At 50.1% G+C, this 93,016-nt stretch carries 75 protein-coding genes, 12 tRNA genes, 1 rRNA gene and 1 pseudogene; 76 read left to right on the top strand and 13 right to left on the bottom strand.

The features are described from left to right. The 12 genes from rrf to LLG09_00660 all read left to right on the top strand — a co-directional run. A 5S ribosomal RNA gene (gene rrf, locus LLG09_00715) occupies positions 1-78 on the top strand; the annotation flags it as partial. Positions 79-718: 640 nt separating this feature from the next. Continuing rightward, on the top strand, positions 719-1,936 hold the full coding sequence (locus LLG09_00710) for a copper amine oxidase N-terminal domain-containing protein (GenBank protein MCE5195645.1): 1,218 nt from the start codon (positions 719-721) through the stop codon (positions 1,934-1,936). A gap of 14 nt (positions 1,937-1,950) precedes the next feature. Then, entirely contained in the window at positions 1,951-2,799 is an 849-nt protein-coding gene (locus LLG09_00705; protein MCE5195644.1) for a hypothetical protein, read from the top strand. Between the two features lie 17 nt (positions 2,800-2,816). Beyond that, a complete protein-coding gene (locus LLG09_00700) occupies positions 2,817-9,107 on the top strand; it encodes an S-layer homology domain-containing protein (protein MCE5195643.1) in 6,291 nt (2,096 codons plus the stop codon). A gap of 199 nt (positions 9,108-9,306) precedes the next feature. Then, complete coding sequence (locus tag LLG09_00695; GenBank protein ID MCE5195642.1) at positions 9,307-10,491, top strand: PLP-dependent aminotransferase family protein; 1,185 nt, start codon at positions 9,307-9,309, stop codon at positions 10,489-10,491. Between the two features lie 91 nt (positions 10,492-10,582). Beyond that, positions 10,583-11,506, top strand: coding sequence for an SPOR domain-containing protein (locus LLG09_00690; GenBank protein ID MCE5195641.1), 924 nt, complete (start codon positions 10,583-10,585; stop codon positions 11,504-11,506). A gap of 16 nt (positions 11,507-11,522) precedes the next feature. Continuing rightward, entirely contained in the window at positions 11,523-11,831 is a 309-nt protein-coding gene (locus LLG09_00685; protein MCE5195640.1) for a hypothetical protein, read from the top strand. A 78-nt stretch (positions 11,832-11,909) separates the two neighbouring features. Beyond that, a complete protein-coding gene (rsxC, locus tag LLG09_00680) occupies positions 11,910-13,232 on the top strand; it encodes an electron transport complex subunit RsxC (GenBank protein ID MCE5195639.1) in 1,323 nt (440 codons plus the stop codon). Between the two features lie 21 nt (positions 13,233-13,253). Further along, positions 13,254-14,204 (top strand): RnfABCDGE type electron transport complex subunit D, encoded by a 951-nt coding sequence (locus tag LLG09_00675; protein ID MCE5195638.1) that lies wholly within the window; start codon positions 13,254-13,256, stop codon positions 14,202-14,204. After that, positions 14,201-14,806: an electron transport complex subunit E gene (locus LLG09_00670; protein ID MCE5195637.1), complete on the top strand. Its 606-nt coding sequence runs from the start codon at positions 14,201-14,203 to the stop codon at positions 14,804-14,806. Before LLG09_00675 ends, LLG09_00670 begins: the two co-directional genes overlap by 4 nt. 14 nt (positions 14,807-14,820) lie before the next feature. After that, complete coding sequence (locus LLG09_00665) at positions 14,821-15,411, top strand: RnfABCDGE type electron transport complex subunit A (protein ID MCE5195636.1); 591 nt, start codon at positions 14,821-14,823, stop codon at positions 15,409-15,411. Positions 15,412-15,424: 13 nt separating this feature from the next. Beyond that, a complete protein-coding gene (locus LLG09_00660) occupies positions 15,425-16,435 on the top strand; it encodes an RnfABCDGE type electron transport complex subunit B (protein ID MCE5195635.1) in 1,011 nt (336 codons plus the stop codon). Between the two features lie 90 nt (positions 16,436-16,525). Here the strand turns inward: LLG09_00660 and cdd are convergent, their stop codons facing one another. Further along, the gene (gene cdd, locus LLG09_00655) at positions 16,526-16,915 is read right to left on the bottom strand and encodes a cytidine deaminase (protein ID MCE5195634.1); all 390 of its coding nucleotides are present in this window, start codon (positions 16,913-16,915) and stop codon (positions 16,526-16,528) included. Between the two features lie 17 nt (positions 16,916-16,932). Next, positions 16,933-17,796 carry a hypothetical protein gene (locus tag LLG09_00650; GenBank protein ID MCE5195633.1) on the bottom strand — a complete coding sequence of 288 codons (864 nt, stop codon included), beginning with the start codon at positions 17,794-17,796 and terminating at the stop codon, positions 16,933-16,935. A gap of 172 nt (positions 17,797-17,968) precedes the next feature. Between LLG09_00650 and LLG09_00645 the strand changes: the two genes are divergently transcribed. The 8 genes from LLG09_00645 (at position 17,969) to murA (ending at position 25,600) form a co-directional block, all read left to right on the top strand. Further along, positions 17,969-19,192, top strand: coding sequence for a site-specific DNA-methyltransferase (locus LLG09_00645; GenBank protein MCE5195632.1), 1,224 nt, complete (start codon positions 17,969-17,971; stop codon positions 19,190-19,192). Between the two features lie 36 nt (positions 19,193-19,228). Beyond that, positions 19,229-19,705, top strand: a complete 477-nt coding sequence (locus LLG09_00640) for a YbaK/EbsC family protein (GenBank protein MCE5195631.1) — start codon at positions 19,229-19,231, stop codon at positions 19,703-19,705. Positions 19,706-19,833: 128 nt separating this feature from the next. Then, the gene (locus tag LLG09_00635) at positions 19,834-20,421 is read left to right on the top strand and encodes a DJ-1/PfpI family protein (GenBank protein ID MCE5195630.1); all 588 of its coding nucleotides are present in this window, start codon (positions 19,834-19,836) and stop codon (positions 20,419-20,421) included. A gap of 177 nt (positions 20,422-20,598) precedes the next feature. Further along, positions 20,599-21,063 carry a GNAT family N-acetyltransferase gene (locus LLG09_00630; GenBank protein MCE5195629.1) on the top strand — a complete coding sequence of 155 codons (465 nt, stop codon included), beginning with the start codon at positions 20,599-20,601 and terminating at the stop codon, positions 21,061-21,063. A 48-nt stretch (positions 21,064-21,111) separates the two neighbouring features. After that, positions 21,112-21,639 carry a cytidine/deoxycytidylate deaminase family protein gene (locus LLG09_00625; protein MCE5195628.1) on the top strand — a complete coding sequence of 176 codons (528 nt, stop codon included), beginning with the start codon at positions 21,112-21,114 and terminating at the stop codon, positions 21,637-21,639. A 71-nt stretch (positions 21,640-21,710) separates the two neighbouring features. Continuing rightward, positions 21,711-22,832, top strand: coding sequence for an undecaprenyl/decaprenyl-phosphate alpha-N-acetylglucosaminyl 1-phosphate transferase (locus LLG09_00620; GenBank protein MCE5195627.1), 1,122 nt, complete (start codon positions 21,711-21,713; stop codon positions 22,830-22,832). After that, positions 22,833-24,020 carry a UDP-N-acetylglucosamine 2-epimerase (non-hydrolyzing) gene (wecB, locus tag LLG09_00615; GenBank protein ID MCE5195626.1) on the top strand — a complete coding sequence of 396 codons (1,188 nt, stop codon included), beginning with the start codon at positions 22,833-22,835 and terminating at the stop codon, positions 24,018-24,020. A gap of 323 nt (positions 24,021-24,343) precedes the next feature. Beyond that, a complete protein-coding gene (gene murA / locus LLG09_00610; GenBank protein MCE5195625.1) occupies positions 24,344-25,600 on the top strand; it encodes a UDP-N-acetylglucosamine 1-carboxyvinyltransferase in 1,257 nt (418 codons plus the stop codon). Between the two features lie 117 nt (positions 25,601-25,717). On the opposite strand, the gene clpB is transcribed toward murA, so the two are convergent. Further along, complete coding sequence (gene clpB, locus LLG09_00605) at positions 25,718-28,315, bottom strand: ATP-dependent chaperone ClpB (protein ID MCE5195624.1); 2,598 nt, start codon at positions 28,313-28,315, stop codon at positions 25,718-25,720. A gap of 313 nt (positions 28,316-28,628) precedes the next feature. On the opposite strand from clpB, the gene LLG09_00600 reads away from it, so the two are divergent. Together LLG09_00600 and LLG09_00595 are read left to right on the top strand one after the other, a co-directional pair. Beyond that, a complete protein-coding gene (locus LLG09_00600) occupies positions 28,629-29,540 on the top strand; it encodes a phosphoribosylaminoimidazolesuccinocarboxamide synthase (GenBank protein ID MCE5195623.1) in 912 nt (303 codons plus the stop codon). Between the two features lie 44 nt (positions 29,541-29,584). Next, the gene (locus LLG09_00595; GenBank protein ID MCE5195622.1) at positions 29,585-30,022 is read left to right on the top strand and encodes a DUF188 domain-containing protein; all 438 of its coding nucleotides are present in this window, start codon (positions 29,585-29,587) and stop codon (positions 30,020-30,022) included. 75 nt (positions 30,023-30,097) lie between these two features. Here LLG09_00595 and LLG09_00590 read toward each other — a convergent pair whose 3' ends face one another. Continuing rightward, positions 30,098-31,261, bottom strand: coding sequence for an aminotransferase class V-fold PLP-dependent enzyme (locus LLG09_00590; GenBank protein MCE5195621.1), 1,164 nt, complete (start codon positions 31,259-31,261; stop codon positions 30,098-30,100). A 15-nt stretch (positions 31,262-31,276) separates the two neighbouring features. Beyond that, positions 31,277-31,534, bottom strand: a complete 258-nt coding sequence (locus LLG09_00585; protein MCE5195620.1) for a hypothetical protein — start codon at positions 31,532-31,534, stop codon at positions 31,277-31,279. Between the two features lie 250 nt (positions 31,535-31,784). Between LLG09_00585 and LLG09_00580 the strand changes: the two genes are divergently transcribed. Next, positions 31,785-32,039, top strand: coding sequence for a DUF3343 domain-containing protein (locus tag LLG09_00580; GenBank protein ID MCE5195619.1), 255 nt, complete (start codon positions 31,785-31,787; stop codon positions 32,037-32,039). A gap of 96 nt (positions 32,040-32,135) precedes the next feature. Beyond that, entirely contained in the window at positions 32,136-32,876 is a 741-nt protein-coding gene (locus LLG09_00575) for an MBL fold metallo-hydrolase (GenBank protein ID MCE5195618.1), read from the top strand. A gap of 116 nt (positions 32,877-32,992) precedes the next feature. Here LLG09_00575 and polA read toward each other — a convergent pair whose 3' ends face one another. Both polA and LLG09_00565 read right to left on the bottom strand, forming a co-directional pair. After that, positions 32,993-35,584: a DNA polymerase I gene (polA, locus tag LLG09_00570; GenBank protein ID MCE5195617.1), complete on the bottom strand. Its 2,592-nt coding sequence runs from the start codon at positions 35,582-35,584 to the stop codon at positions 32,993-32,995. A 60-nt stretch (positions 35,585-35,644) separates the two neighbouring features. Next, positions 35,645-36,784, bottom strand: coding sequence for a CapA family protein (locus tag LLG09_00565; GenBank protein MCE5195616.1), 1,140 nt, complete (start codon positions 36,782-36,784; stop codon positions 35,645-35,647). A 312-nt stretch (positions 36,785-37,096) separates the two neighbouring features. Between LLG09_00565 and aspS the strand changes: the two genes are divergently transcribed. From aspS to LLG09_00545, 4 genes are all read left to right on the top strand, one after another. Further along, a complete protein-coding gene (gene aspS, locus LLG09_00560) occupies positions 37,097-38,389 on the top strand; it encodes an aspartate--tRNA(Asn) ligase (GenBank protein ID MCE5195615.1) in 1,293 nt (430 codons plus the stop codon). A gap of 171 nt (positions 38,390-38,560) precedes the next feature. Beyond that, a complete protein-coding gene (locus LLG09_00555) occupies positions 38,561-39,709 on the top strand; it encodes an aldo/keto reductase (protein MCE5195614.1) in 1,149 nt (382 codons plus the stop codon). A 57-nt stretch (positions 39,710-39,766) separates the two neighbouring features. Further along, positions 39,767-40,660 (top strand): succinylglutamate desuccinylase/aspartoacylase family protein, encoded by an 894-nt coding sequence (locus LLG09_00550; protein ID MCE5195613.1) that lies wholly within the window; start codon positions 39,767-39,769, stop codon positions 40,658-40,660. Positions 40,661-40,679: 19 nt separating this feature from the next. After that, positions 40,680-41,417, top strand: coding sequence for an MBL fold metallo-hydrolase (locus tag LLG09_00545; GenBank protein MCE5195612.1), 738 nt, complete (start codon positions 40,680-40,682; stop codon positions 41,415-41,417). A 97-nt stretch (positions 41,418-41,514) separates the two neighbouring features. Here the strand turns inward: LLG09_00545 and LLG09_00540 are convergent, their stop codons facing one another. Continuing rightward, positions 41,515-42,144, bottom strand: a complete 630-nt coding sequence (locus LLG09_00540) for a class I SAM-dependent methyltransferase (GenBank protein ID MCE5195611.1) — start codon at positions 42,142-42,144, stop codon at positions 41,515-41,517. Positions 42,145-42,324: 180 nt separating this feature from the next. Here LLG09_00540 and LLG09_00535 point away from each other — a divergent pair, with 180 nt between their 5' ends. From LLG09_00535 to ltrA, 4 genes and pseudogenes are all read left to right on the top strand, one after another. After that, entirely contained in the window at positions 42,325-43,044 is a 720-nt protein-coding gene (locus LLG09_00535) for a creatininase family protein (protein ID MCE5195610.1), read from the top strand. 48 nt (positions 43,045-43,092) lie between these two features. Then, entirely contained in the window at positions 43,093-43,977 is an 885-nt protein-coding gene (locus tag LLG09_00530) for a dihydropteroate synthase (GenBank protein ID MCE5195609.1), read from the top strand. Continuing rightward, positions 43,965-45,485: a hypothetical protein gene (locus LLG09_00525; GenBank protein ID MCE5195608.1), complete on the top strand. Its 1,521-nt coding sequence runs from the start codon at positions 43,965-43,967 to the stop codon at positions 45,483-45,485. Before LLG09_00530 ends, LLG09_00525 begins: the two co-directional genes overlap by 13 nt. Positions 45,486-45,958: 473 nt before the next feature. Beyond that, a pseudogene (ltrA, locus tag LLG09_00520) lies at positions 45,959-47,376 on the top strand (group II intron reverse transcriptase/maturase). Between the two features lie 94 nt (positions 47,377-47,470). On the opposite strand, the gene fabG reads toward ltrA, so the two are convergent. Both fabG and LLG09_00510 read right to left on the bottom strand, forming a co-directional pair. Then, positions 47,471-48,205, bottom strand: a complete 735-nt coding sequence (gene fabG / locus LLG09_00515; GenBank protein MCE5195607.1) for a 3-oxoacyl-ACP reductase FabG — start codon at positions 48,203-48,205, stop codon at positions 47,471-47,473. A 61-nt stretch (positions 48,206-48,266) separates the two neighbouring features. Continuing rightward, positions 48,267-49,202 (bottom strand): response regulator, encoded by a 936-nt coding sequence (locus tag LLG09_00510; GenBank protein ID MCE5195606.1) that lies wholly within the window; start codon positions 49,200-49,202, stop codon positions 48,267-48,269. A gap of 682 nt (positions 49,203-49,884) precedes the next feature. Here LLG09_00510 and LLG09_00505 point away from each other — a divergent pair. The 18 genes from LLG09_00505 to LLG09_00420 all read left to right on the top strand — a co-directional run bounded on the left by LLG09_00505 (position 49,885) and on the right by LLG09_00420 (position 59,934). Next, complete coding sequence (locus tag LLG09_00505; protein ID MCE5195605.1) at positions 49,885-52,167, top strand: DNA topoisomerase 3; 2,283 nt, start codon at positions 49,885-49,887, stop codon at positions 52,165-52,167. Between the two features lie 186 nt (positions 52,168-52,353). Then, positions 52,354-52,440 (top strand) — tRNA-Leu (locus LLG09_00500). Positions 52,441-52,443: 3 nt separating this feature from the next. Beyond that, positions 52,444-52,528: transfer RNA gene (locus tag LLG09_00495), tRNA-Leu, on the top strand. A gap of 90 nt (positions 52,529-52,618) precedes the next feature. Beyond that, complete coding sequence (locus LLG09_00490) at positions 52,619-53,593, top strand: ABC transporter ATP-binding protein (protein ID MCE5195604.1); 975 nt, start codon at positions 52,619-52,621, stop codon at positions 53,591-53,593. 12 nt (positions 53,594-53,605) lie between these two features. After that, complete coding sequence (locus tag LLG09_00485) at positions 53,606-54,604, top strand: dipeptide ABC transporter ATP-binding protein (protein MCE5195603.1); 999 nt, start codon at positions 53,606-53,608, stop codon at positions 54,602-54,604. A gap of 217 nt (positions 54,605-54,821) precedes the next feature. Next, the gene (locus tag LLG09_00480; GenBank protein MCE5195602.1) at positions 54,822-55,979 is read left to right on the top strand and encodes a D-alanyl-D-alanine carboxypeptidase; all 1,158 of its coding nucleotides are present in this window, start codon (positions 54,822-54,824) and stop codon (positions 55,977-55,979) included. 45 nt (positions 55,980-56,024) lie between these two features. Further along, positions 56,025-56,099 (top strand) — tRNA-Arg (locus LLG09_00475). Positions 56,100-56,363: 264 nt separating this feature from the next. After that, positions 56,364-56,822, top strand: a complete 459-nt coding sequence (locus tag LLG09_00470) for a hypothetical protein (protein MCE5195601.1) — start codon at positions 56,364-56,366, stop codon at positions 56,820-56,822. Between the two features lie 169 nt (positions 56,823-56,991). Continuing rightward, positions 56,992-58,386: a Mur ligase family protein gene (locus LLG09_00465; protein ID MCE5195600.1), complete on the top strand. Its 1,395-nt coding sequence runs from the start codon at positions 56,992-56,994 to the stop codon at positions 58,384-58,386. A gap of 2 nt (positions 58,387-58,388) precedes the next feature. Then, a complete protein-coding gene (locus LLG09_00460; GenBank protein MCE5195599.1) occupies positions 58,389-59,135 on the top strand; it encodes a glutamine amidotransferase in 747 nt (248 codons plus the stop codon). Positions 59,136-59,215: 80 nt separating this feature from the next. Beyond that, positions 59,216-59,292, top strand: a tRNA-Asp gene (locus tag LLG09_00455). Positions 59,293-59,298: 6 nt separating this feature from the next. Further along, a tRNA-Phe gene (locus tag LLG09_00450) sits at positions 59,299-59,374 on the top strand. A 7-nt stretch (positions 59,375-59,381) separates the two neighbouring features. Beyond that, positions 59,382-59,457: transfer RNA gene (locus LLG09_00445), tRNA-Gly, on the top strand. Between the two features lie 14 nt (positions 59,458-59,471). Beyond that, positions 59,472-59,546 (top strand) — tRNA-Cys (locus tag LLG09_00440). An 11-nt stretch (positions 59,547-59,557) separates the two neighbouring features. Next, positions 59,558-59,645: transfer RNA gene (locus LLG09_00435), tRNA-Leu, on the top strand. Between the two features lie 7 nt (positions 59,646-59,652). Continuing rightward, positions 59,653-59,728 (top strand) — tRNA-Gly (locus LLG09_00430). A 6-nt stretch (positions 59,729-59,734) separates the two neighbouring features. Continuing rightward, a tRNA-Val gene (locus LLG09_00425) sits at positions 59,735-59,811 on the top strand. Between the two features lie 46 nt (positions 59,812-59,857). After that, positions 59,858-59,934: transfer RNA gene (locus tag LLG09_00420), tRNA-Pro, on the top strand. A 724-nt stretch (positions 59,935-60,658) separates the two neighbouring features. On the opposite strand, the gene LLG09_00415 is transcribed toward LLG09_00420, so the two are convergent. Further along, positions 60,659-61,579, bottom strand: a complete 921-nt coding sequence (locus LLG09_00415) for a cobalt transporter (protein MCE5195598.1) — start codon at positions 61,577-61,579, stop codon at positions 60,659-60,661. Positions 61,580-61,874: 295 nt separating this feature from the next. Between LLG09_00415 and LLG09_00410 the strand changes: the two genes are divergently transcribed. The 3 genes from LLG09_00410 (at position 61,875) to LLG09_00400 (ending at position 63,198) form a co-directional block, all read left to right on the top strand. Continuing rightward, positions 61,875-61,950 (top strand) — tRNA-Thr (locus LLG09_00410). Positions 61,951-62,124: 174 nt separating this feature from the next. Beyond that, on the top strand, positions 62,125-62,403 hold the full coding sequence (locus tag LLG09_00405) for a GrpB family protein (GenBank protein ID MCE5195597.1): 279 nt from the start codon (positions 62,125-62,127) through the stop codon (positions 62,401-62,403). Positions 62,404-62,736: 333 nt separating this feature from the next. Continuing rightward, positions 62,737-63,198, top strand: coding sequence for a GNAT family N-acetyltransferase (locus LLG09_00400; protein ID MCE5195596.1), 462 nt, complete (start codon positions 62,737-62,739; stop codon positions 63,196-63,198). 149 nt (positions 63,199-63,347) lie between these two features. Here LLG09_00400 and rpmB read toward each other — a convergent pair whose 3' ends face one another. After that, complete coding sequence (gene rpmB, locus LLG09_00395; protein MCE5195595.1) at positions 63,348-63,539, bottom strand: 50S ribosomal protein L28; 192 nt, start codon at positions 63,537-63,539, stop codon at positions 63,348-63,350. Positions 63,540-63,789: 250 nt separating this feature from the next. Here rpmB and LLG09_00390 point away from each other — a divergent pair, with 250 nt between their 5' ends. Genes LLG09_00390 through LLG09_00375 form a run of 4 tightly spaced genes read left to right on the top strand, consistent with a single transcriptional unit; the run spans position 63,790 to position 69,192 of the window. Next, entirely contained in the window at positions 63,790-65,463 is a 1,674-nt protein-coding gene (locus LLG09_00390; protein MCE5195594.1) for a DAK2 domain-containing protein, read from the top strand. 28 nt (positions 65,464-65,491) lie between these two features. Further along, positions 65,492-67,567 (top strand): ATP-dependent DNA helicase RecG, encoded by a 2,076-nt coding sequence (locus tag LLG09_00385; protein ID MCE5195593.1) that lies wholly within the window; start codon positions 65,492-65,494, stop codon positions 67,565-67,567. A gap of 42 nt (positions 67,568-67,609) precedes the next feature. Next, positions 67,610-68,191, top strand: a complete 582-nt coding sequence (gene rsmD, locus LLG09_00380; GenBank protein MCE5195592.1) for a 16S rRNA (guanine(966)-N(2))-methyltransferase RsmD — start codon at positions 67,610-67,612, stop codon at positions 68,189-68,191. Further along, the gene (locus LLG09_00375) at positions 68,188-69,192 is read left to right on the top strand and encodes a PDZ domain-containing protein (GenBank protein MCE5195591.1); all 1,005 of its coding nucleotides are present in this window, start codon (positions 68,188-68,190) and stop codon (positions 69,190-69,192) included. Before rsmD ends, LLG09_00375 begins: the two co-directional genes overlap by 4 nt. 10 nt (positions 69,193-69,202) lie before the next feature. On the opposite strand, the gene LLG09_00370 is transcribed toward LLG09_00375, so the two are convergent. After that, positions 69,203-70,411 carry a nucleotidyltransferase family protein gene (locus LLG09_00370; GenBank protein ID MCE5195590.1) on the bottom strand — a complete coding sequence of 403 codons (1,209 nt, stop codon included), beginning with the start codon at positions 70,409-70,411 and terminating at the stop codon, positions 69,203-69,205. A 156-nt stretch (positions 70,412-70,567) separates the two neighbouring features. Between LLG09_00370 and LLG09_00365 the strand changes: the two genes are divergently transcribed. From LLG09_00365 to LLG09_00275, 19 genes are all read left to right on the top strand, one after another. After that, positions 70,568-71,116: a DUF177 domain-containing protein gene (locus LLG09_00365; protein MCE5195589.1), complete on the top strand. Its 549-nt coding sequence runs from the start codon at positions 70,568-70,570 to the stop codon at positions 71,114-71,116. 59 nt (positions 71,117-71,175) lie between these two features. After that, positions 71,176-71,361 (top strand): 50S ribosomal protein L32, encoded by a 186-nt coding sequence (gene rpmF, locus LLG09_00360; protein MCE5195588.1) that lies wholly within the window; start codon positions 71,176-71,178, stop codon positions 71,359-71,361. A 128-nt stretch (positions 71,362-71,489) separates the two neighbouring features. Next, positions 71,490-72,494 carry a phosphate acyltransferase PlsX gene (plsX, locus tag LLG09_00355; GenBank protein MCE5195587.1) on the top strand — a complete coding sequence of 335 codons (1,005 nt, stop codon included), beginning with the start codon at positions 71,490-71,492 and terminating at the stop codon, positions 72,492-72,494. A 24-nt stretch (positions 72,495-72,518) separates the two neighbouring features. Next, complete coding sequence (acpP, locus tag LLG09_00350; GenBank protein ID MCE5195586.1) at positions 72,519-72,749, top strand: acyl carrier protein; 231 nt, start codon at positions 72,519-72,521, stop codon at positions 72,747-72,749. A 63-nt stretch (positions 72,750-72,812) separates the two neighbouring features. Continuing rightward, positions 72,813-73,541: a ribonuclease III gene (rnc, locus tag LLG09_00345; GenBank protein MCE5195585.1), complete on the top strand. Its 729-nt coding sequence runs from the start codon at positions 72,813-72,815 to the stop codon at positions 73,539-73,541. Position 73,542: 1 nt separating this feature from the next. Next, entirely contained in the window at positions 73,543-77,112 is a 3,570-nt protein-coding gene (gene smc, locus LLG09_00340) for a chromosome segregation protein SMC (protein ID MCE5195584.1), read from the top strand. A 14-nt stretch (positions 77,113-77,126) separates the two neighbouring features. Then, on the top strand, positions 77,127-78,110 hold the full coding sequence (gene ftsY / locus LLG09_00335; GenBank protein ID MCE5195583.1) for a signal recognition particle-docking protein FtsY: 984 nt from the start codon (positions 77,127-77,129) through the stop codon (positions 78,108-78,110). A gap of 8 nt (positions 78,111-78,118) precedes the next feature. Next, the gene (lysA, locus tag LLG09_00330; protein ID MCE5195582.1) at positions 78,119-79,441 is read left to right on the top strand and encodes a diaminopimelate decarboxylase; all 1,323 of its coding nucleotides are present in this window, start codon (positions 78,119-78,121) and stop codon (positions 79,439-79,441) included. A 33-nt stretch (positions 79,442-79,474) separates the two neighbouring features. Beyond that, positions 79,475-80,110 (top strand): site-2 protease family protein, encoded by a 636-nt coding sequence (locus tag LLG09_00325; protein ID MCE5195581.1) that lies wholly within the window; start codon positions 79,475-79,477, stop codon positions 80,108-80,110. Between the two features lie 17 nt (positions 80,111-80,127). Continuing rightward, positions 80,128-80,847, top strand: coding sequence for a segregation/condensation protein A (locus LLG09_00320; GenBank protein ID MCE5195580.1), 720 nt, complete (start codon positions 80,128-80,130; stop codon positions 80,845-80,847). Next, positions 80,837-81,409 (top strand): SMC-Scp complex subunit ScpB, encoded by a 573-nt coding sequence (gene scpB, locus LLG09_00315; GenBank protein MCE5195579.1) that lies wholly within the window; start codon positions 80,837-80,839, stop codon positions 81,407-81,409. Before LLG09_00320 ends, scpB begins: the two co-directional genes overlap by 11 nt. A gap of 3 nt (positions 81,410-81,412) precedes the next feature. Then, positions 81,413-82,027: a dTMP kinase gene (gene tmk, locus LLG09_00310; protein ID MCE5195578.1), complete on the top strand. Its 615-nt coding sequence runs from the start codon at positions 81,413-81,415 to the stop codon at positions 82,025-82,027. A 216-nt stretch (positions 82,028-82,243) separates the two neighbouring features. Further along, complete coding sequence (typA, locus tag LLG09_00305; GenBank protein MCE5195577.1) at positions 82,244-84,079, top strand: translational GTPase TypA; 1,836 nt, start codon at positions 82,244-82,246, stop codon at positions 84,077-84,079. A 136-nt stretch (positions 84,080-84,215) separates the two neighbouring features. Beyond that, the gene (locus tag LLG09_00300) at positions 84,216-86,492 is read left to right on the top strand and encodes a UvrD-helicase domain-containing protein (protein ID MCE5195576.1); all 2,277 of its coding nucleotides are present in this window, start codon (positions 84,216-84,218) and stop codon (positions 86,490-86,492) included. Further along, entirely contained in the window at positions 86,489-88,498 is a 2,010-nt protein-coding gene (gene ligA, locus LLG09_00295) for an NAD-dependent DNA ligase LigA (protein ID MCE5195575.1), read from the top strand. The genes LLG09_00300 and ligA overlap by 4 nt, the downstream gene beginning before the upstream one ends. Then, positions 88,495-89,442, top strand: coding sequence for an aldo/keto reductase (locus LLG09_00290; protein ID MCE5195574.1), 948 nt, complete (start codon positions 88,495-88,497; stop codon positions 89,440-89,442). Before ligA ends, LLG09_00290 begins: the two co-directional genes overlap by 4 nt. A 157-nt stretch (positions 89,443-89,599) precedes the next feature. Then, positions 89,600-90,514, top strand: coding sequence for a UDP-N-acetylmuramate dehydrogenase (gene murB / locus LLG09_00285; protein ID MCE5195573.1), 915 nt, complete (start codon positions 89,600-89,602; stop codon positions 90,512-90,514). Continuing rightward, positions 90,515-91,972 carry a 23S rRNA (uracil(1939)-C(5))-methyltransferase RlmD gene (gene rlmD / locus LLG09_00280; protein ID MCE5195572.1) on the top strand — a complete coding sequence of 486 codons (1,458 nt, stop codon included), beginning with the start codon at positions 90,515-90,517 and terminating at the stop codon, positions 91,970-91,972. Between the two features lie 156 nt (positions 91,973-92,128). After that, the gene (locus LLG09_00275) at positions 92,129-92,458 is read left to right on the top strand and encodes a nuclear transport factor 2 family protein (protein ID MCE5195571.1); all 330 of its coding nucleotides are present in this window, start codon (positions 92,129-92,131) and stop codon (positions 92,456-92,458) included. The last annotated feature ends 558 nt before the right edge of the window (positions 92,459-93,016 follow it).

Raw genomic sequence — 93,016 nt, 5'->3', positions numbered from 1 at the left:
CCGAACACGGCCGTTAAGCCTTCCCACGCCGATGGTACTCGAAGGGCAACCTTCCGGGAGAGTAGGTAACTGCCGGGCAAAACAAACGAAAGAAAGCGCTCATGTCTAAGCATGGGTGCTTTCTTTTTGCATGTACGCGAGGGGGAACGGGGAGCGAGGATTACTTCATAATACGAACACCGGCGGCATCCTTATGGCGGCTAGCTGGCGCTAAATGCCGCCTGCAGGACACCGCCGGTGTTCTGAGCGACAGGTATGGGTGCTTTCTTTTGTGTTGTACGCATTGGAACAAACAGAGAATATCAAAAATCGTGATATCAACAGTCAGGGAATAATAATAAAATCTCTGCTTCCATAAGATTAAATGGGGAAAAAAAGTTAGTGCTACAATTGTCTGTTTCAAAAGAAAAATTCATTGCATTATTTCGAAAATTGATACAGATGAGCAGGAATTATCTTTCTATGAGTCGAATCAAACATAAATAGGTGAGCCATAAGGAGCGAAAACAAAGAAATGATTTAGGATAGATTATTTGTGCTGTCAAGAAACGTGTCAAAAGCCAGAGTGAATATCTTTTGAGCCGGGTAGTCTTCGCTATTGCTGGAAGAGTAGTCTAGCACTATGTTAATTCATTTTTCACAGGTCTGATATTTTACTTACATTGAGGGAGAAAATTTGAGAGAACTCAAATGACATGAATATGGAAGGGGAAAAGATATGAAAATCAAAAGAATCATCATTCTTATATGCACCATGATCATTCTGTTTACTTCAAGTCTTCCCATAATCTTGGCTGAAGATACCAAGGCAAGAGTTGAATTCGTCGCAAGTGAACCCGATGCCAATGGTTATTTTACACTCACCATGTCGGTTGCGAATGCAAAGTTTAACGCATTTCAATTTGTTTTACGGTATAATAAAAATTCGCTTCAACCAATCGATCAAAGCACGCTTCAAGCAACGGATTCATTTTTTCGCTTCGCGGAGATCCCTGAAAGTAATGATTGGATGTCTACTATCGGTACAGAGATTGATCCTAGCTTAGGACTGATCGATTTTACCGGTTATGTATCGCCAGGAAATTATGTAGCCGTTGATGCAGCGAAAATAGATAATGCAGCGAATATTGGTGCTGCGGGATTGATTTTATTTGAATTTCATTTTCAGCGTATCAATGCAGAACCGGTCATGATTGAAATAGCGAAAGCGGAAACGAATAAAGCAAGCAGGATGAATTTTCCTGAAGGCAGTGCATTAGTATATGGGGGTACTTCGTTGGCAGCGGCCATTTCCATCACCCTGCCGCCTAGTTTAGGGCAAAGTACCACCATAGATACTTCGGATTTTCCAGTTGAAGAAGTTGCAAATGTTAACGAGAACCAAAACCCGAATCCAGACGCAGGCAGTGCTCAAAACACAGGAGAAATTAGACCTGCAACGGTAGCCGAGCGGCTGAAAGATACACTAATTTTACAAATTGGTAATTATGCCGCAGCTTCAAATGGAGTGTTATGTCATATTTATCCTGGAGAAAAGGCGGTAACTCCCTATATAAAAGATAGCAGAACATTTATACCAATCCGATTCGTTGCAGAGAAATTGGGGATGACGGTAGAGTGGAATGCAAATTACAGAACAGTAAGTTTCTATAAAGACGGAAAAGTATTGTGCATGACAATCGGTGCACTGGAATTTACGATTGACAACGTTGCTTATTCAATGGATACTGTTGCTGAGATTACCATGGATCGAACCATGGTGCCGATTCGATTTGTAGCACAAGCGCTTGGTCACGCTGTTGAATGGAATCCGGAGAGCCAAATGATTTATATAACCCGTAATGAACTTCCATGGGATTTTTCCAATGAAGTTGAAAAACAGGCAACATCTGATGTTTCTTTGATACTGTCACCCTTATTGCGAGATTTTGTATAAGGAGGAGTGTAAGCATGAAAAGAGTTGTAAGGTTAATTTGTATCATCGGTTGCTTATTGATTTTATTCACATGTAGCGTCTTAGCTGAGGATGTCAGTTTGGGTGGCGTGATAATTGATGGAAGCAAAATTATTTCCCAGCAGCTTGACGGGAAATATTCCATTACTTATACAGAACTCATTGATACGGAACTGACTTCCGGACAACAGTTGGTGCTTCTCGTTGTTAGAGGGGTAGCATCAGAAATCGAAAGGTTAGCGATTTCTGCTGAGAATATTCGATATATCGATCAGGCAGCAGCAACTGACACTCAGGTATCATTTAGTAATTTCATCCCCAGCTCCGTGCCGAATTGCACAATTCTTCTTGGAGGTTTCACAGATGGACCAAAAATAATCGGATATATCGAAGCAGCGAAAGTTACTGTGACAGGGAATGTTACAATTTCAGGTAAAACGAAGGCGTTTGTGAAATTGATAGATACAAATCAAGTAGAATACTCCGGAGAATCAATAACGCCTACAGATTCTCAAATCGTTTCGTTTAGTGTACTGTTAGTTCCAGTGGGTAGTTATACACTTTATGTATATAAAGCGGGACATACCAGCTATACAAAACAGAATATTACTGTTAATGAATTTGGAGTTAACCTTAGTAACATAGTTTTATATGGTGGTGATGTTGCGCTGACCGGAAAAGGTGCAATTAATGTCTACGATTTAAGCGCTCTATTAGGTGAATTCGGTAAGCCGACTGCTTCATCCACTAATACCTTAACTGATATCAATGAAAATGGAGATATTAATGTGTATGACTTGAGCATTTTATTGGCAAACTATGGTAAATCAAACATAATAGAATAAAAAAGGAGGGTATATAGTTGGGTAATTCTAAAAAAGGAACTATCTTCTTGCTGGCAATTAGTTTATTAGTGATTTCTATGTTTAACCTGAATGTTATGGCTGTAACTAGCCCCTCGGTCAGTATTAGGACTGAGGTAGTTGCTGCTGAAACGAATACCTATAAGATGATTATTCATGCAGCACCATCTGTTATAGAAAACAAAGTAAAGTTCATTAATGTCGTCATTTCATATGATAACACATTAATCATACCCGTAGCAAATTATGATACTTCTATGGATGTATCTATTACAACTGGTAGTGATTCTGTTGACCCCTTCGAAATTTTAGCTCAATATAGAACAGGTGCATTATTTCAAACACAAGCTGTGGAATGGTATGTAGATTCTGCTAGAAATAAAACTGCTTTTGCCCAAGTTGTTTCTACAACACAAACATCTAGCTTTACTAAAGCAGGCGAGCAAGACATGTTTGCTTTCTATTTCAGATTAGCAAATGGAAAGAACGCCGATGATTTGGCAAAAGGTTCAATCAAAATCGAGATCGATAAATCGGAAGGTTCAATTCTGTCTTCTATTTATGCCGATGTTCGAGAGAGAAATGCGATATATTTAATAGAATCTACTGGAACAGAGTACTTTTATCCCGAAACAAGTGGAAAAGGTGTCGTAACGTTGGATTCCTTCACCTATCCCAACTGCACAGTGGCTGCTTTAGGCAGTATTACTCTGTCTACACTGCTAAACGTTACAGCCGTAAATATTCCGGGGAATACAGTAAATACACCCAACACATTAACCCTTTCAGCGACAGCGCTTGATACGGAAGGTGATCTCTATACACTAGTTAGTGGGACTTGGTCACTGGTTGGAGATTATCCTTCAGGAGTAACTCTGACGCCAGATACATTGGATGGATCAAAGGCGGTGCTCTCTGTTCCAGCTGGCACTTCAACTGGAACCGCGACCGTGAAATTTGCGTCCGGCAGTGTGGAAGCAAGCAAGACGATTACGATTCAAAAGTCGGCCTCGATACCGACCCATGTTAATATTTTAGATGGAGCTGCAATTGCTGCTGATGTCACAATGAACAAACCGCTAACATCAGGTGGAGCAGCCACCGAAAAGGCATTTACCGCAAAAACATATGATCAATACGGGGTCACACAAGGAAATGTTGATACTTGGTCAGTCAGCCCGGCCGACAAAGGAGTAAGCGTTGCTGCAGGGACTGTCATTGTGACGCCAAATGCCGAAGTTGGTGCATATACTCTGACAGCGACATCGGGGTCACTAATCGATACTATTCAGGTTACAGTAGGCACAGGGGTAACCGGTATCAATATCACAGGAGACAGCTCGGTCATTATACCTGCTTCAAAAGATGGAACAGGTGCAAGTGTCACGGGAGGAAACACACTCCAACTAACCAGAGGGATTGTTCCAAGCAGTATAGTCGACTATGATACAGCCTGGACGGTTAAATATTACAGTAATGCTGCCTGCACTGAAGGGGAGGCTCTGACAGCGACTGGAGTTGGCTTCGATACAGAAACTGGAGCATTCACGGTAGACCAGACTGCGACACCTGTCTGGGCAAAAGTAAGATTAACCTTAAATGCTGACACAACGCAGTATTCCGAAAAAGTTATCGCGGTGAACAGAGCCGCATCGGTGGTTACCTATATTTCACTAGCTGCAGATAATCAGACCATAATTGTTCCAACTCTTCTTGAGGTAGCTATTGAAAAGAATATTTCAGTTGCTATTTATGATCAATATGGCGGTTTAATATCAAGTGATGTTTCTCAGGTCACTTGGACAAACTTAACATCAGTAACAGGAGTAACCTTGAACGGAACTGGAAAAATCAAAGTTCAGCCAGCTTCTGCAGAAGGCACTCTTACAGTCAAAGTGATAAGTGTCTCGGTTCCCAGTGTAACAAAGGCACTTGATTTTAATATAGAACGATCGAATTCTACTGCAGCAATTATTAAAATCAAGCGAGGCGATATCGAAGTAGCCTATACCGGTGGTTCTGAAAATAAAGATTTGATTGTGATTCCGGTCAGCGGGGCAGCTGATATACTCTATCAATATTCTGCATTGGTCTATGATCAATATGGAGATATGATTTCTAATCCTATAATTACTTGGACCAACACTGCTCAACCAACTGAAGTTCTAGTCAATAATTCGGATGTTACTTTAAAGTCCAATTCCAGTACCGGTAATTTCACTCTGACTGCTACTGTCGATCCAATAAATATTAGTGTGGTAATATCTGTTACAGATGTTGTAGTAGACTGGAACGAAATCGATAGCAGAATAAATAAGGAAACCATTTATACATACGGTGACACAAATGGTAAAGTAACTTTACCGACTTCGGGAAGTGCCACTGCTGGCTCAAATAACATACCGGGTGGTTTTTCCTATAAGGAGCCTTTAATAAAGCAAGCTGCCGGTGACAGAATAATCACGGTTGTCTTCACGGCAACGGAAAATCCAAGCATAAAAATCGAGCATGTGTGTAATGTTGTGATCAACCCAAAACCGATTACTGTAATTGCGGAAAATAAAACTAAAGTATACGGTCAATTAAACCCAAACTTGACATTTACTGTTAATGATGCAGATTTAGTCGATGATGATACGAAAGATACCCTTGCAGCTGGTTTGTCATTATCCTATGTGCCAAGCGCAGATTATTCCGCCGGTGCTGTTGTGGCAATTAACGGCCAGGACAGTAACAGCAGCGATAATTACGCGATTACAGTCACTTCGGGCAGCCTGACCATCCATAAGGCGGACATCAGCAGCATCATCACCGCGAACCCTGCGCTCGGCATTCTGGCGAATCACGCCAGTAATACTACACTGGATGCTTTAAAGAGTTTACTGCCTGCCAATGTGGATATTGTCTTCGGCACTGACAACACAGCGACCTTACCGATCACTTGGGCTTATCCCGCGAATACGGTCTTCAATGTGAAAGGTACAGTTTACACGCTGAATGGTACCGTCACTCCGGGAACCAACTTCAATGCGTATACCAGTCCCTATACCGCCAGTATCACGGTGACACCGGTGCGTGGCACCCTGACGACCGTCCTGCCTCTTTCCGTCACGGTAGCGCAGGCCACCGCGAACGCGGCCGATGCCTATGATGATTTTGGCTTGCCGACGTCGCTGAGCTTCAGCTTCGATCAGAGCGTAACTGCGGCAACCTACACGGATTTGCTTTGGGATAAAACAGTGTCCACGTTGAAAGCAATCCCTGTAGAAAGTCAAACAGTAATCACAATGGTTCAAGGAAATGGAACCGGTAATGTCCCAACCTGGATTACCTTAACTTCTCCGGTGGCAATTACAGTAAAAGTAACGGCAAAACTGGTCATCCCGGAAGCGAGCATCAGCTTAACTCCTGCGGAGATCACCTATGGCGATAATTATACGCCTGCTGCAAGTTTAACCGGAAGTTATGGCGATACGACACCGGCAGTCACTTACAGTTACCAAAATGCCAGCGGCACAGCGCTCACAGCGCAGCCAAGCAATGCCGGCAGTTATTATGTGACGGCCACTTATGAGAACGCCACGCACAAAGGCAGCAAGCAAGTCAGCCTGACGATCAATGCCAAACCAATTAGAGTAATCATTGATGATCAAACGAAAGAGTATAAACAAGTGAATCCCAGTCTGACATGGAGTATTGATCCATCTACTCCATTGGCTTTCAACGAAATGAATACTGTATTACAAATTGTAATGACTTGTTCTGCCAACACAACTTCTCCCGCCGGAATACCGGTTCCTATTACAGGCACCTGGAATAACGCGAATTATGCTGTCACATTCCAAGGTAAAACCGCTGGAACAACAGGTATTCTTACCATCACCAAAGCTTCTATTACAACACTGACTCCTGTTGTAAATGGGACTGCCGCGGTCAATTATGTGTTGACTGCAGCCTTAACCGGCGTAGCAGACAACGAATTAACCTGGCAATGGTATCGTGCTGAGAATGTGATCAGTGGTGCAACCGGCAAAACGTATACGCTGGTCGCAGCCGATTCCAATCAAGCGATCACGGTAAAAGCGGTTGCGGTAGAACTTAACTACAGCGGTACGAGTGGTAGGAGTGCCGCAAAACAGATTGACAAGATGACTGCTGCCGGAACGGTGATCTTAACTGAAACCAACAAATCCGGTGGAACGCCAGGGTCAATCGAAGTCGGGGACACGCTGAATGCTGTGATTTCTAATCTAGTCCCGGCAGAAGCGACTCAATTTACCTACCAATGGAAGAAGAACGGCGCAGCAATCAGCGGAGCAAATAATGCTGCCTATACGATTGCAACTGCAGATGCAACGGGTCTGCTTGCTGTTGAAGTCACGGTAACTGGGAATTACCAAGGTGTCTTTACCAGCAATACCCTGGAAGTCGGCAAAATCCTGCTGGATGGAACGGTTGCTTTTACGGCAAACAGTGGTGCCGATATCAACCAATTGGTTGTGGGTAATCTGCTTACAATGACAGTTGCCACAACCGCCACTCTGAATACAGACTACGGTATTCAGTGGTTACGCGATGGTGCAGCAATTGCAAACGCAGTCGGTAACACATACACAATAACCACCGCGGATCCCGGTAAAAATATCAGTGTCAAGCTGATCGGCAGTGGAACTTATGCAGGCGAAATTGTTTCTGCCGCTACCTTAGTTCCCGCGGTAGTCCCCTTTGCTCCGAGTGTTTCAGTTTATCCGAGTGATGCTACCGCAACAATTTCCTGGTCGGAACCAGCCAATGGCGGTTATCCGATTGTGAGTTATGTCATTCAGAAAAATGCAGAATCCGTGATCATGATACCCGCTGCACAGCGCAGTTACACCTTTAATGGGCTGACCAATGGCTCTGCGTATACCTTTAAAGTATTTGCCATCAATGCCTTAGGCGCCGGTGCCACAGCCACAGCAACCACGACTCCTGTCGCGCCGGAAGAAGAGATCATTGTCCCGCCGGTGAAACCACCCGTCACGCCTCCCGTAGAAAACCCGATTGTTGTTGTCGTCAATGGCCAGGACAGACCGGTTGGGGCGCTGACCACGGAGGCAACACCCGCAGGCGGCACTGAGCAAACCATCACGATCAATGATACCCAAATGAATACCGTCCTGACGGATACTGCCAATGGTGCAACCATCACGCTGCCCTTCACGGAACCAGCCAACGCTTACATCAGTACCTTGAATGGACAAACAGTCAGCAACATGGAACAAAGAGAAGCGGTCCTGGAAATCAGAACGGAGACTGTGACTTACACGTTACCGGCATCCGAAATCAATATTGATCGTATCTCGGAGCAACTCGGTCAGCAGGTGGATCTGAAGGACATTCAGGTATCCATCAGCATCGCAGAACCGTCAGCCGAAACCACCAGAATTGTGGAGGATACGGCCAACAGAAACCATTATAGTGTGATTGTGCAGCCGGTCGATTTTGAAATTACCTGCACAAGCGGTACTACCACCGTTGATGTTTCCCATTTCAATGCCTATGTGGAAAGAATGATTGCAATTCCGGACGGGATTGATCCAGCTAAAATCACAACAGGGGTTGTACTGAACAGCGACGGAACCTTCAGCCACGTTCCTACTTCCATCGTCCTTATCGATGGGAAATATTATGCCAGGATCAACTCCCTGACCAATTCTACCTACGCAGTCATCTACAGTCCGGTCAGCTTTGCTGATACCGCCGGTCATTGGGCGGTCGATGCGATCCAGAACATGGGTTCCCGTTTGATCGTATGCGGCACAGGCGATGGCAACTACGAACCGGGCAGAGCGATTACCAGAGCGGAATTTGTCGCCATTCTCGTCAGAGCCCTGGGATTGCAAAGAGCTGCCGGTGTGACCAATTTCCCGGATGTGGCGAATACAGCCTGGTTTGCCGGTTCGGTGCAGACTGCCGTGCAATATGGTCTGGTTGCCGGTTATGACGACGGCAGATTCGGCCCGTTCGATAATATCACCCGCGAACAGGCGATGACGATGATTGCCAGAGCAATGAAGTTGACCCAACTAAAAGCAGATTTCTCAACGGAAGAAATCGCTGCCGTTTTGGCTGGCTTTAGCGATGCAGGCGAGACGTTTGACTACGCCAAAGCCGGAATCGCTGCCTGTGTTAAAAATGGTCTGGTGGCCGGCCGCAGCGCAGCCGTTCTTGCTCCGAAAGCCAACATCACGCGCGCGGAAGTTGCGGTGATTATTGAGAAATTGCTGCAGGAAAGCAATCTGATTTAGGTCAATCTATCAAAAGCAAGGCTCCCCAGCCGGTTATGGCAGCAATCGGCATCTGCCAAGACCGCAGGGGAGCCTTGCTTTATTGTTCAGCGTTTGGTTGATTCGGGCGGCTTATTTTCTGGCCGAAGGAAGGAAAGAATCAAAGCAAAGACGAATCATGGTAGCATTGGAATCTAAACAGAGTAGGAGTGGATTTGATATGGAGTATGTATTTTCAAAGCGAATCTCATCGCTGCAGCCTTCAGCGATCCGGGAAATCTTAAAAGCAACAGCAGATCCAAAAATCATCCCCTTTGCCGCAGGCAACCCGGCGCCGGAAGCATTCCCTGTGCAAGCGATTGTGCGCTTTACCGAAGAAATTTATGCGGAAAATCCGATCGCTGCACTGCAGTATTCGGTATCGGAAGGGTATCCTGCTCTGCGGCAAACCCTGACGCACTATCTCAGGCAGACCTATCAGATCGGACGCGATTTTGATGCCATCAACATTGTTTCCGGGGCGCAGCAAGTGATGGATTTTGCTGCCAAAGTCCTCTGCAATGAAGGCGATACCGTCATTTGTGAAGATCCCAGTTTTATCGGCAGTTTGAATACCTTTCGCTCCTATGATCTGAATCTGGTGGGTTTACCCATGGAAGAGGATGGTATCCGCCCGGAGGAGCTGGAAGCGGCTTTGATCAGTAATCCCAGAACCAAACTGATTTATTTAATTCCCAATTTCCAGAACCCAACCGGACGGACCATGAGTCTTGCCAAACGCAAAGCCGTCTATGCGCTGGCAGTAAAATACAATGTAATGATCTTAGAAGACAATCCGTATGGTGAATTGCGTTTTTCCGGCGAATCGGTGGCTGCCATCAAATCGTTCGATGAAGAGGGTGTTGTCATTTATGCCGGAACTTTTTCCAAAGTGATTGCACCCGGGATCCGGGTTGGTTATGTTTGCGCTCCGGCGCCGATTACAGCCAAGATGACCATTGCGAAACAAGCCAGCGATGTCCATACCAATATCTTAGCGCAGATGGTTTGTGACCGCATGTTAACCCGGTATGATTTTCCGGCTCATCTGGAGAAGCTGCGCACCATCTATCGCCGTAAAGCGGATTTGATGTTGGCGCAATTGGATCAATGGATGCCAAGTATGGCTCATACCGTGCCACAGGGAGGCCTGTTTGTTTGGTGTGAGCTTCCGGCAGGCGTTGATGTGGCTGACTTTACCAAAGAAGCTCTGCGCAATCAGGTGGCTGTAGTACCGGGCCGTAATTTTCTGACCGACCCCAGCCAACCCACCCAGGCTTTACGTCTGAATTATTCCACTCCAACCGATGAACAGATCATCCGGGGGATTCAGATTCTGGCACGAATTTTAACAGAATGGAAATAAACAGGTTGTTTTGATGGATTGATGTCTGGGCCGTCTCCATGCTTGAGATGGCCTCTCTATTTGAAGTCCTGTCAAAAAGGAGGGGTACTGCATGCCGCGCGGAAGGCACCACAAAAAACCTGCGAAAAAAGGCTTTCGCGGTTTCTCTCTTTTGCTGATCAGCATGACGGCAGCCTTAATCCTGGGTTTTTTTCTCAGCCCACTGGTGATCAGGTGGATTGACAAGGATTTTTCGAGCCCTGTCCTGAGCGATGTCAGTCAGACGCTGCAAACGGCAAAGAATTATTTTCAGCGATATTTCTCCTTTCTAACCGAATTCGCCAGCGCAAAATCCAGCGATCACCGGCAAACGGAGCAGAAACCAGCCAACCAAGCCAACCCGGCAGCAAAAACAGAGAGCCAGGCGGCCAAACCGGAACAGCAGCAGCCGGGCGTGCAGAACCCGGCCGCCTCTTATCTGCTGCAGTTTGCTGCCTATGAGGTTCAATCGATTCGGGTCGCCACCATTGCCTCAGAGGAGAGGGCCAAAGCCGAGCGGGCGGCGCTGGCTGAGAAAGGATTCTCCGCCGGAATAGTTGCGAGCGGTGAATATGTGGCGGTGCAGGTCGGCGCATTTTTGAGTGAGGCGGAAGCGGAACCGTATTTGCTGCAATTAAAAGCAGAGGGTTATAACGATGCTTATCTCACGCCCTGGCAGATCAAATCTGTTGGCGTCAAACGGAATTTTGCGGAACAGAAACAAGATGCCATCGGCAATGCTGTGCAGGAGTTTGATGCGATTTTAGCTGCAGGTCTGTCGGCCGAACCGGCTGCCCAGCCGGAAGTGATCCGGCAGAGAGCAGAAGCACTGCAAACTATGCCGGTCCAATTCAGCCGTCCGGAACAACAGACGTTCTGGCAGCAATCTCTGCAAGTCTTGCTGACTTATCTGCAAGACAACGGAACCAATCAATCCAATCAGCGGCTGCAGTTGATCGAAGCGGTCCTGACACTGCGCAGTTGGTGCACGTCATAAGTTGAGGTGAGAACGTTTGCTTGCAAAAGCAATGACAGTCGAGAAAATCCGTTTTTCTATACCTCTTGCTCAAGCGCAGGAATTTTCTTTGCTTTGGCAAAGTATGCTGAAATGGTCGAAGGAAAAACAGATTTGCTTGCCTGAGCCGGAACTGGATTATCTGCTGACCGGCGAGCCTTTTTATTTTCTGCAGCTGCACACACCTCCCTGGCCGACCATCGTTTATCGGGTCAAAAATCGCGGGGAGCTTGCGCTGATCTGCAATCAGCATTTACGAAAGAGACAGATTCCTGCTCATTTTGTGGAGAAAATAATATTCCAATAAGACGAGTGCTATGCTATAATGTAAAAGTATGAAAATTTTTAGGATTTTATCATAATTATTTGGTAAGAGGTGACTTTTATGCGCTTAAAGACATTTAAAGGCGGTATTCATCCTCCGGCAAACAAACTGACATCCCAGATGCCTTTGTTCACGCTGCCTGCTCCCAAACAGGTTGTGATTGCGCTGCAGCAGCACATCGGCGCACCCTGTCAACCTTTGGTGAAAGTGGGGGATGCGGTGCTGATGGGGCAAAAAATCGGGGATCACCCGGCTGCCATCAGCGCGCCGGTTCATTCCAGTGTTTCCGGCAAAGTGGTTGCGATCGGTCCGGTCAATTTTTCCAATGGGAAAACTGTCAATGCAATTACCATTGCCAATGATGGTCTGGACAATAAAGCAGAACCGATCGGTTCGGGCAAAGCCCTGGCAGAGCTGACCGATCTGGAGATCCGCAGTCTGATACGCGAAGCCGGTATTGTCGGCATGGGCGGCGCCGGATTCCCCACCGCTGCCAAGTTGACCGCACCGGCGGGAAAAAAGATCGAGATGTTGGTCATCAACGGGGTCGAATGTGAACCTTATCTAACCTGTGATCATCGTATCATCCTGGAACAGTCAGCGGTGATTCTGGACGGAATCAAAGCCCTGCTGAAGGCTACCGGCGCCGGCCATGCCTATATCGGTGTCAAAATCACCATGGAAGGCGCTATCGAAGAACTGCATAAAGCCGTCTTGATGGAGAAAGGGATCGATGTGGTACCGCTGGTTTCCAAATATCCTCAAGGGGAAGAACGGCAGCTGATCTATGCGATTACCGGCCGCGAGGTCCCCTCGGGCGGTCTGCCTCTGGATGTTGGCATTGTGGTCTGCAATATCGGTACCGCCTGGGCGGTCGGACGCTTAATGGAAACGGGCATGCCGTTGATTGAACGTTCGGTTACCGTTACCGGAGCCGTCAAAAAACCGGGTAATTTCATGGCGCGTGTCGGCTGTATGGTCAGCGACTTAATTGAAGCGGCCGGCGGTTATGCGGAAGAGCCGGGCAGCGTAATCATGGGTGGGCCGCTGACCGGACTGCCGCAATTCAGCACGGAAATTCCCTTCACGAAGCAGAACACCGGCATTCTGGTACTGAGCAAAAAGGAAGTCCAACCCGCTCCGATGACAGACTGCATCCACTGCGGCAGCTGTATCGGGGCTTGCGCCTATCGCCTGATGCCGCTTTATCTGGCAAAATACGCCGCGGCCGGCAATACGACCGGGCTTGAAAAGTACAACATTTTAGATTGCCGTGAATGCGGTGCCTGTGCCTATGTTTGCCCTGCTAAATTGCCTTTATTGCATTATATGCGGGTCGGCAAGGGTTATGTGACAGCCAAACGCGCTGCGGATAAAAAATAGGGCGGAAGGAGCGAAATAGAAATGGAACAAACAAAATTAGTCATACAGTCTGCACCTCATATTCGTTCGCCCTTGAACACGCAGAAAATCATGTATTACGTGATTTTCGCTTTGGTTCCGGCTGCGGCAGCAGGTGTCTTTTTCTTTGGTCTTCGTGCTCTCGTGCATCTGCTGCTCAGCATCCTCTTTGCTATGCTGACGGAAGCACTGGTAGAGAAATTGGTGCATAAGCCAATCACCATCCGCGACGGTTCTGCGATTCTCACCGGTTTGCTGCTGGGCATGAATCTCCCGGTGGCGGCTCCTCTTTGGATCGGACCGGTTGGCGCCGCTTTTGCCATTGCGGTCGTCAAACAGGCGTTTGGCGGTTTGGGACATAATTTTATGAATCCCGCTCTGGCGGCACGCGCCATGATGCTGTCGGCCTGGCCGGCGAGCATGACAAGCTGGACGACCCCTTTTGACGGTCTCGCCACGGCAACGCCGCTGGCCATCATGAAATCAGGTCTTTCCGCTACGGCAGCGCTGCCGACTTATTGGAATATGTTTATCGGCAATATCGGCGGCTGTATTGGTGAAACCTCGGCTTTGGCCTTGCTTTTAGGCGGCATTTTTCTGATTTATAAAGAAGTCATTGATTACCGAATTCCCTTGGCCTATCTGGCAACCGTCTTTCTTTTCGGCAGTATTTTTGGGGAGAATGGCTTTGATTCCGGTTTATTTTATCTACTGGCAGGCGGTGTGATGTTGGGTTCGATCTTTATGGCGACAGATTATGTATCTTCTCCCGCTACGGTGCGCGGACGCTGGATTTACGGCTTCGGCTGCGGTCTGATCACTATGCTGATCCGTCTTTGGGGGTCTTATCCCGAAGGCGCCTCCTTCTCCATTTTATTGATGAATATTGCTGCTCCTTTGATTGAGAAATTCACAACGCCAAAGAAGTTTGGGGAGGTGGCAAAGAAGAAATGAAAAATAAGTATTGGAACGCAATCAACAATGGTATTTTCGGTGAGAATCCATTATTCCGTATGGTTTTGGGCACCTGCCCTGCGTTGGCTGTAACGACAGCGGTGGATAACGCTGTCTGGATGGGATTGATGGTCATCTTCGTCCTGACTTTTTCCAACATCGTTATATCCATGATGCGCAAAGTGATTCCGGATAAAATCCGCATTCCCAGTTTTGTTATCATTATCGCTACATTGGTGACTGTGGTAGATCTTTTCATGAAAGCCTATATGCCTGCCATGCATGCCACGCTCGGTATCTTTATCCCTTTGATCGTGGTTAACTGTATCATTTTAGCCAGAGCGGAGAGTTTTGCCTATAAGAATGGCGTCCTCGTTTCTGCCTGTGATGGTTTCGGTATGGGCCTAGGTTATATGCTGGCCCTGATCATCGTTGCGGCTGTTCGTGAGTTGCTGGGCAACGGTTCTTTCTTTGGCGTCGATCTTTTGGGCGCGAATTTCCCGGCCGCCAAGGTGATGGTGCAGGCCCCCGGCGCATTTTTAACTTTGGGTATGATCCTTGGCATCATTAAATTAATTACCAATCGCAGAAAAGCGGCGTAGAGGAGGGGAATCAAATGGGGATTGTTTCATTACTGATATCCGGTATTTTGATCAATAATTACATTTTTGTCAAATTCTTGGGCATTTGTTCCTTCCTTGGCTGCTCGGATCAGGTAGACACCGCAGTGGGCATGGGCATCGCGGTTACCTTTGTCATGACGGCAGCCAGCGCCGTGACCTGGCTGGTGCAGCATTATATTCTCAACGTGTTCAATATCGGTTATATGCAGACGGTTACCTTTATCCTGGTAATTGCCGCTCTGGTGCAATTCGTGGAAATGGTCATCAAAAAAGTCAGTCCCACGCTGTATCGGGCTTTGGGTGTTTACCTGCCTTTGATCACCACCAATTGCGCTGTATTGGGCTGCGCCGTTTTGAATGTTCAGCAGGATTATAATTTCTTCTACGCCATGGTCAGCGGATTTGCCTATGCTCTGGGGTATTTCCTGGCGATTACTCTGATGGCTGGGGTGCGGGAAAAATTGATTTTTTCCAGCATCCCGGAATCACTGCAGGGATTTCCCATTTCTCTTATCATAACAGGTCTGATGGCCATCTCGTTTTATGGCTTCCAGGGCTTATTCCAGGATCTATTAACATTGTAGAGGGGGTTGTTCCATGCTGTCCAGTATTCTATCTCTCGGTGCTTTGGGCGCAGCCTTTGGCTGTCTGCTCGCCTATGCCAGCACTCAATTTGCAGTGGAAGTAGATCCCAAGGTAGAAGCCATTCAAGGTGTGTTGCCGGGTGCCAATTGTGGCGCCTGCGGCTGGCCCGGTTGTGCCGCATTGGCGGCCGCCATCGCCAAAGGAGAGGCGCCGGTCAATGCCTGTCCCGTGGGCGGCACGGCCGTGGCCGCTAAAATCAGCGAGCTGATGGGGACGAGTGTCACGCCCAGCAGCGAAGTGAAGGTCGCTTGCGTCATGTGCAGCGGCGGCTGCACTCAAAGAGCGGATTATCAGGGTATTCCTTCCTGTCGGGCAGCCAATCTGGTCGGCGGTGGTGTGGAATCCTGCGCCTACGGCTGCCTGCGGTATGGCGATTGTGTGCGGGTTTGTCCTTTTGATGCGATTCAGATGAGCAGTGACGGTGTTCCCTTCATTGATGAAGAGAAATGCCAAAATTGTGGTTTATGCATCAAAGAATGTCCCAAACAATTGATCATGACGGTGCCGAAAACTGCCGCTGTTCATGTCAATTGTTCTTCGATGGATACCGGCGTAGCGGTACGCAAAACAAACTGTAATACCGGCTGTATCGGCTGCGGTATTTGTGAAAAGACCTGCCCTTTTGGCGCCATCAAGGTAATCAAAGATGTCAATGACGAAACATGGCAGAAAGCCAATCCTCGCAAATTGCGCAATATCGCCGTGATCGATTACAGTAAATGCCGCAGCTGCGGTTTGTGTGTCAGTAAATGCCCCACCCACGCGCTTGTGATCGAAGAATATAAAAAACACGATAAGCCGATTATTGGCGAAGCCTGTAACGGTTGTTCTCTCTGCGCCCGCATTTGTCCGGTGGGGGCTATAACGGGAGAATTGAAACAAAAATACCGGATTGATCCGGATAAATGCATCGCCTGCGGTCTCTGTGTCGACAAATGTCCCCAAAAGGCGATCAGTTATTAAGCAGGCAACTGCCGGAAAAATCGATGAAGCCTACGAAAAATCCCGTCGCGGTAACCGCAGCGGGATTTTTAATCTGTTCCCGGATATTGCTTAGAGATTTTTACCGGTGAATGCTTCCGGCAGCAATTCCCGCAAAGAATATCGTTTGAATTCACCCCGCTCGTTGCCCACAATCACCTGTAAATCCGGATTGAATTCGGCCAGCAACTGACGGCAGACGCCGCAGGGAAAGGTAAATTCACCCGAAGAAGCGCTGATGGCGATTGCGGTGAAATCCTGCTCTCCTGCTGATACGGCTTTGGCTAATGCGGTTCGCTCGGCGCATAGCGTCGCGCTGTAAGCGGCACTCTCAATATTGCAGCCGCCATAGATGGTGCCGCTTTTACATAGCAGCGCCGCTCCCACGCGAAAATGAGAATAGGGTGCATAAGCAAAATGCTGTTGAGCGACAGAGATTTGGTATAGCTGTTGATCGGTCATGGTAACCTCCGTATCGTTTATTTTGCCAGATATTCTGCAACGGCCTGACGATAGGCCTGCGCGGTCAAACTTGCCGCATAAGCTTTTTGATTGGCACTGGAATTTTTTTGAAACCGCGTCAGATTAGCGAAAAACCCGCCATTTTTTGCCGCCGTATTGCCGTATAAATAAGAAGGCACAACATCAAAGAGGATATGCTGGAATAGATCGCCGGCAGCATAATTATAAGTTCCTGAATTATCGAAAGGATCTGCTGCCTCTCTTATAACCCGAGCTGAACCGAGCCGGTTCAAATCTTCTGCTTTGCAAAAAACCAGTTCAAAACTTTTATCGGCGGCAGCAAACTTCAGATTAAAAATGCCATCCGGTCCATTCAGCTGTAAGAGAGAATTCTCCGCCGTATAGAGGATCCAGGCATCCGGATGCGTGTTTTGATACTCTTTCAGCTGCGCGAGGTTCTCGATAGACAGGATCAGTTGATTGCGCAGATAATGCAGCTGCTGATTGGGGATGCGGCCGCTCTGCGTCACAAGTTCGCTGATCCACTTGCAATAAGCCAGATAGTCTTCGTTGTCCGGTGTCAGCTGCGTCGGATCTGTCAGCAAGGCAGCACTGTCCCGCCAGAGGAAATATAAGAGTTCCCGGTTGTGATATGGGGACTGCTGTTGGACTGCGCCAAGGTAATTGGCAAAGGTCAGTTTCCCCGGCAAATTTTCCTGCCAGCTCAGGTAGGTATTTTCGAGGCTCTCATCCTGAAAAGAATACGGAAAAACGGTATTTACAAAATAGACCAGTAAAAGAAACAGGGTAAACAGCAGCAGTTTCGCAGCAAGGTGCGGCTTTCCTGCTATCTGATCGGCTTTGGCAAAGGCTTCGGGCATCAAGACTCCTCACTTTCACGCTGAATAAACATTATTTCGCTTATCAACAGAAATAATCCTGCTTGCCGGGCGAAGCAAGGCAGCTGCAAAAAACTAAATGCAAGGCGAAAAGGGTTTGCATCCGGAACCAGCGAAATAGAAAGCCAGGATAGGATGAAAAGGAAGGGACGCTATGGAGGAGCATACGGCAAATGACGCCCATAAGATCCTGAAAAAAAGCAAACGGCCAGCGCAGCAGAGAGACATACCCTCTTACCCGGAGGATTATCAAATGATCGACGGTGAACTGTGGACCGCACGTCAGCGGCAGATGAGTTCGCTGCATGAAATATCCTATCGGGCCTGTTTTAAAGCGGAGTTGCCGGAATACTTTATTGCGCGCTTTTCAACGCCGCAGGATGTTGTTTATGATCCCTTTGCCGGCCGCGGCACCACAGCCGTGCAAGCTGCGCTGATGGGACGCCGCTTTATTGCCAATGATATCAATCCGCTGATGAAGATTTTAGCGCGGCCGCGGGTGGAGCCACCCACACTAAGGGCGGTGGAACAGCGCCTGCAGGAAATCGATTTGAGCTTGCAGACATCGGCTGAGGTAGACGAGCCGGATTTAGGCGTTTTTTATAATCAGACTACGTTAGCGGAATTGCGTTCATTGCGCCGCTATCTGGATTATCGCCGCCGCAGCGGTTTGGAGGATGCCTTGGATGAATGGATCCGCATGGTGGCAACCAACCGTCTAACGGGTCATTCCAAGGGCTTTTTTTCTGTTTACACCCTGCCGCCCAACCAGGCGGTTACCCCGGAGCGGCAGCAAATCATCAACCAGCGCTACCGGAACGATTTCAGTATTTACCGCGATGTCAAAGCAATCATTCGGGAAAAAAGCAAAACGCTGCTGAAAGAAATTCCCTACCCCTGGCCGGGAAAAGGCGGCATCTTTCTCAATCAGGATGCCGCCAATACCTACGCGATTGAAGACAGTACGGTGAACTTGATCGTCACCTCACCGCCGTTTCTCGATACCGTACAGTATCGCAACGATAATTGGCTGCGCTGTTGGTTCAATCATATCGATACGGCGGCAGTCGCTGGTCGTATGACCAATCTGCATAATTTGGAGCAATGGACGAAAAGTATGACCGAAGTTTTTCTGGAATTCAAACGCATCATGGTGCCTGGGGCATATGGCGCTTTTGAAGTCGGCGAAGTTCGCAAAGGGAAAATTGAACTGGATAAAACGGTCTTCAGCATGATTCGGGAAGTCGGCTTGCTTCCACAGGCAACCTATATCAATCGACAGCAGTTTACCAAAACGGCCAATATCTGGGGTGTTGCCAATAACCAGGGCGGAACCAACAGCAATCGCATCGTTGTATTTCGCAAAGGGATAGATTAGAGAACAGTCTCCGATAAAAGGAGGTAGGGGTTCATTATGGCAATTGAAAAAGTGAAACAATATTTCGCACAGTATGGCATGGAAAATCAGATTATAGAGTGCGCCCAATCGAGCGCGACGGTCGCACTGGCGGCAGCGGCTCTGGCAACGGCACCGGAACGAATTGCCAAAACCCTGGCTTTGCGTCAGGCGGACGCCTGTGTGCTGATCGTCTTGGCGGGGGATGCCAAACTCGATCAAAAAAAATACAAAGATTTCTTTCACTGTAAAGCAGCTATGCTGGAGGCGGCAGCGGTGGAACGCTGTACCGGTCACGCCATCGGCGGTGTTTGTCCGTTTGCGCTACCAGCGGCAATCCCTGTTTTTCTGGATGTTTCTCTCCGCCGCTTCCAAACGATTTTTCCTGCCTGCGGCAGCAGCAACAGCGCAATTGAATTGAGCGGTGAAGAATTGTTTTTCTACGCGCGGGCAAAAGCCTGGATTGATGTGGGAAAAGGCTGGCAGACAGCATAAGCGATGGCAGAGTACCCGGCGCGCTGAACTTTATTTTGTAGTGCAATCGAACCTGCGGTCTTGGGTTCAGCATGGTAAACTCCTTCTCTTTAAAAACATGGACGCTATTCTGATTAGGGGGTTTTCAAATGAAGCTCAATTTGCTTTTCTTTCCCGATTTTGAAACCTTGGATGTATTCGGTCCGGTCGAGATTTTTGGTCAGCTGGAGGACCTGCAGCTGCAGTATGTTTCACTGACGGGAGGAATCGTCCGCAGCCATCAGAAAGCAGCGATTGTCACTCAGCCTTTGCTGGAATCGGATGATGACTGTGTCTTATTTTTGCCGGGCGGCATGGGAACGCGCGTTTTGGTCGAAGATCTTGATTTTATCAGAAGATTAAGCCAAGCGGCAGAGGTATCGCGTTACTGTCTGACGGTCTGTACCGGTTCCGCCCTGCTCGCTCAAACCGGTTTACTGGATGGCCGGCGCGCGACTACCAACAAACGCTCATATCAATGGGCAACCGCCCAGAGAGCGGCGGTCAACTGGCAAGCCAGCGCTCGCTGGGTAACGGACGGGAAATTCTATACTTCTTCCGGCGTCTCGGCCGGTATGGATATGGCTTTGGGTTTTGTGGCGGATCTTTATGGCAAAGCGGCAGCCAAAACCATAGCCTGTAGAATTGAATACATCTGGCAGCAGAATCCGGAACAGGATGCTTTTGCTGTAAAATAAGCGTGGAGAGCGTGGCTGACGGCCTGCGTTTGGTCTGATTCGTTTGTGAACATCCCGGGTGCTTTGCAGCGGCAGAAACCAGGATAGAAGAAAAGCGGCAAGCGCTTTTTTTTGCTTGTGCTGCGGTAGGAAAACGTTTATACTAAGACAGAATGTTTTTCAGGGAGGCGAAGTCGCGTGAGTCTGATTTACAAAGAGATCAATCAGGAAGATTATCAGAAAATCATTCGTCGCTTTGGCTCTTGGGTCGAACAGCTGGCGTGCATTCATCGGCAGGAGAATGCCTTTTCCCTGGCGGCGTTTGACCAGGAAGAGCCGATTGGCTTTATTTCAACCTGTGCCAAGGCCTTTCCCGCTCCGCTGGCCTCAATCGGCGATGCCTTTATTGATGTGATCGAAGTAGATGCAGCTTATCGGCGGCAGGGAGTTGCGCGCTCTTTCGTAACGATGACAGAATCCTGGGCGCGCGAGCAGGAATTCCGCCAAATCAGAGCCTGGAGCCAGCGCAGTCAGTCGGAGGCTTTGGCCATGTGGCTGGCTTTGGATTACTGCCTTTGTCCGGCTGTAATCCAAACGGAGGGGAATCAGGAAATCATCGAAGGATTCTATGCCGTTAAAAATCTCAGAGCCAAACTATATTGAGCATACGATGCGAGGTTTTCTTGGCTGACAGCAGAAGGAATCCGTTCTTTGCGTGTCAAAAAGAAAGAAGCATTGGATGCCATTAAGAAAGAACGAAGTGAAGTGAAGCATTTGAGACCATCATGGGATGATTATTTTATGGAGATCGCAACGGTCGTCGCTAAGCGATCAACGTGTTTGCGCCGTCAGGTGGGAGCCATATTAGTTCGGGATCGACGGATTCTGTCCACCGGGTATAATGGCGCTCCCAGCGGGTTAGCACATTGTCTGATCGTAGGCTGCAAGCGGGAACAGGAACAAATTCCTTCCGGTCAGCGGCATGAAATCTGTCGGGCAGTACATGCCGAGCAAAATGCGATCATCCAAGCAGCCCTGGCAGGCAGCAGCATTGAGGGAGCGGTTTGTTATACCACCGTATTTCCTTGTTCTCTCTGCGCGAAATTACTGATCAACAGCCACATCAAAGCAATTTATTACCGTGAAGGTTATCCGGATGATTTGTCTTTGGAATTATTAACGGAAGCCAATATTCCAATGTACCGGATAGCGGCCGAAAAAACAGAAACACCGGTGTAAACCTTCGGCTTTTTCGGTTTGCGGTAAGAAATCCTGAGCCGACAGTGATTCTTTGATTAAGAGGAGTTATCATGAATGGTACGAATATTTCTTTATTAGAAACGGTTTTTACTTTTTCTATTGCGCTCTTTTTAGTAATTTGTTTTACCCCGATTGCGATGAAACTGGCACAGCGTTTGAACATTATGGACAAACCCAATGCACGCAAGACGCATACGGTGGCGGTTCCCTATTTGGGTGGGGTGGCCATCTACGTTGCTTTTCTGGTCGCCTGCAGCCTTTTTGTCGCTTTAAGTAAAGAAATGCTCGGTATCCTGATTGGGGGTACTGTTTTACTGATTGTCGGAGTCATTGATGATAAACTGGATATTTCGGCAAAATTGCGTTTGGTTATCCAATTGGGCTGTGCCTATCTTGCGGTCCGCTCGGGCATTGCCATTCAAGGCATTGGCAATCCTTTCAACGGTGAGTATATCTCACTCGGTTTCCTAAGCACACCTTTGAGTATGCTGTGGATTGTTACGGTGACCAACGTCATGAATTTTATCGATGGCCTGGATGGCCTGGCTGCGGGAACCGCTGCCATAGCTTCCCTGACCTTGATGGTCGTCGCCTGGCAAATGGATTCATCCGAGGTGGTCCTCTTGTCGGCTGCCCTGGCCGGGGCCTGCATCGGCTTTTTACGCTATAATTTTCACCCCGCCAAGATTTTCATGGGGGATGCCGGGGCGCTCCTGATCGGATTTGTCTTGGCCTGTCTTTCCATCCGGGGCCCTATGAAAGGCGCCACCTTTGCCACCATGCTGATCCCTATGCTCGCTTTGGGTTTACCGCTGTTTGATACGATGATCGTCTTTTTTAAGCGGATCAGAGCAGGAAAATCACCAATGCATGCAGACAGAAGGCATATCCATCATATTCTCTATGACAATGGTCTGACACAAAAACAGACAGTTTTATGGCTTTATGCGATTTCGATCTGTCTTGGCCTTTCCGCGATCGAAGTAACCAGTGTCCATGGCCGCTTGATTTCCTTTGTGGTTGGCATGGTCGGTGTCATTTTGTTTGTTTCGGCTCGTTCCTTAAATAAATTGGAAGCGGAAGTCAATACCAAAGGGTATGGCCGCAAGTTTGTCGATGAATTACAGGAAGAATTGAAAAAGCGAGAGAACAAGAAGCAGGAGGACGAATAGATGCAGGCATTGACAAAAATCAAGGTCCTGACGATTTTCGGTACCAGGCCGGAAGCAGTAAAAATGGCGCCGTTGGTCAAAGCCCTGGAAGCATGCCGGGAGGATATTATTTCCCGGGTTTGTGTCACCGGGCAGCATCGGGAAATGCTGGATCAAATTCTGCAGACATTTGCCATCACACCGGATTTTGATCTCAATATCATGCGGCAAAGACAGACCCTGACAGGGATCGCGGTCCGGGCCATGCAGGGGCTCGAACCGGTGATCGCAGCAGAAAAACCGGATTTGGTTTTGGTGCACGGCGATACGCTGACCTCTTTCATCGCTGCTCTGGTCGCTTATTTCCACCAGATTCCCATTGGCCATGTGGAAGCCGGTTTACGGACTTATGATAAGTATTTTCCTTTTCCGGAAGAGATGAACCGGCAGCTGACCGCAAGATTAGCCGATTTGCATTTTTCACCAACGCCTCTGGCCCGTGAAAATCTGCTGACAGAACGCATTCCGGAAGAAAGAATCTTTGTCACAGGCAATACCGTGATCGACGCTATGGCTTACACCGTCCGGCAGGATTACCACTTTACCGTCGAAAGCCTTAACCAACTCGGCAAAGAGCGGCGCTTGCTTACCGTGGAAGCGCATCGAAGAGAGAATTTAGGCGAACCGATGCGGCAAATCGCCAATGCGCTGCGCCGCATCGTGCTTGCGCATGAAGATGTTGAATTGTGTTTTCCGGTGCATCGGAACCCGGCGGTCAGGGAAGTTGTCTTTCCTGTTTTGCAGGATCTGCCAAGAGTTCATCTGGTGGAACCGCTGGATGTGGATGATATGCATAACCTCATGGCGCGCAGTTATCTGATCCTGACCGATTCCGGCGGAATTCAGGAAGAAGCGCCTGCTTTGAGCAAACCGGTCCTGGTGCTGCGTGATGTGACAGAACGACCGGAAGCGATAGCGGCAGGTACGGTGATTTTAGTGGGGACCAACGAAAACCGGATTGTAGAACAGACGAATGCCTTGCTGGATGATCCGTTGCTGTATCAAAAAATGAAAAAGGCAGTCAATCCGTATGGAGACGGTCAGGCCTGCCGCAGAATTGTGGAAGCAATTCTCTATACGTTCTGTCATCGGGATGACCCTCCGGAAGCGTTTATTGCAAAATCAAGTAAAGAGGCAGGTCAATTTTGAATTTTGCGGTCATTTGCGCAACTTGCCCGGGCCGGGCTTCATCACTTTCTTTGCCAGAGGCAGACAAAAACCCTCCCTGTGTTTCCTGTAAAAACAAAGGGAGGGTTTTTGTCTGCAGACGCTGGAATCTACAAGTTTCAGCGACAGCCGGAAAAAGAAAGGGTTTTCTCTTTCCGGCACGAATTTTAGTAATGTTACAAACAGATTACAGAATAGAAAGGGCAGCCAACCGAAGTTTCGCTGCGGCAGCGCAGCGCTGCCGCACGCAGTCGGAGACAAAGTATAGTACCGAATGAGGGAATCAATCAAATAGAGGTGGAGTAATGGCTTACTTTAAAATAGATGGCAGGCAGAGAATTGAAGGGAAGATCAAAGTTCACGGCGCCAAAAATGCGGTTTTACCGATCATGGCGGCTACTTTGCTCTCGGCGGAACCCTGTCTGATCCATAGTGTCCCTTCCACTCTGGAAGATGTATTGATGATGAAACAGATACTGGAAGCAGCGGGCGCTCAAATTCAACAGGAAGAGGATACGATGTTCATCGATTTTGCCACTGTCAGTAATTGGGAAGCGCCTTACGAATTGGTATCAAAAATGCGCGCTTCTTTTGTCGTACTCGGCCCGATGTTGGCAAGAATTGGGCAGGCTAAAATCCCCATGCCGGGCGGCTGCGCCATCGGCAGCCGTCCGGTGGATTTACACCTGAAGGGAATGCAGGCGCTGGGGGCGGAAATCAGTTTGTCAAACGGCTATGTTCATGCCAAAGCGGCGCGGCTGAAAGGCAATCAGATTTACCTGGATTTTCCCAGCGTCGGCGCTACCCAAAATATCATGATGGCTGCAACGCTGGCAGAAGGCAGCACAGTTATTGAAAACGCAGCTGCCGAGCCGGAAATCAGTGATTTGGCGACTTTTCTCAGTTCCTGCGGTGCTCACATTCATGGTGCCGGTACCGATGTGATTCGTGTGGAAGGCGTGCGACAGCTGCACGGTTGTCAGCACGAGGTGATTCCCGACCGGATTGAAGCGGGTACTTTCCTGATCGCCGCAGCCATCACCGGCGGTGATGTTTTTGTGGAGGGGGCTGTCTCTCAGCATATGAAGCCGGTTTTGGCGAAACTGCGGGAAGTAGGCTGTCTGATTCAGGATCAGCGGGAGGGGATTCGCATTCAAGGCCCGGTAAAACTCTTGCCCACACATGTCACTACGCTGCCGCATCCCGGTTTCCCCACCGATATGCAGGCGCAAATGATGGCGCTGTTGACATTGGCGGAAGGGAACAGCCTGATCACAGAAACTGTTTTCGAAAATCGTTTTCAGCATACGGAAGAATTGATGCGGATGGGTGCCAATATCCGCATCGACGGACGGACGGCGTTTTTGCAGGGGGTTCGGCAATTAACCGGCGCGCAGGTGCAGGTGACCGATTTACGGGCAGGCGCCGCCCTGGTTCTGGCCGGTATGGCTGCGGAGGGTGAAACAAGGGTTCATCAGATTTATCATATTGACCGGGGCTATGTCAAACTGGAAGAGAAACTGCGTGGGATCGGCGCTGCCATTCAGAGAGTGGAAAGCTAGTTATTCTATTTTCCTCTTAAGCCGAAAGGGCCAAAGCGCACGAATCTCAGCAGGGATAAGAAAACCGAAGCGGATCCGTGACGATACCCCGGATCCGCTTCGGTTTTCTGCCGTGTTTTATTTTACGATCTGCAGGGTCTCGTTGACTGCATCGATCAGCAGTGTGCTGCCCGGCAGTAAGTCGCCTTGCAGAATGTGACGTCCAATCAGCGTTTCTAGATTACGCTGCAGATAGCGACGCAGCGGACGGGCGCCATAGAGAGGATCATAGGCTGCTTCAATGACAAAGGCTTTGGCTTTTGGAGTCAGGGAGCAGCTCAGTTGCTGCTTGCTCAAGCGCTGATTCAGTTCTGCGAGCAATAAATCGATGATTTGGCTGATATCCGTCTTACTCAGCGGCTTGTAGAAGACGATTTCGTCCAGACGGTTAAGGAATTCCGGACGGAAGGTTTGTTTCAGTAAACCCTCTACCAAGTTTTTGGCTTCCGCGGTAATTTCACCATTGGCATCGATCCCATCCTGCAGATAGGAAGAACCAAGATTGGAGGTAAGAATCAGGATGGTGTTCTTGAAATCTACCGTCCTGCCTTGTGAATCGGTGATCCGACCGTCGTCCAGAACTTGCAGCAGAATATTGAAAACATCGGGATGGGCTTTTTCGATTTCATCAAATAGAACAACGGAATAAGGCGCACGGCGCACCGCTTCGGTCAGCTGGCCGCCTTCCTCATAACCGACATAACCCGGAGGTGCTCCGATCAGGCGGGAAACAGAAAATTTCTCCATGTATTCACTCATATCGATGCGGATCAGATTGCGTTCGCTGTCAAAAAGCGCCGCTGCCAACGTTTTGGCTAATTCTGTTTTGCCGACGCCGGTCGGTCCTAAAAAGAGAAAAGAACCAATGGGACGGTCAGGATCCTGCAGACCGGAACGGGAACGAATAATGGCTTCGCTGACTTTCGTGACAGCTTCATCCTGACCAATTACCCGCTGGTGCAGAATCTGATCCAAATGCAGGATTTTTTCCCGCTCGCCTTCCAGTAATTTAGCGACCGGGATACGGGTCCAGCGTTCGACGATGCGGGCAATTTCTTCTTCGGTAACCCTGTCGCGCAGCAGTGTGGTTTTGCGCCCGACCTGAGCAGCCTGCTCTTCTTCTGCCAACTGCTTTTTCAAAGCGGGAATTTTACCGTATTTCAGTTCGGCGGCTTTGTTTAAATCGTAATTGCTTTCTGCCTGTTCCATTTCGGCCTGCAGGGTTTCCAGTTCAGCACGCAGTTTCTGTACTTTGCCGATACTTTGTTTCTCATTTTCCCATTGCGCTTTCATGGCATTGAATTGATCGCGCATACCGGCAAGTTCCTTTTGAATTTCTTTCAGGTGTTCCAAAGAAAGCGGATCATTTTCTTTCTTTAAAGCCGCTTCCTCAATTTCATGCTGAATGATTTTACGTTGGATCACATCCAGCTCGGTTGGCATGGAATCAATTTCCGTCCGGATCATTGCACAGGCTTCATCAATTAAATCGATGGCTTTGTCAGGCAGGAAGCGATCGGTAATGTAACGCTGCGAGAGGGTAGCCGCCGCGATAATGGCTTGATCCTGAATTTTGACGCCATGGAAGACTTCGTAGCGCTCTTTCAAACCGCGCAAAATACTGATCGTATCTTCCACGCTCGGTTCCAAGACCATGACCGGTTGAAAACGGCGTTCCAGGGCGGCATCCTTTTCAATATACTGACGGTATTCGTTGAGGGTCGTCGCACCGATGCAATGCAGCTCGCCACGCGCCAGCATGGGTTTCAGCATATTGCCGGCATCCATAGCACCCTCCGTTTTACCGGCGCCGACAATGGTATGCAACTCGTCAATGAAGAGTAGGACTTTGCCTTCGCTTTGTTTGATTTCGTTTAAGACCGCTTTCAACCGTTCTTCGAAGTCCCCGCGGAATTTCGCGCCGGCAATCAAAGAGCCGATATCCAGAGAAAAGATGGTTTTCTCCTTCAGGCTGGTCGGTACATCGCCGCGGACAATCCGCTGCGCCAATCCTTCCGCAATCGCAGTCTTGCCGACACCGGGTTCGCCGATCAGGACCGGATTGTTCTTGGTTTTACGGGAGAGAATGCGGATGACATTACGGATTTCATCATCGCGGCCGATGATGGGATCTAATTTTTTATTGCGTGCCTGTTCCACCAGATCGGTGCCGTATTTTTTCAGAGCGTCATAGGTATTTTCCGGGGTGTCGGTGGTAACTCTGGTATTACCGCGAACGGTGGCCAGCGCTTTGAGAAAACCGGCTTCCGAAATAGCCTGCGCCGCAAACAACCGGCTCAGTTGATTGCCCGGCTGCTGCAGTATTCCGAGAAAAAGATGCTCCACGGAAACAAAATCATCATGCATTTTTTGCGCGGTTTTTTCTGCCGCATTGAGAATTTGATCGACGGCCGGTGAAACGTAGATTTTACCCGCTTCCCGACCGGAACCGGTCACTGCCGGATAGCTTTTGACCAATTTCTCGGTTTCCTCCGCTAATTTTTCCGGAGAAATTTGCATTTTGCGTAAAATTTCCGGGATGAGGCCGTTTTCCTGCTGCAATAAAGCCAGCAAGAGGTGAGGCGCTTCCAATTGCTGATTCTGATTTGAAATCGTTAAAGATTGAGCAGCTTCCAGTGCCTCCATTGATTTTTGGGTTAGTTTTTGTGTATTCATCGCTCGATCTCCTTTTTGGTTTCTGCCGAGTGCTTCGGCGGGAATGGGTGGGGAAGAGATATTTGACCTTCTCTGACCTTCAATCCCATTATAATCCTTTTTCAGAATTTTTCAAGTGTGAGATAGCAAAGAAATAAGTCGTAATTTACTTGAAAACATGATATTTTGCAGAATATTCATTCGTTCCGGGTGAGAGCAAAGAAAAGGTTTGCTTTCGCTTACCGCTAATTTGAATTCCTGCGCAGCACTCTGTTCAAATAAAAAAATCTGTGCTATAATCAGATAAAATAAAAAAAAGCTGGAGTGTGAAAATATGAGTCTTATTTTGACTGACACCGGGTTCTTAAGCATGCCATTGAAATCCAGGGGAAAAGTCCGCGATATTTATGAAGCGGCAGACCAGCTCCTGCTGATCGCTACCGATCGTGTTTCTGCTTTTGATGTGGTTCTGCCCAATGGGATTGCGCATAAAGGTCAGGTTTTGACCCAGTTATCACGTTTTTGGTTTGAGAAATTAGCCCATATCGTGCCCAATCATCTGATTACGACCGAGGTCGCCAAACTGCCGGTCCCAGCCTGCCATTTTCCGAAAGAGCTGAACGGGCGAGTGATGTTGGTTAAAAAAGCGGAAGTGATTCCGGTTGAGTGCGTGGTGCGCGGCTATCTGTCCGGCTCCGGCTGGAAAGAATACCGTGATCACGGCACTTTGGGCGGAATGAAACTGGCGCAAGGCTATGTGGAATCGGATTGTCTGCCCAATCCTGTCTTCACCCCCGCGGCCAAAAATAATGTCGGACATGACGAAAATATCAGCTTTGAACGGATGACCGAATTGGTCGGTCTCCGGCTGGCGACCAAATTGCGCAGCGTGTCTCTGGCACTTTATCAGGAAGCGGCTGATTATGCCTTGCAGCACGGTTTGATCCTGGCGGATACGAAGTTTGAATTTGGTATTTATCACGATGAAGTCATCTTAATTGATGAATGCTGTACTCCGGATAGTTCCCGTTTTTGGCTGGCGGCAGAATATGTTCCGGGTCGGTCGCAACAAAGCCTGGATAAGCAATTCATCCGGGACTGGCTGGAGACTTCCGGTTGGAATAAAGAGCCGCCAGCACCTCAACTGCCCGATTGGGTGATCAAAGGAACTATGGAACGCTACCTTTCCGCTTACCAGGTGCTGACCGGGCAGAACTTGCTGCAGTACCTGGGGGAAGATGAATAAATCGCGCAAGCGGCAGCAGCTGCCCGCCGCGAAAGGGTTATAAAATGAGAGTGCTGATCGATGCGGACGGCTGCCCGGTGGTAGATGAAACCATTGCGCTGGCGAATCAGTATGGCTTGACCTGCCTGATCCTCTGTGACACCTCTCATTTTTTTGAAAGACCGGGGGCAGCGACGCTGACTTATGATAAAGGTGCCGACAGTGTGGATTTCGCATTGGTTAATCTGGCGCAGCCGGGAGATCTTGTGGTGACCCAGGATTACGGCCTGGCTGCGATGTGCCTGGCCAAACGCGCGATCGCCATCAACCAAAACGGGCAGCAATATACCGCAGCCAATATCGACGCTTTATTGTTGGCGCGCCATACCGCCAGAGTGATCCGCAGCACAGGCAAACATCTGAAGGGACCTGCGAAACGCAGTGAGGTACAAAATCGCGCTTTTGTGCTTGCTTTGAGCAGATTGCTTCAGCAGGAAAAATAAGAAAGCAGACAGTAAAAAAAGCACTTGTCCTGGCTTGGTTTTATTTCAAAAACCGGCTGCCAGACAAGTGCTTTTTTATGACTGCCGGCTGCTGATTTGCTCGATGGCAGCCAGCGTGTAAAGCAGCTCTTCTTTGGTGGTGAAATGACCGAGGCTGAAGCGAACTGTCCCATTGGGATAAGTAGCGATCGTTTGATGAGCCAATGGCGCGCAATGCAGCCCGGCCCGGGTGGCGATACCAAACTCTTCGGCCAAACGATAGCTGAAAGCGGCGCAGTCAAGTTGTTTCAGGGTGACAGATACCGTCGGTGTTTGCAGAGCGGCATCGGCGGGACCGTAAATCTGCAGCTCCGGAATCCGGCGCAGTCCATCCAGAAAGAAAGCAAACAAGTCCGTTTCCTGCCGCAGCAGAGCCTTCGGGGTTTGCTGTAAAACCCACTCGGCAGCCGCCGCTAAACCGACGATGCCCGGCATATTGAAAGTACCGGCTTCAAAGCGGTCCGGTAAAAAATCGGGTTGATAGAGTTCATGCGAACGGCTGCCGGTCCCGCCTTGAATCAGGGAATTCATGCGGATGGCTGCTTCCTGACTGACGACAAAGCCACCGCTGCCTTGCGGTCCCATCAGACTCTTATGCCCGGTAAAGGTCAGCGCAGCAGGAGAGAGCGCAGAAAAATCCAAGTCGTATAATCCTGCGGTCTGAGCGGTATCCAGAATAAAGTCAAGCTGATGGCGCCTGGCTATTTCCGCAGCTTCCGCGATTGGCTGCAAAGTACCGGTTAAGTTGGCTGCGTGGGTCAGAACCAGCATGGTTGTATTGGGTTGGATGGCCGCTTCCAGACGATCGGGATCCAGGCGGCCTTGCTGGTCGCAGCGGACCGCTGTATAGGTGATCAAGTGATCGCGCTGTAAATGCGCCAACGGACGGATGACGGCATTGTGTTCCATCGAACTGGTCAGCACATGGTCGCCTTTTCTTACTAAGCCTTTGATGCATACATTCAAAGCTTCTGTAATTCCGCTGGTAAAGATGACCTGCTCGGAATTAGGAACCTGAAACAATTGGGCAATCAAAGAGCGCGCCCGCAGTAAGAGGCGGTTGGCTTCCAGGGCGCCGGCATAACCACCCCGACCGGGGCTATACATTTGGTTTTTTTGCCAATAATCGCTCATGGCATCGATCACAGCCTGCGGTTTCCGATAGGAAGTTGCCGCATAATCAAGATAGACTTCTTTCATAAGAGTAACCTCTGTTCACTGTACTTTTTTCTTTGGCATCGCTAAGGGATTGTCTTGCACATAACGGATCAGTTTCGCCGCATAGGGGGATAGATATTGATTTTGAGTGGGAATCAGATAAAAACTGCGCTGTAAATCGTCGTCCGTCAGATCGAAAGTCAGCAGATCCTCATGCGGTTCATAACTCAATCTGGAAATGACGGAGACACCCAAACCGTTGCGTATACACTGTTGCACCCCTTCACCGCTGTTAATTTCTGCTGCGGTGTGGATTTTAGAGAAGGGAATTTTCCGCCCGGAGCGGCAAATTGTGCGGCAATGAGAAATGATGATGATTTTTGATTTCCCTTTCGTATTTCAAATCAGCACGGCAAAGTCAAGCGGATTCTGCCCGCCGGTTATCTTTCTATTTTATTGCACATGGATCAAAATATCAATAGAATTGATCGCAAAAACTACTTTGCCTGCAGCAGGAAATGGTCCGGGTAATCGCTAATTAAAAAGAGAAAGGGGAGATCTCATTGTGCCGCAGCCACCGTTTTGTTGTTTTACTTTTCAGAATGTCCATTTCGCCATGCGGTTTGAACAAGCGATGCAGATAGCAGGCAGCAAGGTTAACCTGATTCCGGTTCCCAGAAGCATCAGTGCATCCTGTGGTTTGGCGGCAAAGTTTGCACCGGAAATTCTGGAGCAGGTCCGCCGGCTTTGCCGTGAAAATTCCATAGAATATGAAAAAGTTTTTTTAGTGGATGGGGAGATCGTGACGGAACTGGTTTAAATCCGCTGCGGGCGAACGGTTCTCTTTTTGTCTGTCCCGACAAAAAAACCGCACACACAGCATGCAGCAAGCAGCCATAGCAAGGAGGCGTTTTTTTTGAAACTGACTGTGATTGGTATGTGGGGAGGCTTCCCCAAAGCCGGCGGAGCTTCCTCCGGTTATCTGATTGAAAGCAATGGCTCTAAAATGCTCCTGGATTGCGGCAGCGGCGTCCTGAGCAGACTGCTGGAACTCTGCAGTCTCAGCGAACTGGATGGCGTAGTGATTTCACACTATCACGCGGATCATTGCTGTGACTTGATGGTGCTGGCTCAGGCTTACTATGTTCTGGGTCTGCGGGAGGCGGAAATCAAACCCTTACCGATTTTCGGCCATGCCAACGCAGCGGAATTCCAGAGTCTGACCTATCGCAGCGGCAGTGTGACGCAAGGGATGGCTTATCAGCCGGGAGAAGCGTTTCAAGTAGGCGCTTTCACGCTTACTCCGGTGCGTACGGTGCATCCGCTGGAATGTTATGGTTTCCGGATCAGTGCGGAAAACAAGTCAATCTTTTATACAGCCGATGGCGCTTATGGTCCGCACTTACAGGCCGCAGCGACTCAGGCGGATCTGCTCTTATGCGAATCAAACTTTGCGCATGCCGACTTGGCCTACGCCGAAAATCTGCATATGACCGCGGTTCAGGCCGGCAATCTGGCTGCCGAAGCAGGCGCAAAACGTCTTCTGCTGACGCATTTGCCACCGCTGAATAACAATGATCAGCTCTTGCTCGAGGCGAAAAGTCGGTATCATGGTCCGGCAGCGCTCGCCTACTGCGGGCAAACGCTAGAATTCTAGTCTGATCAGCTTGCCGCCGTCCGATCCGTTTTTCGCTGTGTTGAAAAGACCGTTACCCTGTCTGTCAGTCTCTGTTATCGGAGAGCTGCAGTGCGGGAAGCGGTCTTTTCTGATTTTCAGTGTAAATCGTACCAATTATCGCCGCTGCTGAGTTCAACTTTGATGGGAACGATCAGCTGGATGGCATTTTCCATGGTTTCCCGCATAATCCGTTTCAGGACCGCTTCTTCTTCCGGCGGTGTTTCACAGACCAGCTCGTCGTGTACCTGCAGTAAAATATGACCCTGTAATTTTTGCTTTTCGATCGCCTGTTGCAAGCGAAGCATTGCCAGTTTGATCAGATCGGCTGCACTGCCTTGAATCGGCGTGTTGAGGGCTGCGCGTTCGCCAAAACTGCGTAAATTGTAATTACGATCCTGCAGTTCCGGCAGATAGCGCCGGCGCTGGAAAAGCGTAGTCACATAGCCATTCTGTTTGGCTTCGGCAATCAATTGGTCCTGGTAGCGGCGGATAGCCGGAAATTCTTCAAAAAAGCGGTCAATATAGGTTTTTGCTTCGGCTCTGCTGATGTGCAGCTGCGTAGCCAGACCGTAATCGGAGATGCCGTAGATAATTCCGAAATTGACGGCTTTGGCTCGATTGCGCTGCAGAGAGCTGACTTGCTCAAAGGGGATATTGAATACTTCGGCGGCTGTGCGGCGGTGAATATCCTGGTCCTGACGATAGGCGTCAATGAAGGCTTCATCCTGAGCAAGATGAGCCAGAATACGCAATTCAATTTGAGAGTAGTCGGCGGAGACAAGGCGCCAGCCATTTTGCGTGGGGAAAAAGGCTTTGCGGATAATGCGCCCCTCTTCGGAACGGGTGGGAATGTTCTGCAGATTGGGATCGCTGCTGGACAAACGTCCGGTTGCTGTTACCGCCTGGTTGTAGGTGGTATGCAGGCATTGATCAGCGCTGGAAATCAGCGGAATCATACCTTGCAGATAGGTTCCCTGCAGCTTGCTGAGCGTACGGTAGGAAAGGATCAAAGCGATGATCTCATGCTGATCAGCCAGGAGTTCCAGCGCCGCTGCGTCGGTGGAAAAACCGGATTTTGTTTTTTTACCGCCCGCCAAACCCAGTTTTTCAAATAGAACCTGACCCAGCTGTTTGGGTGAATTAAGATTAAATTGTTGTCCTGCCATTTGCCAGATCTGTTCCTGCAGACGATCCATTTGTATTTGGTACTCGCGGTTCAACTCCTGCAGAACGGCAATGTGTACGCCGATTCCTCTGGTTTCCATGCGGTAAAGCAAATCGGCCAGCGGCAGTTCAATTTCGCGGTACAGCGCGGTCAGGCTGCGTTCGCTTAAGACCCGGTTCAGCCAGGGTATCAGACGCTGCAGCTGCAGCAGCTCTGTGATCGGCAAAGAATCGCTCTGCGGTAAAGGCTGATCCGGAAAAACGGCAGCAGCGAAGGAGTCTAAGCTGAGTTTTTGACCCGGATTGATCAGGTAAGCCTGCAGCATGGCATCTTCGGCCAGAGGGAAGCTGCGCTGCAGCAGATGAGAAAGACGCTTTTTGTCCCAGACGGTGAAACGCTGTTTTGTCAATAAGTCGATGATTTTGGTCAGAGCAGCATCGTCGTCGGCATGATAAAGATACATTTCTCCTTGCTCTGTCAGGAAAGCAAAGCTCAGATCAGAACTTGCCAGCAATCCCGGTTCTTCCTGGACCGAGAGCGCGCTGAACTGCTGCTTTTGCAGCAGGGATAGGATCGTCTCACGGTCGGCCGGCATGCCTTTGAGCAGCGGCAGCGCATGTTCTGACGGATCGGGCAAGCTGACCTGCGTTTTTGCTTGCGGTAATTTCTCCAGCAGGGAACGCAAATCGTATTTGGTGAAAAAGCTGCGCAAAGCCGCAAGGTTGACAGGTTGGCGTTTCCAGGCTGCAAGCGGCTGCTCCAGCCGGACGTTACAGTCGATTTTCGCCAAACGATAGCTCAAGAGCGCCTGCTCGCGATAGAGCAGCAGATTTTCGCGGACTTTTTTTTCCTTGATTTCCGCCGCATGCTCGAGCACAGCGGTCAGGCTGCCATAGGTTTGTATTAAGCGCAGCGCTGTTTTTTCACCGATGGCAGGAACACCGGGAATATTGTCGGAGGCGTCCCCCATCAGTGCCTTGACATCGATCAGCTGCTGAGGTTTTAGACCATATTGCTGCTCAATCGTTGCCGCATCGACGATCTGTAAATCACTGACGCCGCGTTTCTGCGTATATAAGACCGAGGTATCCGCTGTGATCAGCTGATAAACATCCCGATCACCGGTAACCAGCAGCGTCCTGATCCCGGCTGCCTGGAAGCGACAGGAAAGGCAGCCCAGCAAATCGTCCGCTTCAAAACCAGCTTTCTCCAGCCAGGCAATTTGCCAGGCATCCAGTAAATCGTGCAGCAGGGAAAGCTGACCGATCAGCTCCGGCGGTGATTTTTGGCGGGTAGCTTTGTAGTCGGCATATTCCAGATGGCGGAAGGTAGGCTCATGGCGGTCAAAGGCAACCAGCAGATAATCAGGCTGATACTCCTGCTCTAGCTTTTGCAGCATCATGGCAAAACCATAAACGGCATTGGTATAGATTCCCTGGTGGTTGCTTAAGAGCGGCAAAGCATAAAAAGCACGGTTGGCCATACTGTTGCCGTCAAGAATCATCGCAATTTGGCTGGACATCATTCACGCTCCCTTTTTTTCTGCCGGGCTGCCTGTCGCAGACCGTCTTTTGCTCGAAGATCATTCGGTGATGCCGGCTGCAGGCGGACGGAAAGCTTCACTTACAACCGATTCATACAAAGTTTGCAGGTACGCACAGGAAAAACGGCTGTCATAGCCTAGAATCCCATGCCGCGCTGCCAAAGTATCGCTGTAGTCCTGCAGCAGATAGACTTTCGTGGCCCAAAAGCGCGTTTCAAAATGAGTAACCAGCGGAATCAACAACGGCGACTGCACCGAAGTGACATCCCCTTCTTTGACGAAGGTGACCTGAGCCATGCCGCCCAGCATGTTTTCCGCCTCAATCTGATTGGAAATTAAATTTCCCAAAGAATAAAATACGGGCATGCTTTTTCCGTCAGCCCGCGTCAGCAGCGTCACCGGTTGGATTACATGCGGATGGTGGCCAAGCACCAGATCCACGTTATGATCGGCCAGCCGCTGCGCCAATTCACGCTGGGCGTCGCTGCCGGTCAGATCACCTTCGCTGCCCCAGTGCAGCGAGACGATGACAAAGTCGGCCATGGTTTTTGCCTGCTCCACTTCGGCAAACATCGTTGCCTCATCATCCAGCATCGCGATCTGATAACCTTGCCAGTCTGACACGGAAAAACCGTTCAGACCGTAATCATAGCCCAAAAAAGCAAAGCTGAGACCATTGCGCCGGATGATTTGGATATTGCTCTCCGTTGCCTGTTGATAAACCCCAACCGTTTTGACTCCCAGACTGTGCCAAAGATCCAAGGTTTCAATCAAGGCATTCAGACCGGAATCCAGAGCATGGTTGCTGGCCTGATTGACCACATCAACACCGATTGCCGCCATCTCCTGCGCCAGTTCCCGCGGCGCATTGAAGAGGGGATAGGAAGAGATGATGTATTTTTCGCCGGCCGTGGTGACCTCCTGATTCAGGAAAGTGAGATCAGGCGCTGCCAGGGCTGCGGCCACCGGTGCATAACAGCTGCTGAAATCATAATGGTCTTTTCCCATGGCATAGGCATATTCATAGATCGGATAATGGATTAAATTATCGCCGACAGCGCGCAAGGTGACTGCAACCGGCCCGGGTTCGGCAACATTCGGGACACTTGCTTCCGGTTTTGGCAGAGCATTACATGCGGTCAGACTCAGCAGCAAGAAAAATAACAGGATTTTCTTCATGGGCAAAACCTCAATTCATCCCGGAGCCGGCGGCCTATTTCCCTGAGGCTGACAGCCAGGCGGATGATCGCCGTGGGCTTTTTTTCTTTCGTGTACCTATCTTAGCAGAGAACAGGAGAAAATACCAGCAAATTCTCACCGGACAGCATAAATATCTGTAACCGCCGCAGCAAGCGCCGCTGCAAACCAAATGCCAAGCACCCAAAAGCGTTCTCTTAAAGTGAAAGTTTTCTGAGTGTTGCTCTTGCCAAAGTGTATATCAGGCATTAAAATAAGAGAGTACAAAAGGCAAGAGAAAGAAGTGAAGACAAGATGCAAACAGATTGGATCAAAGACTTAAGCAAAAAACAGGGTGAGGAAGTCTGCATCAATGGCTGGCTGCACCGCGTGCGCAAATTAGGGAAATTGGCTTTCCTGCTGATTCAGGATAAAACCGGCGTGATCCAGGGAGTGGTCACGGGAAAGCCGGACTGGCTGGCTGAGCTCGGCAACGAACAGGCTGTCATCGTCAACGGTACGGTTTCCCTGTCCGATAAGCAGCCGCTCGGGGTTGAATTGCAGATCAGCCGGGTTGAAGTGGTGGGCAAGGTGCTGGATGAATTGCCTTTTGAATTGAATCAGGAAGAAATCAGTGCCGGATTGGAGCATGTTTTGGATCACCGCGTCTTAAGTCTGCGTCATACCAAGACCGCGGCGATTTTCAAAATTCAGGACAGCGTGGTCAGGGCATTCCGTGATTTTCTGCATCAGGAGAATTTTACGGAGATTCACACACCAAAAATCGTGGCAACCGGCACTGAAGGCGGCAGCGAACTTTTTGAAATCAAATATTTCGAGCAGAAAGCCTATTTGGCGCAGTCGCCTCAGTTTTACAAACAAATGGCGATGGGAGCCGGTTTGCAGCGGGTTTTTGAAGTAGCGCCGGTTTTCCGGGCGGAATCGAGCAATACTTCCCGCCATTTGAGCGAATTTATCAGTCTTGATCTGGAGATGGGCTTTATTTCCGGTTTGCAGGATATTCTGCAACTGGAAGAACGCATGATGGAATATCTGTTTGCCTATTTGGCGGAACACAATGCGGCAGAATTGGCGATGTTCAAAGCAAGCTTACCAAAAGTCGGCCGGATTCCCCGCTTAAGGGTGAAAGAAATCGCGGCGATTCTGGAAAAAGAGTACGGTAAATCACTGGTCAGCCTCGATCTGGATAATGAAGCGGAACGCCTGATCGGCGAATATATCCTGAAAGAAACCGGTTCCGAATTTCTTTTTGCCACCCATTATGGCCGGGGCAGCCGCGCCATGTATACCCAACCCTCATTGGATGATGCGGAAGTGACCGAGAGCTTTGATATGCTCTTCCGTGGCATGGAAATGAATTCCGGCGCACAGCGTATCCATGATTATGATACCCTGGTCAACAGCATCCGCCTGAAAGGCCTCGATCCGCAGGACTTCCAGAGTTATCTGGAAATCTTCCGTAACGGTATGCCGCCGCACGGCGGTTATGCCATAGGGGCGGAACGTCTGGTGATGAAAATCTTAGGTTTGCAGAATATCCGGGAAGCGGTGCTCTTCCCGCGGGATCGCAACCGCCTGACGCCTTAAAAAAGCAATGCCAACTCCGGTTTTTTCGGCCGCTTTCACCTGACCGGCAGAGCGGTTTTTTAGAGCAGATTCAATTTATTTTCACAGGCTGCCCGCAACAAAGGAAATATCCTTTCGCATATGGAAATAGAATAAGGTTGTTCAGTGAATTTTTTTAAGGAGGTCAGAGTGATGCAAAAGAGAACATTTGGCAAGCTCGATTTTCAGCCCTCCCTTTTGGGATTTGGCTGCATGCGCCTGCCTGTAACCGGCCCGGATAAGGTGATTGATGAAGCAGAAGCGATTGCTATGATCCGTTTTGCTATCGATCAGGGTGTGAATTATGTGGATACGGCTTATAATTATCATAACAGTCAGTCGGAAATTGTCCTGGGGAAAGCCTTACAGGATGGTTATCGCGCCAAGGTGAAGCTTGCGACCAAGAATCCTTCTTTCAAACTGACTCAAACCCACGAATGGCTGGAGTTCCTGGAGGAACAGCTGGCCAAGCTGCAAACAGATCATATCGATTTTTACTTACAGCATGGTTTGAATGCGGAACGCTTTGAGATATTTAAAAAAGTCAATGCTTTCGAAGAAGCCAAAAAAGCCAAGGCCATGGGAAAAATCAAATACTTCGGTTTTAGTTTTCATGATAAACTCGAGGTTTTCAAGGAAATTGTCGATGCGTATCCCTGGGATTTTTGCCAAATCCAGCTAAATTATCTGGATACCGATTTCCAGGCCGGCCTTGAAGGTCTGCGTTATGCCGCTGCCAAAGGTTTGGGCGTTGTGGTGATGGAGCCGCTGCGCGGCGGCAGATTGGCTGCGAATTTACCGGCTGACATTCAGGCGATGTTTGACGCCTATCCGATTAAAAAATCTCCTGCGGAATGGGCGCTCGGCTGGGTTGCCAATCAGCCGGAAGTTTCTCTGCTGCTTTCCGGTATGAGTACCATGGAACAAGTCAAAGACAATCTTCGTATCTGCAGTATGGAAGCCAGCCGAGTGAACGGGATGCAGCCGGCAGAGCTGCAATTCCTGCAGGATGTTGCCGCCGCCTGGAAGGCGAAGCTGCGGGTTGACTGTACCGGCTGCCGTTATTGTATGCCTTGTCCGCAGGGAGTCAATATTCCGAGACTCTTCTCACTCTATAATAACGCCGCTATGTTCGATAGTTGGGACGCGGCGACCGCTCTCTATCAGGAAGCAGTCGAACAAGGCATGGATGTTTCACACTGTGTGCAGTGCGGCACCTGTGTCAGCGCTTGCCCGCAGCAGATCTCTGTGATCGAAGAGTTGCAGGAACTGCATCGTATTTTCAGCAAGGCGAAAGCGTAATTTCTGCAGCTTCCAAGGCAGCTGCGAAGTTTAAAAAAACAAGGGGAGGGAATCACAATGCAGTTTTCCAAAAAACCAATCGGAGATCTGGTCGGCTTTGAATTGGAAATTTACCAATTTGGTCAGGGCGATGGTCCGAAACTGATGGTGACTGCCGGTATTCACGGCGGTGAAGTTACCGGTACGCATGCCGCCAATCAGTTGATTCAATACCTGACGGAACATGAATCCGAACTGAAAGGTCAGGTCAAAGTGCTGCCAATCTGTAATCAGGGCGGTTTCCGCCGCATGGAAAGAACAAATCCTTATGATGACCTGGATATGAATCGGATTTTCCCCGGTAAGCTGGCCGCTTCTCCCACCTTGGTCACCGCCAATCTGATTTATCAGGAAGCAGCCTGGCCGGATGCGATCGTTGATTTGCATTGCTGCGGCATCTATGGCAGTAATTATATTCTTTCGATCTGGCACGAATCTGAAAAAGACAAGAACCTGGCCGCTATGCTGGATATTCCGGTAGTAATCCAGTCCGGCGGTACCGAAGGTCAATTGTTCGTGGAGGCCAGCCAAAAACTGGGCAAGGCTGCCGTGATCATCGAGCTGGCCGGCGGTCAGCCAACCGGCTGCGTCGATTTGGCGGCCGCCGAAGAAGCCTATCTTGCTTTGGTCAAACTGATCAAGCAGTTGGGCATGCTGCCGGGACCGGTGCAAAAACCGGAACCTGTCTTCTGCGGTAAACTGGAAGGCAAATCGGCCGATCGCAATGGCTTTTTCCTGCCTGCCGTCAGTCAGGGCAGCTGGATCAGCCAAGGGCAGCTGATTGGTCATTTGAATGAAAAAGAAGTCATTGCCGAAGCGGATTGCCGTATTCTGCGCGTGGGTCCCGCCCGTTATTTATTCTGTGGTGATTCGCTCTATACATTTGCCCGCAAAGCGGAATGCAACCGGTAAGAGAGGAGCCTGACGAGCGATGAGCGATTCTGTCTATACCAGTGAACTGCTGTCTCCGGGAGTTTGGTCTATCACGCAAGGTCATGTGCGGATGTTTTTGATTGAAGGCAAAGAGCGGGCGCTGCTGTTCGATACCGGCAATCCCGGCGGAGAACTGGCGGCTTATCTTGTCAAACTGAGCCAAAAACCTTTGACCGTCGTACTCAGCCATGCCCATGGCGATCATACCGGCGCTGCGGATCAGTTCCCTTTTGTTTATCTGCATCCAGCCGATTTCAGCATGCTGCCGGCGCATTCAGGCGGGCATTTCCTGCCGCTGGTCAAGGGTCAAAGCTTTGAACTGGGAGACCGGCAACTCGAAAGCATTGAAATACCCGGTCATACACCGGGCAGCATCGCCTTGCTCGACCGGGCCGCCGGTATTCTCTTTTCCGGCGATACGCTGCAGGTCGGTCCGATTTATATGTTTGGAGCATCAGCTTCCTTTGCGGCGCTGCTGGATTCGCTGGATAAATTGGAGGAATTGGCACCATATTACAGCATCGTTTATCCCTGTCATAACAAGCTGCCGGTCGGATCCGAACTGATTGGACAGTTACGCACCGCCGCCCAAAAAATGCTGGCCGGTGAACTGGTCGGTCAGGAAGAGCAGCTGCAGCCGGGGCGCAGAAGGTGGCTCTATACCGATCAGGATGTTTCCTTCTACGGACCGCCGATGCCGGCACAAAAAGGAAAATTGAATTCCATGTCAATTTAATAAAATAAACTGCTCCCCATAGAGTAGACACTCGAAATAACGAAAAATTCGAGACTACACGATGGGGAGCAATTCATAAAATCGGCAAGGAGTATTTTTATTGCTTAACAGCCAAAAGCCATAAAGAGGAAAGGCCGCTGGTCTGCGTCAGTTCGGCTTGGGCCGAAAGGCAAAAACCGCAGTCGTTCAGCAGTGCCGGATAGGCAGAGGCCGCTAAGCTGCTGCAGGGGGGGCCGCTTTTGACTTCGGGAATCGCATTGGCGGTGGTTCCCGGCCTGACGGGCAGAGGCAGAGCCATAAGCAGGGGAGCCTGCCTTTTTAATTGACGGCTGATTTTCTCTAAAACCTGTGCCTGCTGTGCTGCATCTGTTTCCTGCAGGCTGTTGATCAGCAGAATCCCATCAAAATAAGCATCGGGCAAGGAAAACGCCGTAAAATCCGCCAGCAGGAAGGCCGCCTGCGGCAGCTTAGCGGCAGCATAACTGATTTGGGCATAGGAGTGATCGATACCCAGATAACGCCAGCCCCCTTGCAGTAAGACCCGGCCAAAAACCAACGCGTTGCCGCAGCCATAATCGCCGATCAATCCGTTGGGCGGCAGAGCCTGGCAAAACGAATGAAACAGCTGGGCTGCCGGTTTGGCAGGCTGACCGGCATTTCCTCTGTCACTGTCATAGTCTCTGTTATTATAAAATGCTTTGGCTTGCCCGGAACAAGGGTTTCGCATTTCAGCGATGGGAATCACCTTCTTTCAGCACAATACTGTCTCCATTATAACGGGAGATGACTGACTTGGCAAGAAAAAGAGAAGGAAAATAACTTGCCTAAGCAGAAAGAAAAGAGCGGAAGAGAGAATATGCCGGAGTGTCGCCGCAAGCGATCTTTGGGCAAAACAGGGGGGAAGTAAATGTTTCTGGCAAAAATCAATAAGGATCAATTCCTGGCTGCTCTGAAAACAATTGACACACTGATTTTACCGATCGGTTCTCTGGAAGCGCATGGCTGCCATTGCCCGCTGAGCACCGATATCATCGTTCCGGAGAAAATAGCGTCGCTGCTGGACGAACAGTATGGCGATCGTATTTTTATCGCTCCGGCGGTTGTTTATGGCTATTCTCCGTCACTGATTTATTTTCCGGGCACCGTCAGCGTTTCCGGTGAAACATTGGCCAATTATGTTACGGAAATCGTGACCTCCTGGACAAATGTCGGGATCAAAAACGTGATTTTGCTGAACGGTCACGGCGGCAATGTGCCTTCCCTGACCTTGGCAGCCAATCGGATCGCCAAAACCGGCGCCAAAGTGATGTTGGTCAATTGGTGGCTGCATTTCTCCAAAGAAATTTTGACGGTCTGCGATGGCCAGGGTCATGCCGGTGAGGATGAAACCTCAGTGGTTTTAGCGCTTGATCCGACGCTGGTTGACATGAGTAAGGCAAAAGTCTATGAGAAAAAACTGATGATTACGATGATGGCCGACGATATCGTCAAATATTCTTATCCCGATGCCATGAACGGCGATGCCACCAAAGCGACTGCCGCCAAGGGAGAGGCGATCTACCAAATGGTGGTCAGACGCCTGGCTGCGCTGCTGGAACGTCTCTGGCAGGATCAAATCATAGATTAAGGCAAGTCAAAGCGGACGAAGCATGCGCTGAATGGGAGGGGAAAGGGATTGCACAGCCAAAATGAAACAGCGAATCAAACGGAGCTGAGTCAGACGATTCGGTTGTCCGGCAGCAAATACAGTCTGGAATTGGGCGGCAATCACGGTGCTGTCCTGATCGGCGATGCCTTGCATGGCTTCTGGCATCCGCATGCTTTGACATATATCCGAAACCAAAATTGGCAATTGATGCAGGATGATCTCTGCGAACAGATCGGCAATGGAGCGGCGATGCTGGCCATTGGCTGGCGTGAGGGAGCCGGGATCACGGCGCTGCAACTGCAGGCCTATCTGGAATTTATTCAGGCAACCGCCGCCATTTATCCGTTGCTCCTGGATTTTCCCCGGACAGCGGAGCTCGCGACGGCTCTCGAGCAGTTGCCGGGCCGGGCGCTGATTTGTGCTCCCCCTTTGGAAGGCTTGAATTTTCAAGACTGCTGCCGGCTGGCAGTTCTCTACCAGAAACCGCTGCTGCTGAATTTGCGGCGTGGAAAACGAATTCCAGTCAGTGTGGAACAACGCATGCAGTTGGCGGAGGAGACGCTGACCATCGCGCTGCAGACCGGCTTAAGGCAGGATCAGCTTGCCTTTTTACTGCCGCTGCCTGCCGCGACTGCCAGTGTGCTGCCGCTGCAGGAAGCACTGGCTTCGCTGTTACCCTTGAGAGAAAAATTTTCAGTTCCGGTGCTCGTCAGACCATCGGTCAGTTTTGTCACACTTTCCAAAGCCTGGATGCAGTCGGCTGTCTCTGTTTGGGCCTTGGAACGGGGAGCTGACGCCGTCATTGTCAATCCGAATTATCGGGAAGTCGGTAATATCACGCGGGAAATCGCGAATTTATTAGGTCGTCCGCTGCAAAAAATGCCTTTGGAGATGAAAAGATGGAGAAAATAGAGCCGCCAAACGCAGAAATTGAATCGTCCAAAGAAGCCAATCCGCAAAAATGGGAAGCATGGAAGCGGATTCTGGCGGTAGCGTTTTGTACAGCGTTCCTGGGAGAGATGAAACTCACACCCTCCCAGCTGGGTGGGTCACAGGAATTTGGTTTAGGTATCATCGCTTTTAGTTTTGCCTTACTCTTCTGGCAGGATCTGGATATTTTCAATACCGGTTTCTTTACAGGCATGACCGTGATTCTGATCAAGGCAGTCCAGCTGTTCCCGATGGCAGTAAATACGGATCTCGTGGAAATGGCGCTGAAACTGAACTGGCCGGTACTCTGTTACTATCTGACCAACGCGGTTATTCTGATCGGTGCCGATGTTCGGCACAATGTGGAAAAGCCGGCTTACATTACCACCTGGCTGTTTCTGGCTGATTTCCTGGCTACTTTTATCGAATTGGTCGTCCGCGGCGAGCAGGAAGCGCTCAATGCCGGTTTTCCCACCGTTGTGCAAATGGTTTATGCCGCCGTATTCCGTACGGCGATTACCGTCGCTTTTTTCTATATCATTCGGCGTCGGCAAATGGAAGAACGGGCGATTCAGGATAAGGCAAAATATGAAGATTTGCTTATGCTGCTCAATGGTCTGCATGCGGAAGCATTTTTCTTGCGCAAATCGGCCGGAGATATTGAAAAGACAATGGGAAAAGCCTATGCGCTCTATCGAGTGCTGCAGGATAAGCAAAAAGAATATGAACGAGGCGATAAGTTGACCCTGGAGGCGTTGGATATCGCCAAGGATATTCATGAAATCAAAAAAGACTATCAGCGCATTGTCGCCGGACTCGATAAACTGATCAGTGAAGAAAATCTGGGCGCCGATATGTCTTTGGAAGAAATTGTGGAAATTATCTGCTCGACCAACAACTCCTATGCCAAACGGCTCGGCAAAGAGATCGTGCTGACCAGTCAGCTGAATTATCATTTCCGAACGGCGCAATATCACTCGATTATCTCAATTTTGAATAACCTGGTTTCCAATGCGATTGAAGCCAATGAAATAGCGCCGGGACATATTCAAATCGCTTCTTCGCTGATTGGCTGGCATATCTTCATCACGGTTACAGATGACGGACCCGGCATCGAAGAGATGGATCAGCAGATCATCTTTGCTCCGGGTTATACCACGAAATTTTCGGGGGACGGTATGCAGTCAACCGGCATCGGTTTAACCCATGTGCAGTCCATTTCCAAAAGCTTGGGCGGAGAAATCTCCGTCACCTCCAAAAAGGGTTTGACCATATTTACCTTAATGGTGCCCAGAAACGCCGTTGAAATTGTCTTGAACAGCGAGCAAGTGGCAGCCGCCGAAGCATTGAAAAAGAAAGCGGAAGAAGAGGACAGTGAGCGCCTGCAGGGAGGCAGCCTGAAAACCTTTTCCAAGGATTATCAGCTGCCGCACCGGACAGCGGATGCAAAGAAAACAAACCCCGGCGAAAATGAGCACAAGCCATCATAACGCGGAAAAGAGAAAATGGAAAACTGCTCGTCAATTGGAAACATCCCAATTGATGAGCAGTTTTTGCTGCGCCACGCATGGTGCGTAACCAGGCGGTGAAAGTCCGCTATGGGGGTAGGTAGCAGCCAACCATTAGCCAAGCGCAAGGGTGTCCATCGCGAGATGGAATCTGAAGGAAGCGTGATGAGCAAACTCCCGGTCCGAGGAACACGAACCGTATCAGGCACTAAAAAGTAGGATGAGTCTGCAAAACAAGACGAAATCCAAATCACTACCCGGATACCAGGGTGTAAATACGGCGGATATATGGGAGAAAAGTAACGCATCTTACCGTGGGAGATCTCGCGGACGGGTGAAAATCCGGTTGAAATAAGATTTATCGCGAGAAGTCAGCCGAGGCCATAGTACTCAAGAAGGTGGAAAGGGAAAAAAACCTTTTAGAGGAAGGGCTGAACCTTAGGAGGTGAAGATCAATGGAAATTGCCAAAGGCAGCGCAAAAGAACACCGAAAACAAGCAAAAGAAAGCTGTCCGCAAAGGGGAACCGCGGAACGGGGAAAGTATGCGGAAGCGTGCCAGCTGCCGGGGACGATAGAAACGGACATCACCAACACAAAACAAACTGGAAATGGATTGCTGGAACAAATCCTGACAGCGGATAATCTGAACCACGCCTACAAACAAGTGAAACGCAATCAAGGCGCCAGCGGAGTAGATGGAATGCAAGTAGAGGCGCTATACCGCTATTTGAAAGCAAATCGGGAGGAACTCGTGCAGTCCCTTCGGGAAGGGAAATACCAACTTAAAACCAGTCCGCAGGGTAGAAATACCCAAAGGAAACGGCAAGACCAGGAAACTCGGAATCCCCACCGTCGTAGATCGCTTGATCCAACAGGCAATCTGCCAGGTGCTCACACCCATTTACGAAAAACAATTCTCGGACAACAGTTATGGCTTTCGACCGAAGCGAGGCGCCCATGATGCACTGAGAAAGTGTCAAGACAACCGAAGCAATGGATATCACTATGTAGTGGACCTGGATTTAGAGAAATATTTCGACACCGTAAACCAGAGCAAATTGGTGCAAATCCTTTCGAACAGCATAAAAGATGGCAGAGTTATCTCACTCATCCACAAATTCTTAAGAGCAGGGATCATGGTGGAAGGCCGGATGGAAGGAAGTCCGGAAGGAGTTCCTCAGGGAGGTCCCCTTAGCCCATTACTGGGAAACATGATGCTCAACGAATGCGACAAAGAATTAGAACGCAGAGGGCATCGCTTTGTGCGTTATGCGGATGACATGCTAATCTTTTGTAAAAGCCGACGAGCCGCCGAGCGCGTCCTGAACAGCTTAATCCCCTTTATTGAAAAGAAACTGCTGCTGCTAAGTGAACCGGGAGAAAACACAGGTTGCCTATGCAGGAAGAGTGAAATACCTGGGATACCGCTTTTACCTATACAAGGGAGAGGGACGTTTGCGTGTGCATAAGAAAAGCACTGAGAAATTGAAAGGTAAAATTAGGGAAATAACCGGAAGAAGCAATGGGATGGGCATAGACCAACGCAAGAAGAAACTCAACTACTGAATAAAGGGATGGGTGAACTACTTCAAGCTAGCGGATAGGAAAGCACGATTGGAAGCTCTGGATGAGTGGACAAGAAGCCGAATCAGGATGGTCACCCGGAAGCGATGGAAACGAGTGAGAACACGTTATGCCCAATTGATTCGACTTGGAATCAAGACTGAGCTAGCTTGGATGTGGGCAAATACAAGAAAGGGCTATTGGCGTACAGCCCATAGTCCAATCCTATGCCGCGCCCTCTCCAACAAGCGCTTTCTAAGAGCCGGTTACTTTACTTTTGCAGACTGTTACAAGTTGACAATTGTGTAAACTGAGGAAGCGCCGTATACCGAACGGTACGTACGGTGCTGTGGAGGTCGGCTACCCAATGAATGGATAGCCGACCTCCCGATTAGATAAAATACTAAATGACAAAGCCGCCGTTGGGGCTGATGACCTGGCCGGTAATAAATTTTGCTTTTTCCGAAGCCAGGAAAAAAACCAGCTCAGCCACATCAGATGGGGTGCCGATTTTAGCCAGAGGCGTATCATCCAGGAGAGATTGTCTGGCTGCAGAATCCAGATGTGCATTCATTGTCGTATCAATCAGGCCGGGAGCCACACAATTTACACGAATGCCGCTGGGGCCTGCTTCTTTGGCTAAAGCTTTGCTGAAGCCGATTAAAGCAGCTTTGGTTGCGGAATATGCAACTTCGCAGGAAGCACCGCACAGTCCCCAGATCGAAGAGATATTGATGATTTGTCCCGCCTGCTGGCGGATCATGGCCGGCAGCACAGAGCGGCAGCAAAGGAAGGCTGCGGTGAGATTGACCGCCATCAGCTGGTTCCATTGTGTCAGCGACATCTCCTGCAATAAACCGTAATAAGCAATGCCGGCATTGTTGATCAGGACGTCCACCGCACCGTCCAGTTCTTCTGCCTGCTGAAACAGTGTCTGCACCTGATCTTCTTTGGTCAAATCAGCGGGCAGAGCCCAAACGCGGGGATGGAACAGACGCAGCTGGGCAACCAAATTTTGCGCGGCCATACTTTGGCTATGATATTGCAGGATGACCGAATCGCCATTTTGAGCGAACACGCGGGCGATAGCGCCGCCAATACCGCCGGATGCTCCGGTGACGAGGACTGTTCGAGACATGGCATCACCTCAAAAAGCAGAGCGAGCCGTCTCTTACGAGTACGCTCGCTCTTGTTCGCAATTAATCTTTGGCTTGTTGTTGTACTTCAATGAGCAAAGCTTCCAGGAATTTTTTCACGTTGATCTTACCATGATACGGCGATTCCTGACGGAGATAACGCATTTCGTTGCGGACTTCCGAGAAATCGAATAAGCGATTGGCATAGGTGTTGAATAGTTGATGACCGTAGTCCTCAATTCCCAGAGCCGCAACATTGTGTAAAGCGGCACCGACGGCGCGGCGAACGCGTTGCTCGATGGCTTTTTCATCATAAGACGGACCTTTTTCCTGAGTCTTCTCATACTGCTCCCGTACGGATTTGTAAACGGACTGCAGATGATGCAATTGAATCAGGCCTTCGCCGGGTTCATAATCTTCCAATAAGAAGAGAATGATAGTGATGATATCACGGCAGCCCGCTTCGCCTAAAACACCCAAATCCGATAAGATGCGCAGCAATACCTTGCGGGCGCGGTCAATATCAAAGGTGGAGTTTTTAGCGGCAGCTTGGTTCGGAGCATTCGGATCGCCGGTGGGTTCCAGGTTGGTTACGGAACTGCGAATGGTCGCAATCGCTTCCTGCAGCTGCATTTTTTCCAATACGGATTTGATTACAGAAACGATTTCCACTTTGTTCAAAGGTTTATGCACAAAGAATTCAATCCCGCTGGCATAGGCCTGGCCGATCAAGGTTTGTTCGGAAACTTGGGAAATCATAATAAACTGACCCTGGTAATTCTTCTCGTGCAAATGCTGAATGGTTTGAACGCCATCCTGGTTGGGAAGCAGCAAGTCGATTAAAACAACATCCGGATCTAAATTCGCTACTTCAATTTCAGCTTTCTCGCCGTCGTCAGCCTGACCGATCACACGGCCGAGTTCATCGCCTTCAATAATCTTATGCAGGATACGGCGAATGCTGGGATCATCATCCACGAGATAAAAGGTTCTTTTCATTTCATTTTTCACCTTTCATGATTTTTTTGATTTTGTCGGTTACTATCATACGAGCTAGTATAACACAACTCATTCGAGAAATAAAGAGGTAAGCAGATAATATTTTGGGGTATTATGTCGCCTGAGTTCAATACTGCCGCAACGGAAAATAAGTCAGCCGCCGTTGGGTTGGTTGATATGATTTTTTGGACCGAACTCTTTCTGCTCTTTCTATGAAGCAGGTAGAAAGACAGAATAGCGCAGGAAAAAATCATAATATCTTGAATTTCGGTCTGTGCCTATTCTATCACGGTCTAAATGGAAAATCAATCCTTTCCTACATGGATGCAGGAAGAAGTTTATGATAGAAAATAAAGCGAAAAGAGGAAAAGTATGTTATTTTAACGTTACCACTCTACAACAGACAAAGTGGTTTTGAATTTCATCATGAAAAAACAAGGAAAAGACAGTTGCAATCCGGAACTTAAAAAGAGAGCAAAGCCCGTTGGCCTGTGGACCTGACGCTCGGTTTGCTGATACTGCGGTGAGATTCTCCTTCTGCGCAAAGCAGGCGCAGCAGCCTTTGGCAAGTAATTTGAAGCTGTCAGCCGACAAGGAAGAGATTAAAGAATTGGAATTTTGTTCAGGTTGAAAGAGTTCCGCTGGATTCTGTGAAAAAGTTATTTCAAACAAAGGAGACCCAATGAAAAAACTAATTATTGCCGAAAAACCAGCGATGGCGGCCGATATTGCCAAAGCCCTGGGGGGATTTCAAAAAAAAGCGGGCTATTTTGAAAAAGAAGATACGCGGCTGACCTGGTCTGTCGGACATTTGGTGGAATTGGTTCCTCCGGAAGTCTATACCCCTGCCTGGAAGCGTTGGCGTGCCGAAACCTTGCCGATGATCCCGGAGACATTTCAATTGCAGCCCTCCAACAGCAGGGAAACCCAGTATCAAAAAATCATGCAATTGCTCGGTGATCCTACTGTGGAGCTTTTAGTCAATGCCTGTGATGCCGGTCGGGAAGGGGAGTTGATTTTTCGTTATCTCGTTACAATGGCGGGCTGCCGGACAGCGATCAAGCGACTTTGGATTTCTTCTCTGACTGCCGCCGCCATCCGCCAGGGTTTCGCAGAAGTGGATCGGCAAGCCAGCAATGAAAAGCGCTACTTCGATTTATACCAGGCGGCGCGCTGCCGCTCCGAAGCGGATTGGTTGGTGGGGATGAACATTTCCCGCGCCGTGACGATCGGTCAGCGCCAACAGGGACTGCGGGAAGTATTTTCCGTCGGACGCGTGCAAACTCCAACGCTGGCTATCCTGGTCAAGCGGGAAGATGAGATTGCGCAATTCCAACAGGAAAAATACTGGCAACTGTCGGCCTGGTTTCAGGCGAAAAGCGGCGCCTATCAGGGTCAATGGTTTTCCTTGAAAGAAAACCGTTTTCCTGATCCGGCTGCCGCTCAACGCATCGCCGATCAAATCAAAGACAAAACAGGTGTCGTGCTCAGCTTTGCAGTCAATCAGAAAAACGAACCGGCTCCCATGCTCTATGATCTGACGGCACTGCAGCGTGAGATGAACCGGCATTATGGGTATGCCGCCTCAAAAACCCTGAAAATCGCGCAGACCCTCTATGAAAGGCATAAACTGATCACTTATCCCAGAACGGATTCCCGCTATTTGACACCCGATTTGATTCCCAGTTTTGCTCAGCGGCTCAGCGCGATCAGCGGCGGCTGTTATGACGAGAGCCTCAAAAAACTGGAACATCAAAAACTGCCGGTCAGCGGAAGATACGTCAATCAGGCAAAAGTCCGCGATCATCACGCTTTGATTCCGACCGAAACGAAAGTCAATTGGACAGCTTTGACTGCGGAGGAAAAAAAAGTCTTATGCGCCATCCAGCAAAGCTTCATCGCTATGTTTTTTCCGGATGCGGTTTGGCAGGAGAAAGAAGCCGTCACCCAAGTGGAAGCAGAGACTTTTCGCAGTAAAAGCCGGAATTTACTCGTCAGGGGCTGGCGCAGTGTGGCGGATTCCGAAAAAACAACCTGGGAAAAAGAAAATGACCTGGCGGATTTACAGCCGCAGGAAACAGTCAGAGTCATCTCCGCTTCGATCACGGAAGGGATCACGCAGCCGCCGAAGCGTTTTACAGAAGGAACCTTGCTGGGTGAGATGGAGCATGCCGGCAAACAATTGGAATCAGAGGCTTATCAGGAAGCGATGAAAGATCACGGTCTCGGTACCCCCGCCACCCGCGCCGCCATTATTGACCGCCTGAAAGAGATGCGTTACATCACAGCAATGGAAAAGCAATTGAAGCCGACCGGTAAAGGCATGGCTTTAATTCATCATCTGCCGGTAGCCCCTTTGCGTTCCGCCGACCTGACCGGAGAATGGGAATATAAACTGCTGCAAATTCAGGAAGGCAGCTATCAACCGGCAGCCTTTATGGCGGAAATGCAGCAGTTTGTCACCGCTGCGGTGGACGAATGCCTGAGAGCAGAAATGATGAATGCGGAAGCGGAAGTACCTCTTCTGCAGCTGGCGGCAGAAAAAGCGGAACAAACAGAAATGGCGTCAGGAAGCACAGCGATCGCGGCGAAAAAAGCGGAACGTATCCCGGCCAAAGGCAGCCGCAAGGCAGCCCGGGAGCTCTTACCGCAGCTGCAATGTCCCCTCTGTCAGGCTAAAATCCTGGAAAATAGCAAAGCCTACTATTGTCAGAATTGGAAAGGTCAGCCGCCCTGCGGTTTTACGCTTTGGAAAACGGTGGCCGGAAAACAGCTGACCGCCAAGCAAATTGAAAAACTGCTGCGTAAAGGAGAAACCGGAATTCTGCGCGGTTTCGTCTCGGCCAAAAAAAAGAAATTTTCCGCGAATCTGCGTTTAGAAAATGGTAAAGTCGTTTTTGATTTTACTCAAGCTGAGCCAAAGTCCAAAGCAAGTAAAAAAACAAGCGAACCGGCAGACAAATAAATAATCGGCGGCGCGCCGGCAACTGTCAACGGCTCAATCCAAGGCTGCCATGCGGACGGTCAGGCTCTATCCGCAGCAGAATCCCCTTTTATCCTGCATAATAATATATGGACAAGGCAACCAAAGTATGATAGTATTGAACCCATCAAAAGCCGGGATCAATCGCAGCCCGCTTTTGCAATCAATGCCGAAGTGGTGGAACTGGCAGACGCGCTACGTTCAGGGCGTAGTGAGCAATCGCTCATGCGGGTTCAAATCCCGCCTTCGGCACCATACGTCGGGATGGCGGAACTGGCAGACGCGTACGTTTGAGGGGCGTATGGTTAACACCGTGTGGGTTCAAGTCCCACTCTCGACACCAGATGGGGCTCTGGCAAATACCAGAGCCCATTTCCTTAATTGTGAATGCATAAATATACATGATAATTTATACTTATGGAGGCGGAAAGGCGTGGCGGAACGGTTACTGGATATTAGAAACTTAAGTACTTATTTTTACACCAGTGAAGGTGAAGTAAAAGCGGTCGATGGAGTGAGTTTTCAGATCAACGAAGGTGAAACCCTGGCTGTCGTGGGGGAATCCGGCTGCGGCAAGTCTGTTACCAGTTTATCCGTCATGCGTCTGATCCCCTGGCCGCCAGGGAAAATTGTAGGCGGCGAAATTCTGTTTAATGATCGGGATATTCTGAAGATGTCGGACGAGGAAGTGCAAAAAATCCGCGGCAATGAAATTTCCATGATTTTTCAGGAACCGATGACTTCTCTGAACCCGGTTTATTCGGTTGGCTTTCAAATTTCGGAAGCCCTGGAATTGCATCAGCATCTGAGCAAAGCACAGGCCTGGGAAAAATCGATCGAGATGCTGCGCCTGGTGGGCATTCCGCTGCCGGAAAAACGGGTCGCCGAGTTTCCGCATCAGCTTTCCGGCGGTATGCGCCAACGGGTGATGATTGCCATGGCGTTAGCCTGCAATCCCCGACTTCTGATTGCGGATGAACCGACGACAGCCCTGGATGTGACCATTCAAGCGCAGATTCTGGACCTGCTGCGTAAATTAAAATCCGAGTTGGGTATGGCGATACTGCTGATTACGCATGATTTGGGTGTGGTGGCCGAAATGGCGGAACGTGTTGTCGTGATGTATGCCGGTAAAGTGGTGGAGGAAGGCGATGTGGTCAGCATCTTCCATCATCCGCTGCATCCCTATACGGCAGGCCTCTTGGAATCCATTCCAAAATTACAAAGCCAAAGCAACGAAAAACTGCATGTGATCGAAGGGGTTGTGCCAAATCCGGCACATCTGCCGCAAGGCTGCCGTTTCAGCCCGCGCTGCCCCAGAGCCAGCGAGCCGTGTTACCGTGAGGAACCGCCTTTGCAGGCAGCAGGCAGCAGACGTCTTGCCTGCTGGAATGTGAAACTATCATAAGGAGAGAGCCCAATGTCAAATGAAATTTTACTGGATGTTCGTCACCTCAAGACTTATTTTCCCATCAAAAATGGGCTGTTTTCCAAAGTAACCGGTTATATCAAAGCGGTGGATGACGTCAGTTTTCTAATTCGTAAAGGAGAAACACTGGGTTTGGTAGGAGAATCCGGCTGCGGTAAAACGACGACCGGAAAATCTATTCTGCGGCTGAACGAATATGCCGTGGGAGAAGTTTTCTTTGAAGGTCAGGATATCATGAAATTGAATCGCGATGATATGCGGAAAATTCGCCGTGAGATGCAGCTGATTTATCAGGATCCTTATTCTTCGCTGAATCCGCGCATGAGCATTGGCGACATCATAGCGGAACCTTTGGAGATTCACAATATATGCAAAGGTGCCGAACGTGACAAGAGAGTCAAAGAATTGCTGAGTGTCGTTGGTCTTTCGCCCTATCATGCCAGACGTTATCCGCATGAATTTTCCGGCGGTCAACGGCAGAGAATCGGTATCGCCAGAGCTTTGGCCCTGAATCCGAAATTGATTGTCTGTGATGAGCCGGTCTCTGCCCTGGATGTCTCCATTCAGTCGCAGATCCTCAATCTCTTAGACGAATTACAGGATGAATACGGCTTAACTTATTTATTCATCGCGCATGGCCTGGCGGTGATCAAACACATTTCCGACCGGGTAGGCGTGATGTATTTGGGAAAAATGGTCGAAATTTGCAGCAGCGAGGAATTATACGGCAATCCGCTGCATCCTTATACCGAAGCGCTGATGTCCGCCATTCCCATTCCGGAACCCGGTTTGGAGCGTCACCGCATTTTGCTGGAAGGCGATGTGCCCAGTCCGGTAAATCCACCCGGTGGCTGCCGGTTTCATACGCGCTGCAGAAAAGCATTTGCCAAATGCCATGAAGTCGAACCGGAATTGATCGACGTAGGCAACGAGCACCAGGTTGCCTGCCATTTATATACGATCGGCCAGACAGCCGAGACGAAATCATGATCACGGAGAGAAGACCTCTCTCCGTGATTTTCTTAGTGCTCAGGAAAGAAAGAGATATGAATAATTTAAGAATTTATCATCAGCGAAAAGGAGAATAGCAGAGCATCAAGAACTAAAAACACTGGCAAGGTTCTGTCTGTCCGATCCGTTTGACAGACAACAGCTTTTTTTGTAATCAAATGAATTCAAACGATTTGAGACTCAGGGATGGCGGTGGATGATAATGAACAAATTCCGGCGATTGATTTTATTGACGATACTTACACTTCTCTTAGCTGTACCGCAAACTGCGTTGGCCGCAACACCTTACACAGCCGATTGCAAAGCTGCGATTTTAATGGACCAGGAGTCGGGTCAAATTTTATTGGAACAGAATGCCAACGAACAGTTAGCGCCTGCCAGTATCACAAAAGTGATGACCATGTATGTCGCCATGGAAGCGCTGATGAATAGCAAGATTGCTTTGACCGATGTGGTAACCGTCAGCAAAGAGGCCTGGGAAATCGGCGAGTCTTCCATGTTTCTCAATGTCGGTGATAAAGTGACCGTCGAGCAACTGCTGCAGGGCTTATGTGTTGTTTCCGGCAATGATGCGGCGATTTGTCTGGCAGAGCACATCGGCGGCAGCCTGTCAGGTTTTGTTGCGATGATGAATGCCCAGGCAAAAGAACTAGGTATGACTCATTCCCACTTTGCCAATCCGCATGGCTTGGATGCGAAAGATCATTACATGTCAGCGGCGGACATTGCTGCGCTCTGCAGCCAGCTTTATAAAAACCATCCTCAAGCCGTAAAATATTTCTCCCAAAGCGAACTAACCTATGGCGATATTACACAAGCCAACCGAAATCCGATGCTGGGCAAATACCCCGGCGTGGACGGGATCAAAACCGGTTTTACCGATAATGCCGGTTATTCCATCGCAGTCAGCTCTCTGCGCAATGACTGGCGCCTGATCGCAGTGATTATGGGCGCCGAAAGCGAAGAAACAAGGGTAGCCGAGGCAGGCAATTTATTGGATTATGGCTTTCGCAATTTTGATCGTTATGTGGCCGGCAAAAAGGGCAGTATTGTGACAAACGTGGCGGTACGGCGCGGCCGGGTAAACAGCGTGGATTTGCTCTTGGCGGAAGATGCAGCCTGTATCATAGCCAGAGGAGATCAGGAAAATGTAGTAGTTACGAATCAAATTATGGAAATTACAGCTCCTTTTACACAGGGGCAAGCCTTAGCTGCCATGGACATTTCCTACAAGGGGGTTCATCAAAAGACGGTTGACTTAATTGCCGCGAATGAAGTGGCAAAAGCAAACTTTTTTAAAGTGATCTGGCAGGAAATTTATGGTTTTTTCAGCGGATTGATTCATTTTGGATAAAAAGTTGTGGATTTTCAAAAATGAATGTGCTATAATATTGACATTGCGCCCGTAGCTCAGTGGATAGACCGCCAGGCTCCGGACTTGGAAGCGAGGGTTCGATTCCCCCCGGGCGCACCAAAATAATCACAGGCGGATTGATCGAAAAATCAGTCCGCTGTTTTTTGGATTCCATGCTTCCTACGCTCTGCCGCTAAGTTTGGTTTTGAAAGTGCAGCCAGACCGTAACCTTCCCTCTAAAACGCTGACAGTGGCAGAAAATGGGGATTTGTTCTAAAAGAACAAATCGCTTTCGCGAACCCTTGATTTTCTCACATCTCTTTAAAATAACACTTGCCGAAGACTGGTAGATGCGATATACTTAAATTCGGGAGGTGCCTTAGGATGGATATCTACGACCGGATTCTAAAAATCTTATTAATCATCGCGGGTGTGGTTTTTATCCTGCTCGGAATCGTTTTGCTGGTTGGAGTCGGCATGTTTATTCCCGGATTTTTGGATGAATTGTTCTTACTCGGCTTGTTTCTGTTGGTCGGCAACTGGCTGGTCAACTACCGCGATGCTTCCGGCAAAGAAAATTTTATCGTCAGAGAATTGCGAAAAATTGCACTTGGCGTCTTCTGCCAGGAAGTCGTCGGACAAGTCGTGGAGATACGCGATTATGATGCCTCTTTTATTTTAAAAGATCAAAAGAATACCTATCGCTTTCCCCTGAGCGTGATCAAAGAAAAAGATCGCCGCTATTTTGATGACTGGCTGGGCGGCGGACCGGAAGTACGGCTGAAAATATATATTAATTTCATTAGCCGACAAGTGACATACTACGAAGTGCTGGCTTTTTAAACGGCTGAAAAAGCAGCGCCTGCTTGCGTTCAAAAAGATTTCATGCTATACTTTCACTGTACGTAAGCAAGAGGTCGGTTCCTTTTTTCGAAAAATCCCAATGTATACGGTCAGGCTGTCTTTTGAGTTGACAAGAGGCAGCCATTTTCTATAGGAAGGCGGAATTCGGATGCGTTATTCCCTGGCTGTTTTTGTTGCGAAGCTAGCCGCAGGCACGATTCGCAGGCTGAAGCTGGGAGGAGGTACTTCTTTTCCCGGTCAATTGGCCAATCAAATTGATCCTGCCTGTCTGTCGGAACTGAACCGACGATTGCCCCTGGGCAGCATTGTGATCACGGGCACCAACGGTAAAACAACGACTGCAGCTCTGATCAGCGCTGTCCTGGAAGAAAATAGGATCAAAGTGGTTCATAACAAAACAGGAGCCAATTTGCTGCCCGGCATCACGGCATCATTTTTAAAATCCACCGATCTATTCGGTCATCTGCATCAGGATTGCGCCGTAATTGAAGCGGACGAAGCGGCTTTTCCGCTCTTGTGTCAGGCGATCACACCAAAGATCGTCATTGTAACTAACTTTTTCCGTGACCAATTGGATCGTTTTGGCGAACTGGATAAAACGGTTTCTTTTATTCGGCGCGGTCTGACCGCGCTGCCGGCGGGCACAACCGTATTTTTAAATGGCGATGATCCCATTGTAGTTGGTCTGGCCGGCGTGCAAGGCTTAGATTATCATTATTTTGGTATTGATGATGAGAAATTTGGACGTCAAAGCATGGAGCAGACTGCAGAAGGCAAATATTGCCCACGCTGCGGCGCCATGCTGACCTATGAGCGCTATTACTATGCCCATCTGGGTATTTACCACTGTCCTGCCTGCGCTTTTGAGCGCCCGCCGCTGGATCTGTTTGCCACTAAAATTCGCCTGAAGGGCTTGCTGGGCAGCGAGTTTTCCATTCAAAACGCAGCCGGCCGCGCAGTGCCGGTCGAATTCCAATTACCGGGTCTCTATAATGTCTACAACGCGTTGGCAGCGTGGTGTGCGGTAGAAAAGATGCAAATACCGCCGCAGCGGCTGGCAGCAGGGATTGCCGCCTTTCGGCACGCTTTTGGCCGTATGGAACGGCTGGAAGTAGCCGGCCGCAGCGTGATCATGGCACTGGTGAAAAATCCAACCGGCTGCAATGAGGTGATCCGTACTTTCTTACAACAGGAAGGGCAGTTGCATCTTTTATTGGCCCTGAATGATAATTATGCGGATGGAACCGATATTTCCTGGATCTGGGATGTGGATTATGAACAATTGCAGACAGCGGCCGACAGGCTCGCCAGCCTGACATTCAGCGGTAGCCGGGCCTTCGATATGGCGCTGCGGCTCAAGTACGCCGGCCTCAGTCTGGAGAAGGAACAGGTGATTCCCGACCTGGCAACCGCACTTGCCGCGGCGGTGCAGCTAACACCGGTGGGCGAGATGCTGCTGATCATGCCGAATTATACCTCTATGCTGGGCTTGCGTTCGATTCTGGCGGAACAAGGCTATGTACAGCAATATTGGGAGGAATAGTCATGAATTTTAAAATTGCGCATCTGTATCCCAACCAAATGAATCTTTACGGAGACAAAGGCAATGTGATCGCTTTGGCCCGACGAGCCGAATGGCATGGTTTACAGCCGCAGGTGATCACGCTGGCGCCGGGTGAGACCTTCGCTCCCGATGACTTTGACCTGCTCTTTATTGGCGGAGGACAGGATCGGGAGCAAAAACTGATCTGCCAGGATTTTCAGGAAGTCAAAAAAAACTGTTTGATTGATGCGGTCGAAGACGATATGGTGATCCTGGCCATCTGTGGCGGCTATCAATTGCTGGGCAAATACTATCAGGTGGATGAAAAGCAAATCATTCCGGGCATCGGAATTTTGGATGTCTGGACGGTTGCCGGCAGCAAGCGCCTGATTGGCAATGTGCTGATTGAAAGCAATACGCCAGGCGGCAGGCTCGTTGGCTTTGAAAATCACAGTGGCTTGACCTACCTCGGACCGACAGCAAAACCCTTGGGCAAAGTGATTGCCGGTTATGGCAACAACGGGGAAGACGGCTGGGAAGGCTGCATTTACCGGAATGTTTTTGGTTCCTATCTGCATGGTTCTCTGCTGCCTAAAAACCCGGCACTGGCAGATTATCTGCTGCAATTGGCTCTGCAGCGGCGCAAAATTGATTGGAAATTTAAGACATTAAACGACGAAATTGAACTGTCAGCCCATCAAGTTGCGGAGAAAATCGCCAAACAGGCGAAAAAAAATCCAGGAGTTTGATGAAAAAGTGAAAATAACTATTGACGAACCGAAATTCTTAGGATATAATACTTTCTGCTTGGACGAAACCAGTAAGGAATGGAACTGTGGTGTAGCGGCCTAACATGCCTGCCTGTCACGCAGGAGATCGACGGTTCAAATCCGTTCAGTTCCGCCAGGCTATGGCACGGTAGCTCAGTTGGTAGAGCAGCGGACTGAAAATCCGCGTGTCGCCAGTCCGATTCTGGCCTGTGCCACCATTCTCGCGCGGAAATAGCTCAATTGGTAGAGCGCCACCTTGCCAAGGTGGAGGTTGCGGGTCCGAGTCCCGTTTTCCGCTCCAATTTTTCTTGGTATGGCGGCATCGCCAAGTGGTAAGGCAAAGGTCTGCAAAACCTTTATTCCCCAGTCCGAATCTGGGTGCCGCCTCCATATTAATTTATGCCGGGATGGCGGAACTGGCAGACGCAAGGGACTTAAAATCCCTCGATCCAAAAGATCATACCGGTTCGATTCCGGTTCCCGGCACCATTTTCCCGCGGAAATAGCTCAATTGGTAGAGCGCCACCTTGCCAAGGTGGAGGTTGCGGGTCCGAGTCCCGTTTTCCGCTCCAAACGATGGGGGCGTAGCTCAGTTGGTATGAGCGCTACCTTGACACGGTAGAGGTCACGTGTTCGATCCACGTCGCTCCCACCATTGTTGATTCCGGAGCTGTCCTGAACAGCTCTTTCTTTTATCGTTTCGGGGCGTAGCGCAGCTTGGTAGCGCGTTTGGTTCGGGACCAAAAGGCCGGAGGTTCGAATCCTCTCGCCCCGACCACAGGAGTATTATACGAACTTTCGCTTTTGGGAAGGTGGTTTTGCCTTTACAATTAAGCTAGGTTCGTAAGCAGAAGAAGCGACTAAGATATAACATATCTTTGTCGCTTTTCTTATGTACCCATATTTTCTCTCGATGCAGATAGGAATGGATGAAAATGAATTGCTCAAAAAAGAGAGATTATCTATACGATCATCCGGACGTCACCCTGACTGGCGGGTATTGAATTAAGTCAAAAGGGAGCGTAACATTTCAGAAAGGGGCTACAGGACACTTAAGAATATAGAGATGGCCGGATAATGCTGTCGATCATGATCGGATCAAGGATTTGGAAAAGTGATCCGAATCAGGGTGAGAGATGATTTTTTTAAGGAAGTATTGGTAGCGTCTGCCTACCTTTGCAGGAAATGACGTATACGCGTCACTTGAAGAATAAGCAGCGAATCTGCTTACGATATATGACGAAAAAAAGCGCTTTGTTGATGGTAAAAAAGAAATTGCAGCACTTAGGTTCCTCAATTTCCTTGACAAGCATGATGTCCTGTGTGCGGATCATCTGAAATTGATTGCTGATCATTCCGGCTGTACTGACAATTCCGATTGCAGAATCTGATCAGGACAAAAAAAGGATGCTTCGGATTGTTGGGAATTGGATTGACAGCTAATTTTGAGATGGAATCGGATCGGGAGGGGCTGTGTCGAAGGATAGAGCTACTGCCGGTTTTCAGATATATTTTTTCTTTTTAAAGAGCCAGAGGCAGAGTAGAACAGTGAGTATACTGATCAGAATTACTGCAGGATAACCATATTGCCAGTGCAGCTCCGGCATATGCACGAAATTCATGCCATACCAACCCACGATAAAGGTCAGCGGGGTAAAAACCGAAGTGATAATCGTGAAAACGGTCATAATATTGTTTTGCCGCAATTCGATGCTGGAGCGGTAGACTTCCCGGATTTGCATAGAATATTCCCGGATGCTCTGCGTATTGTTCTTCAGCCGCTCTGTGCGTTCCGCAAACAATCGGAAGAGATATAAGCGGTTGATCTGAAAACAGTTATTTTCGTTGTTGTGAAAGGTATGGGCAATTTCGATAATTTGGGTATAACAATTCAATAAGGTGAGCAATTCCTTATGACAAACAATCATTTTCTCGTTGAAGTTTTCCAGGTTGCCGGCCAAGACGGCGTCTTCCAGATTTGAGATGCGTTCCTCCAGTTCTTCCAGGACATCGATGTCATCACCGGTCAGATCGTCAAAAAAGTCAAACAAAAAGCGTTCAGGAGAGATCTGCTGCCAATTTTTCGTTTCGACTATACATTGCAGCAGAGGCAGAACGGTGTTTTTATCATCCACAAAGACAATCCTGCCGGGTTTTATATAGTAGACGAATTTTTTATCATCTTCTGTGTCAGACAGATTCGGCATAAGAAAGGTACCGAGATAATAATCAAAATGAGATTCGACTTTGCTCAAACGGATACTGTCAAAATCAACCACACGCGGTTCTGCAAAACCACAGACTGTTTTATAAAGGGAAAACTCACGGGAGTCCATCACTAAGATATATTTCTCTGGCCAGACGGACAGATCGGCTGTCTCCATCGGGATGAGGTAATGCTCACCGTATCCGTATAACTTCATGCCTCTTCACTACTTTCCGGCTTTTTTTTGAGTATAACACGAACGAAAATAGAAACACAAGAGAAAAAAGTAAAAATTTGCCGATTTTTACGGATAGTGGATTGCCAGGCACTGCGGCTGAGCCGATAGAATGATTGTTTTACAGATGAGATGAAACTGCCTTTCTCCTCAACAATCCTGAGAAGCCCGATTTTTGACGAAACAGATTTTTTCTCTGTGGCTGCTCTTGATTTTCAGATTGACTCATGCTATACTATCTCCCGTTGCAAGGCTTGCCGGATTCTTCGGCAGATATGCTACTGTGGCTCAGTTGGTAGAGCGGCGCACTCGTAATGCGCAGGTCGCCGGTCCGAATCCGGCCAGTAGCTCCAAATAAAAAACGGATTGATTGGCTGTAATCAATCCGTTTTTTATTTATCGGCTCCGTTGTCAGCAATGCAGAGAGGATCAGCAAGGCATTTTGACCGGCGGCAAGGGAAATACTGGTAATGCTGCCTGAAATATGATATAATAAAAATATCTTTTCAATGGTGAGGAAGAGCCAATTGCATAAAAAGAAAGTGATTGTTCTGCCTTATGATCCAAACTGGCCCAACGAATTCGCAAAAATCAAATCGGAGCTGGCAGCCGCCTTGCCGCTGCCCAATCTTGAGATCGAACATGTCGGCAGTACATCGGGGCCGGGTTTAGCGGCAAAACCGGTGATTGATCTGGACTTGATCATGGGAGACGATTTGTTTGGCGAAATCAAACAGAGACTGCTGGCGGTCTTTTATATTCATGAAGGAGAACTTGGCATACCAGACCGGGAAGCATTTCAATAAAGCGGAAAGCCGCATCGGATGAAGCGCCGTCTCTCTGTTTGTGCCAAGAGCAGCCTGGAATGGCAAAGGCATATTGCTTTTCGGGACCGGCTGCGCGGCCATGCGGCTATGTCTTGATTCTCTGAAAAAGGCTACGCAGAGCGGGTGGTATTGTCGGTCGAACCGGAAAATAAAGTTGCGCAGAAGTCATATCGCAGTGACCGCTTTCTGCCGACCGGCGGATGCAGTGACGGTGAAATCGAAATGGCGATGCAATGGACAATGGACTATCGCTGAAGCGACAGCAGCAAGAGCGCACGAATCGGCGCAGCAAATCGCTGAGAAAGAGGAAAAATGGGAAAACAACAAAAAAGGATTGCCAAAAAAGTGCGTTTGGTCTCTCTAACAGCGGAGAATCTCAAGCAATGTCTGGCTCTGGAAGTAAATCCGGAACAAGAGTATTATGTTGCCTCCAATCGTCAGTCCTTGGCGAAGGCTGCGGTAAATAAAAGCGCCAGACCTTTTCTGATTATGGATGGAGAAACCGCTGTGGGCTTTGTCATGTTCAATGTAAAAAAAGAAAAAGACTATTATGAGATCTGGCGTTTCATGATTGATCAGGCCTACCAGGGCTGCGGTTATGGCAAAGCTGCCATGCGCCTCTGTATGAGTTATCTGAAGGCTGCCGGCGGCAGCCGGGCTGTTCTGACTTGTATCGGCGATAATGAACCGGCCAGGCAATTATACCGCAGCTATGGTTTTGTGCCAATCGCCCAGGGAGGCGATGAGATTGATATGGCAGCTGAGCTCATCTAAGCGAACCTCCCCGGCGGCAGCGGTCTGACCCGCTGCGCAAGAGACTGGGGTAAAAAAAGCTCCTCCCGGAGGACGGCGTTTCCTGCCGGGGGGGTACATAAAAAAACCCGGCAGCAAACCGGGGATTTTTATTTTCAAACTGGATTCAATTAGAGCGCTCTTTGCACTTTGCCGGAACGGATACAACGGGTACAAACTTGCATACGTTTAGGAGTTCCTCCTACGATCGCATGCACGGTCTGCAGGTTTGGCGCAATCGTTTTATGATTCCGATTACCACGTTTACTGACATTGTTGCCTGTGGTCATGCCCTTACCGCAAATTTCACATACTCGTGCCATGGTTCCACCTCCTTTGGTGTTGCCAAGTGTTGAACAAGCTTAGTTTAACATAGATTGAAGGAGTTGACAAGCTGTGCTTAGAATAATTTTAAATAATTCTCTTTTCATTTTATGGAATACAGTGTAGAATGGTATTGAGCCATTTTCTTGGGCAGTTCTGTTCAAGAAGCAGGTGGCAGCAGATTCATTCCGATCAAATTCATACAGTCAATTACTGAAAATAAGCATAGCAGAAACGGAGGAGAGTCATGTGGCAGAAGAGCTAACGAAAGATTTCCTGGATGCTGATGATCTGTGCAGGATGTATTTTGCCGCAGCCAATCAATTATTGAAGCAGCGGGATCAAATCAACGCATTGAATGTTTTCCCGGTTCCGGATGGAGATACCGGTACGAATATGTATCTTACGCTCAAATCAGCGGTCGACGAGCTGTCAGCCATGGATCATTTAACGGTGGGTAAAGTGACGGGCGCGATCAGTATGGGTGCTCTGATGGGGGCACGGGGGAATTCAGGCGTTATTTTGTCTCAACTGTTTCGTGGCTTTAGCCGTCAGATGGAAAACAAAGAAAAAATCAACACCGGGGATTATGCCAAAGCAATGCAGGAAGGGGTCAACGCCGCGTATAAAGCAGTGATGCGCCCGACCGAAGGGACAATTCTTACCGTTGCCAAAGAAGCAGCCAAGGAAGCGTTGGTCAATGCGCGCAGTCATAAAGACTTCGTTGTTTTTTTTGAATTGATCGTGAAAAAATCAGAGGAAGCGCTGCAAAAAACACCTTCGCAGCTGGCCGTCTTAAAGCAGGCGGGTGTGGTGGATGCCGGCGGCGCGGGTTTACTGGCGATTTATCAGGGCTTTCTGCAGGGGATTAGCGGTAAGGGAGGAGAGATTGAATTGCCTGTTGAAGAAAAACCGCAATCCTCATCTCCAACCAGCGTTGCCCAGAGTGTAGTGCAGAATTCAGCGGAGATTGAGTTCGCCTACTGCACCGAAATGATTATTCTCGGCGAAAAGTTGGATCAGGATCACTTGCTTCAGGAATTGACTCCTTTGGGTGATTCTCTGATGGTGGTTGGCGATCCGAAAATCTTAAAAGTCCATGTGCATACCAACCATCCCGGCAAGGCGCTCGAATACGCTTTGGCGATGGGCAACTTAAGCCGGGTGAAAGTGGAAAATATGCGGGAACAGCACCACCATCTGCTGCTGCAGAATGAAGAGCAGACGGCGGCCGGCGAAACTGCTGCCCCTGTGACAGAAATGAAATCGGCCGGCGTTGCTGCGGTGGCAGCCGGCTCCGGTCTGATTGATATTTTTCACAGCCTTGGTGTGGATTTTGTGGTGGAGGGCGGCCAAACCATGAATCCCAGCACCGAGGATATTGTCAAAGCCATCGGGCAAGTGCCGGCTGAACATGTTTTTGTGCTGCCCAATAACAAGAATATTATTCTTGCCGCCGAGCAGGCGGCAGGGCTGAGCGAGAAAAAAGTTTATGTCGTTCCCACCAAGAATGTACCACAGGGTATCGCTTCCTTGCTTGCCTTCAGTCCGGAATCGACTGATTACGCGGCAATGCAGCAGGCGATGCTGCAGGCAGCCAATCTCATCCGCACAGGGCAAGTCACGCATGCGGTACGTAATTCCACGGTGCAGGGACAAGTCATTGCCGAAGGCGATTATCTGGCGCTCTGTGAGGATGATATCGTAGGGTCGGGTTCCGATATGGAAATTGTGCTCAAACTGCTGCTGAATTCCCTGCTGCGGGATCATCCGGAGATCATCACGATCTATTATGGGGAAGAGGTCAGTCAGACAGAGGCAGAAGCGCTGCAAAAGCAGCTGCAGGCAGATTATCCTGATCTGGAAGTGGAATTGTATTATGGCGGTCAGCCGGTTTACTATTATATCCTATCTGCCGAATAGAAATTTTTCAGTGAGGAGGCCGTGATGGATGCGGCCTCTTTTTAATGTTGCGGCGCAAGGAGAGGAAGCAGTGGCAAAAGAAATGAAAACAGCAGACCCATTTTCTCTTCGGCAATTATCCGGTCTGGGCCCGCGCCGTCTGGCTGCCCTGCAGACGGCCGGCTGCCATGATTTGCTGGATTTGCTGAATCGATTTCCAAAAACCTATCGGCGGCAGCAAAAAATGCTTGCTTTCCCCCCTCAGTCCTTGCCGGAACAGGATGTTTTGCTCGATGTGCAAGTTCTCGGAGCGGGTGCCATTTTACGTCAGAAAAAATTGAATATGGTTCGTCTGCCTGTGCTGGATGCGGCGGGAAATCGCCTGACTGCCATCTGGTTCAACCAACCCTACCGCAAGAATCAATTTGTTACCGGTGAGCAGATCTGGCTTCTGGGCAAAGCGGAGCAAAAAGGCAATTTACGCAGCATTTTAGTCAAACAAACAGGCAAGGGACCAGGCAGCGGCGGGCTGCAGGCGGTCTATTCGCTGCCGGAAGGCATTTCGCCAAAACTCTATCGCAGTTGGCTGCAGCAAGCCCTGGCAGCTTTTCCAGTCCTCTGGACGGAACCTTGGCCGCCGGAGTGGGAGAAATTTTTACCATGCAGCAGCAGGACCGCTTATCAGCAGATTCACTTCCCGCAAAGCGAAGCGGAACTGCATGCGGCGCAGCAGCGTTTATTGTTTGATGAAATGCTGATGCTGCAGCTGCTGCAGGCTGAACCCAAAGCCGAGTGCGGTTATACTCAAGCGATTCCGGACAAACGCCTGGCAGCCTGGCGGCAATCCTTACCGTTTCAGCTGACCCGAGCGCAGCAGCGCGTCATCACAGAGATTCGAGGTGACATGCTGCGCCCGACTCCGATGCGCCGTTTTGTGCAGGGAGATGTTGGCAGCGGCAAGACGGTTGTCGCTGCCGCCGCCCTGCTGCAGGCGGTTCTGAACAATCATCAGGCGGTCCTGATGGCTCCCACCGAATTGCTGGCCCGGCAGCATGCCAGAACCTTGCGGCAACTTTTGCCGCCGGAGATCGATGTATTGCTGCTGACCGGTAAAAGCAGCGCCGGCGAGCGGCGTCTGGCTTTGGCGGCAGCTGCGGCGGGGCAGCCAGGTGTCTGGGTTGGCACCCATGCGCTTTTTGCCGAAACACTGACTTTTCAAAATTTGAGTCTGGTCGTGATTGACGAACAGCATCGTTTTGGGGTTCTGCAGCGGCAGCAACTGCTGGCGCATCGCCTGCCGGTACCCGATTGCTTATCCTTATCCGCAACCCCAATCCCGCGCAGCCTGGCGATGCTGCTCTATGGCGATTCTTCCTTAAGTATTTTGGATGAGCAGCCGCCGGGGCGCCTGCCGATCAAAACAGTCTGGCTGAAAGAGCAGGCCAGAGTGGAGAAATTGGTTGATTTTTGTTTAGCGGAAATGCAGCAGGGGCGTTCTGTTTATTGGGTTTGTCCGAGTATTGAGACAGACGAAGAAGCGGCAGCGGCGATGCCTTCCATTGAGGAACGCGCCAAGCTGCTCAGCCGGCGCTGGCCTGCAAAATATTGGGCTGTTTTACATGGCGGTATGAAACCGGCTGAGCGTTTCGAGGTGATGAATCGCTTTGCCGACGGAAGACTAAAAGGACTCTTGGCGACGACGGTGATTGAAGTTGGCGTCGATCAGCCGACTGCTTCGGTGATGGTGGTGGAAGGAGCCGATCGTTTTGGTTTGGCCCAGCTGCATCAGCTGCGCGGCCGGGTCGGGCGCGGGCAGGATCAGGCTTACTGTGCCCTGCTGAGCGCACCTAAGCTGTCCGGTTTTGCCGAAAAACGGCTGCAAGCGCTCTGTGACAGCCAGGATGGCTTTTATTTGGCTCAGATGGATCTCGAACTGCGGGGCCCCGGTGAAATTCTTGGCACCGATCAAAGCGGTTTTACTGATTTTTTGATCTTCCGCTGGCAGATCGACGAGACAATTCTGCAGCTGGTGAAAGACTGTGCCGGAAAAATCAGCGGTCAGGCAGGGTTGCTGCGGCAGGAACAGTGGCAATGGATTCGTCACTGTGTAACCAGGCTCAATTGAGCAGCTTAGAAAAAAACAGCGCAGAAGAAAATCAGTGAGGTGATGGTTATGCGGATTATTGCAGGTTCTGCCAGAGGCAGACGCTTAAAAACTCCCAACGATGAATTGACCCGGCCGACCTCGGACCGGCTGAAGGAATCCTTATTCAGCATCCTGACTCCCTGTCTCGCCGAGGCGCAGGTGCTGGATGTCTTTTCCGGCAGCGGCGCCTTTGGTTTGGAAGCGATCAGCCGGGGTGCGGCTTATGCGACCATGATCGAACTGCGGCCGGAAGCAGCTAAAATCATTCGCGATAACATCGCCGGCTGCGGCTTTGAAAAACAGACGCAGCTGATCGAGGGAGACGCACTCAACTGGCTGCAGAGGCTGCGTTTGCCTGCGGCGGTCGATCTCATTTTTATGGATCCGCCCTATCATTTGGGCATGGCGGAAGAAGCCGTGAGAGTGATGGCAGATGCCAAGTGGCTGCAGCAAACGACGCTGCTGATCATCGAGCATCATCAAAAAGATGCGCTGCCGCAGCAGTTTCCTGTTTGGCAGCGCTATCGTCAGCTCCGGCAAGGGGAGAGCGTCATTTCGTTTTATCGCTATGCGGCGGCAAGAGAAGCGGAGGAATTGCAGTGAAATGGCTGCGGCAGAATAAAGGCTATCTGATTATATTGGCGGTCTTATTGACGCTGGAAATCGCTTTCTTTTACTATCCCTTGGATTATATTGTCTATTATGATGGGCTGGCTACCAATTTGGCGCCCTATATCACTGTTTCTGACGGTGACACGGACGATACCGGCGGCTTTTATATGCTGAGTGTCTATACAGCACAGGCCAACGGCGCAATTTGGCTGCGGGCTCAGTTTGATCATAATTTGGATTTAAAAGCCAAAGGCGCCGTGATACCGGCCGGCATGACGGTTGAAGAGTATGATGAGCAAATGCTGAAAAATATGTCGGAAAGCCAAAAAAAGGCGGTTCTGGTCGCTTTGCAAAAAGCAGGCAGAAGCGTCAGCGTCAGCGGCGGCGGTGTGGAGATTGCCGATTTTACACCGGCCTGCACCCTCAGGGAGCAGCTGCAAATCGGTGATGTCATTATGGGTTTTAATGGGAAAAGGATCATTCTGAATGAGGATCTGCAGCGCGCCTTATTGCAGGTGCAGGTCAATGACAGCGTGGAATTGCAATTGCTGCGGCAAGGCAACAGCCTGACTCTGCCGGTCAAGGTAGGGCAGGATGCCGGCGGGGCGGCAAAGCTGGGCATCTATCTCAGCCAAGTCGCCTGGGATTTGAGCTATGACGGAGAAATCAGCTTTTCCGATCAGAACATCGGCGGCGGCTCGGCCGGTTTGATGATGACGCTGGAAATCATCAATCGTTGTCTGCCGGAAGATCTGACGCGAGGGCATCAAATCGCCGGTACCGGCACGATCCGCCTGGACGGCAGCATTGGCGCCATCGAAGGTGTCAAGCAAAAACTGCATGCCGCCGAAAAAGCAGGTGCCGGGTATTTTTTGGTACCGCAGGAGAATTATGAGGCGGCACGCAGTTTGGCTGCCACGATTACCGTGATTCCGGTGCAAACGCTGGACGATGCGCTGCAATTTCTGGCCGGCCTGAACCCGGCTCCGTAAAAAGGATACTTTATGAAACCGCCACCGGCTGTTGCCGGTCCCAGTGCAGCTGGCTGCGCGCCTGTGCATCGGTAAGACCGAGCCGCCAGAGATCTGCTGCCAGCAAATCATAAGCGAGCATGGCGGCGGCTGACGGTGACAATTCACGCATTTGCTTCTGCGGTTGGGTGATCAGCGGGATGCTTGAGTGGCTGCGCCATTGGTTCAAGAGAGCCCGACCGGTGCGATTGTAGCCCAGGACTACGGCATACTGCGCGGGGCCCCGGTAGAGCGGTTCGGCTGTTTTATCAATCTGCAGCAGAAGATGACAAAGACTGCGCTGCAAACGGCTGTAGGGATAACGTTTGGTCTTCACCTCTTGCAGGAAATCTGCTAGGCTGTCGGCATTGCGGTTGGCATAGAAACGATTTTCCAGGCCTTCGCTGAGCTCCGGCAGCTGAGCGAGCTTTGCCGGAGAAGCGGTGCGCAGCAGCAGTAAGATGGCCTGTTCAAAAGCCTGCAGCGCATAGATGACCCGTCCGGCAGTCAGCTCCTGCTGCAAAACTTCATAACTGCCGGGTGGAAGATACTCTTTTAAACGGGTGAAGCCGCCTTCCGCCATCGTTTTGCGGATGGCGGTGGCGCTGGCCAGCGGCTGCAGGCTGCTGTCCAGATAACCGGCGCCTTGCCGTTGAATTGGCAAAGGGAGCAGAGCACTGTGCTGTTCTTGGATCGCCTGCAGATAACTGAGCGCCAGGGTGTTATTGGGCTGCTGCATCAAAGGCGCCAGGTCCGCGTACTGCGGCAGGGAAGCAATGGCCAGCATCTGGGTCTTGGCATGGTTGTTACCCAGCGACTGCAGCTGTTTCGCGGCTGCGGCGATGGCGTCTGTGCGCAGCGCTGCGCTTAATTGCAGCAAATCAGCCGGGTTTGCCGCTTCACAGCCGAAACTCAAGTGGGTGATGCCGGGTAATTGACTGAGCAGAGAGACGCCGCCGCCGGCAAAACGATCGGCATTGGCACTGGAATAAACGACCGGCAGCTGCAGAATTAAATCGGCTCCCTGCTGCAGGGCCGCTTTGGCACGCTGCCAGGGCTGAATCAGGGCGGGGATGCCGCGCTGGGTAAAAAAGCCGCTCATCACAACAATCACAGCTTCTGCCGCTGCGGCAGCTTTCGCCTGCTGCAAGTGATAGGCGTGTCCCGCATGAAACGGGTTATATTCCGCGATAATACCCACAATTGCCAAACCAGGCACCTCCTTCGTTTTTATTTTTATTGTATCAAAGCTTTCCGATCAGATCAAGCAATATTCTGCAAACATTTCCCCCGGTGCATCTTGACAAAAACGTCAGAAAAGGATACAATACTTTGCAGACTGTTTTGAGGTGATTCCATGATCATATCCGTTGCTGAGTTAAAAAGATTGGTCGGAGACCAAAAATCCGCATGCTGGCAGGAAGAGATTGCGCATTTTGATCTGAGTGATCTGGATATGCATTTATTACAGCCGGTGGATGCATCGATACTCGTGACCAATGCGGGAGATCGTTTTTTGGTCACCGGTCAGGCTGCGGCGCAGCTGCAGCTGACTTGCTGCCGCTGTCTCGTGGAGTTTCAGCAGGTGCTGACCTTTGATCTGGCGGAACAGTATTTATTTGTTCCGATGGCAGATGTGGAAGAAGATGACTCTGAAGAGGACGCAGACTCGAAAGAAGATCGTTTTTTACCGGTGTTGGCAGCAGATCAAATTGATGTCAGCCGTTTATTGATTGAAACCTTCTTCAGTCAGCTTCCCATGAAGCCGTTGTGCAAGGAAGAATGCCTGGGTCTATGTGATCAATGCGGTGCCAATCTCAATGAAGGTCCCTGTGATTGTCATCAGAATGTCACAGATCCTCGTCTGGCTGTACTCAGTCAATGGCGGAAGAAGAATGTAAAGTGATTCAGAACCCGCCTTGTGATCAGGCGGTAATGATAACACCGAAGAAGGAGGTGTGAAGAATGGGTGCTGTTCCCAAAAGCAAAACATCCAAGGCTCGCCGTGACAGTCGTCGTGCCAACAGTTTCCGTCTGGGCGTTCCCGGATTAGCAGAATGCCCCCAATGCCACAAACCAAAACTATCCCATCGTGTATGTCCCAATTGCGGATACTACAACGGTAAGGAAGTTGTTACCGTACAGGAATAAGTGAATAGGTCATTCGTGTATCACGCATGAGGGAAGCCTTTGAATACGTAAGCAGTACGTTTCCGGAGGCTTCTTTTCTTGCTTTTTGGCGGATGATTCAGTATAATAGGATTTAAGGATGTGAGCAAATGAAACGAATTTCACTGGATTGTATGGGTGGGGATCATGCTCCGAAAGCGATTGTGCAGGGCGCTGTATCGGCGGCGGCTGAATTCGGCTTGGATTTGCTGCTGGTAGGAGATGAGTATGCGATCGGCAAAGAACTTTCCGTGCTGCATACGAAAGGTTTGAAAATTGAAATCGTTCCAACTACGCAGGTGATTGGTTTTGAAGATGCGCCGGCGCTGGCGGTGCGTCGGATGAAAGATTCTTCCATGGTGGTAGCGCACCGTTTGGTGAAAGAGGGGAGGGCGGAAGCCGTTTTTTCCGCCGGCAATACAGGCGCCCTCCTGGCTTGCGGCTTATTTGTTTTAGGCCGCATGCAGGGTGTGGAACGCCCTGCCCTGGCGCCGTTGCTGCCGACCGTGGATCACAAAGCTGTTTTATTGTTGGATTCCGGCGCCAATGCCGAAGCAAAGGCGAATCATCTGTTGCAATTTGGTTTGATGGGCAGCAAATATATGCAGTTTGCCCGCCAAGTGGAAAACCCAAGAGTCGGGCTGATCAACATTGGTACGGAAGAAGAAAAAGGCAGTCCGCTCTATCAGGAAGCGTATCAGCTGCTGAAAAAAGCCAGGCTCAATTTTGTCGGCAATCTGGAAGCCAGAGAACTCTTTACCGGAACGGTCGATGTGGCCGTCTGCGACGGCTTTACCGGCAACGTGATTTTAAAGCTGACAGAAGGATTAGCCGTGACGTTTTCCGAAATGATAAAGCAGGAACTCTATGCGGATCAGCGTGGCAAGCTGGGTGGTCTGCTGATCAAACCGGCAATGCACCGTTTTAAAAATCGCCTGGATTACAGCGAATACGGAGCCGCTCCCTTGCTTGGGGTGAATGGAATCTGCCTGAAGGGTCACGGTTCTTCCGAGGCCAGGGCGATTTATTCCGCCCTGCGCGCCGCCAACGGATTTATTGAAAGCAATATCATCGAAGAGTTCCGTCAGATCATGGCTCAGAACGAGTCGGAATAATTGCAGGGAAGGGAGGTTGCCGATATGGATGTATTTGAGAAATTAAAAACGATCATTGTGGAAAAATTGAAAGTTGCACCGGAGAAAGTGACGCTTGCCTCTGATTTCAAAGCGGATTTTCAGGCTGATTCCATCGATTTATTCGAGTTGGTGATGACCATGGAGGATTCCTTTGGAGTGGAACTGGATGACGATGCCGTTGTGCAGATCAAGACAGTCGGAGATGCCGTTGCCTTCCTGCAAGCCAAAATGTAAAACAAACGCTGAGAGGTTGTCTGATAAGCGGGCAGCCTCTTTTTGACGAAGGAGCAACAAGGTATGGAAGAGACCGCATTACAGCAGGCGTTAGGCTTGCCGGTCAAGGCAGCGCCGCTGCTGAGAAGAGCCTTGTGGCATAATTCAGCGATTTATGAGGCTGGGTTGACACCGCTGCAAGGCAATGAACGATTGGAATTTTTAGGTGATGCCGTGGTGGAGTTGGCGGTATCCCGCTGGCTTTACGAAACTTATCCGGCAAGCGCCGAAGGAGAAATGACAGCGCTGCGGGCGGCTTTGGTCTGCGAGGAAAGTCTGTCGGCTTGTGCCCGCCGTCTCGGTCTTGGCCAATGGATCAAGCTGGGGCGCGGCGAACGGGAAGACGGCGGAGCGGAAAAGCCGGCGATTCTGGGCGATTTAATGGAAGCGGTTCTGGGAGCCGTCCTGTTGGAATACGGTTTCGAGCAGGCTGACCGCATCATTCGCCGCGAATTGCTGCAAAATATCGATCCGTTTTGCTATCGCGACAGCCTGACGCACTCCTGGAAAAACCGCCTGCAGGAATTGACCCAAGGCAATGGCATCTCATTGAAAATCAGCTATACGACCGAAAAAACCGGGCCGGATCATGCCCCTCTCTTTTTATCCCATGTCTTCCTGGGAGAGGATCTATATGGTGAAGGCGAAGGGAAAAGCAAAAAAGAATCGGAACAGGCGGCTGCGCGCAGCGCGCTGACCCGGTTGCAGCGTCAGTTGAATCAAGACGAGAACGCAGGCAGGGGAGTGGATTAGTTTGTACCTGAAAGCAATTGAATTGGTGGGGTTTAAATCTTTTGCAGAGCGTGTTCGTCTCGATTTTGCCGACGGTATGACAACCATTGTCGGTGCCAATGGCAGCGGCAAGAGTAACATCATCGACGCGGTGTTATGGGTGATGGGTGAGCAGAATTCCCGCAATTTACGCGGGGCGAAGATGGAAGAAATCATTTTTTCCGGCAGTGAAAAGCGCAAAGCGGTCGGTATGGCGGAGGTCACCCTGCTGATCGATAATCAAACCGGTCTGCTGCCCATTGAGTATGAAGAAGTGGCAGTCAAACGGCGGTTGTTTCGCGACGGCACCAGTGAATATTATATCAATAATCAACATTGCCGCCTGAGAGATGTGGTGGAGTTGTTCCTGGATACCGGCGTTGGCAAAGATTCTTTTTCCATCATCAGCCAGGGTCAGGTGGATGCGATCATCACCGATAAACCGGCCGAGCGGCGCGTAATTATTGAAGAGGTAGCCGGCATTTCCAAATTCAAATACCGTAAAAAAGAAGCCGTGCAGAAAATGGAGCGGCTGCAGGAGCGGCTGCAGCGGGTGGATGATATCATCGCCGAATTGGATACGCAGCTTACACCCCTGCGGCTGCAGGCGCTCAAAGCGGAGCAATATCTGCAGATCAAAAAGAAGCTGAACCAAGCGGAACTGGCTTTTTATGCCGCCGAATGCGAAAAAAACGAAACGGAGATCACAACTGCCGAGCGGTTGTATCAGAAGGATCAGGATCAGTATGCGGCTGCGCAGGCAAAATTGGCGGCGGAACTGGCGATTCTGGAAAAGTTAAAACTGCAGCAGATCCAGGCAGATTCGGCGATCGACGAACAAAACAGGAAAAGCAATGCGCTGGGTCTGAGCGCAGAACGGCTGCGCGGTGAAGAAAAGACGCTCAACGAGCGGCTGCAGAATTTACAGCAGACAAGACAGCGGTTAACAGAAGCCGGAGAGAGCAATCGGCTGCGCCGTCGGGAATCTGTCAAACGGATAGCGCAAAGGGAGGCTGAGATTGCCGACTGCCGGCAGGAGCAGCAATGTCTGCAACAGAGTTTAAGCGCTGTCAATGAGGAATTACGGCAATTGGCGCAGCGGCAGCAGCAGCAACGGCAGCAGCGGGAGAGCATCAGCCGGCAGATCAGTCAGGCGGAGCAAAGTATCCTGCGGCTGCAGCTGCAAGCGGAAAGCCTGCGTTTGGAAACGGAAGCGCTGCAGCAGCGTTTGCAGGGTTGGGACAGCGAGCAAAAGCGGTTGGACGGCGAGCAACTGGCAGCCGAAGCAGCCTTTCAGCAATGGCTGACGCAAACCGAAACCCTGCAACGGCAATTGCAGCAAAGTCAAACGATCAGCAGTCGTTTACAGGCGGAAGCTGCGGCTTCGGCCGCTGCTCATCAGCAGAAGGAACAACAGCTGAAATTGCAGCAGGAGCAGATCCGGCTGAAGAGTGCTCGTCTTCACACTCTGATTGATCTGGCGGATCAGATGGACGGCTATCAGCGCGGCGTCAAAGCGGTGCTTGCGGCCAAGAAAAACCGGGTAACGTCCATGGAGGGTGTCGTTGATTCGGTCGCCAATTTATTCAGCGTGGCTAAAAAATATGAAACTGCCCTGGAAGTTGCTTTGGGCGGCGCCTTGCAAAATTTGGTAGTGAAAGACCCGCAGGCAGCGGAACACGCCATCGATTGGCTGAAACAGCAAAAAAGCGGCAGAGCAACCTTTTTGCCGCTGACAGTAGTGCAGGGACAGCGGGATGCCGGTCTGTGGCAGCGCATTTCCGCCAAACCCGGTGTGCTGGCTCTGGCCACGGATCTCGTGCAATGCGAGCCTCTCTATCGAAAAATCGCCGATCATTTGCTGAGTGGCGTGATCGTGACCGATAATCTGGCCACAGCCGGCCGGTTATCGGCAGAATTAGCCTACCGCTATCGGATTGTCACCCTGGAGGGAGAAGTCATCTATCCGGGTGGCGCCGTCACGGGCGGCAGCCTTTATCAGCGCGGTGTTGGCTTACTGGGGCGTGAACGCGAAATCAGACAGTTGGAAGAGGAGTTGGTTCAGGAGAAAACGGCTGCTATGCAACTGCAGACAGAATTGACACTGCTGCATCAAACGATGCTGCAAAACGTGGCAGAGGCAGAAAAGCAGCAACTGGAGACGGAACAGCTGCGGCAAACAGAGAACACGCAAAAAGAAAGCAAAGCGGCGCTGCAATGGAAACTGGCACAAATTGCGGAAAACCGGCAAATCTTCAGCAAAGAAGAACGGCAGGCACGGGAAAAAATCGAACGTTTAGCACAGGAAAGACAGCAAATTGTGCAGCAAACGCAAACCGAGACGGAGCAAAAAAGCGAATTGTCGGCTCGATTGGCTTTGGCGGATGCAGAGGAGGATGAGCAAAAACGTCTTCAGCAGGAAGAGGAGCGCAATCAGCTCAAACTCCGTTTGGCGGTCAACCAACAGCGCCTGAACGAACTGCAAAGGCAGCAAAACGAACAGCAGCAGCAAACAACGGAGATGGAAGCGGAACGGGAGGAGCTCGCCTCCAGCTTGGCGGCACTGACAATACAGGAAAGCGAAACCGCAGGCGAGATCAGCGCAATTCGCAGCGCTTTGCGGGATACGCTGCAACAGCAGCAGACGGCCGGGCAGCATTTAGCGGAGGTCAGGCGGAATCGTCTGAAATTCAGCGAATCATTTCAGGAACAGGATGACCGCATCGAACAGGCGCGCCGCAGCGAAGACGCAGCCCGGGAAGCTTCCTATCACAGCAATTTACGTCTCTCTCGCAGCCAAAACGAGCGCGCTTATTTAGCGGAAAAGCTGATGGCGGAGTACCAAATGCTGCCGGCGCAATTAAAAGAAATCGACCGCAGCGATCTGCCTGCCGCCGGAGAAGCCCTGACAAAAGAAATCACTCGGCTGCGGGCCGCTCTCAGAGAAATGGGTGTGGTTAATCTCGGCGCCATCGAAGAAAAATTACGTCTGGAAGAACGACGCGATTTTTTGGACAAGCAGGGGGCGGATATTCGCGAATCCTGCCAGGGTATTTGGAAAGTCATTGCCAAAATCGACAAAGAGATGCGGGAACGCTTTGAAGAAGCCTTCCGGCAAGTGGATCAGAAATTCCGGCTGGTCTTTGCGGAACTGTTTGGCGGCGGTCAGGCGCACTTGAGTCTGACGGAACCGGAGGATATGCTGACGACCGGTTTGGAAATCATCGCGCAACTGCCCGGCAAAAAAGCGGGTAATTTAAGTCTGCTTTCCGGCGGTGAGCATGCGCTGACCGCGGTAGCGCTGTTGATTGCTATCCTCCAGGTCAAGAAACCGCCCTTCTGTCTGCTGGATGAGATCGAATCGTCCCTGGATGAAGGAAATGTCAAGAAGGTCGCGAAAGTACTGAAAACATGCGCCGGGGATACGCAGATTATTTCCATTTCTCATCGCAAAGGTATGATGGAGGAGTCGGATGCGCTGATTGGGGTGACGATGCAGACTCCCGGCATCTCATCGATTATTTCGGTGCGCTTTCACGAGCGGGAAGAATAAGGAGTGGTTCGAGAATGGGTTTTTTTGAGAAATTAAAGCAAAGCCTGGCGAAGACACAGGAAGCTTTTGTGGGTAAAATCGATCAGGTTTTCTCCCGCTTTCAAAAAGTGGACGAAGAGTTATTTGACGAACTGGAAGAAATCATGATTTCCGCCGATTTGGGTGTCAGCACTACGGAGTTTTTGCTGACCAATGTGCGCAAGCGGGTGAAGAAGGAGCATATCGAAGAAGCCGCAGAAGTGAAACGCCTTTTACAGGAAGAAATGTCGGCAATCCTGAAAAGCGAGATCATGCCGCTGAATATTCAGGCCGGCAGAATGAATATCATCCTGGTGGTCGGCGTCAATGGCGTAGGTAAGACGACGCTGGTGGGAAAACTGGCCAATCGTTATCATCAGCAGGGCTTGAAGGTACTGGTGGCTGCCGCCGATACCTTCCGCGCCGCCGCCATCGATCAATTGGCGATTTGGTGTGAGCGCGCCGATGTGGAACTCATCCGGCATCAGCCGGGAGCGGATCCTGCGGCGGTCGTTTTTGATACGATCAACGCCGGCAGAGCCCGGCACAGCGATTTGATTCTGATTGATACGGCAGGACGTCTGCACAATAAATCGCACTTGATGGAAGAGATGAATAAGATCTACCGCATCATTCAGCGGGAAATACCGGACGCACCGCATGAGACCCTGCTCGTGCTGGATGCCACCACCGGTCAGAATGCGGTGCTGCAGGCCAAGGCGTTCAGTGAGGTGGCGAAGGTGACCGCCCTGGCTCTGACCAAACTGGATGGTACCGCCAAAGGCGGTATTGTGATTGCCATTGCGGAACAACTGCATCTGCCGGTCAAGTTGGTCGGTTTGGGCGAAGGCATTGAGGACTTGCGCGATTTTGATCCCTCTGTCTTTGTGCAGGCGCTGTTTGACCGCAGCAAAACCGCAGAAGTCAGCGAACCGCAAACTGAAAAAAAGACAAGCCTGCAATTTTTCGAGAAAGAGTGAAGAAGACCATGAGACCAAGCTATCGCTGCCCCCCGCAAATTGCAATAAACAGTCTCGGGCATCTGGAAACCCGCGGCATCGAACTGAGCGCTTTGGCTGCCCGTTTTGGGACGCCGCTTTATGTGATGGATGAAACTCTGATTCGTCAGCACTGCCGTGACTATTGGCGCGGTTTTGCCGATTATGCCAACGCTCAGATTGTCTATGCCGGCAAAGCGCTGTTGAATCAGGCCGTCTGCCGGATTATCGAACAGGAGCGACTGTATCTCGATGTGGTCAGCGGCGGCGAACTCTATACCGCTCTCAGCGCCGGATTTCCGGCGGAGAAGATACTTTTTCATGGCAACAATAAAACACAAGAAGAATTGCAGTTGGCGCTGCAGGCCGGCATTGGCCGTATCGTCGTTGATAATCTGAACGAACTGCAGCTGCTGCAGCAACTGACGCAAGAATTGGCTTGTCAGGCCGATCTGATGCTGCGCATTACTCCCGGTGTGGAAGCGCATACGCATGAATACATCCGTACCGCGCAGACCGACTCCAAATTCGGTCTGGGAATTTCCGATCCTCAGTTGCAGGACGCTATCCAGACGATCCTGCAAACGCCGCGTCTGCACCTGCAAGGCATTCATTGCCATATCGGTTCCCAGATCATGGCAGAGGAACCTTACAGCCTGGCGGTGGAACTGATGTTTGATTTGCTGGAACAGATCCGCAGCCGCTATCGGCTCACACTGCCGGAACTGAATCTGGGCGGCGGCATCGGTATCCGCTATACGTCCGAAGACTTGCCGCTGCAGCCGGAGGCGGCGGTGCGGCAGATCGCAGATCAGGTCCGTTTGCAGGCGGCAAAGCATAATTTCCCGCTGCCAAAATTGTTTGTCGAACCGGGACGCAGCATTGTCGGCGAAGCGGGCGTTACCCTCTATACCATCGGCGGCATCAAAGAGGTGCCGGGCATTCGGCGTTATGTTGCGGTTGACGGCGGCATGTCCGATAACATTCGTCCTGCTTTGTACCAGGCCGTCTATGAGGCGGTGGTGGTGGATAAGGCGAACCAGCCCTTGCTGCAGCAGGCCCATTTGGCAGGCAAGCACTGTGAAACGGGAGATATTCTGATCAAGGACCTGTGGCTGCCGGCAGTGGCGGCGGGCGATGTGATTGCCGTTTTTGCCACCGGCGCTTACAACTACTCCATGGCCAGCAATTACAACCGGGTGACCCGTCCGGCGATGATTTTAATCAGCCCGGCCGGCGCGGATTTGATGGAAGAACGCGAAACGGTTCAGGATTTGATCCGCCTGGACCGGATTCCGGCTCATCTGAAATAAGCAGGAAATTTATAAAAAGAAAGAAGTAGAAGTATGTTTGGTTTGAATTCGGATTTTCTCTTTTATATTCCGGGATTATTGCTGGCTTTGACGGTGCATGAGTTTGCGCATAGTTGGATTTCGTACCATTTGGGAGATCCGACACCGAAATTACAGGGCAGGTTATCTTTTAATCCTTTGAATCACATCGATCCCATCGGCTTCATTATGATGGTTTTGTTCCGCTTCGGCTGGTGTAAACCGGTGGAAGTTAACCCCTTCTACTATAAAAACAGACGGCAGGGTATGCTGATGGTGGCTCTGGCCGGACCGGCAGCCAATTTTCTGACTGCTTTGCTGGTCGCTGTCCTCTATGGCTTGCTGACCATCATCCTGCCCGCGTCACTCCTGTTCAATTCCTATTTGATCAAAATTTTGCTGGGTATCCTGATGTATAACGTCAACCTGGGCTTATTTAATCTGATCCCGATTCCGCCGCTGGATGGCTCGAAAGTCCTGGAAGGCTTACTGCCGGTCAAAGAGTCGTTTGCCTATATGAACTTCATGAATCGCTACGGCCTCCTGATTTTGCTGGCTGTGATGATCACCGGCGCTTATCGTTATCTGATCAGCCCGCTGGCCAATCTGTTCCTGAATGCATTGCTTGCCATTGTGCAAATGTTTATCTAGCGTGATTCGAGGTGGCTATGAGTTTTAAAACTTCCATGCCCGGGTTTGAGGGAGAGGCTGCCGGTGCGTTAGAGTATATGCGGCAGGATAAAGAAAAGGTGCTGGATCTGCAGATTAAGGCCTGGATCGATGATTTTATGGCTTACTTGGAACCGAAAGGCTTCGATTCCGAAGAGGCATCCGCTTTTATTCTGCTGGCGGCTACTTTAATGGAATGGAAGATGCAACTGCTGCTGCCCAAACCGCCGGAAGCAGCAAAAGAGGAGGAACCCTATGACAGAGCAGCGCATCTGGAAGAATATCGCCGGATTCAGACTGCCGCCCAACAATTGTCACGTCTGGCGGAACAGCGCGAATGGTGGGTGGCAAGGCCCGCCGATGAAGTTCAGATCGGTATCGATCCGGTGGATCGGCTGCGCCATACCGGTTTATTTGATTTGCTGACCGCTTTTCAGCGCGTGCTGCAAACAAGCGATGAAATGCTGGATGTCGATGAAGTGATTGAAGCGGAAGAATATGAATTGGAACATCAGATGACCTATATCTTATCCCGCCTACAACAGAACCGCGGCCGCATTCTGTTTGAACAATTGTTCCGTCCGGGCAGCCGTCGCAATTTGCTGGTGGCCACTTTCCTGGCTTTGCTGGAATTGGTCCGGCTGCAGCAGCTGAAGATCGAGCAAACCACATCTTATGGTGAATTATGGATTGGAGAGGTTGTAAGTGATGCAAGATAATCAGGACCTTTCCCTGACTCCGGTCAATTTACCGGCGGAACAGGAAAACGGGATGCTGGAAGCTCTGCTGTTTATCAGCGGCGAACCGGTTCCCTCCGAGCGTTTGGCGGAATTGTTGGGCAAAACGGTGGCAGAGACCGATCTGCAGCTGCAGGAAATGGCAGCGCTCTGGACAAACGATGCCGGGCGCGGTTGTACCTTGCTGCCGGTTGCCAACGGCTGGCAGATGGTGACCAAACCGGATTATGCCAAACGCCTGCGCTATTTTTTGCAGTCGCTGAATAAACCGCGAAAATTGTCGCCAACCACCTTGGAAACGCTGGCGATTGTGGCTGGCAAGCAGCCGGTCACCCGTCAGGAAGTGGAGTTGATCCGCGGCGTCAGCGCCGATTATGCCATCAATCAATTGCTGTCTCTGGGCTTGATCGCTGAAGTCGGGAAAAAGCCGGGAGCCGGCAGAGCGAATCTTTATGCCACGACCGATTTGTTTTTGAGCCATTTTGGTCTGCGCTCTTTGGATGATTTGCCGGAGAAATTGGAATTTTTGGGAAAAGGAGTCTAAAGGATGCCTTTCATCACGTTTGAGGGAATCGATGCCAGCGGTAAGACAACGCAAATCACACGTCTGGCGGAAACATTGCAAAAATTGGGCGCCGCGGTTTTGGTCACCCGTGAACCGCGCGGCACGGAGGTTGGCGTCGTGATCGGCAATTTGGTGCTGGATCGCAAAGATCTGGATATTTTGCCCGCCACCGAGGTTTTTCTATTCGCCGCAGATCGTTGTCAGCACGTGCGCCAGGTAATCAATCCGGCGCTGCGGCAAGGTCAATTTGTGCTGTCCGATCGTTTTGTGGATTCCAGCATCGCCTTTCAGGGTGCGGCCGGTCTGGAACTGGATTTTATCCGCGCCGTCAATCAGTTGGCGGTCAATGGTTTAAAGCCGGATCTCACCTTTTGGCTGGATCTGCCGGCGGAAGAGACGATGAAACGGATTGCCAGGCGAGGAGAAGGCGATCGTTTGGAAAGCAAAGGCATCGTTTACGAAGACAAAGTCAGAGCGCTCTATCAGTTGCTGGCAGATCAGGAGCCGCGGCGCTTTGTAAAAATAGACAGCACCGCCGCACCGGCGGAGATGGCAAAAACGATTGCGGCAATTGTTCGGCAGCGCTTTTTGCTCTGATCAACAGCGTTTTCGCTGTTGCTGACACTGAAAAAGGAGATCTCTGCCTACGGCAATGTTTACCCGGACGATCAGAAAAATGACCCATCCCGAAGATGTGGGTTCATGTAGGAACATGAAACATAGGCCGTTCTGTTTGACTTATGCGCCGGAAAATATTATACTATATTATTGTAATGAAATGGAAATCATAAGTCTGCGGTGGAGAGTGATACCTTGTTAAGAAATGATATTAGAAATGTTGCCATTATTGCCCATGTTGATCACGGCAAAACCACGCTGGTCGACGCAATGCTGCGGCAAAGTGGTATTTTCCGCGCGAATGAAGCAGTACAGGAACGCGTGATGGACTCCAATGATTTGGAGCGCGAACGCGGTATTACCATATTATCCAAAAACACCGCTGTTGTTTACCGGGGTATCAAGATCAATATTGTGGATACCCCCGGCCATGCTGATTTCGGCGGTGAAGTGGAACGGATCCTGGGTATGGTGGACGGCGTCATTTTGGTGGTGGATGCCTTTGAAGGCCCCATGCCGCAAACCCGCTATGTCCTGAAGAAGGCTTTGGAACATGGCTTAAAGGCTGTGGTCGTGATCAATAAAATCGACCGCAAAGACGCCCGTCCCGTTGAAGTTGTGGATGAGATTCTCGATCTTTTCCTCTCCCTGGATGCGGAGGAAGACCAATTGGATTTTCCGGTGGTTTATTGCTCTGCCCGTGCCGGCGTAGCCGGTACTCAGCTGGATGCCATGCAGGATAATATCCAGCCGATTTTTGAAATGATTGTCAACACCATTCCCGCTCCCGACGGCGATGCGGAAGGTCCTCTGCAAATGGGAATCAGCACGCTGGACTACGATGATTATGTCGGCCGCATGGCGGTCGGCAAGATTATGCGCGGCACCGCCAGAGTCAATCAGCAAGTGGTGGTCTGCCGGCCGGACGGCAGCATGAACAGAGGCAAGATCAGCAAACTCTACACCTTTGCCGGTCTCAAGCGCAAGGAAGAAACCGAAGTCTCGGCAGGAGAATTGGTTTCCATAGTGGGTTTGGAAGACATCAACATCGGTGAAACCATCTGTGACCCGGATTTTCCGGAGACACTGCCGATGATGCCGGTGGATGAGCCGACCCTGTCGATGAATTTTATGGTCAACAACAGTCCTTTTGCCGGTCGGGAAGGTACTTTTGTCACTACCCGACATCTGCGCGACCGTCTGATGCGCGAGCTGGAGAAAAATGTTTCTCTGCGGGTGCGGGAAACCGATTCCCCTGATTCTTACGAAGTCTGCGGCCGCGGCGAGCTGCATCTTTCCATTTTGATTGAAACCATGCGCCGCGAAGGTTACGAAATGCAAATTTCCAAACCGCGTGTCATCACCAAAATCGTCGACGGCGTTTTAGTCGAACCGATTGAATACCTGGTGCTGGACTTACCGGAAGAAACGATGGGCCCCGTGATGGAATTGCTCGGGCCGCGCAAAGCCGAAATGAAGAATATGCATCATCTCTCGGAAGGTCAGCTGCGCCTGGAATTTACCATACCGGCGCGCGGTTTGATTGGCTTCCGTTCCGACTATCTGACGCTGACCAAAGGCTATGGCATCATGAATCATGTTTTCCACAGCTTCGAAGCCTATAAAGGTGATGTCGGCAAACGCAGCCGCGGTGTTTTGGTCGCCTGGGAAGACGGTGAAACCACCGGTTATGCTCTGCACGCCCTGCAGGACAGAGGCATTATGTTCCTCGAACCGGGCACTGAAGTCTATCGCGGTGAAATTGTGGGTGAAAACACCAGAGAAGACGATATCGATGTCAATGTCTGTAAGAAAAAACATGTCTCCAATATGCGTTCTTCCGCAACGGACGAATCAATGCATCTGGAAACGGCCAAGAAAATGACGCTGGAGCAGGCGATGGAATATATTGAAGAGGATGAACTGGTGGAGGTCACGCCCAAGAGCATTCGCTTACGCAAAAAAATTCTTGACCCAACCGCCCGTTACCGCGTAGCGCAGGGCCATTCCGCTTCCAGAATCAAAGAATAAGCGAAATTGTAAGAAGTGTGTCCCTTGATCGTTGCCGCAGGGACACGCTTTTCTTTTGCCCCTGACAGGATTTTGCCGGCTGCGAGGCGAATTTTTAAAGCAACGAGCTGTAAGATAACGGAAAGGGTGGGAGCGGATGGAACTGGCTCATTTATTGAATCCGGAACAAGAAAAAGCCGTCCGGCAGACCGAAGGACCGCTGCTGATCATCGCCGGTGCCGGCAGCGGCAAAACCAGAGTATTGACCTATCGGGTTGCCTGGCTGCTGGAACAGGGCGTCGATCCGGCACGCATCCTGGCCATTACCTTTACCAATAAAGCCACGCAGGAGATGAAAGAGCGTATTCTCGCGATGGTTGGCGAGCAAGGTTCGCGCATCTGGATCAGCACCTTTCATGCCATGTGTGTGCGTATTCTGCGTCAGGATATCGAAAATTTGGGTTATCAGCGCAATTTTACGATTTTGGATCAGGACGACAGCCTAAAAGTGATCAAACGTCTGCTGAAAGAGCGCAATCTGGATGAAGAGAAATACAAACCGGCCATCGTTGCCGACGCGATTGACAAAGTCAAGAATAAAATGGGCTCCGGGGCCGAGCTGGCGCGTACGGCTAAGGATCTGTTCGAACGCAATCTTGCCGGTATCCTGCAGGCTTATGAGCAATACACGATGCTGCACAACACGCTCGATTTTAACGATCTGCTCAATCTGACCGTACGTCTCTTTCAAACCTGCCCGGAAGTGCTGGAGCGTTACCGCAATCGCTTCCAATATATCATGGTTGATGAATACCAGGATACCAACTTTACTCAGTATCGTTTGATCAACCTGCTGGCCGGGGAAAAAGGCAATCTTTGTGTGGTCGGCGACGAAGACCAGGGCATCTATTCCTGGCGCGGCGCCGATATTTCCAACATTCTCAACTTTGAACGGGATTATCCCGGCGCGACCGTGATCAAATTGGAGCAGAATTATCGTTCCACGCAGAACATCCTGGATGCGGCGCACGATGTGATTCGGAACAACACGCAGCGCAAAGAGAAAAAACTTTGGACTGAAAAGCGGAGCAAAGAAAAAGTCACCCTGCTGGAAACCGAAAACGAAACGGACGAAGCCCGTACCGTCATCAGCATGATCGATCGGCTGAAACGGGAAAAGGGTTATCAGAACCAGGACTTTGCCATTCTTTATCGCACCCATGCCCAGTCGCGGAAATTTGAGGACGTCTGCAACGAAAATGCGCTGCCTTATATCCTGATTGGCGGTCTGAAATTTTTCAGCCGCAAAGAAGTGAAAGATATCATCGCCTACCTGCATGTGCTGGTCAATCCTTATGATGACGTCGCGCTCAGACGCATTATCAACGTACCGCGCCGCGGGATCGGCGAAACCAGTTTCAGCCATATCGACGCGTTTGCCCGCGAAATGGGCATCCCCTATTACGCCGCCCTGGAAGAAGCCGATGCCATTCCGGAATTGCAGGCGCGGGTGGCGAAAAAGCTGCGCGAATTCGTGCAGCAACTGGACAATTACCGTAAGATGTCCGCCTATTTATCAGTCAGTGAAATGGTGAAAACGGTGATTGAAAGCAGCGGTTATCTGCAGGAACTGCAGGCTAGTCCTGACCCGGACAGCGAAGACAAGGTGCAGAATCTGATGGAATTTGTTAACGTGGCGGTGGAATATGAAAAGAAACCGGACATGGATCTCAGTCTGGAAGGCTTTTTAACCAACGCTTCGCTCAACTCCGAAAACGAAGCGGAAGGCAGCAATCCGGCCGACCGCCAGCTGACGCTGATGTCTTTGCACGCGGCTAAAGGTTTGGAATTTCCGGTGGTCTTTCTGACCGGCCTGGAAGAGGGGATTTTCCCCTTTGCGCGCGCCATCTATGACGATAACGCCATGGAAGAAGAGCGCCGTCTCTGCTATGTGGGCATGACCCGGGCTAAAGATCTCCTATTTCTCTCCTATGCCAGGCAGCGCCAGACCTACGGTGCAACCAACTATAACCGCCGCTCTCGCTTTATCGATGAAATTTCGGAGGATCTGCTGCAGGAACCCAAAGCAACACGCAGCAGGAAAGCGGCGGCAGAGAAGGAACCGTTGATTCCGATTGCTTGGAGTAAAGTAACGGAATGGAAGCAAGAAAAGGCGGCAGAGCAAGAAAAACAACCCGCGGCTGACAGCGGGAAGAAAATTGCGCAACCAGCAGGACAGAGTTCAACCAAACCAACAAAAACAATCGTCAACTTTGCGGCTGGTGAAACGGTCAAACATAAAATCTGGGGCAACGGCCAGGTGCTGGAAAGCAACGGTACGGGAGACAGCCAGGAAATCCTGGTGGAATTCCCCAACGTGGGTTTGAAGCGTTTAATTGTGAAATATGCTGCGCTGGAAAGGGTGGAATCATGACAATGGAGGATGTTTTGCTCAAGATGCGCCAATTGCAGCAATTGCTGCAGCGCTATGACGAAGCTTATTACCAGCTGGATGCACCGTTGGTCAGCGATGCGGAATACGATTTGGTCTTTCGGCAGCTGCAGGCGCTGGAAGCGGAATATCCCATGTTGGCGGCGCCCGATTCGCCTACCCAAAAAGTGCGCGGCAGTGTGGTGGCAAAGTTCGCCAGCCATCCGCATCGCACCTTAAAACAGGGTCTGGAGAACGTCTTCGGCACGGAAGAACTGCGCGGCTGGCTGACGAAAATCACAGCCGAATACGGCCCGATCACCTTTGTGGTCGAACCGAAGATTGATGGTTTAACCTTGGTGCTCAGTTATGAAAAAGGCAAGTTGAAGGTGGGAGCGACTCGCGGCGACGGGATGAGCGGTGAAGACATCACGCACAACGTCAGGATGATTCGCTCGGTGCCCAAACAACTGACAGAGGATGTTGATCTGGAAGTCCGCGGCGAAGCCTATCTGCCGCGCGAATCGTTTGAACGTCTCAATGCCCAGCGCGAACTGAACGGAGAACCGCTCTTTGCCAATCCGCGCAATGCGGCAGCCGGTTCATTGCGGCAATTGGATGCGCAGGTGGCGGCCAGCCGTAATTTGAACAGCTTTTTTTACAGCCTGGAATGGCAGAACGGAACTCCTTTTACCACACATGAAGAAACGCTGCAGTATCTGCAGCGACTGGGCTTTCGGGTCAATCCGCTGCGCCTGATCAGCAATGATCCGACTGAGATTTTGGCCTACTGCCTGGCCTGGCAGGATCAGCGCCGCAATTTGGATTATGATATCGACGGTTTGGTGATTAAAATCAACGACCTGGCTATTCGCCGGGAACTGGGACAGACAGCAAAGGCCCCTCGCTGGGCGGTTGCCTATAAATTCCCCATGGAAGAAGTGGAAACGACGCTGCTGGCCATTGAACTGACGCTTGGCCGCACCGGTGTGGTAACCCCGACGGCGGTGCTGGAACCGGTACGGGTAGCCGGCAGTCTCGTTGGACGCGCTTCTTTGCATAATGAGGATCTGATTCGCGAGAAAGACTTAATGCTCGGCGACAAGGTCTTAGTGCGCAAAGCGGGAGAAATCATTCCGGAAGTGATTTCTGTACTGACAGAAAAGCGGACCGGCAGAGAAGTGCCATTTCAGATGCCGGAAAATTGTCCGGTTTGCGGTCATAAGCTCTACCGGGACCCGGGTGAAGCCGCCTGGCGGTGCCCTAATCTTGCCTGCCCGGCGCAGGTGCTGGAGAATATCGTGCATTTTGGCAGCCGTGCGGCGATGGATATTGAGGGGTTGGGGCCGCAGAACGTGCAGTTGCTGCTGCAGCAGCAATTGATTGCCGATGTGGCTGACCTTTACTTTATCCGGAAAGAGAATCTGCTGGAACTGCCGCGTTTTGCGGAAAAATCGGCGGAAAACCTGCTCAACGCCATTGAGCAAAGCAAAAACAGAGGTTTGGAACGCTTGATCTTTGCTTTGGGGATACGCCATGTTGGGCAAAAGACCGCCGCTGTCTTAGCCAGACGTTTTCAGAGCATGACAGCTTTTGCGCAGGCAACTGCCGAACAGCTGCAGCAGGTGGAAGACGTCGGTCCGGTCATTGCCTTGAGCATTGTCAATTATTTTTCGCAAAGCGAAACGGCGGAACGCCTGCGGCGTCTGCGGCAAGCCGGAGTTAAAATGACCGCCGAACAAGCGCAGGATTCGTCGGGGGAAGCACCGCTCGCGGGTTTAAAGTTTGTGGTGACCGGCACACTTTCCGCTTACAGCAGGCAGGAAATAATCGACTTCATAGAGAAACAGGGAGGGAAAGCAGTAGATTCGGTCAGCAAAAAGACCGATTACGTGCTGGCAGGGGAGAATCCCGGCTCCAAAGTGGAAAAGGCTAAAGCTTTCGCTGTACCTGTACTCACGGAAGCAGAATTCAAACAATTGTTATCGGAAAGGTTGGAGAAGAAATGAAGAAAAAACTGTTAGGCAAGACCGGTATTGAAGTAACCCAGATGTGTCTCGGCATTTTACCGATGGGTCCTGTACAACGTAATATTCCGATTGAGGAGGGAAGCCGCATCATCCGTTCCGCTGTGGAACACGGCGTCAACTTTCTGGATACCGCCGAGATGTATCATACCCACGATTATATCGAGCAGGCGCTGCGCGGTTTTCAGGGCAATGTGGTGATTGCCACCAAATCGGCGTCGACCACCTATGCGGCTATGCAGAAGAGCGTGGAAGCGGCCCGCAAAGAATTGAACCGCGACTGCATTGACATTTTTGATCTTCATGCCGCCCGCGCCAACCACACGGTGTTTGACGAGCGGGCCGGCGCCATTGAGTGCCTGGTGGATATGAAGGCCAAAGGCTACATCAAAGCAGTGGGAATTTCCACGCATGCCGTGGACGTTTGCCAAATTGCCGCCAGCCGACCGGAATTCGATGTGGTTTTTCCCATCATCAATAAAATTGGCATGGGCATTTTGCAAGGTGATCTGAACGGCATGATCGCTGCTGTCAAAGCCTGCTACAATGCCGGCAAAGGCCTCTATGCCATGAAATCACTGGCCGGCGGTCATCTGATTGGCGACTTGGTGGATTCGATCAACTATGTCCGTGGAATGGAAGAGTTTGCCAGCGTGGCGGTTGGCGTGGTCAATGAAAAAGAACTGCAGATGGATCTGAAGATTTTCAACGATCAGCCGATTCCCGTGGAAGAGCTGCCTTCTCCCGAAGTCAATAAGCGCATGATTGTACTGGGCAACTGTATTGGTTGCGGTAATTGCGAAGAAACCTGCCCCAGCATGGCCATTCATGTGATCAATGGTCATGCCGTGATCGACGACAGCAAATGCCTGCTCTGCGGTTACTGCCGTCCGGGTTGTCCGGAATTTGCGCTGCGTCTGGTTTAATCCTGCTGCAAGGCAGCTTCGTCGCTGTAAGAGGGCCATCTCGTTTTCAGAGATGACCCCTTTTTTACAGGAACCGCAATCGATATCAGGGTGTCGTACAGCGAGGGTGTCGATTGCAGTCTCTGTAAAAAAGAAAAAATCAATGGAGGGAACCTTTATGAAGGACCATTTTGCGGACATACAAGAGTCAATGCCGGAAATCCGCCTGTTGCAAAACGCCAGCATGGCAAGTTTCACCAGCTTTCAGTTCGGCGGTCCGGCCGATTTGCTGGCGGAACCGAGCACGGCGACGGAGATTGTGCGCTTGGTGCAATATGCCAACCGGAACGAATTGCCCTATCTGGTGATCGGCAAAGGCAGCAACCTGATTGTGCGGGACGGCGGCATCCGCGGTTTGGTGATTGTTTTGGCCGACCGTTACAGCCGGATGGAGCTGCTTACTAAAACCACAATCAGGGCGGAAGCAGGCGCGAGGCTGATTGCTTTGGCGCGCTTTGCTTACGAACAAGGCTTGAGCGGTTTGGAATTTGCCTGCGGCATTCCCGGCAGCTTGGGCGGGGCGGTGGCGATGGATGCCGGCGCCTATGGCGGTGAAATGAAGCAAGTGGTACTGCAGGTAACGGCGCTGAATCGAATGGGACAAATCATCCGGCTCAGCAATCAGGAAATGAACTTTTCTTATCGGCATTCCACCGCGCTGGAGCAGCAGCTGATCGTTTTGAGCGCCGAATTAGAGTTGACAGCAAAAGATCCGGTAGAAATCAAGGCGCAGATGGATGATTTAAGCGCCAAACGGCGCAGCAAACAACCGCTGCAGTATCCCAGCGCCGGCAGTGTTTTCAAGCGTCCGCCGGGGAATTTTGCCGGCACGCTGATTGAACAGGCCGGGCTGAAAGGTTATCGCATCGGTGACGCCCAAGTTTCCGAACTGCATGCGGGGTTCATCATCAACCTTGGCCATGCCACGGCCAGCGATGTTTTACAATTGATTCAATACATTCAAAGCACTGTCTTGCGGCAATCCGGCATCCGGCTGGAACCGGAAATACAAATCATTGGCGAGGAGATTTAAATGGCAAAGCAAAAAAACAGCTGGAGTCTGCCGGGCAACAAACAAACAGCCGCAGCCGGCAATATGAGCTTCAGTGTGCATCAGCAGATAGAAATCACGGCCGACAACATTGGCATCAACGGGGAAGGGGTCGCCCGTTACCAAAACCTGGCTGTCTTCTGCGATGGCTTGCTGCCGGGAGAAACCGCCAAAGCTGAAATCAATGAGATTCACAAAACCTTTCTCCGGGCAACCCTCTTGGAAATCCTGGTCAGCTCGCCGCAGCGGCAGCAACCGCCTTGCCAGTATTACGCGCAGTGCGGCGGCTGTCAGCTGCAGCATTGGCAATATGAAGCGCAAACAGCCTGGAAAGAACTGCAGGTAAAAGAACAACTGCGGCGTTTGGCTAAAATCGAACCCGAACTGCAGCCGATTTTGGCAGCAGAGCAGCCCTATGCCTACCGTAATAAGATTCAGATGCCGGCAGGTCTGCAGGACGGTAAAAAAGTGATTGGCCTATATGAAAAAAACAGTCATCGCATTGTCGACATCAAGCGCTGCTTGCTGCAGTCTCCCCTGGGTAACAAAGTGCTGCAGATTGTGCGGGAAGAAATTTTCCGGAGCAAACTTTCCTTTTACCATGAAACAGCCAATAACGGATTGCTGCGCCACATCATGATTCGCACCAACCGTGAAGACACGCTTGCTCTGCTGACACTCGTGATCAACGGACTGACCATTCCGGATGAAAAGCAAATGATTGAAAATTTAGTGCAGCAGATTCCGGAACTGAGCGGCATTGTCTTAAACTACAACACAGAAAAAGGCAATACCGTACTGGGCGAAAAGAGCAGATTGCTCTGGGGCTTTGATACGCTGGAAGACCAGATTGGCGAGGCGACTTTTCTTGTTTCGGATCGCTCCTTTTTCCAGGTCAATCGCTTTCAAACCGAACGGCTCTATCAAATTGTGGCTGCTTATGCTAAAAAAGCAGGCGCGGTTCGCTTGCTGGATGCTTACTGCGGCATCGGTTCCATCGGCTTATTCTTAGCCAAATGGCAAGGAAACGCAGATGCTGAGCTAAGCGCCCTAGACTTACAGCAGATTATCGGGGTGGAAATTGCTGCGGTGGCAGTTAAAGACGCGGAGAAAAACACCCTGCAAAACCGGGTCAGCAACGCAACCTACTATACCGGTAAATGCGAAGATGTCTTGCCAAAACTGGCACAGCAGGGGATTAGCGTCGACTGTGCTGTCTTCGATCCGCCCCGGCAGGGCTGTCAGCCCGAATTCCTGCAGGCAATTGCCAAAGCCAGAATCAATAATCTGATTTATGTCAGCTGTAACCCAAACACCCTGGCACGTGATGTGGCGCTTCTGCGTGACTTAGGTTATGAAGTGGTCAGCGGCCAGGCAGTGGATATGTTCCCCATGACAACGCACGTTGAGACGGTGGTGCTGCTTACGAAATGTGGTTAAGCGGATGAGGGAGGGAATTCAACCACTATATGTATGTAGTGGTTTTGAACAAAAATGAGCAATAAACGGACCCGAAAAGTGTGTTTCTCGGCCTTGTGTTTTTTAGGGCATTCCATAGATGACATATCGGCAAGCAGGAATTTGGAGGGGATTTATGTGAATACAAAAGAATTACTCCTAGCATTTTTCGATGCAGAGAATAAACGGGACTGGACAACATATCGGCAGTTCCTTTCGCCGGATGTGGTTTGGGAGTTGCATTCTAAACATGTTAAAACCACTAGAGGAATAGATAATTACCTTGCCGCTATGATGGAATCATACAAGGACAGCGATAATACCTTTGTATGTGAAGCTCTGCATCAAAGCTTCGATGGAACCCGTATTGTCGCCATCCTGAGAAACAATTTGGGCGAGTGCTCGTGCGATATCTTTGAGTTTTCCAATGGCCATATTGTAAAGGAGTACGAATTCATACTGGCATGACAATTCCAATTTATCTGTAAATCTAAAACAAATGAATCCTGGAAAAAGCTGAGTATTTTCCAACAAAGTTACCCCGCTTTTTATGCCTTTTTTGGGTTTCATTCTAAGACGAATGCAGGTTATATTCTCAAAATGTATCCTTCCGCCAATGAGATACCAGAGGAGTACGGCATCTTTTTTGTAGCTTCACGGCAGACGGTAAGAGGAAACATATCAAGGTTAAATCTTTTAATTTTACCTATATCTTTTAATTATTCCACGCTGCTATATAACAGGGGTATGCATTTTAGTTTCGCTACCGACAACCATCCTATAACCTATTTTCCGCACCCTGCACGGGTATAAAAAATAATTTTAAAATATGGAAAAATTTACAAAGGTACAGGCATTGCCGGCGTCGAAGTACCCCCCGAATAATTCAGGAGGTGCTTGCTACCATGGATTTATCGAGCCTGATGGTCAGTTCGTCTGGTGCTTCGTCATTGATCGCAGCTTATTGTCGACTGTTAAAAATCCCCGAGATGATTGACCAGAACGTGTCTTGGGATGACACCCAGT

The sequence above is a fragment of the Negativicutes bacterium genome (assembly GCA_021372785.1).
Taxonomy (GTDB): Bacteria; Bacillota; JAAYKD01; order JAAYKD01; family JAAYKD01; genus JAJFTT01.
The sequence above is the reverse complement of the archived record's forward strand: the minus strand, read 5'-3'. Positions and strand labels throughout refer to the sequence as shown.

Coding starts and splice junctions, on each gene's coding strand:
- LLG09_00710 (MCE5195645.1), top strand. CDS start 719: ATGAAAATCAAAAGAATCATCATTCTTATATGCACCATGATCATTCTG.
- LLG09_00705 (MCE5195644.1), top strand. CDS start 1,951: ATGAAAAGAGTTGTAAGGTTAATTTGTATCATCGGTTGCTTATTGATT.
- LLG09_00695 (MCE5195642.1), top strand. CDS start 9,307: ATGGAGTATGTATTTTCAAAGCGAATCTCATCGCTGCAGCCTTCAGCG.
- LLG09_00690 (MCE5195641.1), top strand. CDS start 10,583: ATGCCGCGCGGAAGGCACCACAAAAAACCTGCGAAAAAAGGCTTTCGC.
- rsxC (MCE5195639.1), top strand. CDS start 11,910: ATGCGCTTAAAGACATTTAAAGGCGGTATTCATCCTCCGGCAAACAAA.
- LLG09_00675 (MCE5195638.1), top strand. CDS start 13,254: ATGGAACAAACAAAATTAGTCATACAGTCTGCACCTCATATTCGTTCG.
- LLG09_00670 (MCE5195637.1), top strand. CDS start 14,201: ATGAAAAATAAGTATTGGAACGCAATCAACAATGGTATTTTCGGTGAG.
- LLG09_00665 (MCE5195636.1), top strand. CDS start 14,821: ATGGGGATTGTTTCATTACTGATATCCGGTATTTTGATCAATAATTAC.
- LLG09_00660 (MCE5195635.1), top strand. CDS start 15,425: ATGCTGTCCAGTATTCTATCTCTCGGTGCTTTGGGCGCAGCCTTTGGC.
- cdd (MCE5195634.1), bottom strand. CDS start 16,915: ATGACCGATCAACAGCTATACCAAATCTCTGTCGCTCAACAGCATTTT.
- LLG09_00650 (MCE5195633.1), bottom strand. CDS start 17,796: ATGCCCGAAGCCTTTGCCAAAGCCGATCAGATAGCAGGAAAGCCGCAC.
- LLG09_00645 (MCE5195632.1), top strand. CDS start 17,969: ATGGAGGAGCATACGGCAAATGACGCCCATAAGATCCTGAAAAAAAGC.
- LLG09_00640 (MCE5195631.1), top strand. CDS start 19,229: ATGGCAATTGAAAAAGTGAAACAATATTTCGCACAGTATGGCATGGAA.
- LLG09_00635 (MCE5195630.1), top strand. CDS start 19,834: ATGAAGCTCAATTTGCTTTTCTTTCCCGATTTTGAAACCTTGGATGTA.
- LLG09_00620 (MCE5195627.1), top strand. CDS start 21,711: ATGAATGGTACGAATATTTCTTTATTAGAAACGGTTTTTACTTTTTCT.
- wecB (MCE5195626.1), top strand. CDS start 22,833: ATGCAGGCATTGACAAAAATCAAGGTCCTGACGATTTTCGGTACCAGG.
- murA (MCE5195625.1), top strand. CDS start 24,344: ATGGCTTACTTTAAAATAGATGGCAGGCAGAGAATTGAAGGGAAGATC.
- clpB (MCE5195624.1), bottom strand. CDS start 28,315: ATGAATACACAAAAACTAACCCAAAAATCAATGGAGGCACTGGAAGCT.
- LLG09_00600 (MCE5195623.1), top strand. CDS start 28,629: ATGAGTCTTATTTTGACTGACACCGGGTTCTTAAGCATGCCATTGAAA.
- LLG09_00595 (MCE5195622.1), top strand. CDS start 29,585: ATGAGAGTGCTGATCGATGCGGACGGCTGCCCGGTGGTAGATGAAACC.
- LLG09_00590 (MCE5195621.1), bottom strand. CDS start 31,261: ATGAAAGAAGTCTATCTTGATTATGCGGCAACTTCCTATCGGAAACCG.
- polA (MCE5195617.1), bottom strand. CDS start 35,584: ATGTCCAGCCAAATTGCGATGATTCTTGACGGCAACAGTATGGCCAAC.
- LLG09_00565 (MCE5195616.1), bottom strand. CDS start 36,784: ATGAAGAAAATCCTGTTATTTTTCTTGCTGCTGAGTCTGACCGCATGT.
- aspS (MCE5195615.1), top strand. CDS start 37,097: ATGCAAACAGATTGGATCAAAGACTTAAGCAAAAAACAGGGTGAGGAA.
- LLG09_00555 (MCE5195614.1), top strand. CDS start 38,561: ATGCAAAAGAGAACATTTGGCAAGCTCGATTTTCAGCCCTCCCTTTTG.
- LLG09_00550 (MCE5195613.1), top strand. CDS start 39,767: ATGCAGTTTTCCAAAAAACCAATCGGAGATCTGGTCGGCTTTGAATTG.
- LLG09_00545 (MCE5195612.1), top strand. CDS start 40,680: ATGAGCGATTCTGTCTATACCAGTGAACTGCTGTCTCCGGGAGTTTGG.
- LLG09_00540 (MCE5195611.1), bottom strand. CDS start 42,144: ATGCGAAACCCTTGTTCCGGGCAAGCCAAAGCATTTTATAATAACAGA.
- LLG09_00535 (MCE5195610.1), top strand. CDS start 42,325: ATGTTTCTGGCAAAAATCAATAAGGATCAATTCCTGGCTGCTCTGAAA.
- LLG09_00525 (MCE5195608.1), top strand. CDS start 43,965: ATGGAGAAAATAGAGCCGCCAAACGCAGAAATTGAATCGTCCAAAGAA.
- fabG (MCE5195607.1), bottom strand. CDS start 48,205: ATGTCTCGAACAGTCCTCGTCACCGGAGCATCCGGCGGTATTGGCGGC.
- LLG09_00510 (MCE5195606.1), bottom strand. CDS start 49,202: ATGAAAAGAACCTTTTATCTCGTGGATGATGATCCCAGCATTCGCCGT.
- LLG09_00505 (MCE5195605.1), top strand. CDS start 49,885: ATGAAAAAACTAATTATTGCCGAAAAACCAGCGATGGCGGCCGATATT.
- LLG09_00485 (MCE5195603.1), top strand. CDS start 53,606: ATGTCAAATGAAATTTTACTGGATGTTCGTCACCTCAAGACTTATTTT.
- LLG09_00480 (MCE5195602.1), top strand. CDS start 54,822: ATGATAATGAACAAATTCCGGCGATTGATTTTATTGACGATACTTACA.
- LLG09_00470 (MCE5195601.1), top strand. CDS start 56,364: ATGGATATCTACGACCGGATTCTAAAAATCTTATTAATCATCGCGGGT.
- LLG09_00465 (MCE5195600.1), top strand. CDS start 56,992: ATGCGTTATTCCCTGGCTGTTTTTGTTGCGAAGCTAGCCGCAGGCACG.
- LLG09_00460 (MCE5195599.1), top strand. CDS start 58,389: ATGAATTTTAAAATTGCGCATCTGTATCCCAACCAAATGAATCTTTAC.
- LLG09_00415 (MCE5195598.1), bottom strand. CDS start 61,579: ATGAAGTTATACGGATACGGTGAGCATTACCTCATCCCGATGGAGACA.
- LLG09_00400 (MCE5195596.1), top strand. CDS start 62,737: ATGGGAAAACAACAAAAAAGGATTGCCAAAAAAGTGCGTTTGGTCTCT.
- rpmB (MCE5195595.1), bottom strand. CDS start 63,539: ATGGCACGAGTATGTGAAATTTGCGGTAAGGGCATGACCACAGGCAAC.
- LLG09_00385 (MCE5195593.1), top strand. CDS start 65,492: ATGCGGCCTCTTTTTAATGTTGCGGCGCAAGGAGAGGAAGCAGTGGCA.
- rsmD (MCE5195592.1), top strand. CDS start 67,610: ATGGTTATGCGGATTATTGCAGGTTCTGCCAGAGGCAGACGCTTAAAA.
- LLG09_00365 (MCE5195589.1), top strand. CDS start 70,568: ATGATCATATCCGTTGCTGAGTTAAAAAGATTGGTCGGAGACCAAAAA.
- rpmF (MCE5195588.1), top strand. CDS start 71,176: ATGGGTGCTGTTCCCAAAAGCAAAACATCCAAGGCTCGCCGTGACAGT.
- plsX (MCE5195587.1), top strand. CDS start 71,490: ATGAAACGAATTTCACTGGATTGTATGGGTGGGGATCATGCTCCGAAA.
- acpP (MCE5195586.1), top strand. CDS start 72,519: ATGGATGTATTTGAGAAATTAAAAACGATCATTGTGGAAAAATTGAAA.
- rnc (MCE5195585.1), top strand. CDS start 72,813: ATGGAAGAGACCGCATTACAGCAGGCGTTAGGCTTGCCGGTCAAGGCA.
- ftsY (MCE5195583.1), top strand. CDS start 77,127: ATGGGTTTTTTTGAGAAATTAAAGCAAAGCCTGGCGAAGACACAGGAA.
- lysA (MCE5195582.1), top strand. CDS start 78,119: ATGAGACCAAGCTATCGCTGCCCCCCGCAAATTGCAATAAACAGTCTC.
- LLG09_00325 (MCE5195581.1), top strand. CDS start 79,475: ATGTTTGGTTTGAATTCGGATTTTCTCTTTTATATTCCGGGATTATTG.
- LLG09_00320 (MCE5195580.1), top strand. CDS start 80,128: ATGAGTTTTAAAACTTCCATGCCCGGGTTTGAGGGAGAGGCTGCCGGT.
- scpB (MCE5195579.1), top strand. CDS start 80,837: ATGCAAGATAATCAGGACCTTTCCCTGACTCCGGTCAATTTACCGGCG.
- tmk (MCE5195578.1), top strand. CDS start 81,413: ATGCCTTTCATCACGTTTGAGGGAATCGATGCCAGCGGTAAGACAACG.
- LLG09_00300 (MCE5195576.1), top strand. CDS start 84,216: ATGGAACTGGCTCATTTATTGAATCCGGAACAAGAAAAAGCCGTCCGG.
- ligA (MCE5195575.1), top strand. CDS start 86,489: ATGACAATGGAGGATGTTTTGCTCAAGATGCGCCAATTGCAGCAATTG.
- LLG09_00290 (MCE5195574.1), top strand. CDS start 88,495: ATGAAGAAAAAACTGTTAGGCAAGACCGGTATTGAAGTAACCCAGATG.
- murB (MCE5195573.1), top strand. CDS start 89,600: ATGAAGGACCATTTTGCGGACATACAAGAGTCAATGCCGGAAATCCGC.
- rlmD (MCE5195572.1), top strand. CDS start 90,515: ATGGCAAAGCAAAAAAACAGCTGGAGTCTGCCGGGCAACAAACAAACA.